General features: G+C 57.1%; 118 protein-coding genes and 1 tRNA gene (2 of these 119 cut by a window edge). 51 read left to right on the top strand and 68 right to left on the bottom strand.

All coding sequences use genetic code 11. The features are described 5' to 3' along the window. From ACR0AH_RS14245 to yddG, 10 genes are all read left to right on the top strand, one after another. Window positions 1-18, top strand: the final stretch of a protein-coding gene (locus ACR0AH_RS14245) for a TlpA disulfide reductase family protein (RefSeq protein ID WP_170395758.1). It extends 549 nt beyond the left edge of the window; the window shows 18 of its 567 coding nt (coding positions 550-567); the start codon falls outside the window, past its left edge; it ends in the stop codon at window positions 16-18. Between the two features lie 93 nt (window positions 19-111). Then, window positions 112-441 (top strand): hypothetical protein, encoded by a 330-nt coding sequence (locus tag ACR0AH_RS14240; RefSeq protein WP_170395756.1) that lies wholly within the window; start codon window positions 112-114, stop codon window positions 439-441. A gap of 59 nt (window positions 442-500) precedes the next feature. After that, entirely contained in the window at window positions 501-887 is a 387-nt protein-coding gene (locus tag ACR0AH_RS14235) for a DUF4123 domain-containing protein (RefSeq protein WP_170513104.1), read from the top strand. Further along, window positions 884-1,855, top strand: a complete 972-nt coding sequence (locus ACR0AH_RS14230) for a sterol desaturase family protein (RefSeq protein ID WP_480592445.1) — start codon at window positions 884-886, stop codon at window positions 1,853-1,855. Before ACR0AH_RS14235 ends, ACR0AH_RS14230 begins: the two co-directional genes overlap by 4 nt. Before the next feature lie 90 nt (window positions 1,856-1,945). Beyond that, window positions 1,946-2,134, top strand: a complete 189-nt coding sequence (locus ACR0AH_RS14225) for a hypothetical protein (RefSeq protein WP_170395750.1) — start codon at window positions 1,946-1,948, stop codon at window positions 2,132-2,134. Between the two features lie 110 nt (window positions 2,135-2,244). Continuing rightward, entirely contained in the window at window positions 2,245-3,078 is an 834-nt protein-coding gene (locus tag ACR0AH_RS14220; RefSeq protein WP_480592443.1) for an EAL domain-containing protein, read from the top strand. 194 nt (window positions 3,079-3,272) lie between these two features. Continuing rightward, window positions 3,273-4,448: an acetyl-CoA C-acetyltransferase gene (locus tag ACR0AH_RS14215; protein WP_170733565.1), complete on the top strand. Its 1,176-nt coding sequence runs from the start codon at window positions 3,273-3,275 to the stop codon at window positions 4,446-4,448. Between the two features lie 187 nt (window positions 4,449-4,635). Further along, window positions 4,636-5,358, top strand: a complete 723-nt coding sequence (gene phbB, locus ACR0AH_RS14210) for an acetoacetyl-CoA reductase (protein WP_170513883.1) — start codon at window positions 4,636-4,638, stop codon at window positions 5,356-5,358. A 303-nt stretch (window positions 5,359-5,661) separates the two neighbouring features. Beyond that, window positions 5,662-6,609 carry a transcriptional regulator GcvA gene (locus ACR0AH_RS14205; protein ID WP_170513880.1) on the top strand — a complete coding sequence of 316 codons (948 nt, stop codon included), beginning with the start codon at window positions 5,662-5,664 and terminating at the stop codon, window positions 6,607-6,609. Next, the gene (gene yddG, locus ACR0AH_RS14200; protein WP_170423689.1) at window positions 6,606-7,472 is read left to right on the top strand and encodes an aromatic amino acid exporter YddG; all 867 of its coding nucleotides are present in this window, start codon (window positions 6,606-6,608) and stop codon (window positions 7,470-7,472) included. The genes ACR0AH_RS14205 and yddG overlap by 4 nt, the downstream gene beginning before the upstream one ends. Window positions 7,473-7,476: 4 nt before the next feature. Here yddG and ACR0AH_RS14195 read toward each other — a convergent pair whose 3' ends face one another. The 3 genes from ACR0AH_RS14195 to ACR0AH_RS14185 all read right to left on the bottom strand — a co-directional run bounded on the left by ACR0AH_RS14195 (window position 7,477) and on the right by ACR0AH_RS14185 (window position 8,745). Beyond that, complete coding sequence (locus tag ACR0AH_RS14195; RefSeq protein ID WP_170395738.1) at window positions 7,477-7,641, bottom strand: YdcH family protein; 165 nt, start codon at window positions 7,639-7,641, stop codon at window positions 7,477-7,479. A 124-nt stretch (window positions 7,642-7,765) separates the two neighbouring features. Continuing rightward, a complete protein-coding gene (locus ACR0AH_RS14190; RefSeq protein WP_170395736.1) occupies window positions 7,766-8,533 on the bottom strand; it encodes a methyltransferase in 768 nt (255 codons plus the stop codon). Continuing rightward, complete coding sequence (locus ACR0AH_RS14185; RefSeq protein WP_008755664.1) at window positions 8,530-8,745, bottom strand: putative signal transducing protein; 216 nt, start codon at window positions 8,743-8,745, stop codon at window positions 8,530-8,532. Before ACR0AH_RS14185 ends, ACR0AH_RS14190 begins: the two co-directional genes overlap by 4 nt. Window positions 8,746-8,801: 56 nt before the next feature. On the opposite strand from ACR0AH_RS14185, the gene ACR0AH_RS14180 reads away from it, so the two are divergent. Then, entirely contained in the window at window positions 8,802-9,800 is a 999-nt protein-coding gene (locus ACR0AH_RS14180; protein ID WP_170513123.1) for a polyprenyl synthetase family protein, read from the top strand. Here the strand turns inward: ACR0AH_RS14180 and ACR0AH_RS14175 are convergent. The 4 genes from ACR0AH_RS14175 to soxR all read right to left on the bottom strand — a co-directional run bounded on the left by ACR0AH_RS14175 (window position 9,793) and on the right by soxR (window position 14,656). Beyond that, window positions 9,793-10,611 carry a 4-(cytidine 5'-diphospho)-2-C-methyl-D-erythritol kinase gene (locus ACR0AH_RS14175; RefSeq protein ID WP_480592440.1) on the bottom strand — a complete coding sequence of 273 codons (819 nt, stop codon included), beginning with the start codon at window positions 10,609-10,611 and terminating at the stop codon, window positions 9,793-9,795. The genes ACR0AH_RS14180 and ACR0AH_RS14175 overlap by 8 nt on opposite strands. Further along, window positions 10,601-12,313, bottom strand: coding sequence for a tetratricopeptide repeat protein (locus ACR0AH_RS14170; protein WP_170395730.1), 1,713 nt, complete (start codon window positions 12,311-12,313; stop codon window positions 10,601-10,603). The genes ACR0AH_RS14175 and ACR0AH_RS14170 overlap by 11 nt, the downstream gene beginning before the upstream one ends. A gap of 104 nt (window positions 12,314-12,417) precedes the next feature. Beyond that, on the bottom strand, window positions 12,418-14,064 hold the full coding sequence (locus ACR0AH_RS14165; protein ID WP_480592438.1) for an electron transfer flavoprotein-ubiquinone oxidoreductase: 1,647 nt from the start codon (window positions 14,062-14,064) through the stop codon (window positions 12,418-12,420). A 136-nt stretch (window positions 14,065-14,200) separates the two neighbouring features. Further along, a complete protein-coding gene (soxR, locus tag ACR0AH_RS14160) occupies window positions 14,201-14,656 on the bottom strand; it encodes a redox-sensitive transcriptional activator SoxR (RefSeq protein ID WP_170395726.1) in 456 nt (151 codons plus the stop codon). An 89-nt stretch (window positions 14,657-14,745) separates the two neighbouring features. On the opposite strand from soxR, the gene ACR0AH_RS14155 reads away from it, so the two are divergent. The 3 genes from ACR0AH_RS14155 (at window position 14,746) to ACR0AH_RS14145 (ending at window position 16,837) form a co-directional block, all read left to right on the top strand. Continuing rightward, window positions 14,746-15,126, top strand: coding sequence for a VOC family protein (locus tag ACR0AH_RS14155; protein ID WP_480571461.1), 381 nt, complete (start codon window positions 14,746-14,748; stop codon window positions 15,124-15,126). 233 nt (window positions 15,127-15,359) lie between these two features. Next, a complete protein-coding gene (gene greA / locus ACR0AH_RS14150; protein WP_170395722.1) occupies window positions 15,360-15,830 on the top strand; it encodes a transcription elongation factor GreA in 471 nt (156 codons plus the stop codon). A gap of 14 nt (window positions 15,831-15,844) precedes the next feature. Beyond that, a complete protein-coding gene (locus tag ACR0AH_RS14145; protein ID WP_480592436.1) occupies window positions 15,845-16,837 on the top strand; it encodes a hypothetical protein in 993 nt (330 codons plus the stop codon). Here ACR0AH_RS14145 and ACR0AH_RS14140 read toward each other — a convergent pair. From ACR0AH_RS14140 to ACR0AH_RS14125, 4 genes are read right to left on the bottom strand one after another with little or no spacing between them, the layout of a single operon-like run. Then, window positions 16,834-18,099: a molybdenum cofactor synthesis domain-containing protein gene (locus ACR0AH_RS14140; protein WP_170733560.1), complete on the bottom strand. Its 1,266-nt coding sequence runs from the start codon at window positions 18,097-18,099 to the stop codon at window positions 16,834-16,836. The two genes, ACR0AH_RS14145 and ACR0AH_RS14140, sit on opposite strands and share 4 nt — an antisense overlap. Then, window positions 18,096-18,587 (bottom strand): molybdopterin-guanine dinucleotide biosynthesis protein B, encoded by a 492-nt coding sequence (mobB, locus tag ACR0AH_RS14135; protein WP_480592434.1) that lies wholly within the window; start codon window positions 18,585-18,587, stop codon window positions 18,096-18,098. The genes ACR0AH_RS14140 and mobB overlap by 4 nt, the downstream gene beginning before the upstream one ends. Next, window positions 18,584-19,240: a molybdenum cofactor guanylyltransferase MobA gene (mobA, locus tag ACR0AH_RS14130; protein ID WP_170733558.1), complete on the bottom strand. Its 657-nt coding sequence runs from the start codon at window positions 19,238-19,240 to the stop codon at window positions 18,584-18,586. The genes mobB and mobA overlap by 4 nt, the downstream gene beginning before the upstream one ends. After that, complete coding sequence (locus tag ACR0AH_RS14125; RefSeq protein ID WP_170423927.1) at window positions 19,233-20,123, bottom strand: formate dehydrogenase accessory sulfurtransferase FdhD; 891 nt, start codon at window positions 20,121-20,123, stop codon at window positions 19,233-19,235. Before ACR0AH_RS14125 ends, mobA begins: the two co-directional genes overlap by 8 nt. Window positions 20,124-20,172: 49 nt before the next feature. Between ACR0AH_RS14125 and ACR0AH_RS14120 the strand changes: the two genes are divergently transcribed. Both ACR0AH_RS14120 and ACR0AH_RS14115 read left to right on the top strand, forming a co-directional pair. Continuing rightward, complete coding sequence (locus ACR0AH_RS14120; protein ID WP_170408370.1) at window positions 20,173-20,883, top strand: AzlC family ABC transporter permease; 711 nt, start codon at window positions 20,173-20,175, stop codon at window positions 20,881-20,883. After that, entirely contained in the window at window positions 20,880-21,212 is a 333-nt protein-coding gene (locus ACR0AH_RS14115) for an AzlD domain-containing protein (protein WP_170395711.1), read from the top strand. The genes ACR0AH_RS14120 and ACR0AH_RS14115 overlap by 4 nt, the downstream gene beginning before the upstream one ends. Here ACR0AH_RS14115 and ACR0AH_RS14110 read toward each other — a convergent pair. The 7 genes from ACR0AH_RS14110 to ACR0AH_RS14080 form a co-directional block, all read right to left on the bottom strand. Then, complete coding sequence (locus ACR0AH_RS14110) at window positions 21,201-21,833, bottom strand: hypothetical protein (protein WP_170395709.1); 633 nt, start codon at window positions 21,831-21,833, stop codon at window positions 21,201-21,203. The genes ACR0AH_RS14115 and ACR0AH_RS14110 overlap by 12 nt on opposite strands. Before the next feature lie 21 nt (window positions 21,834-21,854). Then, window positions 21,855-21,989 carry an aa3-type cytochrome c oxidase subunit IV gene (locus ACR0AH_RS14105; protein WP_170395707.1) on the bottom strand — a complete coding sequence of 45 codons (135 nt, stop codon included), beginning with the start codon at window positions 21,987-21,989 and terminating at the stop codon, window positions 21,855-21,857. Window positions 21,990-22,057: 68 nt separating this feature from the next. After that, complete coding sequence (locus ACR0AH_RS14100) at window positions 22,058-22,612, bottom strand: hypothetical protein (RefSeq protein WP_170818584.1); 555 nt, start codon at window positions 22,610-22,612, stop codon at window positions 22,058-22,060. Continuing rightward, window positions 22,599-24,437 carry a glycerophosphodiester phosphodiesterase family protein gene (locus ACR0AH_RS14095; protein WP_480592432.1) on the bottom strand — a complete coding sequence of 613 codons (1,839 nt, stop codon included), beginning with the start codon at window positions 24,435-24,437 and terminating at the stop codon, window positions 22,599-22,601. The genes ACR0AH_RS14100 and ACR0AH_RS14095 overlap by 14 nt, the downstream gene beginning before the upstream one ends. Window positions 24,438-24,501: 64 nt before the next feature. After that, window positions 24,502-24,951, bottom strand: a complete 450-nt coding sequence (locus ACR0AH_RS14090) for a DUF6173 family protein (protein ID WP_170395701.1) — start codon at window positions 24,949-24,951, stop codon at window positions 24,502-24,504. A 4-nt stretch (window positions 24,952-24,955) separates the two neighbouring features. Beyond that, window positions 24,956-26,002, bottom strand: a complete 1,047-nt coding sequence (locus ACR0AH_RS14085) for an MBL fold metallo-hydrolase (protein WP_170395699.1) — start codon at window positions 26,000-26,002, stop codon at window positions 24,956-24,958. After that, window positions 26,002-27,705 (bottom strand): acyl-CoA dehydrogenase family protein, encoded by a 1,704-nt coding sequence (locus tag ACR0AH_RS14080; RefSeq protein ID WP_170513834.1) that lies wholly within the window; start codon window positions 27,703-27,705, stop codon window positions 26,002-26,004. Before ACR0AH_RS14080 ends, ACR0AH_RS14085 begins: the two co-directional genes overlap by 1 nt. A 132-nt stretch (window positions 27,706-27,837) precedes the next feature. Between ACR0AH_RS14080 and ACR0AH_RS14075 the strand changes: the two genes are divergently transcribed. Continuing rightward, complete coding sequence (locus ACR0AH_RS14075; protein ID WP_480592430.1) at window positions 27,838-28,785, top strand: L-threonylcarbamoyladenylate synthase; 948 nt, start codon at window positions 27,838-27,840, stop codon at window positions 28,783-28,785. On the opposite strand, the gene ACR0AH_RS14070 is transcribed toward ACR0AH_RS14075, so the two are convergent. Next, window positions 28,782-29,336 carry a YqgE/AlgH family protein gene (locus tag ACR0AH_RS14070; RefSeq protein WP_170395693.1) on the bottom strand — a complete coding sequence of 185 codons (555 nt, stop codon included), beginning with the start codon at window positions 29,334-29,336 and terminating at the stop codon, window positions 28,782-28,784. The two genes, ACR0AH_RS14075 and ACR0AH_RS14070, sit on opposite strands and share 4 nt — an antisense overlap. 148 nt (window positions 29,337-29,484) lie before the next feature. Here ACR0AH_RS14070 and ACR0AH_RS14065 point away from each other — a divergent pair, with 148 nt between their 5' ends. Together ACR0AH_RS14065 and ACR0AH_RS14060 are read left to right on the top strand one after the other, a co-directional pair. Further along, complete coding sequence (locus tag ACR0AH_RS14065) at window positions 29,485-30,297, top strand: protein-disulfide reductase DsbD domain-containing protein (RefSeq protein ID WP_480592428.1); 813 nt, start codon at window positions 29,485-29,487, stop codon at window positions 30,295-30,297. 4 nt (window positions 30,298-30,301) lie between these two features. After that, on the top strand, window positions 30,302-30,751 hold the full coding sequence (locus tag ACR0AH_RS14060) for an NUDIX hydrolase (RefSeq protein ID WP_170612826.1): 450 nt from the start codon (window positions 30,302-30,304) through the stop codon (window positions 30,749-30,751). On the opposite strand, the gene ACR0AH_RS14055 is transcribed toward ACR0AH_RS14060, so the two are convergent. From ACR0AH_RS14055 to ACR0AH_RS14030, 6 genes are all read right to left on the bottom strand, one after another. Next, complete coding sequence (locus ACR0AH_RS14055) at window positions 30,718-34,119, bottom strand: efflux RND transporter permease subunit (protein WP_480592426.1); 3,402 nt, start codon at window positions 34,117-34,119, stop codon at window positions 30,718-30,720. The two genes, ACR0AH_RS14060 and ACR0AH_RS14055, sit on opposite strands and share 34 nt — an antisense overlap. Before the next feature lie 5 nt (window positions 34,120-34,124). Then, window positions 34,125-35,582 carry an efflux RND transporter periplasmic adaptor subunit gene (locus ACR0AH_RS14050; protein ID WP_480592424.1) on the bottom strand — a complete coding sequence of 486 codons (1,458 nt, stop codon included), beginning with the start codon at window positions 35,580-35,582 and terminating at the stop codon, window positions 34,125-34,127. 105 nt (window positions 35,583-35,687) lie between these two features. Beyond that, entirely contained in the window at window positions 35,688-36,230 is a 543-nt protein-coding gene (gene moaB / locus ACR0AH_RS14045) for a molybdenum cofactor biosynthesis protein B (RefSeq protein ID WP_170408382.1), read from the bottom strand. Window positions 36,231-36,236: 6 nt separating this feature from the next. Further along, window positions 36,237-36,857, bottom strand: coding sequence for a LysE family translocator (locus ACR0AH_RS14040; RefSeq protein WP_480592422.1), 621 nt, complete (start codon window positions 36,855-36,857; stop codon window positions 36,237-36,239). Continuing rightward, window positions 36,854-37,453 carry a metallophosphoesterase family protein gene (locus tag ACR0AH_RS14035; RefSeq protein ID WP_480592420.1) on the bottom strand — a complete coding sequence of 200 codons (600 nt, stop codon included), beginning with the start codon at window positions 37,451-37,453 and terminating at the stop codon, window positions 36,854-36,856. The genes ACR0AH_RS14040 and ACR0AH_RS14035 overlap by 4 nt, the downstream gene beginning before the upstream one ends. Further along, on the bottom strand, window positions 37,450-38,214 hold the full coding sequence (locus ACR0AH_RS14030; protein WP_170514155.1) for a uracil-DNA glycosylase: 765 nt from the start codon (window positions 38,212-38,214) through the stop codon (window positions 37,450-37,452). Before ACR0AH_RS14030 ends, ACR0AH_RS14035 begins: the two co-directional genes overlap by 4 nt. A gap of 758 nt (window positions 38,215-38,972) precedes the next feature. On the opposite strand from ACR0AH_RS14030, the gene ACR0AH_RS14025 reads away from it, so the two are divergent. The 8 genes from ACR0AH_RS14025 to ACR0AH_RS13990 all read left to right on the top strand — a co-directional run bounded on the left by ACR0AH_RS14025 (window position 38,973) and on the right by ACR0AH_RS13990 (window position 44,389). Beyond that, entirely contained in the window at window positions 38,973-39,908 is a 936-nt protein-coding gene (locus tag ACR0AH_RS14025; protein ID WP_170566212.1) for an aspartate carbamoyltransferase catalytic subunit, read from the top strand. Further along, window positions 39,905-40,423, top strand: a complete 519-nt coding sequence (locus ACR0AH_RS14020; RefSeq protein ID WP_480592418.1) for a hypothetical protein — start codon at window positions 39,905-39,907, stop codon at window positions 40,421-40,423. Before ACR0AH_RS14025 ends, ACR0AH_RS14020 begins: the two co-directional genes overlap by 4 nt. Further along, window positions 40,408-40,794: a hypothetical protein gene (locus ACR0AH_RS14015; protein ID WP_480592416.1), complete on the top strand. Its 387-nt coding sequence runs from the start codon at window positions 40,408-40,410 to the stop codon at window positions 40,792-40,794. Before ACR0AH_RS14020 ends, ACR0AH_RS14015 begins: the two co-directional genes overlap by 16 nt. Further along, on the top strand, window positions 40,791-42,071 hold the full coding sequence (pyrC, locus tag ACR0AH_RS14010) for a dihydroorotase (RefSeq protein WP_170733547.1): 1,281 nt from the start codon (window positions 40,791-40,793) through the stop codon (window positions 42,069-42,071). The genes ACR0AH_RS14015 and pyrC overlap by 4 nt, the downstream gene beginning before the upstream one ends. After that, on the top strand, window positions 42,071-42,676 hold the full coding sequence (gene plsY / locus ACR0AH_RS14005; RefSeq protein WP_170647151.1) for a glycerol-3-phosphate 1-O-acyltransferase PlsY: 606 nt from the start codon (window positions 42,071-42,073) through the stop codon (window positions 42,674-42,676). The genes pyrC and plsY overlap by 1 nt, the downstream gene beginning before the upstream one ends. Further along, the gene (locus ACR0AH_RS14000; protein ID WP_480592413.1) at window positions 42,673-42,948 is read left to right on the top strand and encodes a hypothetical protein; all 276 of its coding nucleotides are present in this window, start codon (window positions 42,673-42,675) and stop codon (window positions 42,946-42,948) included. The genes plsY and ACR0AH_RS14000 overlap by 4 nt, the downstream gene beginning before the upstream one ends. A gap of 172 nt (window positions 42,949-43,120) precedes the next feature. Further along, window positions 43,121-43,594, top strand: a complete 474-nt coding sequence (locus ACR0AH_RS13995; RefSeq protein WP_480592411.1) for a YHS domain-containing (seleno)protein — start codon at window positions 43,121-43,123, stop codon at window positions 43,592-43,594. Window positions 43,595-43,855: 261 nt separating this feature from the next. Further along, window positions 43,856-44,389, top strand: coding sequence for a porin family protein (locus tag ACR0AH_RS13990; RefSeq protein ID WP_170733546.1), 534 nt, complete (start codon window positions 43,856-43,858; stop codon window positions 44,387-44,389). A 41-nt stretch (window positions 44,390-44,430) separates the two neighbouring features. On the opposite strand, the gene ACR0AH_RS13985 is transcribed toward ACR0AH_RS13990, so the two are convergent. Next, on the bottom strand, window positions 44,431-45,414 hold the full coding sequence (locus ACR0AH_RS13985; protein WP_170423639.1) for a quinone oxidoreductase family protein: 984 nt from the start codon (window positions 45,412-45,414) through the stop codon (window positions 44,431-44,433). Window positions 45,415-45,628: 214 nt separating this feature from the next. Between ACR0AH_RS13985 and ACR0AH_RS13980 the strand changes: the two genes are divergently transcribed. Continuing rightward, complete coding sequence (locus ACR0AH_RS13980; RefSeq protein ID WP_170395655.1) at window positions 45,629-46,486, top strand: DUF2189 domain-containing protein; 858 nt, start codon at window positions 45,629-45,631, stop codon at window positions 46,484-46,486. A 15-nt stretch (window positions 46,487-46,501) separates the two neighbouring features. Here ACR0AH_RS13980 and ACR0AH_RS13975 read toward each other — a convergent pair whose 3' ends face one another. Then, complete coding sequence (locus ACR0AH_RS13975; RefSeq protein WP_170733545.1) at window positions 46,502-47,488, bottom strand: NAD(P)H-quinone oxidoreductase; 987 nt, start codon at window positions 47,486-47,488, stop codon at window positions 46,502-46,504. A gap of 72 nt (window positions 47,489-47,560) precedes the next feature. Next, window positions 47,561-48,253, bottom strand: a complete 693-nt coding sequence (locus ACR0AH_RS13970) for a COQ9 family protein (protein WP_480592409.1) — start codon at window positions 48,251-48,253, stop codon at window positions 47,561-47,563. Window positions 48,254-48,364: 111 nt separating this feature from the next. Between ACR0AH_RS13970 and rpsU the strand changes: the two genes are divergently transcribed. Continuing rightward, the gene (rpsU, locus tag ACR0AH_RS13965) at window positions 48,365-48,571 is read left to right on the top strand and encodes a 30S ribosomal protein S21 (RefSeq protein WP_005614280.1); all 207 of its coding nucleotides are present in this window, start codon (window positions 48,365-48,367) and stop codon (window positions 48,569-48,571) included. A gap of 296 nt (window positions 48,572-48,867) precedes the next feature. Continuing rightward, entirely contained in the window at window positions 48,868-50,103 is a 1,236-nt protein-coding gene (locus ACR0AH_RS13960) for a CAP domain-containing protein (protein WP_170733543.1), read from the top strand. A 51-nt stretch (window positions 50,104-50,154) separates the two neighbouring features. Here ACR0AH_RS13960 and ppk2 read toward each other — a convergent pair whose 3' ends face one another. Continuing rightward, window positions 50,155-51,093 carry a polyphosphate kinase 2 gene (gene ppk2, locus ACR0AH_RS13955; RefSeq protein ID WP_170395648.1) on the bottom strand — a complete coding sequence of 313 codons (939 nt, stop codon included), beginning with the start codon at window positions 51,091-51,093 and terminating at the stop codon, window positions 50,155-50,157. Between the two features lie 150 nt (window positions 51,094-51,243). Further along, the gene (locus ACR0AH_RS13950) at window positions 51,244-51,702 is read right to left on the bottom strand and encodes an Lrp/AsnC family transcriptional regulator (protein ID WP_170395646.1); all 459 of its coding nucleotides are present in this window, start codon (window positions 51,700-51,702) and stop codon (window positions 51,244-51,246) included. 135 nt (window positions 51,703-51,837) lie between these two features. Here ACR0AH_RS13950 and ald point away from each other — a divergent pair, with 135 nt between their 5' ends. Then, on the top strand, window positions 51,838-52,953 hold the full coding sequence (ald, locus tag ACR0AH_RS13945) for an alanine dehydrogenase (protein WP_480592407.1): 1,116 nt from the start codon (window positions 51,838-51,840) through the stop codon (window positions 52,951-52,953). A gap of 187 nt (window positions 52,954-53,140) precedes the next feature. Here ald and ACR0AH_RS13940 read toward each other — a convergent pair whose 3' ends face one another. Continuing rightward, complete coding sequence (locus ACR0AH_RS13940; protein ID WP_170423629.1) at window positions 53,141-53,947, bottom strand: mechanosensitive ion channel family protein; 807 nt, start codon at window positions 53,945-53,947, stop codon at window positions 53,141-53,143. A gap of 223 nt (window positions 53,948-54,170) precedes the next feature. Here ACR0AH_RS13940 and ACR0AH_RS13935 point away from each other — a divergent pair, with 223 nt between their 5' ends. Then, complete coding sequence (locus tag ACR0AH_RS13935) at window positions 54,171-54,869, top strand: glutathione S-transferase family protein (protein ID WP_223117509.1); 699 nt, start codon at window positions 54,171-54,173, stop codon at window positions 54,867-54,869. A 51-nt stretch (window positions 54,870-54,920) separates the two neighbouring features. On the opposite strand, the gene ACR0AH_RS13930 is transcribed toward ACR0AH_RS13935, so the two are convergent. From ACR0AH_RS13930 to ACR0AH_RS13890, 9 genes are all read right to left on the bottom strand, one after another. After that, a complete protein-coding gene (locus tag ACR0AH_RS13930) occupies window positions 54,921-55,367 on the bottom strand; it encodes a YtoQ family protein (protein ID WP_170423625.1) in 447 nt (148 codons plus the stop codon). Window positions 55,368-55,447: 80 nt separating this feature from the next. Then, complete coding sequence (gene pheT / locus ACR0AH_RS13925; RefSeq protein WP_480592404.1) at window positions 55,448-57,844, bottom strand: phenylalanine--tRNA ligase subunit beta; 2,397 nt, start codon at window positions 57,842-57,844, stop codon at window positions 55,448-55,450. A gap of 78 nt (window positions 57,845-57,922) precedes the next feature. Next, a complete protein-coding gene (locus ACR0AH_RS13920; protein ID WP_170513226.1) occupies window positions 57,923-58,726 on the bottom strand; it encodes a CE1 family esterase in 804 nt (267 codons plus the stop codon). Between the two features lie 295 nt (window positions 58,727-59,021). After that, window positions 59,022-59,594, bottom strand: coding sequence for a hypothetical protein (locus tag ACR0AH_RS13915; RefSeq protein WP_480592402.1), 573 nt, complete (start codon window positions 59,592-59,594; stop codon window positions 59,022-59,024). Next, window positions 59,591-60,664 (bottom strand): phenylalanine--tRNA ligase subunit alpha, encoded by a 1,074-nt coding sequence (gene pheS / locus ACR0AH_RS13910; protein WP_010443591.1) that lies wholly within the window; start codon window positions 60,662-60,664, stop codon window positions 59,591-59,593. The genes ACR0AH_RS13915 and pheS overlap by 4 nt, the downstream gene beginning before the upstream one ends. A 70-nt stretch (window positions 60,665-60,734) precedes the next feature. Further along, window positions 60,735-62,105 carry a glutamate--cysteine ligase gene (locus tag ACR0AH_RS13905; RefSeq protein ID WP_170408403.1) on the bottom strand — a complete coding sequence of 457 codons (1,371 nt, stop codon included), beginning with the start codon at window positions 62,103-62,105 and terminating at the stop codon, window positions 60,735-60,737. Window positions 62,106-62,172: 67 nt separating this feature from the next. Continuing rightward, window positions 62,173-62,700 (bottom strand): hypothetical protein, encoded by a 528-nt coding sequence (locus tag ACR0AH_RS13900; protein ID WP_170408404.1) that lies wholly within the window; start codon window positions 62,698-62,700, stop codon window positions 62,173-62,175. Continuing rightward, the gene (locus tag ACR0AH_RS13895; protein WP_170733538.1) at window positions 62,697-63,545 is read right to left on the bottom strand and encodes a GNAT family N-acetyltransferase; all 849 of its coding nucleotides are present in this window, start codon (window positions 63,543-63,545) and stop codon (window positions 62,697-62,699) included. Before ACR0AH_RS13895 ends, ACR0AH_RS13900 begins: the two co-directional genes overlap by 4 nt. Further along, the gene (locus ACR0AH_RS13890; protein WP_480592400.1) at window positions 63,542-64,267 is read right to left on the bottom strand and encodes a 16S rRNA (uracil(1498)-N(3))-methyltransferase; all 726 of its coding nucleotides are present in this window, start codon (window positions 64,265-64,267) and stop codon (window positions 63,542-63,544) included. The genes ACR0AH_RS13895 and ACR0AH_RS13890 overlap by 4 nt, the downstream gene beginning before the upstream one ends. A 12-nt stretch (window positions 64,268-64,279) precedes the next feature. On the opposite strand from ACR0AH_RS13890, the gene ubiA reads away from it, so the two are divergent. From ubiA to ACR0AH_RS13875, 3 genes are all read left to right on the top strand, one after another. Further along, window positions 64,280-65,242 (top strand): 4-hydroxybenzoate octaprenyltransferase, encoded by a 963-nt coding sequence (gene ubiA / locus ACR0AH_RS13885; protein ID WP_480592398.1) that lies wholly within the window; start codon window positions 64,280-64,282, stop codon window positions 65,240-65,242. 67 nt (window positions 65,243-65,309) lie between these two features. Further along, window positions 65,310-67,232 (top strand): OmpA family protein, encoded by a 1,923-nt coding sequence (locus tag ACR0AH_RS13880; protein WP_480592396.1) that lies wholly within the window; start codon window positions 65,310-65,312, stop codon window positions 67,230-67,232. A gap of 1 nt (window position 67,233) precedes the next feature. Beyond that, entirely contained in the window at window positions 67,234-67,554 is a 321-nt protein-coding gene (locus ACR0AH_RS13875; RefSeq protein ID WP_170395619.1) for a hypothetical protein, read from the top strand. 5 nt (window positions 67,555-67,559) lie between these two features. On the opposite strand, the gene ACR0AH_RS13870 is transcribed toward ACR0AH_RS13875, so the two are convergent. From ACR0AH_RS13870 to pgsA, 3 genes are read right to left on the bottom strand one after another with little or no spacing between them, the layout of a single operon-like run. Next, window positions 67,560-68,003 (bottom strand): molybdenum cofactor biosynthesis protein MoaE, encoded by a 444-nt coding sequence (locus ACR0AH_RS13870; protein ID WP_480592394.1) that lies wholly within the window; start codon window positions 68,001-68,003, stop codon window positions 67,560-67,562. 1 nt (window position 68,004) lies between these two features. After that, the gene (gene moaD, locus ACR0AH_RS13865; protein WP_170395615.1) at window positions 68,005-68,250 is read right to left on the bottom strand and encodes a molybdopterin converting factor subunit 1; all 246 of its coding nucleotides are present in this window, start codon (window positions 68,248-68,250) and stop codon (window positions 68,005-68,007) included. 3 nt (window positions 68,251-68,253) lie between these two features. Then, entirely contained in the window at window positions 68,254-68,922 is a 669-nt protein-coding gene (gene pgsA / locus ACR0AH_RS13860; RefSeq protein WP_480592392.1) for a CDP-diacylglycerol--glycerol-3-phosphate 3-phosphatidyltransferase, read from the bottom strand. A 192-nt stretch (window positions 68,923-69,114) separates the two neighbouring features. On the opposite strand from pgsA, the gene ACR0AH_RS13855 reads away from it, so the two are divergent. After that, complete coding sequence (locus ACR0AH_RS13855; RefSeq protein WP_480592390.1) at window positions 69,115-69,999, top strand: DMT family transporter; 885 nt, start codon at window positions 69,115-69,117, stop codon at window positions 69,997-69,999. Here the strand turns inward: ACR0AH_RS13855 and uvrC are convergent. The 7 genes from uvrC to ACR0AH_RS13820 all read right to left on the bottom strand — a co-directional run bounded on the left by uvrC (window position 69,996) and on the right by ACR0AH_RS13820 (window position 77,289). Next, window positions 69,996-71,870, bottom strand: a complete 1,875-nt coding sequence (uvrC, locus tag ACR0AH_RS13850) for an excinuclease ABC subunit UvrC (RefSeq protein WP_480592388.1) — start codon at window positions 71,868-71,870, stop codon at window positions 69,996-69,998. The two genes, ACR0AH_RS13855 and uvrC, sit on opposite strands and share 4 nt — an antisense overlap. Before the next feature lie 290 nt (window positions 71,871-72,160). After that, window positions 72,161-72,940, bottom strand: coding sequence for an SDR family oxidoreductase (locus ACR0AH_RS13845; protein ID WP_480592386.1), 780 nt, complete (start codon window positions 72,938-72,940; stop codon window positions 72,161-72,163). A 21-nt stretch (window positions 72,941-72,961) separates the two neighbouring features. Continuing rightward, the gene (locus ACR0AH_RS13840) at window positions 72,962-73,924 is read right to left on the bottom strand and encodes a calcium/sodium antiporter (protein WP_170395605.1); all 963 of its coding nucleotides are present in this window, start codon (window positions 73,922-73,924) and stop codon (window positions 72,962-72,964) included. Window positions 73,925-74,092: 168 nt separating this feature from the next. After that, window positions 74,093-74,890, bottom strand: coding sequence for a S49 family peptidase (locus ACR0AH_RS13835; RefSeq protein ID WP_170395603.1), 798 nt, complete (start codon window positions 74,888-74,890; stop codon window positions 74,093-74,095). 104 nt (window positions 74,891-74,994) lie between these two features. Further along, on the bottom strand, window positions 74,995-75,756 hold the full coding sequence (locus ACR0AH_RS13830) for an ABC transporter permease (protein WP_170395601.1): 762 nt from the start codon (window positions 75,754-75,756) through the stop codon (window positions 74,995-74,997). After that, window positions 75,753-76,682 (bottom strand): ABC transporter ATP-binding protein, encoded by a 930-nt coding sequence (locus ACR0AH_RS13825; RefSeq protein ID WP_170395599.1) that lies wholly within the window; start codon window positions 76,680-76,682, stop codon window positions 75,753-75,755. Before ACR0AH_RS13825 ends, ACR0AH_RS13830 begins: the two co-directional genes overlap by 4 nt. Before the next feature lie 91 nt (window positions 76,683-76,773). Then, the gene (locus tag ACR0AH_RS13820; protein ID WP_170423597.1) at window positions 76,774-77,289 is read right to left on the bottom strand and encodes an SRPBCC family protein; all 516 of its coding nucleotides are present in this window, start codon (window positions 77,287-77,289) and stop codon (window positions 76,774-76,776) included. A 155-nt stretch (window positions 77,290-77,444) separates the two neighbouring features. On the opposite strand from ACR0AH_RS13820, the gene ACR0AH_RS13815 reads away from it, so the two are divergent. Next, window positions 77,445-78,539 carry a CaiB/BaiF CoA transferase family protein gene (locus tag ACR0AH_RS13815; RefSeq protein WP_480592384.1) on the top strand — a complete coding sequence of 365 codons (1,095 nt, stop codon included), beginning with the start codon at window positions 77,445-77,447 and terminating at the stop codon, window positions 78,537-78,539. 58 nt (window positions 78,540-78,597) lie between these two features. On the opposite strand, the gene hemE is transcribed toward ACR0AH_RS13815, so the two are convergent. Next, entirely contained in the window at window positions 78,598-79,632 is a 1,035-nt protein-coding gene (hemE, locus tag ACR0AH_RS13810; protein ID WP_480592498.1) for a uroporphyrinogen decarboxylase, read from the bottom strand. A 107-nt stretch (window positions 79,633-79,739) separates the two neighbouring features. On the opposite strand from hemE, the gene hemC reads away from it, so the two are divergent. Continuing rightward, entirely contained in the window at window positions 79,740-80,696 is a 957-nt protein-coding gene (gene hemC / locus ACR0AH_RS13805; RefSeq protein ID WP_480592382.1) for a hydroxymethylbilane synthase, read from the top strand. A 220-nt stretch (window positions 80,697-80,916) separates the two neighbouring features. Here the strand turns inward: hemC and ACR0AH_RS13800 are convergent, their stop codons facing one another. The 3 genes from ACR0AH_RS13800 to ACR0AH_RS13790 all read right to left on the bottom strand — a co-directional run bounded on the left by ACR0AH_RS13800 (window position 80,917) and on the right by ACR0AH_RS13790 (window position 85,607). After that, window positions 80,917-83,037, bottom strand: coding sequence for a CHASE2 domain-containing protein (locus ACR0AH_RS13800; RefSeq protein ID WP_480592380.1), 2,121 nt, complete (start codon window positions 83,035-83,037; stop codon window positions 80,917-80,919). Between the two features lie 162 nt (window positions 83,038-83,199). Further along, on the bottom strand, window positions 83,200-84,126 hold the full coding sequence (locus ACR0AH_RS13795) for a FecR family protein (RefSeq protein ID WP_480454232.1): 927 nt from the start codon (window positions 84,124-84,126) through the stop codon (window positions 83,200-83,202). Between the two features lie 398 nt (window positions 84,127-84,524). Then, window positions 84,525-85,607, bottom strand: coding sequence for a tyrosine-type recombinase/integrase (locus ACR0AH_RS13790; RefSeq protein WP_480431046.1), 1,083 nt, complete (start codon window positions 85,605-85,607; stop codon window positions 84,525-84,527). Between the two features lie 820 nt (window positions 85,608-86,427). Here ACR0AH_RS13790 and ACR0AH_RS13785 point away from each other — a divergent pair. From ACR0AH_RS13785 to ACR0AH_RS13775, 3 genes are all read left to right on the top strand, one after another. Next, window positions 86,428-86,616: a hypothetical protein gene (locus tag ACR0AH_RS13785; RefSeq protein ID WP_480592377.1), complete on the top strand. Its 189-nt coding sequence runs from the start codon at window positions 86,428-86,430 to the stop codon at window positions 86,614-86,616. Between the two features lie 494 nt (window positions 86,617-87,110). Next, a complete protein-coding gene (locus ACR0AH_RS13780; RefSeq protein ID WP_480592375.1) occupies window positions 87,111-88,502 on the top strand; it encodes a hypothetical protein in 1,392 nt (463 codons plus the stop codon). Between the two features lie 234 nt (window positions 88,503-88,736). Then, window positions 88,737-89,291 (top strand): recombinase family protein, encoded by a 555-nt coding sequence (locus ACR0AH_RS13775; protein ID WP_170483677.1) that lies wholly within the window; start codon window positions 88,737-88,739, stop codon window positions 89,289-89,291. 453 nt (window positions 89,292-89,744) lie between these two features. On the opposite strand, the gene ACR0AH_RS13770 is transcribed toward ACR0AH_RS13775, so the two are convergent. Further along, the gene (locus tag ACR0AH_RS13770) at window positions 89,745-90,785 is read right to left on the bottom strand and encodes a LysR family transcriptional regulator (RefSeq protein ID WP_480592373.1); all 1,041 of its coding nucleotides are present in this window, start codon (window positions 90,783-90,785) and stop codon (window positions 89,745-89,747) included. On the opposite strand from ACR0AH_RS13770, the gene ACR0AH_RS13765 reads away from it, so the two are divergent. The 3 genes from ACR0AH_RS13765 to ACR0AH_RS13755 are packed head-to-tail and all read left to right on the top strand — an operon-like array spanning window position 90,711 to window position 92,791. Further along, entirely contained in the window at window positions 90,711-91,598 is an 888-nt protein-coding gene (locus tag ACR0AH_RS13765; protein WP_480592371.1) for an SDR family NAD(P)-dependent oxidoreductase, read from the top strand. The genes ACR0AH_RS13770 and ACR0AH_RS13765 overlap by 75 nt on opposite strands. Then, complete coding sequence (locus ACR0AH_RS13760; protein WP_170425660.1) at window positions 91,595-91,972, top strand: DoxX family protein; 378 nt, start codon at window positions 91,595-91,597, stop codon at window positions 91,970-91,972. The genes ACR0AH_RS13765 and ACR0AH_RS13760 overlap by 4 nt, the downstream gene beginning before the upstream one ends. 30 nt (window positions 91,973-92,002) lie before the next feature. Then, window positions 92,003-92,791: a nuclear transport factor 2 family protein gene (locus ACR0AH_RS13755; protein WP_480592369.1), complete on the top strand. Its 789-nt coding sequence runs from the start codon at window positions 92,003-92,005 to the stop codon at window positions 92,789-92,791. 178 nt (window positions 92,792-92,969) lie between these two features. On the opposite strand, the gene ACR0AH_RS13750 is transcribed toward ACR0AH_RS13755, so the two are convergent. From ACR0AH_RS13750 to ACR0AH_RS13725, 6 genes are all read right to left on the bottom strand, one after another. Then, window positions 92,970-94,274 carry a mechanosensitive ion channel family protein gene (locus ACR0AH_RS13750; RefSeq protein WP_480592367.1) on the bottom strand — a complete coding sequence of 435 codons (1,305 nt, stop codon included), beginning with the start codon at window positions 94,272-94,274 and terminating at the stop codon, window positions 92,970-92,972. A gap of 131 nt (window positions 94,275-94,405) precedes the next feature. Next, window positions 94,406-95,296 (bottom strand): DUF3299 domain-containing protein, encoded by an 891-nt coding sequence (locus ACR0AH_RS13745; protein ID WP_480592365.1) that lies wholly within the window; start codon window positions 95,294-95,296, stop codon window positions 94,406-94,408. Next, window positions 95,218-96,063 (bottom strand): efflux RND transporter periplasmic adaptor subunit, encoded by an 846-nt coding sequence (locus tag ACR0AH_RS13740; protein ID WP_480592363.1) that lies wholly within the window; start codon window positions 96,061-96,063, stop codon window positions 95,218-95,220. Before ACR0AH_RS13740 ends, ACR0AH_RS13745 begins: the two co-directional genes overlap by 79 nt. Before the next feature lie 24 nt (window positions 96,064-96,087). Further along, window positions 96,088-96,486 carry a hypothetical protein gene (locus ACR0AH_RS13735; RefSeq protein ID WP_170425652.1) on the bottom strand — a complete coding sequence of 133 codons (399 nt, stop codon included), beginning with the start codon at window positions 96,484-96,486 and terminating at the stop codon, window positions 96,088-96,090. A 64-nt stretch (window positions 96,487-96,550) separates the two neighbouring features. Continuing rightward, window positions 96,551-97,942 carry a metal-dependent hydrolase family protein gene (locus ACR0AH_RS13730; protein WP_480592361.1) on the bottom strand — a complete coding sequence of 464 codons (1,392 nt, stop codon included), beginning with the start codon at window positions 97,940-97,942 and terminating at the stop codon, window positions 96,551-96,553. Between the two features lie 69 nt (window positions 97,943-98,011). Next, a complete protein-coding gene (locus tag ACR0AH_RS13725; RefSeq protein ID WP_480592359.1) occupies window positions 98,012-99,373 on the bottom strand; it encodes a metal-dependent hydrolase family protein in 1,362 nt (453 codons plus the stop codon). Between the two features lie 182 nt (window positions 99,374-99,555). Here ACR0AH_RS13725 and ACR0AH_RS13720 point away from each other — a divergent pair, with 182 nt between their 5' ends. Continuing rightward, complete coding sequence (locus ACR0AH_RS13720) at window positions 99,556-100,581, top strand: helix-turn-helix domain-containing protein (protein WP_480592357.1); 1,026 nt, start codon at window positions 99,556-99,558, stop codon at window positions 100,579-100,581. 365 nt (window positions 100,582-100,946) lie between these two features. On the opposite strand, the gene ACR0AH_RS13715 is transcribed toward ACR0AH_RS13720, so the two are convergent. Next, on the bottom strand, window positions 100,947-102,386 hold the full coding sequence (locus ACR0AH_RS13715) for an IS1182 family transposase (protein WP_480592496.1): 1,440 nt from the start codon (window positions 102,384-102,386) through the stop codon (window positions 100,947-100,949). 227 nt (window positions 102,387-102,613) lie between these two features. On the opposite strand from ACR0AH_RS13715, the gene ACR0AH_RS13710 reads away from it, so the two are divergent. The 3 genes from ACR0AH_RS13710 (at window position 102,614) to ACR0AH_RS13700 (ending at window position 105,055) form a co-directional block, all read left to right on the top strand. Next, window positions 102,614-103,003, top strand: a complete 390-nt coding sequence (locus tag ACR0AH_RS13710) for a hypothetical protein (protein ID WP_170558232.1) — start codon at window positions 102,614-102,616, stop codon at window positions 103,001-103,003. Between the two features lie 230 nt (window positions 103,004-103,233). Beyond that, on the top strand, window positions 103,234-104,640 hold the full coding sequence (locus ACR0AH_RS13705; RefSeq protein WP_480431037.1) for an AAA family ATPase: 1,407 nt from the start codon (window positions 103,234-103,236) through the stop codon (window positions 104,638-104,640). 325 nt (window positions 104,641-104,965) lie between these two features. Then, window positions 104,966-105,055 (top strand) — tRNA-Ser (locus ACR0AH_RS13700). 331 nt (window positions 105,056-105,386) lie between these two features. On the opposite strand, the gene rplT is transcribed toward ACR0AH_RS13700, so the two are convergent. The 5 genes from rplT to pyk all read right to left on the bottom strand — a co-directional run bounded on the left by rplT (window position 105,387) and on the right by pyk (window position 109,841). Then, complete coding sequence (rplT, locus tag ACR0AH_RS13695; protein WP_008756009.1) at window positions 105,387-105,752, bottom strand: 50S ribosomal protein L20; 366 nt, start codon at window positions 105,750-105,752, stop codon at window positions 105,387-105,389. 14 nt (window positions 105,753-105,766) lie between these two features. Continuing rightward, complete coding sequence (gene rpmI, locus ACR0AH_RS13690) at window positions 105,767-105,967, bottom strand: 50S ribosomal protein L35 (protein WP_010443552.1); 201 nt, start codon at window positions 105,965-105,967, stop codon at window positions 105,767-105,769. Between the two features lie 182 nt (window positions 105,968-106,149). Next, on the bottom strand, window positions 106,150-107,700 hold the full coding sequence (locus ACR0AH_RS13685) for an alanine/glycine:cation symporter family protein (RefSeq protein WP_170465878.1): 1,551 nt from the start codon (window positions 107,698-107,700) through the stop codon (window positions 106,150-106,152). Window positions 107,701-107,714: 14 nt separating this feature from the next. Further along, window positions 107,715-108,152 (bottom strand): universal stress protein, encoded by a 438-nt coding sequence (locus ACR0AH_RS13680; RefSeq protein WP_170395586.1) that lies wholly within the window; start codon window positions 108,150-108,152, stop codon window positions 107,715-107,717. A gap of 243 nt (window positions 108,153-108,395) precedes the next feature. Next, window positions 108,396-109,841 (bottom strand): pyruvate kinase, encoded by a 1,446-nt coding sequence (pyk, locus tag ACR0AH_RS13675; RefSeq protein ID WP_170395584.1) that lies wholly within the window; start codon window positions 109,839-109,841, stop codon window positions 108,396-108,398. A gap of 118 nt (window positions 109,842-109,959) precedes the next feature. Between pyk and ACR0AH_RS13670 the strand changes: the two genes are divergently transcribed. From ACR0AH_RS13670 to ACR0AH_RS13660, 3 genes are all read left to right on the top strand, one after another. Further along, window positions 109,960-110,697: an N-formylglutamate amidohydrolase gene (locus ACR0AH_RS13670; protein WP_480592355.1), complete on the top strand. Its 738-nt coding sequence runs from the start codon at window positions 109,960-109,962 to the stop codon at window positions 110,695-110,697. An 87-nt stretch (window positions 110,698-110,784) separates the two neighbouring features. Next, window positions 110,785-111,024 (top strand): DUF6868 family protein, encoded by a 240-nt coding sequence (locus tag ACR0AH_RS13665; RefSeq protein WP_170733528.1) that lies wholly within the window; start codon window positions 110,785-110,787, stop codon window positions 111,022-111,024. A gap of 114 nt (window positions 111,025-111,138) precedes the next feature. After that, a complete protein-coding gene (locus ACR0AH_RS13660) occupies window positions 111,139-111,453 on the top strand; it encodes a DUF1244 domain-containing protein (protein ID WP_170395578.1) in 315 nt (104 codons plus the stop codon). 45 nt (window positions 111,454-111,498) lie between these two features. Here ACR0AH_RS13660 and ACR0AH_RS13655 read toward each other — a convergent pair whose 3' ends face one another. Further along, window positions 111,499-111,683 carry the end of a D-amino-acid transaminase gene (locus ACR0AH_RS13655; protein ID WP_170395576.1) on the bottom strand. The gene runs 676 nt beyond the window's last position, so only the last 185 of its 861 coding nucleotides appear in the window; the start codon falls outside the window, past its right edge; it ends in the stop codon at window positions 111,499-111,501.

Genomic DNA, 111,683 nt, shown 5'->3' with positions numbered 1-111,683 from the left:
GTCGAAGGCAATAGCTGAGGTCCCGCGCGCTCTTGCAGAAAATCTGTGTTAGAATGAGACCGGCCCCAACGGGCCGGTTTTCGTTTGCGACCGGAAGAAAGGGAGACTCCGATGAAACCGGTAGTTCTGTTGATTGGGCGGTTGCCGAATGTAATCGGCAACGTGGCACAACAACTGGATCACCTGCCGATTCAGTGGCTCGGCGCGCATGATCAGGATGAGGTGCGGCGGCAGCTGGACGCGGAACCGCGCATCGCCTGTGCGATCATGGGCGCGGGCCTTGATGACAAGATACGCGGAGAAATGGTTGGCATCATCGCCGCGCGCAGGCCCGATATCTGCATCCATCTCAAAGATCGGGCCTCTGGCCCTGACGGGTTAATGCCGTTTGTCGCGCGCATCGTCCAGCATGAGATTCTGGAAAGCCTGGAAAGCGGCTGACGCCACGCCACCTTTGACAGACAAATCGCCCGCTTGCAGGTTATCTGCAGGAGGATGGAATGCCGCTGGAAATACTATTGATCCTCGTCGTCGGCGGCATTGCCGGGGTCGCCTTGCTGCTGCATCTGACGGGCAAGTCACGCTTACAAGTGCTGACGCCCAAGACAGCACAGGAACAGTGGCTGCGTCACTTTCCAGATGATTCCATCATTGACGTAACCGTTGCCCATAATGGTCACGCCGCCCTTATCCGAACCGAAACCGGAGCCGGCCTGCTGTGGTCCTTTGGTGCCGATACCGTGGCCCGCCATTTACGGGATTTCGATTGGCTGGATCATCCTGAAGGCTTTGAAGTCCTGTTCCACGATTTCAGCACTCCTCGGGTCATCGTCCACCTTGATGAGACCGAACGCCAGCACTGGCAAAATCTGATGGATCCCGCATGACCGATCACGTGAGCTTTCCCGACGCGGTGCAATGGGCCGTGCCCTTCTTCATCGCGGCCATTCTGGCCGAATTCATTTGGATCGCGATCAAAGGCCGGGGCGGTAGGTACGAAACCCGCGATGCCTTGACCTCGCTGATCATGGGGGCAGGCAATATCGCCTCGGGCTTTTTGCTGGGCTTCATCGCATATGCGTTTTTCATGTGGCTGTGGCAGATCACACCGCTCAACCTAGGGACCTCGATCCCGGTCATCATCTTGTGCTTTGTACTGGACGATCTGCGGTATTACTGGGTGCACCGCTTTGGGCACCGCATTCGCTGGGTCTGGGCCAGTCATGTGAACCACCACAGCTCACAGCATTACAACCTGACAACGGCGCTACGGCAGACCTGGACCTATACATTCACCTTCATGATGGTGGTACGTGCGCCGCTTATCCTGCTGGGCTTTCACCCGGCGATGGTGCTGTTCGTCGGAGGTCTGAACCTGATCTACCAATTCTGGATCCATACCGAAGCGATCGGCAAAATGCCGCGCTGGTTCGAAGCCGTCATGAATACGCCCAGTCACCACCGCGCCCATCATGGGCGAAATGCGCGATATCTTGATTGCAACTATGCGGGTGTCTTTATCATCTGGGACAAGATGTTCGGCACATTTGTCCCCGAGCGAGAAGATGACAAGGTCGACTATGGGCTTGTCCACAATATCGGCACGTTCAATCCGCTGCGCGTGGCGTTTCATGAATGGGTTGGAATCTGGCGGGACGCCACCCAACCGGGCCTGTCCTTGCGCCAACGTCTGGCTTATTGTTTTGCCCCTCCGGGCTATAGCCACGATGGAAGCCGCGACAATTCCCAACAGATCAAGGCCAAGCACCTTGTCCGCCATCCGCAAGATCATGGCACACCGGGATTCGAGCAGTTCGGCACCAAATCACCTGCTTCCACAGCCAAGCGGGCCTAGGTCTCAAAAAGACCTTTTCTTTGCTTGAAATTTGGCACAAGCGCTCCATATCCCCTGAGATGTTTTAAGAGTGCATTTCCGGAGGCCCGCATGTCAAAGCTGATGAGAATTTCTACGATCACAGGTTTGCTGGGCCTCGTCATCACAATGACAGCCGCACTCAACGGAGCAATGCCCGCGCTATTGGGGCTGGGATTTGTCATGGCCGCGCTGGGACTTTTAGGAGCGCTTATCGGTGCAGCTGCTTCGCTGCGTCATGCATGGCAATCAACACACTGATCTTTCGCCCCACCACCTGCGATAAAATTTTGAGCGTTAACCCCGGTTTTACCTGTCTTCCCTGAAACTGGCCCCGGCCAAAATCATCGGGATCAGGGGAACGGTACGTCATGGGAAACAGGAAACGCGCAGACCTGCCCGAGGGATCGGACGACCCTTTGAGCGCCGCCGTCACTTCACGGGATCGATCGGTGGTACAGATGGCGACCGAAGCCGTAAAGCATAGACAATGCAGGCTGGCGTTCCAGCCTGTCGTTCAAGCACATCCTCCTCAGGGAATCGCGTTCTACGAAGGGTTCATCCGTGTATTGGATGAAACCGGCCGCGTCATCCCCGCGCGCGAGTTCATGCCACAGGTTGAGAACACGCCAATTGGCCGGGACCTTGATTGCGTCGCGCTTGAAATGGGGCTGCGCACTCTGATCCGCAACCCTGGCATCCGCCTGTCGATCAACATGTCCGCGCGGTCCATCGGTTATTCCAACTGGTCGCGTGTGCTGGATAGGTTTCTGAAAAAAGACGCAAGCTTGGGCGAAAGGTTGATTCTGGAAATCTCAGAATCTTCGGCGATGCAGGTGCCCGAACTGGTGGTGGATTTCATGGATCGCCAACAAGCCCGCGGTATCGCCTTTGCGCTGGATGATTTTGGGGCCAGTAACTTTGGCTTTCGCCACTTTCGTGAATTTCTGTTCGATGCCGCCAAGATCGATGGGCAGTTCATCAGGGGCATCAGCAGCAATCCCGACAATCAATCGCTGGTGCGCGCACTGATTGCAGTTGCGCGGGAATTCGAAATTCTTGTCACCGCCGAATCGGTCGAAAGTGACGAAGATGCTCATTTCCTGATCGCAAACGGTGTCGATTGTCTGCAGGGCTTTCTGTATGGAGCGCCTTCAGTCACTCCGCCCTGGAGCTCGGAAAAAGCTACAAAAACGGGCAGTTGATAGCAGCTGGTCGCGCGGAACACCGCCAAGGCTCACTCTGAGACAAGCTGTCCGTTGCTGCAGATGCAGCATTGCGCTATTGCAGAAGATGCTTGAGCGGGGGATCACGAGGCGCTCTTGCACCCGGAGAAGACTTCTCCTCACACCGCGCCGTCAGATTTCCCACAGGACCATGACGGTAAAGGATTGACTTTATGACCAACGTAGTAATCGCATCCGCCGCACGTACGGGCGTCGGTAGCTTTAGCGGTTCGTTTGCGAACACCCCCGCACATGATCTGGGCGCTGCCGTCCTTGAAGCAGTTGTCGAACGTGCCGGGATCGACAAGGGCGAAGTAAGCGAAACCATCATGGGCCAGGTCCTGACTGCCGCCCAAGGTCAGAACCCAGCGCGCCAGGCGCACATAAATGCCGGCCTGCCGCAGGAAAGCGCGGCTTGGGGCATCAACCAGGTCTGCGGTTCGGGTCTGCGTGCTGTTGCTCTGGGTGCACAGCATATCCAATTGGGCGATGCCGACATCGTTGCGGCTGGTGGACAAGAAAACATGACCCTGTCGCCCCATGCCGCCGCCCTGCGCGCCGGTCATAAGATGGGTGACATGAAATACATCGACACGATGATCCGCGATGGTCTGTGGGATGCCTTCAACGGCTATCACATGGGTCAAACGGCTGAGAACGTCGCCGAGAAATGGCAGATCAGCCGCGATATGCAGGATGAATTTGCGGTCGCCTCGCAAAACAAAGCCGAAGCCGCCCAAAACGCTGGCAAGTTCGCTGACGAAATCGTGCCCTTCACCATCAAGACCCGCAAGGGCGACATCGTGATGGACAAGGACGAATACATCCGCCACGGCGCGACAATCGAAGCCATGGGCAAACTGCGCCCCGCCTTCGCCAAGGACGGTTCTGTCACGGCCGCAAACGCTTCGGGCCTGAATGACGGTGCCGCTGCCACCCTGCTGATGTCGGCTGAGAATGCCGAAAAGCGTGGGATTGAGCCCTTGGCCCGAATTGCATCCTACGCGACCGCCGGACTTGACCCGTCGATCATGGGCGTTGGCCCGATCTACGCTTCGCGCAAGGCGCTGGAGAAAGCTGGATGGTCGGTCGGTGATCTGGATCTGGTCGAAGCCAACGAAGCCTTCGCAGCGCAAGCCTGCGCTGTAAACAAAGACATGGGTTGGGATCCGTCGATCGTAAACGTCAACGGTGGTGCAATTGCCATCGGACACCCAATCGGCGCGTCCGGCTGCCGGGTTCTGAACACCCTGCTGTTCGAAATGAAGCGCCGGGATGCCAAGAAAGGTCTCGCGACCCTCTGCATCGGCGGCGGCATGGGTGTCGCCCTGTGTGTGGAGCGTGACTAAGTGCGCTGAAAACTAAATACAAAAGGGCGTCCACTGGGCGCCCTTTTTTGTTACAATCGGATCATACCCCATAGATGCGACAATATCGCCGGACAGAAAGACAAGATCGATCACGAAACGATATTGCGCATCCTTAACGCTCAGAGTAACAGAATTACCAAGACGACTAAATTTGGAGGAGTCCTAAATGGCACGTACAGCACTCGTAACCGGCGGTTCCCGCGGCATCGGCGCAGCAATTTCCAAGGCGCTGAAGGCCGAAGGATACAATGTTGCCGCCACTTATGCAGGCAATGACGAAGCCGCCGCAAAGTTCACCGACGAAACCGGTATCAAAACTTATAAATGGAATGTTGCGGATTACGACGAATCCAAAGCGGGCATCGAAAAAGTCGAGACCGAGGTTGGCCCGATCGACATCGTGGTCGCCAACGCCGGTATCACCCGCGACGCACCGTTCCACAAGATGACACCTGAACAGTGGCATCAGGTCATCGACACCAATCTGACTGGTGTTTTCAACACCGTGCACCCGGTATGGCCGGGTATGCGCGAGCGTAAATTTGGTCGTATCATCGTGATCAGCTCGATCAACGGTCAGAAAGGCCAGTTTGCGCAGGTCAACTATGCCGCAACCAAAGCGGGCGATCTGGGCATCGTGAAATCTCTGGCGCAGGAAGGTGCGCGGGCCGGTATCACGGCCAACGCGATCTGCCCCGGTTATATCGCGACCGAAATGGTTATGGCGGTGCCGGAAAAAGTACGCGAATCGATCATCGGCCAAATCCCGGCTGGTCGTCTGGGTGAACCGGAAGAAATCGCGCGTTGCGTCGCCTTCCTGGCATCGGACGATTCGCAGTTCATCAACGGCTCGACCATTTCCGCAAACGGTGCACAGTTCTTCGTCTAAACCGACGACCTGAGAATGAAAACGGGCCGGTCCATCAAGGACCGGCCCTTCTTTTATCCCGTAAGATCACGCGCGCTACGATCAGCGGGAACCGAATAGCCAGGACCAGAATCCTACAACCGCCTTGCCGCGCTCTTCATGCGCGCGGTGAATGGCGTTCTGAATGGCTGGGTTTGTTGTCATCTCGATCATGCTGAACCCTTCTCAATCAAGTTGGTTTTGTCTTGCCATTAACATGGCCTTTGATTTTAAATTGCACAAACGAGAGTTTTCGATCCTTCAGTTCAGAAAAACTTAACCGTCATGACCGACCGCCTGCCTCCGCTGACTGCTTTGCGCGCCTTCGATGCCGCCGCACGACATATGTCGTTTGCCAAGGCGGCGGAGGAGCTGAATGTGACACCTGCGGCCCTGTCCTTTCAAATTAAGTCGTTAGAAGAGCATCTGGGCCACCCCGTGTTTCGCCGGCTCAATCGCGCCGTCGAGCTGACCGAAGCTGGGCGCACATTGGCACCCGGAACAGCAGATGGCTTTGCCGCCCTGCAAGCCGCGTGGCAAGCGACGCGGAGGCTGCAGGATGAAACAAGCCTCACGGTTACAGCAGGCCCTGCCCTGACAGCAAAATGGCTGGCTCCGCGCCTTTATGAGTTCGCCCGTGCAAATCCGGGGATTGACCTGAAATTCTCGGCCACTCTGCGCAACATGGACCTTGAACGCGATGACGTGGACGTGGCGATCCGCTTTGGCTATGGGCCGGATGAGGGGCTCTATTCGGTTCCCGTCCGCAAGGAGTGGCTGACACCGGTTATGACCCCGGAGCTGGCCGAACAATTCCCCACGCCTGCGTCGTTGCGCGACGCCCCCCTGATCCACGACGATTCGATCAGTTTCCTCAAGCCGCGTTGCGACTGGCCCGCGTGGTTCCGTGCGGTTGGATTGGATTTCACTCCGACCCATGGGGCGCATTTTTCGAACGCCGATCACGCCATCGACGCTGCCGTGGCCGGGGTGGGCGTGGTTCTGGGGCGGCGCGCCATGATCCTGAAAGACCTGACCGAAGGGCGACTGGTCGCGCCGTTCAAAGTGGCACTGGAGACCGCCGGGCGATTTCGTTTCCTCTGCCTGCAAGGGGCAGAGAAGCGACCGCAGATCGCAGCGTTCCGCGACTGGTTCATTTCCGAGATTGAAAAGACCGCGCATATATCGGATGAGTTTGAAATCATCCCTGTTGAGAAGGTAGCTGGTGAATGAGCAGAATGGGCGCGACCGCGATTGGTTTTGTCGCCGTTTTGCTGTGGTCTCTGCTGGCGCTGTTCACTGTGGGTTCGGCCCCGACGCCGCCTTTGTTGTTGAACGCGATCTGTTTTACCATCGGCGGTACGCTGGGTCTAATTTGGACATTCGCCAGCGGCGGGCTGGTTCAACTGCGCCGGGTCGCGTGGACGACATACCTGCTTGGATCAATTGGCCTTTTTGGCTACCACGCGCTGTACTTTTCAGCCCTTCGCATGGCCCCTGCAGCCGAGGCTGGGCTTATCGCTTATCTCTGGCCTTTGCTGATCGTTCTTCTGTCAGGTCTGCTGCCCGGAGAACATCTGAAACCTGGTCACCTTATCGGAGCCTGCCTTGGCTTTGCTGGAGCCGCCGTCATCATCACGGGTGGTGGCAGCGCAGGGTTTCAGGTCCAGCATCTGCCCGGCTACGGGCTGGCCTTGCTGTGCGCGCTTACATGGTCCAGCTACTCGGTTCTATCGCGACGGCTGGGTGATGTGCCGACAAGTTCGGTCGCGGTGTTCTGCATTTTGACGGCGATCGCCTCATGGGCCTTGCATTTCACGGTGGAAGAAACGATCTGGCCGCAAGGCACATTTGGCTGGGCCTCGACCTTTGCACTTGGCCTGGGACCGGTTGGGCTGGCGTTCTATGTCTGGGATATCGGCGTCAAGCGCGGGGACATTCAAATACTGGGCACCGCCTCATACGCGGCACCTTTGCTATCGACGCTTGTGTTGGTTCTGGCCGGGATCGCCGCCCCGTCCTGGGGCCTGGCGATCGCGGCCTTGTTTGTCACCGGTGGCGCTGCCATCGCGGCCCGCGCCAGCCTGAAGGCCTAGAACCTTAGGTCGACAGGCGCTCGATCTCTTCTTTTAGCTTCAGCTTTTGCTTCTTCAGCTGTGCGATATGGAGATCGTCAATACCAGGTGAGCGTTGCGCTTCTTCCACTTCAAGACCGAGAATTTCGTGTTTTTTCTTCAACTCCGTCAGATGTGCGCTCACGCTCATGGCGGTCCTCCTTCTCTGGTTTGTAAGTGTCACGTAAGAAGTTGATCACATCATTTCCAGCCTGTCACGCTGCAGACGCACGAAATCTATAATAAATCCGACAAATTCGGCTGGTCATTGCCGATCAGGCAAAGTGCCCGGTCAAATCCGCCGCATCGCGCAACACCGCCGAAACCACAGGAGTATAGCTTTCACCGTCTTCTACGTGCTGTTCACCGAGGTGCAGAATCAGCGGAGCGTGCAGCCGAAATGCGGCGCGTCCGCCCTTTCTGGCGCGCAAAACCACTAGCTCAGCCCCGCGATCCACACGGGGGGCCAGAGGTAGCACCTGAATCGAGCCCAAGCGGCCCGCGCACCCCGCAAGCATATCGGGCAGCCGGTCTGCCCTCTGGATCATGTGAAGATAACCGCGCGGCGCCAGACGTCGGGCGGCGACATTGATCCAGTCCTCAAGCGGCGTGTCTTCACCCAGTGCGATCTGCCGACCCGCGTCGGTGGCAGGGCTATGCGCGCCTGCCCGGTAGTAGGGCGGATTGGCGATCACATGATCGAACTGTTCTTGTCGCAGATCATTCGGTAGTGCGTTCAAATCCGCCTCAACCACGGTGATCGCTGCGTTTTGTTCCGAATTGCGGCGGGCCAGATCTGCATAGCCAGCCTGCAGTTCAACCCCAGTTGCCTTCAGGTGCGGCACTCGCGCCATTAGGCACTGAATAGCAGCCCCTGCCCCGCAGCCCAATTCCAGCACCGACTGGCCAGCTTGTGCCGGGACCGATGCCGCCAGTAAGACCGGATCGACCCCTGCACGATATCCTGAGCGCGGCTGCCACAGACGCACACGCCCGCCCAGAAAATCATTGCAGGTCAGATCACTGTCGGAAAAGCTGCTCATCGCCCCAGCGGGATCTCGTTATCGCGCATGACCCGTTCGGCGCGGGTCAGATCATCTGCCCGCACCATCAGGCGACGGGGAAAGATTCCGATGCCGCCTTCTAGGATGCTCATATTTACGTCCATCTGAAAGCAGTCTATATCCTCGCCCTCAAGGAGAGCCGTTGCAAAGGCTAGGATTGTCGGATCGGTGCTGCGCAATAGTTCTTTCATGGGGATGGATGTAAGGGCAAGGTGACAGGGATGTCGAGCCTTGTATCAGGAGAGTGATGAACGTCAGCACGATCTCGAAACCGCATGAGCGTCTGGCAGAGATGCTTGCGGGCGAAATGGCAGCAGTAAATACGCTGATTCGGACGCGTATGGCGTCGGAACATGCCCCGCGCATTCCCGAAGTGACCGCGCACCTGGTCGAGGCGGGCGGTAAGCGTCTGCGCCCGATGCTGACCCTGGCGGCGGCGCAGCTGTTCGGCTATTCAGGCGACCATCACGTCAAGCTGGCTGCAACGGTCGAGTTCATTCATACCGCAACCCTGCTGCATGACGATGTCGTCGATGAAAGCGGGCAGCGGCGCGGGCGACCGACGGCAAACCTGCTATGGGACAATAAATCCAGTGTTCTGGTTGGCGATTACCTGTTTTCCCGCAGCTTTCAGTTGATGGTCGAAACCGGTTCGTTGCGGGTTCTGGATATCCTTGCAAATGCGTCGGCCACAATCGCCGAAGGCGAGGTGCTGCAGATGACAGCGGCCACCGATCTGGGCACGGATGAAAGTGTCTACCTGCAGGTTGTGCGCGGCAAGACAGCGGCGCTGTTTTCTGCCGCAACCGAAGTGGGTGGTGTGATCGCAGGCGCGACCGAGGCGCAAGTCAAGGCGCTGTATGACTATGGCGATGCGCTTGGAATCGCGTTCCAGATCGCAGATGATCTTTTGGATTATCAGGGCGATAGTGCGGCCACAGGCAAAAACGTCGGCGACGACTTCCGTGAACGCAAATTGACCCTACCGGTGATCAAAGCCGTGGCTCAGGCAACTGCCGAGGAACACGCGTTTTGGGAACGGACGATCGGACGCGGGCGGCAGGAAGAGGGTGATCTGGATCACGCTTTGTCGCTGATGGCCAAATACAGCACGCTGGATGCAACCCGCGCGGATGCGTTTGGTTGGGCGGCCAAGGCCAAGGCTGCGCTGGCGCCTCTTCCGGATCACGAAATCCGCACCCTGTTAGGCGATCTGGCCGATTACGTCGTATCGCGCCTTAACTGAGCGTCGTTGCGCGGCACCACCAGCCGGGTTGGGCCGCGCCGATCTCATAGGCAGCAAAATGGGCTGCTTTGAGCGTTGGATAAAGTGCGAAACAGGTTGAGCCTGAACCCGACATACGAACCATCAACGCGTCTCGGGTGCCTTCCAACGCCGCTATGACCTCCGCAATGCCCGGCGCTACAGATATTGCAGGTGCCTCTAAATCATTCCGCTGAACCTGCAACCACGTAGCGCAGTCTTCCGGTGTTTTGAATGCAGGGATCTCAGCAGGCATCGGTGCGTTGTCTCTGCTGTGCAAAGCGGAAAACACCGGGCTGGTGGAAACTTCAATACCCGGATTTACCAAAAGCGCCGGGAGGGGCGGCAACGCCATCGGCTCAATCTGTTCACCAATCCCGCGCATACGCGCTGCAGCAGCATGTATGCATACCGGGACATCCGCGCCAAGCGACAGCGGCACGCTATCGGGCCACTCTCCCCCCTTCGTCGCAGTGCGCAATACCGCCGCAGCATCCGAGGAGCCGCCCCCGACACCGCCACCGTGCGGCAGTTGTTTGTTCAGATGAATGCGACCGGTCCAGCCTGCGGCCTCGGCGGCCTGCCAGACCAGATTGCGATCATCGGTCGGTACGCCATCCGAAAACTCACCCGTGACCGATAGAGACAGCTCGGGGCCGGAACTGAGGCTCAACTGATCCCCAACATCGGCAAAGGCAACCAACGAATCAAGCAGATGATAGCCATCCGCGCGTTGGCCGGTCACATGCAGGGTCAGGTTGATCTTGGCGGGGGCAAATGCCTCAGCCTTCATTGGCGACCTTCAGGGGTTCGGCGCCTTCCTCGGCCAGAACCGCATCCAATCCGACTTCGATCTTGCGGCGGATGCGTTCAGGATCGGCTTCGCCGTCGGTATCTTCAGGATCAATGAAAGACAGTGCTCGTTTCCACTGGAACTCGGCTTCACGCCCACGACCTACGGCCCAGTAAACATCGCCCAGATGGTCATTTACCACCGGATCGACCGGCATCAGCTCAACGGCGCGCTCCATGTGGTCAACTGCTTCGTCGTACCGGCCCAGGCGGAACAACACCCAGCCCAAGCTGTCAACGATATAGCCGCTGTCAGGGCGCGCTGCGACGGCGCGTTCGATCATATTCAACGCTTCGTCCAATTTCTCGCGCCGCTCGACCAGCGAATACCCGAGATAGTTCAGCACCTGTGGTTGGTCCGGGTTCAACTCAAGCGCGCGGCGGAAATCGGCCTCGGCCTCGTCCCAGTTCTTCAGGCGTTCATGCGATATCCCGCGGGCATAATGCAGGAACCAGTTTCCGCCTGCACCCTCTTCCGTCAGGCCAATCGCCTTGTCGTAAGAGGTGACCGCTGCCGCGTAGTCCTCTTGCTGGCGCCGCAGGTCGGCCAAAGCTACATGCACACCGGGCAAATCAGGGCTTTGAGCGGCAAGGTTTTGCAGGACCTCGGCGGCAGCTTCTTTTCTGTCAGAGCGACTTAGGACCTCGGCGCGCCCCAGCTCGGCGGCATGATAATCGCTGCTGTCCGGAGGCACCTGCCGATAGACATCAACCGCCAGATCATATTGTTCCAGCCCATCCAACAACTCAGCGCTTAGCAAAAGCGCATCAATATGGTCAGGCCGCAGAAAGGCCGCGACGCGGGCATATAGCAGAACATAATCCTGCGCGGCCTCGGCACTCAGCGCAGCGCCAACGGTGAAGAAAACCTCGGCCATGCCATCCTGTGCAGAACGGACATGGGTAAAGGGCAGCGTTTCGCCATCAGACAGCCGGGTGACGTAACCTTCGATGGTCGGATCACTGCCGGCGGCAAAGACGTTATCCAGAAATTCCAGCGCATCGTCGTTGCGATCCAGCTGCGACAGCACTTCGGCACGCGCCAGCGCAGCCCGGCGTGAAAAACGGGCGACCAGGCCATCATCTGCGGCAAGGATCGCCTCGGCCCCCTCAAAGTCTCCGACTGACGCCAACGCCATGGCCTTGTGATAAAGTGCAAATTCTTTCAGACCTTCCTGCGTGGTAACAACGTCAAATTGTTCCATCGCTTTGGTCATGGCGCCTTGCCCCATATGAGCCCAAGCAATCATCAGGCCATCAACCAGCGGTCCAACCCCTTGCGTTTCAGGATCGCGGGCCAGAAATTCATCCAGCTTGCCATCTGCCACCAGATTGGCGGCGATCACCATCCGAGCGGCCTGGCTGGGCAGTTCATTTTCCTCGATAACTTCGGCGACGGTCAGGGCCCGCTCAATCTCGCCCAAGGCGAGCCGGGCGACGACCACGTTTTCCAGCAGTTTCGGATTTTGGGGATCAGCGCGAAGCGCCTGCGCATAGTAACGCTCGGCAGCGGGATAGTCGCTCTCATAAATCGCCTGACGCCCGGCCAGATACGACCCCGATCCGGTATCCGATACCGCAGGAAACGCGATTGAAGAACTGAGGATCACGGCCAGAGCCGCGCGTCGAACCAGGGAAACCACTGATAATCTGCCTTGCTGTCGTTGACTGACCGACAAGCTAGGGCTTTGCTGGGCGAGAGGCAATGGCAGAGCCTTCACGACCCTGCCAACGCCCGTGTTCTTGCCTACATATTGGGGTAGTTCGGCCCGTCGCCGCCCTGCGGTGTAGTCCAGGTGATGTTCTGGCTGGGATCCTTGATGTCACAGGTCTTGCAGTGAACACAGTTCTGGAAGTTGATCACGAATCGCGGCCCGTCTTCATCCTCGACCATCTCATAGACGCCTGCGGGGCAGTAACGCTGTGCCGGCTCGTCGAATTTGGGCAGGTTGACCTTAACCGGGATGTCCGGGTCGGTCAGTTTCAGATGGCAAGGCTGGCTTTCCTCGTGGTTGGTGGCCGCAAACGATACGTTCGTCAGGCGGTCAAAGGACAGTGTGCCATCGGGTTTCGGGTAGTCGATGGGTTGATGCTTGCTGGCATCTTCGGTCGATTCCGCGTCGTTCTTGCCGTGGCCCAGAGTGCCCAGCAGCGAGAAGCCCAGCGTATTGGTCCACATGTCCATACCGCCCAGTACCAGGCTGGCGGTCAGGCCGTATTTCGACCACAGCGGTTTGACGTTGCGCACCTTCTTCAGATCCGAGCCGATTGCACCATCGCGAACGTCGGTCTCATAAGCGGTCAGCTCATCACCCGAACGCTCGGCCTTGATGGCATCATAGGCGGCCTCGGCCGCGGCCTTGCCTGACAGCATCGCGTTGTGGTTGCCCTTGATGCGCGGCACGTTGACCATGCCCGCCGAGCAACCCAACAGCGCAACACCCGGTGCGACCAGTTTCGGCATCGACTGGTAGCCACCCTCGGTGATCGCACGGGCGCCGTAAGCCACACGCTTACCGCCTTTCAGCAGCTCGGCCACCATCGGGTGGTGCTTGAAGCGCTGGAATTCCATGTAGGGGTACAGGTGCGGGTTCTTGTAGTTAAGGTGGACCACAAAACCGACATAGACCTGATTGTTTTCAAGGTGATATATGAAAGACCCACCACCCGCATTGCTGCCCAGCGGCCAGCCCATGGTGTGCGTGACCGAGCCTTCTTTGTGCTTGGCTGGATCAATCTCCCAGATCTCTTTCATGCCAACGCCGTATTTCTGCGGCTCTTTACCGGCAGACAGGTCGTATTTGGCGATGACTTCCTTGGACAGTGAGCCGCGCACGCCTTCCGACAGGAAGACATATTTGCCATGCAGTTCCATGCCCGGCTCGGTGTTGGGGCCGTAGGATCCGTCTGGCTCCAGACCAAATACACCGGCTACAACGCCTTTGACTTCACCGTTCTCACCGTAGACCAGCTCGGAACAGGCCATGCCGGGGAAGATTTCGACGCCTAGTTCTTCGGCCTGCTCTGCCATCCAGCGGCAGACATTGCCCATCGAAACGATGTAGTTGCCGTGGTTGTTCATCAGCGGCGGCATCGGGAAATTGGGGATGCGGATCTTGCCAGCCTCGCCCAGCATGTAGAAATTGTCTTCATGCACAGGCACGTTCAGCGGGGCACCCTTTTCCTTCCAATCGGGGATCAGAGCATCCAGACCACAAGGGTCCAGCACCGCACCCGACAGGATATGCGCACCCACTTCCGAACCCTTCTCTAGAACCACGACGTTCAGGTCGGCATCCAGCTGTTTCAGACGGATGGCCGCAGACAGGCCCGCAGGGCCAGCACCCACGATCACCACGTCATATTCCATCGCTTCGCGTTCAATCTCGGCCATCGCGGGCTCCTTAGCTAACTTTCCGAATTGGCGCTTTCTTCATGCGGTCGGCGCAATATTGTTTCACGGCTGATTACATGGTCATAAAGACTTTGGTCAATCGAAACACGGCGTAACAACGCCGCTATTCGACACTTCAGGCTTCGGGTGCGTCCCCCATAAGGTATCTGGGACCGCTACCATGGGATTTGGCCCTGTCATCGGGGTTGTAAAGCTTGCATTTCGGCAGGCTGAGGCAGCCGCAACCAATACATCCATCCAGATTGTCGCGCAGTCGCATCAGCGTATCGATTCGCTGATCCAGATGCGTGCGCAGCCGTTCGCTGATACTCTTCCAGTCCTGAGGCGTCGGTGTGCGGTTTCCTGGCAAGCCCGACAATACCTCGCGGATCTCGGGCAAAGTTAGACCGAATTGCTGCGCGATCATCACAAAGCTTAGCCGTCGGATATCGGCGCGCTGATAACGCCGCTGCCCACCCGCGTTACGCCATGGAGATATCAAACCTTGCGCCTCGTAGTATCGGATCGCCGACACTGCCAACCCAGTGCGCCGGGCCAATGCTCCAATCGCCAGACCTTCCGAAACAACCATTACATCCTCCCAAAGAAATCTCTTGACCTAAAGTTAGGTTTAGAAATTACAGTGAGTCGGGACAAGCCTCAAATTGGAAGGAGAATCCCATGATGGCGACGCTGGAACATACTAATTTCACGGTCCGCGACCCAAAGGCATCTGCGGCGTGGATGCAGAAAGTCTTTGACTGGAAAACACGCTGGGAAGGCCCTGCAATTGCCGGTGGCTATACGGTGCATGTGGGCAGCCCTCATACCTATCTGGCACTCTACGCCCCCGGCGATCCCAAGCCATCAGGCGAATGCAGCTATGATTACGTGGGCGGCTTGAACCATGTAGGTGTGCTGGTCGAGGATATCGACGCCACCGAGGAAAAGGTCCGCAAAGCGGGATTTGAACCGCACAACCACGCAGACTATGAGCCAGGCAAGCGGTTCTATTTCGAAGATGACAATGGCATCGAATTCGAAGTGGTTCAGTATGATTGAGATGCTGTGGCTTGGGCACGAAGCCAGCCGTTGGCGAAGTGGAGAATTGTTGGGACAGCGCCACAGGCGCACCCGCCCCCCGGAACGGCGGCGCTAAGTTGCGAGTTTACTAACAACGCACACCTCCCTCTTGCAATTCACGCCTCATTTGGGTCAGGTAAATGCCAACCCATCCTTCGCCCCGACGCTATTGTGCGGCGGGGCGTAACAATTTCTGCGTGGACGACAAGACAATGGAAAAGATCCCCATGACGCCTTCGGGCAATGCCGCGCTCGAGGCAGAGCTGAAGAATCTGAAATCCGTCGAGCGCCCGGCGATCATCGAGGCGATTGCCTCAGCCCGCGAACTGGGCGACCTGAAAGAAAACGCCGAATACCACTCGGCGCGCGAAAAGCAGGGCTTTATCGAAGGCCGCATCAAAGAGCTTGAAGGCATCCTGTCGCTGGCAGATGTCATTGATCCGGCCAAACTGTCAGGGGCCATCAAGTTCGGCGCGAAGGTCACGTTGGTGGATGAAGATACCGACGAAGAAAAGACCTGGCAGATCGTGGGTGAGTATGAGGCCAATATCGAAGCGGGCCTTCTGAACATCAAATCCCCCATCGCCCGCGCCCTGATTGGCAAAGAAGAAGGCGACAGTGTCGAGGTCCGCACCCCCGGAGGCGTGCGCTCTTATGAAGTTCTGAGTATCGAATACGCCTGACCGGAGCGTTTGTCATGTCAGGGTCTGAACCTGAGCAAGAACCCGAGAAACCCACCTCGCTGGGTATCTACGACCGTCCGGCGCACCGTTCGGTCACCGAGATCGAGATTGCAGCAGTTGTTCTCAGCCTGATCTGGCTGGTGGTGTCGGTCGTGTTTCTGGTACTGCCCAGCGGGCAACAAGGAGGGTTCATCGTCACCTTCCTGGCGGTGTTCATGCCGGTCGCAATGATCTGGGTCGCAGCCCTTGCGATGCGCGCCAGCCGAGTGATGCGCGAAGAAAGCGCCCGCCTGCAGACAGCCATCGATGCGATCCGCAACAGCTATGTCGTTCAGCAACAACGCGCGGCCAGCACGTATGAGCCGACGGTCGGCAAGAAACTGGATGAAATCGCCGAAAGCGCAAAAAAGACCGAGAGCGCGCTGGCGACATTCTCGACCAATCGCGGTGAACCCGGGCGCACCCAAAGGCCCGCGCCGGACATGGCCAATCAGACTTCGTTGGAACTTGGCACCTCAGCGGAAGAAATTGCGCCCCCGTTGCCCACCGACATCTTTATCCGCGCCCTAAACTTCCCCGAGACGCAAAGCGATGCCGAGGGATTTAACGCGCTGCGGCTTGCATTGAAAGATCGCAAGACCTCGAAACTTGTGCAGGCCTCACAAGATGTTCTGACCCTTCTCAGCCAGGAAGGCATCTATATGGATGACCTGCGCCCCGATTTGGCCCGACCCGAAGTCTGGCGGCAATTTGCCCAAGGCGCGCGCGGGCGGTCGGTGGCTGCCTTGGGTGGCATTCGGGACCGTTCGTCACTGGCGCTGACTGCGGCGCGGATGAAACAGGATCCGATCTTTCGCGATGCCGCACACCATTTCCTGCGCCGCTTTGACCATATGATCGTCGAGTTCGAACCTAATGCCAGCGATGCCGAGCTTACAGCCCTGAGCGAAACCCGCACAGCGCGTGCCTTCATGCTGGTGGGGCGTGTCGCAGGGACGTTCGATTAAAGCCCAAAACTCCCGTAGGGTATGAACCTCACCAGATCGCCGGGCTTGATATCGCGGGCACCGTCCTCGATTTCGACCAAGCCTTCGGCCCAGCTCAGCCCGCTGATCCGGCCAGATCCTTCCGAATGGAATACCTCGGCCTGTCCTTCACGGATGCGCGCCCGCAGGTATTCTCGACGACCCGGTTTCTTGTGCTTTTCGAACGCGGCGGGCACGTCGAAGCCTTGCGGCTCTTGCCATCCTGCACCCGCCAACAGGTTCAGTGCCGGGCAGGCAAAGATCAACGTGCAAACCAGTGCTGCCACCGGATTGCCCGGCAAGCCAAACACCGGCGTCTGATCCCACATGCCCAGCGCCAAAGGCCGCCCGGGTTTTAGTGCGATGCGCCATTCCTGCATCGCCCCGGCCTCTCGCAACAAAGCCGAGACGTGATCTTCATCGCCGGCGGAGGCGCCGCCACTGGTAAGGATTACATCCACTTGCTGAGCCGCGCGATCCAAATGCTGTTTCAGCGCCGCGCGATCATCCTCGGCGCGCCCAAGATCAACCGATTTGAATCCAATCCGCTCGGCCAGTGACAGCAGCATCGGACGATTGGCATCATAAATCTGCCCCAGTCCGGCGCTGTCACCCGGCTCGACCAACTCATCCCCGGTCGATAGCACTCCGACCCGCAAAACCTTGCGGACGGAAACCTCAGCCAGACCAACCGCCGACAAAAGCGCCAGATCCGTTGGTGTTAAACGCCGCCCAATTGGCAAGGTCAGCGCGCCTTCAACCACGTCTTCGCCTGCCTTTCGCGTGTTCGCGCCCTGTTTCAACGGACCTCGGAATGCAATGTGCCCCTGATCAAAGGTCACATCCTCTTCCAATATGACCGTATTAACACCCTTTGGCAGTGCAGCTCCGGTAAGAATGCGTATCGCATGGCCCTCTGGGACCTCACCGTCAAAGGGTACACCCGCAGCCGCCCGGCCCTCTACCAAAGGCATGACACAGGGTCCGTCCGGCACCGGACCGGCAAATCCGTACCCATCGACAGCGGTGTTGGGCTGAGGCGGGTTTGATCGTTTGGCCGACACGTCCACCGCCAGAACTCGGCCCGCCGCCCGCATCACGGGCACGTTTTCAACCCCAGCTACCACCGACAATCTGTCTCGCAAAAGCGCCAGAGCCTCATCAACGGGCGTCCAGTTCACCCCTGCAGGCAAGGCGAAACAATCATTGCGCAAGGGCGGAGGTGAGATATCCGGCGTGCTCATAATCTGACCTCTTCCAGGATGAAATCTGCAATGGCCGCCGTATCATCCAGATCAAACACCGGGCAATCCAATTCCAAAGGCGTATCACTTGCAACCGCGCGAACCGTGTCATCATCCGTGGCGATCAGCGGATTTCCGGGTTCAGCGCGAAACGCTTCGATCTTGGGATGACGCTCGCGCTTGAAGCCTTCGATCAACACCAGATCGACCGGAGACAAACGCGACAGCAAGGTGTCCAGCTTCGGCTCGGGCGCACCGCGCAACTCCTGCATCAGTGCGATCCGCTGGCCGGATGCCAACAGCACTTCGGACGCACCCGCCGCGCGATGCCGCTGGCTGTCGGTACCCGGCTGGTCGACGTCGACGGAATGATGCGCATGTTTAACGGTGGAAACGGTATACCCACGTCCGGTGATTTCAGCCACCAGCCGTTCCACTAGGCCGGTTTTGCCCGCGTTTTTCCAACCGGTGACGCCGTAGACCCTCATACCTGCTCCAACAAGGTTTCAGCGCGGGCCAGATCATCGGGAGTGTTGACGTTGAAGAACGGATCAAACGGCTGGGCCGAAAACAGCGCCTCTCGCCCATCATGCTGGTCAGTCCACAGGACAACCTTGCGCAATCCAGCGTTCAACGCCTCCCTCAGATCATCGCGCAATACTACCGGCCAGAGCCCAAAGGTCGGATGCCGATTGATCCGCTTGCCGCCGCCGGATTTTAAAGCCTCGTCACTCGTGCGCGGGGTGGTTGCCAGAACAAGGGGGTATTTCTGCCCTTTGGATGCGTTCACCAGTTGCGCCACAAGATCATGCGGAAAGAACGGAGTATCCGCCGCAACCGTCACGATAGAGTGCGCGCCCTGTTCAGCGGCCCAATCAAGCCCGGCCAAAACACCGGCCAGCGGCCCTGCAAAGCCCTCGATCGAGTCCGAAACAACCGGTAAGTTCAAGCGAGCAAACCGTTCGGCATCGCCGTTGGCGTTCAAAGCCAGCCCGCCGACCTGAGGGCGCAGCCTGTCTATCACCCGATCCAGCAGGCTCTGCCCGCCGATCTGCAACAGCCCTTTATCGCCGCCTCCCATTCGCGTTGCGAGGCCGCCTGCCAGAATAACCCCCAGCGGTTTTTGCGACTGTTCAGCCATCGGCACTTTTCCTGCGATGTTTTTTGTCCTCAATCGCCACGCTCGACGGATCGACATCGCGCACCAATCGGTCTTCGCCCGACAAACACACGAACCGCTGCCCGCGCATCCGGCCGATCAGAGTCAAACCGACCTCGCGCGCGATCTCGACGCCCCAGGCGGTGAATCCCGATCGCGAAGCGAGAACAGGGATGCCCATCATTGCCGTTTTGATCACCATTTCCGAAGTCAAACGACCGGTCGTATAGAGGATCTTGTCAGACGCAGTCGCACCCTCGGAGAGCATCCAGCCTGCGATCTTGTCGACCGCGTTATGGCGGCCCACGTCTTCCATATAAACCAACGGGTGGCTTTCATGACAAAGCACCGTGCCATGGATGGCACCCGCCTCGAGGTACAGAGACGGGGTGCGGTTGATCTTCGACGCCAACTCATACAGCCACGAGGTGCGCACCGAGACCTGTGGCAGGCGCACGTCCTCTAGCCCCTCCATCATGTCTCCGAACACAGTGCCTACTGCGCAACCGCTGGTGCGAGTCTTCTTCTTCAGCTTGTCCTCGTATGAGGTCTCACGCGCGGTACGCACGACCACGGTTTCCAGATCGTCGTCATAGTCGACCCGAGTAATTTCATCATCTGCAAGCAGCATCCCCTGATTACGCAGAAACCCGAGCGCAAGGTATTCGGGATAGTCGCCGATGGTCATTGCCGTCACGATTTCCTGTGAGTTGAGGAAAATGGTCAGCGGGCGTTCCTCGACCACCGAGATCTGACTGATCTCACCATTCTGGTCCACACCCTCGACACCGCGCGTCAGGCGGGCAGCCCCCGGATCGGGCGCAATGAGGTAGTCTGACAGGTCGATCTCCGTGGCCAATTGCAACCCCTTCCCAAGACGGCTACTGCTGCTCGCGTCACCATAGGATTTAGCCATGGCCTCTGCCACATCCAAGTCATACTTCTGGAAAGGTTTTCGCGACGGGACGCCGTTTATCTTCGTCGCCATGCCCTTTGGCCTTCTGTTTGGTGTTTTTGCCACAGAAGCAGGGCTGGATATCATCCAGACGATGGCCTTTTCCGCCACGGTGTTTGCCGGCGCTGCTCAGTTCACCGCATTGCAATTGCTGCAGGACAATACACCAACGGTTATCGTTCTGATCTCGGCCCTGGCTGTGAACCTGCGGGTGGCCATGTATTCGGCTTCACTGACCCCTTATCTGGGGGCGGCTCCGCTGTGGCAACGGGCCCTTGGAGCCTATCTTATTGTTGATCAGTCTTACGCCTGTTCGATTGTCCGATTCGAGAAAGAACCGGATATGTCCGTGCCTCAGCGCATGGCGTACTTTGTCGGCTCGGTCACGCCGATCACGCCGCTTTGGATACTCGCCACTTATCTGGGTGCTGTTCTGGGGGCGCAGATTCCGGAAAGCTGGGCTCTGGATTTTGCGCTGCCGATCACGTTCTTGTCCATGATCGGACCGATGATGCGCACCATGGCGCATGTTGTAGCCGCGCTGGTGGCGATTGTTGTCGCCCTGCTGTGCGTGGCAGTGCCGTTCAATCTTGGACTGTTGATCGCAGGGATAGCCGGGATGATGGCAGGTGCACGGGCTGAATTGATGTTAGAGCGGAAAAAGTCATGACGCAGATCGACCCGACAACCATGTGGATCATCATCGTAGGTCTGGCGATAGGCAGCTACCTTCTGCGCTTTACCTTTATCGGGCTGGTTGGCGACCGCCCGATGCCGCCCTGGCTTCTGCGGCACCTGAGGTACACAGCAGTGGCGATTCTGCCTGCCCTGATCGCACCTTTGGTAGTCTGGCCCACGGCCACCGAAGGACAACCGGATATGCCGCGCATGGCGGCTGCGGCAGTTGCGTTGACGGTGGGAATTGTGACGAAGAACGTCATAGCGGCCATCTTTTCAGGGGCCGCCACGCTTTACGGTCTGCTGTACCTAGTTGGTTGAGACCGCTTCAAGCTGATTGAGGCGCGCATTGTTTTCCGCCAGCCCCTGCTGAAGATCAGCCGAGTCATTCTCACGATAGTCCGTGGTCACAACGCCTGGAATCTGACCAAACTGATCGGATAGCTTCACCGGGTAGAATGTTGTTTTGATTTGCTCGAACCCCGGGACCTGTTGCAGCAATTGCGAGGTCGAATTTGCACAAAAAGCCTGCGAAACCGGGCCCATCTGCTTGGCCAATTGCAGCGCGATCTCGGCCTGCTGTGGCGTCACTTCGATCGTCTGAATACGGGCATAATGCGTCTCGCGCGCATGACTGCTGCGATAAGCGCGTTCGACATTTGGCGTGATGCCATAAAGGACATCATTCTTGATCGGCACCACATCCGCCCGGAACGATCCGGCAGGGTCAAATATGACCCGCTCGCTGCCGCTGATCATCAGCGACGTGTGTGCCCCCGACCCGGTGCGCGTGCTGATCATCGTATAGAGCGTCAGTGTCGATGGCCCCGGATCACGATAGGACCGGGCCACGATTTCCGAGGGATCAGCCTGCGGGCGCTGCGATCCCGCGCAACCCGCAACTGTCACTGCCAGCAGGCAGGCAATCAGAATCCTGAACAAGAGATGCGCCTCGTGTACCGTTTAGGCCGCAAAGACCGCCAGGAACAGGCAAAGGAGTACAATTGCCACCACGCACCACGTGGTGAATTTGATGAAACCGTCAAAGGTTTTTGTTTGAACGGTGATGTCCATCTCGCCGTGCTTGTGATCAGCCATGTTTATTAGAATCCCAATTCGCGTGTTTGAAATGTTGGATAATGCAAAATTCAGGGCCTGTCACGACGTCATTCGCGCGCAGTTGGGCCAAAGATGGTGCAGCCCGGATAACCGAACCCCCAGCGCCACGGCAGCCCGCTACAGGGACCGCCCCCAAAACGTACCGCCATGTACATCGCTTCAGACGTGATCGAATGGACCGAGCGGATTTGATCCGGCGTCATATCATAGCGTTCGGCATATTCATCAGCATGGCTTTCGCCGTGGGTTTTGACACAGGCGCGCAAGGTGTCATCGGCAGCGAGGCGGGCGTCATAACTGGCCCCAGCCTGCGACGCGCCACCTGCGTTGTGATAGGCGCGATCGTGAGTAACGCAGCAGTACTCCCATGGCGGGTGTTCTTCATAAAGCAGACTGAACTTCGGAAAGGTCTCGGCAACCATACGCCAGCTGGAAGATAATCCGCCCGAACAGCCGTCCGTTTCGAAGGGGGTCAGTTCAGCGCCTTCTATCGTGTCGGCCAACGCCCGGTGAGCGGGCATTTCCACGCTACGCATCAGGTCCTGCGCAGCTGCAGGCAGCGCGCAACAGACCAGAAGGGCGGCCAGTCTATGGTTCCGCATCACGCATCTCGGCAGTATCAATGGACAATCCGAATGTCGTCGCCAACCATAGCATCAGACGCTCGCCCGGTCCCATCTCGGCACGAACACGCAGTACTTCGCGAGCCATGGCAGGACGATCGGTGATCAGCCCGTCGACCCCCATCGATGCCATGGCCGACATCTGTAGCGGGTCATTCACCGTCCATACATAGATGTCCTTGCCCGCCTCATGGACCGAGCGGATCAGACCCGGAGATACCGTCGCCGCGTTTACGGCCACAAAATCGCCCTCAAGCCCCGACAGATTGCCGATGGCGGTTGCGGCCAGAACGCCTGCCCGCCAATCGGGGCGCAGCGCTTTCATCTTCTGTACTGCCGGGTATTTCAGCGACATGGTGGCGATGTCGTCCTGCATCCCCATCTCTTCGACAATTGTGGCGACTCGGTTTTCCAGGTCGACGTCATGGCCATAGTATTTCAGCTCGATGATGACCTTGGATTTGCCCTTCGCAGCTTCCAGAACATCGCGCAGCGTGGGCGTCCGTTCCGAGGCATATTCGGGGCCGAACCAACTGCCGATATCGATCTCGGCCACATCCTCCATGGTCGCGTCCCAGACCTTGAGCGGCACACCAGCCAGTTTCATGAAATCGCTGTCATGCGCGATGATGACCACACCATCCGCGGTCTCCTGAACGTCGATCTCAACCCAATCGGCGCCATCTTCGATAGCCTTCAACACTGCCGCCATGGTATTTTCCGGCCTTATCGCCGCCGCACCTCTATGACCAATGACATCCGCATGATCGGGGGCCTGAATGCGGACCAGCAACTCCTGCCCGGACCAGAGCCCGATCAGCAGGGCGATTGCCGCGGCACCGACCACAGCGTAAAGCGGCGCGCGCAGGTTGCCTGGTTCGGGATGAGGGACCTCTCGGCCTTGTGTGTCGAAGAACCCATCCAGCAGAACCGCCAATGCTCCCAGAGCGACGGCTGCAAGCACAAGCCCAGCCAGCGACCAGAGGCCCGCTACGATCATACTGAAGATCAGCGCAAAGCGCAGGTTCGTGCTTTCCTGCAACGGTACCAGATCGAACAACAGTCCGGCCACAAAGGCAATCAGTGCGGCGATCACGAGACGCATCGCAAGCCAAAGGCCAAGCTCGATCTTGAGGCGACCGCGTTTGCCTTCCATTCGATCCGTGCTGGCGGAGAAGGCCTCGGCGGGTTTGCAGCCCTCAAATAATACAAGATGCAGCGACAGCGCCCAGGCCGAGAGCCTGCGGATCAGAACCCAAGCCAGACACAGCACCACAAATCCGATCAGCACTACCGCCACCCAGAATGAAGGCGGGTGGAAGGTGAGGTAATAGTTGATGTCGTATTCAGTCAGCATCCACCAGGCGATCAGGCCAGCCACGGCGACAAAAGGCAGCGCAAGTACCAGCACACGCAAAATGAACCGTGCGGCAAAGCTGAAAAGCGCAGGTAAACGCGTCAGGATCAACCGGATGGAAGCACTGCCCGCGCGCCAAGGGTCACGCTCACCCATCCGCAATGATCCGGCCATGACCGAGAAGACAAAGACCTCGGCCAGTAAGAACAGGCTGAGAACTACAACCGCCGCGATGAAGCCCGCTGGTGACAGCAGGAACATCGCAATGTCCTGATCCGTCAGCGCCGATTGATCAGACAATGAGACAGCAAGATTGACGGCGATGGCAACGCCCGGAGCGATCAGTGCAACCAGCAGCAACCGGACGGCGACATAAACAGGCACAAACACGCGCCGCCGCGCCCATGCGCCCCGGTAGGCAGTTGTAACGGCTGAGAAATTGGTCACGCGGTTGCCTCCTGAATGGTCTATCCATTCAAGGCTGCGTAAGTGTGAATTGCAAGAGTGGGCGTCAGCTTTCTTCCAGATCAGCCGCCAGCCGGAAACCAATGCGGTTGGCTGGTTTATCCTCGATCGATTTCGGCAAGGCACGCAGCATCACATTCAACTGGCTGACATGCTGGACGAGCTGCGTTTTGGCGCCGCCTCCGTCCGAGCCATAGAAGGTAATCACATCCGGATCGAAATAGCCCATGCCCTCGATCCGCATTACACCGGCATCACCACCGGTGAATCCCATGGCAACCTCGTGATCGCCATCCAGAGTCTTCTCGAAATTCTGAATATACATGATCAGCCGCTCATAGGCCCATTGAGCAGGGCTTTTGCTTTCGACCGGCTTTTGCAATGGCTTGGGCAAATCCTTGTTCCCCGATGCCGCTTCAGGGTTGGCGTGCACCTCATAGCACCGCGGCAACGCCGCAGATTCCGCTGCCTCGGCTGAGGTTTCGATCTTGTCCATTGCTCTACCCTTTGCGCTGATATTCCCAAGCTCCGTCCGCGCGCCGCGTCCGGGTGACCGCTCCAATGTGGTAGAGATGGTTCATATGTGCAACCGCCTCGACCAGCGCGAGGCCGTATTCCCCGCCCCTGATCTGGCGCTTGAACAGCGGGGCAAAGCACTCGGCGGCGGTTTTGGGTTGATCGAGATCGTTCAGCAGACGCTCAAGCGCGCCGTGGTGGTTATCGATCAACTGCCGCATGCGGATCGGCAACCCGGTGAACGGCAGTTTGTGCCCGCCCAAAACCAAATGATCGGGCCGGGCCAGCGGTTGCAGGCGTTCGCACGCCTCCAACCAGTCGGCCACCGGATCGGCCATCGGCTCGGTGGCATAGACGCCCAAGTTGGAACTGATCGAACTGAGGATCTGATCACCGGTCAGCACCAGATTGTCCTCGCGGCTCCAGAAGGTGCAATGCTCGGGCGCATGGCCGTTGCCCATGTGAACATCCCAGTCGCGGCCACCCATGCGGATCACGTCGCCCTGTTTGACACGGGTAAATCCCAGCGGCATAGGGTACACGGCGTCGGCAAAGTTGAACGGACGCTCGGCCATCCGACCGGCCAGCACGTCCGGATCCATCCCCGCGCTGCGGTAATAATCCAACGTTTCCTTCGGCCAATTCTCTTGCACATCCAGCGTCAGCATACGTGCGAACAACCATGCGGTACGACTGGTGACCAGTTCTGCACCATGCTCGGACTGGAACCAGCCCGCATTGCCGACATGGTCAGGATGGTGATGAGTCACGACAACGCGACGGACGGGTTTGCCAGCCAATGGCCCTTCCATCAGGGCCTGCCAGATTCCCCGTGTTTTCTTTGAAGAAAGCCCTGTGTCGACGATGGTCCAGCCGTCGCCATCATCAAGTGCATAGACATTCACATGATCCAGCGCCATCGGCAAAGGCAGCCTGATCCACAGAACTCCTTCTGCAACTTCGACCCATTCGCCAGGAGCGGGTGGTTCCTCCCACGGATATCGCATCACTTGCGGAGCCTCGCCATCCATCAAACCGCCAGTTCCTCTGGGCTGAGGGCATAGAGGTCATCCGCCCCGTTCTGCGCCTGCGCAAGCAAGCCTGTATGTTCAGGCAGCAGCACATTGATATAATAGCGTGCCAACTTGGCGCGCGGTCCATCGGGATCGGCCAGAGCCGCTGACAAATGGTAATGCCCGCCCAGAACCCGCGCGAACGCTTTTAGATACGAAGCCGCGCCAGCAAACCGGTTGTTCATATCCGATTGAGCAACGAGCCACTCCGTCGCTTCCCGCAGCGACTCGGAAGCTTCCCAAACAGGACCAGCAAGTTCAGGCATCGTGGCGCGCGCCTTCTCGGCTTGATCCTCGATCTCATCCAGAAGGTTCGAGGCCGCCTCACCCCCATCCATCATCTTGCGCGCTACGAGGTCCATGGCCTGAATACCATTTGTGCCCTCGTAGATCGCGGTCACACGGACGTCGCGATAATATTGTGCAGCACCAGTTTCTTCGATGAAGCCCATGCCGCCATGCACTTGAACGCCGGTCTCGGAAACGCGCATGCCGGTCTCGGTGCCAAAAGCCTTGCAGATCGGCGTCAGCAGCGCCGCACGTGCCGCCCAATCGGCCTCACCCGTGGCCTGCGCCATGTCGATTGCAGCTGCATTGGCCAGCATGATCGCCCGCGCCGCAAACACATCTGCGCGCATCGACATCAGCATCCGCCGCACATCCGCATGGTCGATGATCGCGCCCGAAGGCGTCTTGCCCTGTTTACGCTCCAACGCATAGGCCAGCGCATGCTGGTAGGCCCCTTCGGCGACACCCACACCTTCGCCACCAACGCCCAAACGCGCGTTGTTCATCATGGTGAACATCGCGGCCATGCCGCCATGTTCCTTGCCGACCAGCCAACCCTTGGCCCCGTCATACTGCATCACGCAGGTGGGCGAGCCGTGCAGACCCATCTTGTGTTCCAGCGAGACCACCTTGAGGTCATTGGCCACGCCGGGGTTGCCGTTCTCGTCGGGGATGTATTTCGGCACCAGAAACAGCGAAATCCCCTTGGTCCCCGGCACGCCGTCGGGCAGACGGGCCAGTACCAGATGGCAGACATTCTCGGCAAAGTCGTTGTCGCCCCAAGAGATATAGATCTTCTGCCCGGTCACCGAATAGGTGCCGTCGCCATTGTCTTCGGCCTTCGAGGTCAGCGCGCCCACATCCGATCCGGCCTGCGGTTCGGTTAGGTTCATGGTGCCTGACCATTCACCCGCCATCATCTTGGGCAGATAGAGCGCCTTCAACGCATCGCTTGCGTGATGCTCCAGCGCCTCGATCTGGCCTTGGGTCATCAGCGGGGCCAGTTGCAGCGACAGGCAGGCCGCGCTCATCATCTCATTCACGGCAGTGGTCATGGTCATGGGCAGACCCATACCGCCATATTCGGGATCGCCGCTCATCCCGATCCAGCCGCCTTCGGCAATTGCTTTCCAACCTTCGGCATAGCCTGGAGACGTTCGCAGCACGCCGTTTTCCAATCGGGCCGGTTCCAGATCGCCGGGGCGCTGCAGCGGGGCCATGACCTCTTCGCACAGCTTTCCGGCTTCGGTCAGAATGGCGCTGACCACATCCTCGCTGGCTTCCGAGAACTTTTCGGTCGCGGCGATCTGGTCAAAGCCGATCACGTTGCGGAACAGGAATTCATAGTCTGAGATCGGGGCGCGATAGGGCATGGCTTCCCTCTGGTTCTGGCAAGTTGTCAGCGTGGGGTTGGAATCCCGGCCCCACGCCGGTATTCATCTGGGCTGGCACGATTACCTACCGTTACCTGAACTGCAAGCAACCAAAACGCGGCGTCACGATCCATGACCCTTCTCGGTACTCAAGACTTACCAGCAAACGCCGACGGGCTCGCCAAGGCCGCTGACCTGTTGCGACAGGGGCTGCTGGTCGCTTTCCCGACCGAGACCGTCTATGGACTGGGTGGCGATGCACGGAACGGCGAGGCTGTGGCCGCGATCTATGAAGCCAAGGGGCGACCCAGTTTTAACCCACTGATCGCCCATGTCGCCTCAACCGAGACCGCCAAACGGTTTGTCCAATGGACCGATCAGGCTGATTTGTTGGCTGATGCCTTCTGGCCCGGACCGTTAACTCTGGTCCTTCCTCTGCGCCTCGATCACGGGATTTCGTCGCTGGTCACAGCTGGCTTGGATACTCTGGCCGTTCGTGTGCCTGCGCATCCCACAGCGCAGGCTTTACTGGCCGCTTTTGACGGTCCTGTGGCAGCCCCATCGGCCAACCCCTCTGGTCAGATCAGCCCAACGACGGCGGCCCATGTCCGAGCGGGGCTGGAGGGACGCATAGCCGCAGTTCTGGACGATGGGCCGTGCGGTGTCGGGCTTGAGTCCACTATTGTGGGTCTGGCCGGCACCCCTGCCTTGTTGCGTCCAGGTGGTCTCGCATTGGAACAAATCGAAGAGGTTCTAAAGGCAGAACTTCATCACCACCAACCCGGCGATCTGCTTACTGCGCCGGGGCAGTTGCAATCCCATTACGCGCCGGACGCGCCGGTGCGGCTGAACGCCCGGTCACGGCAGGGGGACGAGGTGTTGCTGGGTTTTGGCCCCGTTGATTGTGATCTGAACCTCTCCAGCACCAGCAACTTGCCCGAGGCCGCTGCCAACCTGTTTGCCGCCCTTCACAAACTTAACGATACCGGTCGGCCAATCGCCGTATCACCAATTCCCCATCACGGATTAGGTGCGGCCATCAACGACCGTCTACGCCGCGCAGCAGCCCCTCGCGATTAGGCGCGGCCTGCACTGGCTGATAGGGTCAGCGGATCAACACCAAGCGTAGCCAAAGCCGCCTCCCATTTCTCGTCATCAGGGACATCAAAGACCAGTTTCGACGACGCATCAGTCGTTAACCAACCATTCATCGCGATCTCATCTTCCAACTGACCCGGCCCCCAGCCGGAATAACCTAAAGTCAGCATCGAATTCAGCGGCCCCTTGCCCGAGGCCAGATCCTCGAGCACATCCAGCGTTGCGGTCATGCTGAAATCTTCGGAAATCTGCATTGAATGCAGATTCGCCTCGTAATCTGCGCTATGCAGGACAAAGCCACGCGACATCTCGACCGGGCCGCCAAACTGCACCAGCCGTTCGCCAATTACGGGTATCCGACACGGGATGTTGAGCTGTTCCAGCAAGGTCTTGATCCGCAAGTCCGAAGGCTTGTTCACGATCAATCCCATCGCGCCGTCATCACCATGGCTGCAGATATAGACGACCGAATGCTCGAATCGCGGGTCGCCCATTCCGGGCATCGCAATCAACAGTTTTCCCGTAAGGTCCATCAGCAGATATCTCTTGCGCCATAGGATATCCCTAGAATGACCCTGTGAACCGGGGAATGGCAAGGGATCAGCCGGGATTTCCGTGCATTTCACAGAAGTGACCGGAACGTGACTTGGCAATCACGACCGGAATGCGCATGTTCTGCATATGAAAGCGCTTTGCAAATCTGCTGCAGCCGTGTTGGCCGTTAGCCTTTGTTTTGGTGCCCCCGCCATTGCGCAGGGGGTTGATAATCTGGTTCAGCTTGAGGTGTTGGACGGCGGCAAAACCGCCGAAGGTACCTATCAGGGGGCCTTGCGTCTAAAGCTCAAGGACGGGTGGAAGACCTATTGGCGCGCACCCGGCGATGCGGGCATTCCGCCGCAGTTTGATTGGAAAGGCTCTCGCAATATTGCAGACATAGCCTTCACATGGCCCGCGCCGCATGTGTTTGATCAGAACGGGCTGCGCTCGGTCGGGTATGAGGATCAACTTGTACTGCCCGTTGAAATTACGCCTAAGAACCCTGCCAAACCCGTGCGTTTGCGCGGCGAGATGGACTTGGGCGTGTGTAAGGATGTCTGCGTGCCGGGTCGGTTGCAATTCGATCACACAATGGATGCCGACGCTGCACGCAATCCGGCCATCGCCGCAGCCCTCGCCCAGCGCCCGTTTTCCGAACGCGAAGCAGGCGTGGCGGATGCGACGTGCCAATTGACTCCCACTGCAGACGGAATGCGGATCGAGGCGCGTATCACCATGCCTTCAGCGGGCGGGTCCGAATTCGCCGTCATTGAACCAGGAAACCCGGCACTCTGGGCATCGCAGCCCGATACACGCCGTCAGGGCAACACCCTGATCGCAAGCTCGGAGATTATCGGTGCCTCCGGCGGGCCATTTGCGCTGGATCGGTCCGAAGTGCGCATCACGGTTCTGGGGGCAAACCACGCTGTCGATATCCAAGGATGCAGCGCAGGCTGACCGGATGAGCCAGACCCCAAAGATCGGTGCCTTGGCTGTCGTGCTGCACGATGGCCAGGTACTTTTGGTGCAACGCAGCAAGCAACCCGATCAGGGGTTGTGGGGCTTTCCAGGCGGCCATGTGGAATGGGGTGAAACGGTTCTGGACGCCGCCACCCGCGAGCTGCGGGAAGAGACCGGTGTTATTGCTGAGCCTTTGGTCTATCTCGACAATCTCGACCTTTTGCTGCGCGATGATAGCGGGCAGACCCGGGCGCACTACCTGCTGGTCGGAGTTGCGTGTCGCTATGTAACCGGCACGCCTGTCGCTGCAGACGACGCGCAGGACGCTCAGTGGTTTCCGGTGGACCAGATCACCAGCGGCGACCTGCCAATGAGCGACCGCGTTCCCGATCTTTTGCGGCGTGCTTTAGAGATGGATCAAGCCTCGACCCGATCCGACAAGCGTGCATAAAGCACGCTGGACAGCACAACACCTACCAGCAGGATCACGGTCGCACCCGCTACGAAAACGCCAAAGCCCATTTGCAACACACTTGGACCTTCGGCGGCTGGGTAGAGACCCGAGAGCAGCGCCAACGGCGCACCTGTCACTACGGGCCAGATCATCGAGGCCCCCAGCCAGATCGCCAACGCTGCGCCCGTTGCGCGCACGGCATTGCGCACCACCCTGTCCGGCGCTCGCAAGGCCCGTCTCATCGATGTCATCGGGCGTGAGATGTCGTTTAGGATGGCCAGCAATGCAGGCACTAGCAGCAGGATCAGGGCCATGCCAAAGCCCAGCCCATAGACCAGTGTGATCACGGTCGGTTTCAAAAACTGCGCCTGCTGCGAGCTTTCGTACATCAAGGGCGTCAGCCCGAGTACCGTGGTCAGCGTGGTCAGCATCACAGGCCGCAATCGATCTGCCGTGCCTTCGACGATTGACGGCACCAACCCGCGCTCTTTCCGGTATCCGTCGATTGTGGTCACCAGAACAATCGAGTCGTTGATTATGATCCCGGTCATGCCCAACAGGCCGACGACGGTGAACATGCTTAACGGCACGCCCCACAGGTAATGCCCCCAGATCGCGCCCACGAGGCCAAAGGGAATGATCGCCATGACCACCAAGGGCCTTGTCCAACTGGCAAAGACCCAAGCCAATACCAGATAAATTCCGGTCAGACACAGGATCAGGCCTGTGCGGGCCTCGGACAGAAATTCATCCTCCTGCTCACTCAGGCCAGCCATGCGCCATTCGACCTGCCGTTCGGCGGCGATGTTTGGCAATATCTCTTCGCGCATGGCGCGGGCGATTTCGGCAGCCTGCGCCGGGTCGTCCTCGGAAATATCACCATTCACCGAGATGACCCGCAGACCATTTTCGCGCCGGACGGTAGAGAAACCCGATTTACGCTCGACCGAGACGATATCGGCGAGCGGGACATAAACGCCATCCGGAGTCCGCATCAATGTGCGTTCGAGGAAATCAGCAGTCAGTTCGCCCTCGGGCAGTTCGATCCGAATCTCGGTGCTACGCGGACCATCCGGGAAGGTCGCGGCCTCAATCCCGTTCAGCCGGTTTCGCAACACGCGGCCAAGTGTTTCGATGCGGAAACCCAGCGCCTGGCCCTGCGCGGTGAGGTCCAGAATGAACTCTTCCTTGTCATAGGCGAGGTTATCCTCGAGCGCTGAAACTTCAGGGTATTTCGCGAGTTCCGCCTGGAGGTCCTCGGATGCAGATTTCAACGTGTTCACATCCGCACCGTAGAACTGCACGTCAATCGCATCGCCACCGGGCCCTGAACGCCAACCACGGAAGCTAAGCAGCTCAACCTTCGGGTGGCGCGGCACGAAATCCTGCAGCTCGCCCACAAATTCAAAGCTGGAATAGGGGCGCAAGTCGGCATCGATCAGCTCGATCGAGATGCCGCCCAGCAAATCGTCATCCTTGCCGTCCGCCGCGCGCAGCCCCCATCCGGCCGAACCGCCAACCTCGGCTAGAACGTATTCGATTGGATTGCGGCCATGGCGTTCTTCGTAAACCTGACCCAGTTCTTCCGTGGCTTTCTGGACCATGCGCATCATTTCCAGCGTCTCAGCACGCGTCGCGCCTTCGACCATGATGAAATTGCCCGTGACCGAGCCGCGTTCCGGTGCGTTGAAGAACCGCCAATTCACATCACCCCGAATGAACAGAGCGATCTGGCTGGCCAGTATCACCACCATCAGTGCAACAACCACATACCGTGCCCAGACCACCCAAGCGACCAACGGGCGGAACAGGTGGTCGCGCACCCAGCGGAAGCCCTTGTTCACAACCCGGTTGGGCCAGTCATACCAATGCTCCTTAGCCGAATGCGCGATGGCATGGGCCATATGGTTCGGCAGGATCAGGAAGCATTCGATCAGCGAGGCAATCAGGACAGCGATAACGGTGAACGGGATGTCTCGGATCAGCTCTCCGAAGCGGCCACCGATGGCGGTGAGACCAAAGAAGGCGATGACCGTGGTCACTGTTGCAGCAAACACCGGCATCGCCATACGGCGAGCGGCGCGTTCTGCAGCTACGATTGGCGCTTCGCCCAAACGGCGGGCACGAAAATCGGCGTGCTCTCCCACGACGATGGCGTCATCAACCACGATGCCCAAGGTAATGATCAGACCGAACAGAGACACCATGTTCAGCGACAACCCGCCCAGATACATCAGCGCAATCGCCGCAGACATTGCCACCGGAATACCGGCAGCCACCCAGAAAGCGATGCGGGCGTTCAGAAACAGGAAGAGTAGACAAACCACCAGCCCAAGCCCAACCAGCCCATTGTCGACCAGAATATCTAGTCGGTCGGTGATCGCTTGTGCGCGGGTGCGAATCAGCTCAATCGTGATACCTTCGGGCAGGCTGGCCTGCATCTCGGCCACGACATCCTCGACATCGCGCTGAATTCCGATGGCATCGCCCAAATTGGACCGGTCGACGCGGATCGACATCGCCGGATTGTCACCAACGAAATAGCTGCGGTTGCGCGTGACCCCTTCGACCCGAATTTCAGCCACATCGCCCACAACCAGCTTTGAGCCATCGGCAAAGTTGCGCAGGGCGATACCTTCGATCTCTTCCGGGGTGCGTTTCTCAACGCCTGTCCGAATACGCGCATTGGCACCTGTGACATCGCCCGCAGGGTTCGCGGTGACTTCTGCCGCGATGGCCTCGGCAATGTCCGAAAGCGAGATATCATTGGCGATCAATTGCGCGGTGGGCACCTCGACCACCACACGTGGCGCGGCCAGTCCCCGGATCGTGGTACGCGTGACACCAACCGCAAACAGGCGGCTTATCAATTCATCGGTGAATTTGGCCAGTTGTTCAGCTTCGATGGGCCCAGTGATGACCACATCCGTGACACGATCCCGCCAAGCGCCGCGCCTGATGGTTGGTTCCTCGGCGTCTTCGGGCAGGTTGGTGACGCTATCGACGGCGGTCCGGACCTCCTCAACCGCGCGAGACATGTCCCAGTTCGGCTCAAACTCCAGCCGGACCTGCGCCGTTCCCTCGCGTGAGGTCGATTCCGTGCTGGCAACGCCCTCAACCGCCAAAAGCGCAGGTTCCAGCAATTGGATGATGCCATTGTCGACATCCTCGGGGCCTGCGCCGTCCCATTGGACATTCACATCGACGCGTTCGAGAATCACATCAGGAAAGAACTGTGCCCGCATGTTGGGGATCGCGGCGGCCCCCAGCACCAGCATGATCAGCAGCAACAGATTGGCCGCAGTCCGGTGCCGGGTGAAATAGCTGAGGATACCGCCCGCCGCGTTGGGAATGTCGCGGATCATAGCGCTTAGCCCCCGGCCCGGTTGCCATCAAGACGGCGTACGAGGGCGGCGGGCACTTTGGCCTCGCTCAACTGGCCCAATACTTGGGCTTTGTCTTCCTGAGACATCGCATCACTGGCCTCGACCTGAGCCACAAGCTGAGCGCGCTTTTCGTCCGAAAGCTCGACCATGCCCGGATCAGTTTCAGCGTTCGCCTCAATCCGTAGGGGCCGCACACGTACACCCGAACCCAGCAGAGGCGTCCGGCCAATCACAACCTCGCGGCCTTCCAAGCCTTCACCACGCAAAAGCACCTCATCGCCCTGACGACGGATCAATTGCACAGCCAACGGTTCCAGCCGGTCATCGGGGCCGAGAACAAGCACGTTGCCCGTGGCGTCCAGAACCGAGGATGGCAGACGGACCACATTATCGAGCGGCTGTTCTTCAATCGAAACGGTGACAAAATCCCCCGGCTTGAATCCCGGCGCGTCGTCGAGACGCGCATAGATCAGACGCCCGGTTTGCCCTTCACCCGCCGCGCCGCTATCGCGACTGATCCGGCCGGTGGCAGTGAGATCGGTCCCCGTGACCTCAAGCGATACAGTCACCGGGGCTGAGATCAGATCACCCTGCGCGTCCAGCAACCGCACGAATTGCGCGGTGGAAACCCGAAATGCGACCTCAAGCGCATTGGGGTCGACGAGTTCGGCCAGCTTTTCGTTGGCCGCGACCAAGCGGCCTTCAACCAAAGTGACCTCGGTCAGCGTCCCATCAAACCCGGCATGGATCGTCATATCCTCCAGGTCACGCTCGGCCCCTTCCAACGCGATACGAGCCCGCGCAAACAAGGTTGTTGCCTGATCCACACGAGATTCGGCCTGCGCCAAAGCGATCCTGCGCGCGAGAACTGCCTGATGAGCCGATGTTGCGGCCAGTTCCGCTTCTTCGACGCTTGCAGCAGCCCCGACACCTCGCGTCTGCAGGTCCTGCTGGCGCTGCAGCGCCCGGTCGCGAAGTTCGGCCTGTGCCTCGGCTGATTTCAACTCATCCTGCGCCAACAGCAGCGAGCGTTCGGCGTCCCGCTCTTCAAACTGGGCATCCAGAAGATCGGATTTGGCACGGTCCAGAGCCGATTGCATATCGGCTGGGTCCAGTTCGACCAGCAATTCTCCCGCCGTTACGGTACCGCCATCTTCAAAGTCTTCGGCCAGTGATACAACGCGCCCACCCAAGGCCGCGCGCAGCTCTAACCGGCGGCGGCTTTGAATCTGGCCAAACGCTTCCAGATAAGGAGTGACGGTTTCCGGCTCGGCGGTTCGTACGGTAACGGCGAATATGCGTTCCCGCGCCTCAGGTGCCTGATTGTCCCGCGTCAGCACATCCTGAACCGCGCCCGAGATCATCTGTGCGGCAACGATCAACAGGCCCAGCGTCAGAAACGCCAGGAAGACCCCAACAAGGCTTTGCCGCAGAAATCGCATCGGTCACTCACCTTTGGTCGCACATGCTGCCTTCCGCAAAGGTAGCCGGGTCGCAAAAAATGCCAAGCCACAAAGCGGTTATGATCCATTAAACGCAGAACCAGTCTACTTCCGTCGCAGGTGTTCGTCCAATCTGGGCATTATTTCAACGAAATTACAGGGCCGGTGGCGATAATCGAACTGCTTCTCCAAAATCGCATCCCAAGCGTCTTTGCAGGCACCCGGGCTGCCCGGCAACGCAAACAGATAGGTTCCGCCTGCAACTCCGCCTGTGGCGCGGGACTGCACGGCAGAAGTACCTATCTTTTCCATAGACACGATGGTGAAAACGGTGCCAAACGCTTCGATCTCTTTTTCATAAACGTCCCGGTGCGCCTCGACTGTAACATCGCGACCCGTCAGACCTGTGCCGCCGGTCGAGATCACGACGTCGATTTCAGGATCCGCGATCCAACTGCGCAATTGCTCGGCAATCTGGGCGCGTTCGTCCTGAATGATCTTGCGGTCCGCCACTGAATGTCCAGCCGTTTCGATCCGGTCGACAAGCGTCTGGCCCGAGCGGTCGTCGTCCAGCGAGCGTGTATCCGACACGGTCAGAACCGCAATGCGGACGGGGATGAACTCAATGCTTTCGTCAATGCGCGACATATGTCGTCAAGCCCTTTCCATGATGGCAAGCCGGATGGCAAGAGCCGCGAACATCCCGCCCGTGACCAATCCAATGATACGTGAAGCGCGTGGGTTTGAGATCAAAATGCGTCCTGCTCCGCCGGCAAAGATACCGACCATCCCATTCACTAGAATGCTGCCCAAAGTAATGATTGCACCAAAGGTTAGGAATTGCAGCAGAACCGGGCCGTTTGCTGGGTCCACGAACTGAGGGATAAAGGCCAAAACAAACAGAATGACCTTGGGATTGGTCAGGTTCACCAGCAACCCCTCGCGAAACGCGAAATGAGCAGGCTTGACTGCTGCATCGTCCGACACTGCCCCTTTCCGGATTGCGCCCCATGCAAGAACCAACAGATAAGCAACGCCCATCCACCGGATAACGTCAAACAGCCAAGGCACGGCTGATACCAACGCCCCAAGTCCAAGCCCCGCCAGCAAAACTTGCACCATCAGACCCGTCGAAACACCGAGGCTGGCCATCATCGCTGGGCGTGACCCGGACCGTAACCCTTGCCCGAAACAGAACATCATGTCAGCGCCGGGTGTGAAATTCAGCACCAGTGCGGCTGGGACGAAGGCCATCAATGTCACTGTCTCGATCACGTTGTTACCTCGAACCAATGTGGTTTTGGGCCCAGATTGGCGATCTGAGACCGCCCGAGCATGCCGCGGTATCCCCAACTGTCGTGGATATGACCGCAAAAGACAAAATCGGGCTGGATGCGTTCAACCGCGTCCCGAACTGCGGTCGAGCCGACCGACACATCTTGCGATGTCACATCCCCATATCCTTTTGGCGGAGAGTGCGCGATCAGAACATCCGCAGCCTCGCACCGGGCCAGCAGTTCCGATGCTTCAGCTTCAGTAAGATCGCAGGACCAGTCTCCGAAAGGCGTCACCGGCACACCGTAACCCAGCCCGAACAGGCGCAGACCATCCAATGTCATGCCCGTCCCGTGCAGAACATGCGCGCCTTCGGGCGCAGCGGCTGTCAGTTCCTCGGCGCTCTCAGCGTTGCCCGGCACCAGGATCAGCGGCGCTGCAATGCCCGACAGCATCTGCATCGCTTCTTTCAGGCCCCGCCGCGCATTGCAAAAATCCCCCGCTCCGATGACAAGATCAGCCTCGGCGCTGGCGACCACCAGATCAGCGGCCCGGTTGCGCGCCATATGAAGATCGGAAAACGCCAGAACTCTCATCCCGCGCCTCTCAGCCGTGCTTGCAGGTCCAGCAGATCGGCCCAGGCCTGTCGCTTCATCTGCGGTTGACGCAGCAGGTAGGCCGGGTGGAACATCGGGATGACCGGCAGGTTCAGCGCCTGATCCCATTTCCCGCGCAGCCGCGTGATACCGCGTTTGCCCAGCAAGGCCTGACAGCTAATATTGCCCATCACCACCAGCACCTCGGGCTTGGCCAACGCCACATGCCGCTCCAGAAACGGCTTCATCATGCCAATCTCTTCCGGCTTGGGATCGCGATTCTGCGGGGGCCGCCACGGCAACACGTTGGTAATGTAGACATTCTCGCGCCGATCCAGATCAATCGCGGCCAGCATCCGGTCCAGCAATTGCCCAGCGCGCCCGACAAAGGGCTTACCTTCGCGATCCTCATCACGGCCGGGCGCTTCGCCGATGATCATTACCCGTGCACCGGGGGTGCCATCGGCAAACACCAACTGCCGCGCGCCGCGTTTGAGGTCGCAAAGATCAAACGCCTCCATCGCCGCACGCAAATCGACGAGCGATCCAGCGGTTTTCGCCGCCTGTTTTGCAACAGCTGCGGCATCAACCGGTTCTGGTTTTTTCGCAGGTTCAACCGCAGCTGGTTTCTTAGCCTTGGCCGCTTTGTCCGGCAACGCATAGCGATCCACCGGCGCGTCGCCGATCGCCTCGGTTGCGCCCAGCTCGATCTGCCATTCCAGCAGCGCCCGCGCGGTATGATGGTCCAAACCCGATTCCATAACCCTCAATCTAACCAGCTTTTGACCGAGGGAAAGCGAATAGACCTTGCCATGGCACAGGGTCGCACCGACCATGGCAGGGTCATGCTGTCATTTCTGCGATTCCTTCTGATTGCTCTATTGCTGGCAACCTCTGGCGGTTCGGCGAGTGCGCAGCTGTTTGATCGGAATACTCAATGCCGCGCCGGACAGTTGCAATGCGGGCGCGGTTGCTGCCCCGCAGGCCAACGCTGCAGCTTTGATGGTCGCTGTATCTCGCCGGGACACACCTATTGTGGAGGTGGGCACACCTGCGGCCCGTTCGAGCGCTGCGTGGCAGGAGGAACCCGTTGCGCCCCGGCGGGGGCGAACAAGTGCACCTCGCGCCTGGATTGCCCAGGTGGCAGCTTCTGCAACGGGCGCGGGGAATGCGAGCGCAGCCGACCGGATTTAGTCCCCGCTCCATCCACAACCTGCGCAGATGGTAGGAGTTGCGGAGCCGGTTCATCCTGCTTGCCGGGCGGCGGATGTTCGCGCCCCGGCTGGTTTCTGTGTGAAGAAACCGGTTCGCAATGCCGACCCGGCTTTAAATGCTCGGCTTATCAGGGCTGTGTCCCGATCAAGGCCATTGATTGTGGCTATGGCAAGTGGTGCAAACCAGGGGAACAATGCCTGCCCGAAGGCGGATGTGAGAAACTAACCGAAGGGTCGGAACCTTAGGTTGCCTTGGCCTGCATGGCTTCTTATAAGCGGTCCGATTGTCAGACAGGAGCCCGCCCATGCGTTTCGCCCATCGTCACCTTCTTGGCATCGAGCATCTGTCGCAATCCGATATCACCGCTATCCTTGATCTGGCCGAAACCTATGTCGATCTGAACCGGCAATCGGCTAAGCATTCCGATGTGCTGTCGGGCCTGACTCAAATCAACATGTTCTTTGAAAACTCGACCCGTACGCAGGCGAGTTTCGAAATTGCGGGCAAGCGATTGGGCGCGGATGTGATGAACATGGCGATGCAGGCCAGTTCGATCAAAAAGGGCGAGACGCTGATTGATACAGCAATGACGCTGAACGCAATGCATCCCGATCTGCTGGTGGTGCGGCATCCTCATTCCGGCGCGGTGGACCTGCTGGCGCAGAAGGTAAACTGCGCCGTGCTGAACGCAGGTGACGGGCGGCATGAGCACCCGACGCAAGCCCTGCTGGACGCGCTGACGATCCGCCGGGCCAAAGGGCGTCTGCACCGGCTGAACATCGCGATTTGCGGAGACGTGGCGCATTCGCGTGTGGCGCGTTCGAACCTGATCCTGCTGGGCAAGATGGAAAACCGCATCCGACTGATCGGCCCGCCGACGCTGGTGCCGTCGCAATTCGCGGAATTCGGGGCCGAGATTTATGATGATATAAATGAGGGTCTGAAAGACGTCGACGTTGTGATGATGCTGCGTCTTCAGAAGGAACGGATGGACGGCGGCTTTATCCCCTCGGAACGCGAATACTATCACCGCTACGGTCTGAACGCCGAAAAACTGGCGCTGGCCAAGCCGGACGCCATCGTGATGCACCCCGGCCCGATGAACCGCGGGGTCGAGATCGACGGCACTCTGGCCGATGACATCAACCGATCCGTCATTCAGGAACAGGTCGAGATGGGCGTTGCCGTCCGCATGGCCGCCATGGACCTGCTGGCGCGCAACGTGCGAGAAGCCGCATGAACGATCTGATCATCGCCCCCCATGAGCGCGGTGTGATCCGCCTGTTCTCGCTGGACATGCGCCCGGAAGAGGCGAAATTCCTGCGCGAACCGGGTGCTGTTGATCAGGTGTTGGGTGTCGAGGGGCTGGACCCCGAACAGATCGACATTTTTCCGGTATCCGACCTCGAAGATCTCGGGCTTTATGGCTATCTCAGCGAAGGCTGCGGTGTCTCGGAAGACCAGTTGGACAGCACGAAATTGGAGGCCATCGAAGGCTGGGTCATGGTCCTGCGCAGTGCGGCGCTGGGTGGTCGATCTGCAACCCTTTCCCTCGATCCCCGCCTGCATCTGATTGGCCTGTTCACCGAAGAGGCTACCAACTGGTCCGGCGGCACGATTGAGACCGAAAGCGCAAAACCGTTCTCGGCCGCGCAAAGCCCGCCAGTGGATAATAAACCAAGCCGCATCGGTTCAGCCGTCATTGCCTTGCTGATTCTGATCGCCGTCGGAGGTGCCTTGTGGCTGATCCTGTAACATTCACGCCAGACAAGGGCGCTTATATCCGCACCAACGCATGGCTCGCCGCGTTTGCAATGGCGGCTGCGATGGTCTTGCTTTGGTTGATAGGCAACCCTTACGTCTGGACCGGCGCGCCCGCAGGGTTGGCCGCCATCACCATCCGCGCTTGGTATTTGGCTTCGGAAGAACTGGTCGCCAAGTGGGAAATGACGGGCACCACTCTCACCGGTCCTGGTCCGCGTAAGGTGGCGCTGAACAAAATTCAGGCGGTCAATACCATTGGCAGCTTTGTCCAGATCGTCACAAAAGGCGGCGACAAGCACCTGATCAAATATCAGGCGGACCCCGCCGCCACCAAAGCTGCAATCGAAAGGGCCATGGCATGAGCAATCTGATTTTTACTAACGCTCGCCTGATCGACCCCGAAGCTGGCACGGATAGCATCGGCTGGCTGCAGATTGCCGATGGTCGGATCGCAGCGCTTGGTGAAGGCACGGCCCCAGACGCTGACACGCAGTTGGTCGATTGCGGTGGGCAGTGCCTCGCCCCCGGCATTGTCGACATTGGCGTCAAGGTCTGTGAGCCCGGTGAGCGGCACAAAGAAAGCTATAAATCCGCAGGTCTGGCCGCGGCTGCAGGTGGTGTGACAACCATCGTCACCCGTCCCGATACTCTGCCTGCCGTCGACACACCCGAGACGCTGGAGTTCGCCACCCGCCGCGCGCAAGCGGACGCTCCGGTCAACGTTTTGCCAATGGCCGCCCTGACCAAAGAACGCGAAGGGCGTGAGATGACCGAGATCGGGTTCCTGCAAGATGCGGGAGCTGTGGCCTTCACCGATTGCGATCATGTCATCACCAATACCAAGGTGTTCTCACGCGCGCTGACCTACGCCAAATCCTGTGGCGCGCTTGTGATTGCCCACCCGCAGGAGCCGGGCCTGAGCAGCGGTGCCGCGGCCACCAGCGGCAAATTCGCCGCACTGCGAGGCTTGCCTGCCGTATCGCCTATGGCCGAGCGTATGGGGCTGGACCGCGACATCGCCCTGCTTGAAATGACCGGGGCCGCCTATCACGCCGATCAGATCACCACCGCCCGCGCCCTGCCTGCACTGGAGCGCGCCAAGCGCAACGGGCTGGACATCACAGCAGGCACGTCAATCCACCATCTGACGTTGAACGAATTGGACGTGTCCGATTATCGCACCTTCTTCAAGATAAAGCCCCCGCTGCGATCCGAAGATGACCGGCAAGCCGTGATCGAAGCAGTGCGAACCGGTCTGATAGACACGATCAGTTCCATGCACACGCCGCAGGATGAGGAAAGCAAGCGTCTGCCGTTTGAAGAGGCGGCCTCGGGCGCGGTGGCGCTGGAAACGCTGCTGCCTGCGGCACTGCGCCTATACCATTCTGAACAGCTGGACTTGCCGACCCTGTTCCGCGCCATGGCCCTGAACCCGGCCAAACGGCTGAGCTTGGAGAGTGGTCGCCTGTCCCAAGGCGCGCCTGCCGATCTGGTGCAGTTCGACCCGGATGTTCCCTTTGTTCTGGACCGATTTACGCTGAAATCGAAATCGCAGAACACACCGTTTGACGGTCAGCGGATGCAGGGTAAGGTCACCGCAACCTTTGTCGCTGGACAAGAAGTGTACCGGAGAGCCTGATGCCCCTGATCGACAGCACAATGACTCAGCTCATCCTGTGGGCCGCGTTGGGATACCTGCTAGGCTCCATACCCTTTGGCATGATCGTCGCGCGCGTGATGGGTCTGGGAAATCTGCGGCAAATCGGGTCGGGCAATATCGGCGCAACCAACGTCCTGCGAACCGGCAATAAGGCAGCGGCAGCGCTGACATTGCTGTTTGATGCAGCCAAGGGTGCCGTTGCTGTTCTGCTGGCACGCGCTTTGGCTGGTGAAGATGCCGCGCAGATCGCCGCATTGGCCGCGTTCCTCGGGCATTGCTTTCCGGTCTGGCTGGGCTTCAAAGGCGGCAAAGGCGTTGCGACTTTTCTGGGCCTTTGGCTGGCACTTGACTGGCGCGTGGGTGTCGCCTGCTGTTCGACATGGCTGGTCGCGGCGCTGATCTGGCGTATTTCATCCGTTGGTGCGCTGGCCGCCGCCGCCCTATCCACCACCTGGATCATGGTGCTGACAGATGGCAGTACCTTCGTTCTTGGAATTGCTCTGACCTTGCTGCTCTACTGGCGGCACAGCGCCAACCTAGCGCGGATCAAGGCGGGGACAGAACCGAAAATCGGGAAATCGTGACAGCGCCCAGCGCGTTTCTGAAAGCGTTCCATGATCTGCCGGTCGGCACGTTCACCGGTTCCGTTGGGCCGCATCGATATTTGGTATCGCATCAGATCATGGCCTGCGGGAAATCTCACAAACTGGTGGCTCATCAATTGGGCGGGCCGGATTACATCATCCTGAACCTTTATCTCACACAGAAAAGCGGCGCATTGCTTCGCCCCTGCGAAATGCCTGCGGAAAAGGTGGTCGATTTTGTCCTGGCGCTGGTGCCTGACGTGCAGGAATGAACAACCGGTCTTTGTGATTGCACAATCACAATTGATTGCTTTGAACGTGATCGGGCCATTCCCCAACTGGGATTTTGTGACGGCCAATTACAGGCGTCGCGACAATCAAATCCGGTTCGCCCGGGCAAAATTACAGTGCTCTTCAGCGAGCCTATTCACGAAAGGTGAAGTCATGAACACGTTCAAATCCATCATCAGCGGAGTCGCGCTGTCTGTTGCGATCGCAAGCTCAGCAATGGCGGCTGGCGTCGAAATCAACGCAAGCTCGACCGGATTGGCAATGCAGGGCTATGACCCGGTCGCCTATTTCACCGTTGGCGAAGCAACCAAGGGTGATTACAAAATCACCACGCTGCACAACGAGGCCTTGTACCGTTTTGCATCAGAAGAGAACAAAGCCGCTTTTGAGGCGAACCCAGAGGCCTATCTGCCTGCCTACGGCGGCTACTGCGCATTTGGCACCGCAATGGGCTTCAAGTTCGATGGTGACCCGAACTACTGGAAAATCGTCGACAACAAGCTGTATCTGAACCTGTCACAAGACATTCAGGAGCGTTGGGAAGGCGACATTCCGGGCTTTGTTGAGAAAGCCAGCGCGAACTGGGAAGACATCGCCGACAAAGACCCGGCTGAACTACAGCAATAATTCGCTGACAAGACCTTTGTGCATCGGCGGCAGATCGTATCTGCCGCCGATCTTCGTTTGAAGGCATCATGTTTCACCCTATCTAGCATATGAGAAAAGAGCCCAACCTGAGTGGGCCCACGCCGGGGCACCGGCCAGAATAAATTTGTTCGGGACAGTCAAAACATCACTGATCCGGCCTAAGGGCCGGAACGTAGATTCAATCATAACGCTGCCATTAGATTTGATTGGCAGCAGGTTTCGAGCGAAAGGAATGAGACGATGACAGGAAGATTGGCACTGATCACCTCGGTCGCCGTATTGGCTGCGGGATCCGCCATGGCGCAATCCTCAGGCAACTGGACTGGATTCTACGGCGGTGCACAGTTTGGTTATGCGGACATCGACACAAACGTAGCAGGCGTCGACGGCGATGGTGCGATCGGCGGTATCATCCTTGGATATGATTACGATCTGGGCGATTGGGTCGTCGGAGGTGGCTTCGACTATGACTGGAGCGACGTAGACCTTTCCGGCGCCGCCACGGTCGAGAATGTCTGGCGGCTCAAAGCGCGCGCGGGCTACAAGTTGAACCCGCAGGGCCTGCTTTATGGCACCGCCGGTTATGCCGATGCGGATACCGATAATCTGGGCAGTGACGATGGCTGGTTCATCGGCGCAGGCTATGAGCAGATCGTAGCCCCCAATATCAGCGTTGGAGGCGAGATTCTGTATCATGAGTTCGACGACTTCAACTCATCGGGCGTCGATGTTGACGCAACTACAGTTCAACTGCGCGTCGCATATCGGTTTTGATGAGAAAGTAGGGCCCGGCTATTTGCGCCGGGCCCGTGCCGCTAGGGCACCAAGACTGTGCTGCCGGTGGTTTGTCGTGCTTCCAAAGCACGATGCGCATCAGCAACTTGATCCAACGGAAACTCCTGATCGACATGGATCTTGACCTCGCGCCCGTCCACTTTGCCAAACAAGCGTCGCGCCATCGCCTGACAGGTGGCGTGATCCGAGATATGCGTGAACAAGGTTGGCCGCGTCACCTTCAGAGATCCCCGCTGCGCAAGCATTCCCAGATCGACAGGCGGCACTGGCCCCGAAGCGTTTCCGAATGAAATCATCATGCCCAAGGGTTTCAGGCAATCCAGCGATCCCTCAAACGTGTCCGCACCGATGGAGTCCATCACCACATCAACCCCTTTGCCTCCGGTGATCTCGGCCACACGCTCGACAAAATTCTCGGTCCGGTAGTTGATGCAATGTGACGCGCCATTGAATTGCGCCAGGCTGCATTTCTCATCCGTTCCCGCTGTCCCGATCAGTTTGATGCCTTCGGATTTCGCCCATTGGCAGGCGATCAGTCCCACACCTCCGGCTGCCGCGTGGAACAACACGGTATCTCCGCGCCGCAGCGGCGTTGTGCGGTGAAACAGGTATTCAACCGTCATGCCCTTTAGCATCATGGCCGCTGCGGTGCGGAACGAGATACTCTCGGGCAGCGGACAAACCTGCGCTGCAGGCATCACGCGCGCTTCGGAATAAGCTCCTGATGGGCCTGCGGCATAGGCCGCGCGTTGGCCGGGGGCAAGATGCGTAACGCCTTCGCCTACCGCCTCAACGACTCCGGCCGCTTCCATTCCCAACGCATGAGGCAACTCCAGCGGATAAAGGCCGGTACGCTGGTACACATCGATGAAATTCAATCCGCAGGCATGATGGCGAATGCGCACCTCACCCGGGCCGGGATCGCCAAGCGGGCGATCCTCAATCCGAAGAACCTCGGGGCCGCCGGATTCGTGTATGACGACTGTGCGTGCTGTCTGCTGCATGAATGCCTCCCTTGCCTGTGGAAACAAAGCTAACACGCCTGTGCGGCAGAGCAATCCTTCCGGCTCTGCAAGGGTGATCGGGCAAAATTTCGCAATATGTGCTATAATGCAACGAGACGTTGTAATTGGGCAGACGTTGCCGGCTGATCCGGTCACGCGAATTGCCACGCCGGATGCATCCCGCGGCGCACCCACGCCAGAAAAGGGGATGAACATGGACAAGACAATCGGTAACCCTATCACCTGGGTCGCCCGAAATCTGCGGGCAACCAGCGATCATGTCACTGAATCCGTGACCGAGATCGGCAGCGCGGATGTTCAGGCTCTGCCGACGGTGCATACGCTGACCCTGCAGGATCTGCGCGAATGCCTGAAAGCTGGATATAACGATTTTCTCGAAACCCGGGCCGATGCGATCTTTGTCGTTCTGATCTATCCAATCGCAGGTCTGCTGATGTTCGGTATTGGGCTCAACAAAGACATGGTGCCCCTGCTGGCCCCGCTTGTCATGGGCTTTGCGCTGATCGGGCCGGTCGCCGCCGTCGGGCTTTATGAGATCAGTCGCAAGAGGGAACAGGGCGGAGACGTTCATTGGCTGGACGCGTTCGGCGTATTCCGTTCGCCTTCCTTCGGAGCCATACTGGCACTGGGCTTCTATCTGGTCATGCTATTGATGATCTGGCTGATGGTCGCGCAAGGCATCTACGCGCAAACCCTAGGGCCAGAACCTCCGGCCTCGGCCATGGCATTCGTGACAGAAGTGTTCACCACCGGAGCAGGCTGGAGCATGATCATCATCGGCACCGTCACCGGTTTCCTGTTTGCACTGGTCGCATTGGCGCTAAGCGTGGTCAGCTTTCCGCTGTTGCTGGATCGCAAAGTGGGCGTTCCCGTGGCCGTCGTAACCTCGGTACGGGTCTTGCGTCAGAACCCGGGTGTGATCTTGACCTGGGGGGCCATTGTGGCCGCGATGTTGGTACTGGGCGCGATCCCGATGTTGCTGGGGCTGATCGTCGTCATGCCCGTTCTAGGCCACGCCACATGGCACCTGTATCGCCGGGCGGTCGCCTGACTACATGGCAGCAGCTTAACCAGAGACCTTCAGAACGATCTTGCCAATATGGCCCGATGCTTCCATCCGCGTATGTGCAGCGGCGGCATCAGAAAGATCGAATTCTGAATCCATCACCGGTGCGACCTTCCCGGCCTCAAGCAATGGCCACACGGCTTCACGCAAGTCTTGCGCGATTCGCGCCTTGGCCAAATCGCTTTGTGGGCGCAAGGTGCTGCCCGTCAGGGTGAGGCGTTTCACCATCATCAGCGCAAAGTTCAGTTCGACCACCGGACCTTGCAGGAAAGCGATCTGAACCAGCCGCCCGTCTTCCGCCAAAGCCTTGATGTTGCGCGGGATATAATCACCACCGACCATGTCCAGAATCAGGTTCGCCCCGCCCTCGGCGCGCATCGCAGCCACGAAATCTTCGTCGCGATAGTTGATCGCCTTTTCGGCACCTAGCTTGATACAAGCCTCACATTTCTCAGCCGACCCGGCGGTTGCAAAGACGCGGGCGCCAAACGCATTGGCCAGCTGAATAGCCGTCGTGCCGATCCCGCTGGAACCGCCATGGACCAGAAACCGCTCCCCCGGCTTCAAGCCGCCACGGGTGAAGACATTGGACCAAACAGTAAAGAAGGTTTCGGGCAGGCAGGCAGCTTCTTTCAAACCCATACCCGCAGGCACAGGCAGGCAATGAGCGGCGGGCGTTGCGACATATTCAGCATAACCGCCGCCGGGCAACAGGGCGCAAACCCGATCGCCAACGACCAGACCTTCGACACCCGAGCCGATGGCGACGACCTCTCCTGACGCTTCCAGCCCCGGCAAATCGCTTGCACCGGGAGGTGGATCATACGCCCCTGCCCGCTGCAGCGCATCAGGGCGGTTCACCCCGGCGTACGCGACTTTCAGAACCACTTGACCCTCTGCCGGTTCCGGCATCGGGCGTTCCGTCAGTTGCAGAACGTCCGGGCCACCAGCTTCAGTGATCTCGACAGCGCGCATTGTCTGGGTCATGGGCATATCTCCTTTGCCCAATGCCTAGCAGGCGAAAACGCAGAGGCCCAGCGGCAAGTGGAAACGCTGCGACTATTTTCCCGATGACAGCGAACCGGGCAGGTTGTCGGGCAACTTCGTCGGAGCCTTCACCTGACCCGCAAGCCAGTTGGGGACGGCCAAAAACGGTTTCAGCAGCGGGTTGCCATTCACCTGCGACTTGAACTTTTCAAACTGCATTACGCCCTCGATCCGCCGATCCAGGAATTCCCATGTCGCCTGATAATCCGGGCTGTCATCACCCAGCCAATACAACAGTGTCGAAGAATAGACGCCCGACAGAGTGGCACGTTTGGTGTACCAGTTCACGTCGTCCGAAGTATCGCCAAGTGCTGTCCAGATCTGGTCACAGGTGCCCCAGACCGCCTTGGCCCCATCCGCGGCATGGATCGGCAACGCGAACAAAGTCATACCTCGGCGCACTGCTTCTTTGTCTTCGACCGCCTGCAGGCGGAAACGGACGGCAGCGGCGATCTTTTCACGGAATTTCAGACCGCTCAGGTCTTCGGATTTCAACCGCTCCAACATCGCGGCATCCCCGCGCGTATGAAAGGCCAGTGCCAGATCGACGGCACCACGCGGACAGATCGCTCGGGCAAGCGCGGGCTCCAGATCGCAATCGCTGATGGCCGCACGAAAGCTGGTTTCCGACCAGCCGTCGAACGGCACATGGTTCAGAATCGCATCGAGAAGCTGCTCTTTGGTGTCTTCATAGGTTGCTGTCATGTCGGGTCTCCGAGGCTGCGGGTCCAGTACTAGACAAGTTAGGCGTGCTTTGCTATACGGCCACTTCCTGCAAATCCTTGCAACTCTATCTAGAAAGGTGGTGACAACCACATGCAGGTTAGTGTTCGCGACAATAACGTCGATCAGGCGCTTCGTGCCCTGAAGAAAAAGCTGCAGCGCGAAGGCGTGTTCCGTGAAATGAAGCTGAAGCAACATTTCGAGAAACCGTCCGAGAAAAAAGCGCGCGAGAAAGCTGAAGCGATCCGCCGTGCCCGTAAACTGGCACGCAAGAAAGCACAGCGCGAAGGTTTGCTCTAAGAGCTTCCTGCGACTCGTCCAGCTTTGGATGACACTATTTGACGACCCCCGAGGCCCTGCCCGGGGGTTTGTCGTTTTTAGGGCGGATGATCCCGCCAATTCCCGGCTTTACCCTCGCGGCAACCTGCCGATTTTGATGCAATCGCCGCAGTCGGCATTTTACAGCGCAGCGAATCGCCGTTCGGTTGCATTCTGCCGCCGAAAAACGCCCATCGCCGTACCCGCCCTATTCAGCGTTCTTTGATCGTCTGTAAGTGAGGCCGTCCACTCAGACATAACCAAAAACGGAGGCACTGATGTCGACAGCAAGTACGGTCGAGCGCGAAATGCTCGCGCTGATCAACCAAGAGCGCACATCCCGCGGTCTTGATCCCCTGGAACTTGAACGCAACCTGAACGAATCTTCCGAGGACCACAGCAGCTGGATGCTGGACACCGACCGGTTCAGCCACACCGGTCAGGGTGGTTCATCCGCGACCCAACGGATGCAAGCCGCAGGGTTCGACCTGTCCGGGAGCTGGCGCACCGGAGAAAACATCGCCTGGCAATCCGAGCGTGGCGCACCCGGTATCAGCGATGATGTCGCCCAGTTGCACCAGAACCTGATGAATAGCCCCGGTCACCGCGCCAACATTCTGAACCCCGATTTCAAATATATCGGCATCGGGATCGAAGAAGGCGACATGCAGGGGTACGACGCTGTCATGGTGACGCAGAACTTTGCGGCGACTCAGGGCGATGTCGATCTTGATAACGGCGGCACCACCCCGCCGGTGACGCCTCCGGTTGAAGAAGTTGTTGAGCCAGAGGAGGAAGAGGTTACCACCCCGACCGAACCAGAAGTGCCGGAAACCGATGTGACCGAGACTGAGGAACCAGTTGACGAAACACCGGTAGCGGAAGTTCCCGATGCCGAAGAACCGGCAGAGGAGACCCCGGAGGAAGACGTCACCGAAACCGAAGAACCATCGGACGAAACACCCGACACCGATGTGACGGAAACCGAGCAACCGGCAGACGAAACGCCAGAAACTGAGGTTACCGAGACCGAGGACCCGGTTGAGGAGACTCCGGAAACAGACGTGACCGAAACTGAAGAGCCGGAAACGCCTGATACCGATGTGACTGAAGTTGAAGACCCGGAACCCGATGTGCCGGATACTGAAGTCGTCGAGGTCGAGGAACCCGAAACTCCGGAGACCGACGTCACCGAGGTCGAAGAACCCGAGCCAGAAACACCTGAAGTTGTCGTTGACAATGGTGCACCGGGCGCGGACTGCTTTGACGTTCAGGCCTTCCTTGCCGGGATCGAAGCGTTTGTTAATGCGCTGCAAGCCCAATTTGACCAGTTCGAATGGTCTCCGGTGCAGCAGGCTGACACGACCCCGGAGATGGATGATTTCGATCTGGTGTTCGACACCGACTTCGCTGACGACATGATCGAAACCGTTGAAGCCACAGTCGAAGACATGAATGACGACATGTGCGGCGTGTTTGTTTTCGAAACGAACTGCGGATTTGATTGGGGTTAATCAAACCGTTCAGGTGCGGGGATCCTTTTCCCGCACCACTTTCCTGCCAAATCAATATATCTTAGGCACGTGTAGCTCATCCGGCAAAATGCGCCGTTCGTATTCGGGGTTATAGCGCCGATCCGGCAGATTGACCTTTTCCTGCGGCACATCCTCATAGGGGATCTTGGTCAGCAGGTGCTCGATACAATTGAGCCGTTCGCGTTTCTTGTCGTTGCCTTCAACAATATACCAAGGCGCCTCGGATATGTTGGTGCGAAAGAACATATCCTCTTTGGCCTTGGTGTATGCCTCCCACCGGATGCGGGATTCCAGATCCATCGGTGACAGTTTCCACTGCTTCATCGGATCGTGAATACGCATCAGGAATCGCAATTGCTGTTCTTCGTCTGTAATCGAGAACCAGTATTTCAGCAGGATAATCCCCGACCGCACCAGCATCCGTTCGAATTCAGGAACGTCCTGAAAGAACTGTTCGACCTGATCCTCGTTGGCAAATCCCATCACGCGTTCAACACCAGCGCGGTTGTACCAGGACCGATCGAAGAACACGATCTCACCGGCCGCAGGCAAATGGGGCACGTAGCGCTGAAAATACCACTGGCTTTGTTCGCGTCGGCTGGGTGCAGGCAAGGCGACCACACGCGCTACACGAGGGTTCAAACGCTGCGTGATCCGCTTGATCACGCCCCCTTTCCCGGCGCTGTCGCGCCCTTCAAACAGAATACAGACCTTGGCCCCTGTATGGACCACCCAATCCTGAACTTTGATAAGTTCAGCCTGCAGCCGCAAAAGGTTGCGAAAATAGACCTTGCGATCCAGCATGTCAGGATGCTGGTCCTTGTAAATCTTGCGCACTTCCATCGAAAGCATGGGTTCGCTGAATTCGATCTCGAAATCTTCGTCCAGCGTGTCTTCCAGTTCAGCTTCCAGCCAATCTTTCGGCGTGCTGTTGTTTTCGTAAGCCAAGGTCTGCTCCTTATCGTTCATCGGGTTCGGACCGTACACGGCCAGTGTAACCACGGAGTGTCAGCGCAAAGTGCCGAGGTCGTACATAAGGTCGGAAACATGGATTTTGGCCCGACCGCACGACAGATACAAGCGGCAGAATTGACGCAAGGCTAACCCCAATAGTTGGTTTCAGACAGGCAAGGCCGTGGTTTTGAACACCGTGCGCAAAGCAAATGAGCTTTGCATCTGCGCCACCCCAGGCAAGCGCGACAGGTATTGCCGATGAATGCGAGCAAAATCCTCGGTATTTTCTGCGACGACCTTTAGAATGTAGTCCGCCGTGCCCGCCATCAAATGGCATTCCAGCACATCCGGAATCCGTGCTACGGCTTTTTCAAACGCCTCCAGCACTTCTTCCGCCTGACCCTGCAACGTGATCTCGACAAACACAGTGGTTGGAACGTTCAACTTCCGTGCATCCAACAGGGCGACGTAGTCCTTGATATAACCCTCAGCCTCAAGTCGCTGCACGCGCCGGTGGCAGGCCGAAGGGGATAGATTCGCCTGTTCGGACAATTCCGAATTTGACATCCGCCCTTTGCGCTGCAGGGCTGCCAGAATCTTCCGATCTGTTGCGTCAATCGTCATTTGCGCACATCCATTGCGTCAAGTTGCCTATACCTCGAATATTTTCCCGCAGATTGTGTGTTTAGCAAGTGGGGTTTCACAAAAATTGCGCCAATTTATGCCCATAATTTAGGCAGTTTATGAATGGAGTCTCACATGAAAATCGGCTGCCCCAAGGAAATCAAACCTCAGGAATTCCGCGTCGGGATGACCCCGAACGCTGCTGGCGAAGCTGTGGCCCGCGGTCACGAAGTCATTATCGAAACCGGTGCCGGGATGGGCTCGGGCTTTGATAACGATGCTTATGTAGCGGCAGGTGCCCGCATCGTCGACACTGCAGAAGAAGTGTTCGCCACGGCTGATATGATCGTCAAGGTCAAGGAGCCTCAGGCGGTCGAGCGCAAAATGCTGCGCGAAGGTCAGTTGCTGTTCACCTATCTGCACCTGGCACCCGATCCAGACCAGACCCACGATCTGCTGGAATCCGGCTGCACCGCGATTGCCTATGAGACCGTGACTGACTCCAATGGCGGCCTGCCGCTGCTGGCGCCGATGTCCGAGGTTGCCGGTCGCTTGGCTCCACAAGTTGGATCCTGGACTCTGCAAAAGGCCAACGGTGGCCGCGGCGTTCTGATGGGTGGTGTTCCGGGTGTAGGCCCAGCCAAAGTGATCGTCATCGGCGGAGGCGTCGTAGGCACCCACGCAGCGAAGATTGCCGCAGGCATGGGTGCGGATGTGACCGTACTGGACCGTTCGTTGCCGCGTCTCCGCTATCTGGACGATGTGTTCGGCGGAACCTTCAAGAACCAGTATTCAACCGCTGGTGCGACAGCCGAGCTGATCCAGGATGCCGACCTGGTCATCGGTGCGGTTCTGATCCCGGGCGCAGCTGCTCCCAAACTGATCTCGCGCGAACAGCTGTCGACCATGAAGCCCGGCGCGGCTCTGGTAGACGTTGCGATCGATCAGGGCGGCTGTTTTGAAACCTCGAAAGCCACCACCCACGCCGATCCGGTTTACGAAGTTGACGGCATCATGCACTACTGCGTCGCCAACATGCCCGGTGCGGTTGCCCGGACTTCGACCATCGCACTGGGCAACGCAACCATGCCGTTCATGCTTTCGCTGGCAAGCAAGGGCTGGAAGAAGGCCTGTAAGGACGACGCACACCTGCTGGCAGGTTTGAACGTCCACGCCGGCAAGCTGACTTACGAAGCGGTGGGCACCGCCCTTAACATCAACTCTGTCGATCCAACAACTCTGTTGAACTAAGAGCGCTCCCGCCTCTGAAAGCGTCCTTTTCCAAAGGACGCTTTACAGACTTGGGCCCAGTGCCGCGCCAATAGCGCGGCGCTGTTTTTTCTGGACCAAGGTTCGCGCAAAAAAGCACCGCGCCTTAGCGCGGTGCCCGGCCCAACCAGAGGATGGCATTTCAATGCCCGATCGACGGGCGGGAGGCTTACGCCTCTTTGTGAATCTCCACAGAATGCGGATACGGGATGGATACGCCTTTGGCGTCAAACGCTTCTTTGATCGCTTTGGTAAGTTCAAACTTCACATCCCAATAGTCAGCCGCGGCGCACCACAGGCGCGCGGTCAGATCAACCGAACTATCCCCAAGATTTGTCACCCGCACCCAGGGCTCAGGATCAGCCATGATACGATCGTCAGCTTTGGCCACATCCAGGATGATGTTCATAGCCTCATCCGCGCTATCGCCGTAGTCGATGCCAAACACCAGATCGACCCGGCGGGTGTCATGGGCGGAATAGTTGGTGATCACCGAACCCCAAGCCTGACCGTTTGGCACGATGATCTGCACGTTGTCCGGCGTCACCAGCTCGGTCGTGAACAGGTTCAGGTCTTTCACAGTACCCGCTGTGCCACCAATATCGACATATTGGCCCAGCTTATAGGGCCGGAACACCACCAGCATCACGCCCGCGGCCAGATCGCTGAGTGTTCCCTGCAGCGCCAAACCGATGGCCAGGGATGCGGCACCCAGTATGGCCACGATGCTGGTCGCCTCGATTCCGAAAATGCCCAGAACGGCGACAAAGACAATCGCCAGCAGCACCCATTTCACGAGGCTCGCAACGAAATTCCCCAAAGTCGGGTCGATATGTGGCGTGGCGTTGATCCGCCGCCGCACCAGACCGCTAATGGCTCCGGCAACGATCCAACCCAATACCAGAACGATCAACGCTTTGATCGCGCTCATGATCAGCGGACCAAATGCGCCCACCTGTGTTACGACATCTTCCACACGCTTCTCCTTTGCGCCAACAGCAAACCCGCGCCTTTTGGCGCGGGATCGCTGAAAAGTCTGGGCTAATTTTGCGCGCAGGTCTAGGTGCGGGATTTCCGAGTTTTCCCCCCTGCTGTTCCCCAGCAAACATCGACTGACCGATCACGCACAGAATTGGACCTTACAAAAGCGCCACAAATTACCAGATTGACCGAGACAGGCGCGATAAAAGGAGCCCATCATGCTGGACACAATCCAATTCCCGATCATGAATAAATGGTCCCCACAGTTCCCCGAGCGGATTCAGCTTTATTCCTTCCCCACACCCAACGGGGTAAAGGCGTCGATCATGCTGGAAGAAACCGGCCTGCCTTATGAGGCACATCGTGTCACACTGGCCGATGCAGATGTCAAAAGCCCGGAGTTTCTTTCGCTGAACCCGAACAACAAGATCCCGGCGATCATTGATCCCAACGGGCCCGACGATGCTCCGTTGGCTTTGTTCGAAAGCGGTGCAATCCTTCTGTACCTCGCTGAAAAGAGCGGTAAGCTGCTGGGTCAGAACAAAGGCGACAAGCACCGGGTCACCCAATGGGTTATGTTCCAGATGGGCGGTATCGGACCAATGTTTGGCCAGCTTGGGTATTTCCACAAATTCGCAGGGGCTGAAATCGAAGACCCCCGCCCGCGCGAACGCTACGTGTCCGAGGCCAAACGCCTGCTGAACGTTCTCGACCGGCAACTGGACGGCGAAGACTGGATCGCCGGAGAATTCTCGATCGCCGATATCGCAATCGCGCCGTGGCTGCGCGGTTTAGATTATTACGGCGTCAAGGATGTCATAGGCTGGGAAAGCTATGGCAACGTTACGCGCTATCTGGATAGGTTCCTGGATCGACCCGCAGTGCAAAGAGGACTGAACATCCCCTCACGGGATTGATACACAAGGCCTGTGCGGCGGGATCCAAATCCGCCGCCACGGGCCATCGGGTTACCCAGGCAGCGCGCCTGTTAGAACGTAGCGCAAGATCTCAACAACTTGCGCGGGTTCTTCAGCGACGGCGAGTGCTGCTGCATCTACTTCTTTCAGCGCGTGCTGATGATCAGCCCCGTGCAGAACAATGATCGACTTGCCCAGTGCTGCCGCATAGCCCGCGTCAAATGCCGCGTTCCACTGCTTGTATTTGTCCCCAAAGCGTACAACCACAACATCCGCGTCTGATATGCCCTTGCGGGTCCGGATCGCGTTGACCATGGCACCCTTGTGATCGTGCCAGTACTTGTTCGGCTCGGCCCCCAAGATCGTGACACCGCAATCGTCCGAAGCACCGTGATCGGTGACCGGGCTACTGAACTCAACATCCAACCCATCGGCGCCCGCAATGATCTGCTCGCGCCAATCCGTGTGAATCTCACCGGACAAATAGACCTTCAGCATTTTTCTCTCCTCCCGTGAAAAAGGGGCGCAATGGCCCCTTTATCATTTCAAAAATACTCCCGCCGGAGGCGAAAACCAACTCATCCCCGCAAGACGCCGCCAGTGGCTTTCATCACTTTTTCGACAATCTTGGTGCTGACCGCCTCGATATCCTTTTCCTTCAGGGTCGCGTCCGACGGCTGGAGCCTTACGGTAATGGCCAGAGACTTCTTGCCCTCGCCGACGCTACCGCCAATGAATTCGTCAAAGACGCGCACGTCCTCGATCAGAGCCTTATCAGCACCCGCAGCCGCATTGACCAACGTCAGAGCTTCGATATCCGCATTTACAACAAAGGCGAAATCGCGCTCGACCGCCTGCAGGTCGCGCAATTCCAAGGCAGAACGGGTCGCACCGGATTTACGTGGCATCGGCACCTGATCCGGCCAGATGGTGAACGCCATTGCCGGACCCTTGATATCCAACGCCTGCAACACGCGCGGATGCAATTCACCAAAAACGCCCAGAACCTTTTTGGGGCCCAGACAAATCTTGCCGTGCCGACCCGGGTGCCACCAGGCATCGCCGCCACGAAGGATCTGAACCTTGGCAGGCGCACCAATGGCGGCAAGCACCGCCTCTGCGTCGGCTTTGGCATCAAACAGGTCAACGGGACGGGAAGCACCATGTACGTCCTTGGGACCGCTACGCCCAACCAACAGGCCGGTAATCTGTGTCTGTTGATCCCCCGGCTCACCATCGTGGAACACCGGCCCGACCTCGAACAAGGCCAGATCGGCATAACCCCGCGCCTGATTGCGCGCCGCCGCTTGCAGCAGACCAGGCAGCAGATCAGGGCGCATATGGCTCATCTCGGACGAGATCGGGTTTTCCAACATGGTTGCTGCGTCACCGCCCCCGAACAAGGCTGCCGAGGCCTGATCGATGAAGGTATAAGACACACATTCATTGTACCCCAGCGCTGCACAGGTCCGGCGCGCCATCGACTGGCGGCGCTGCGTGGGTGTCATGACCGGTTTGGGGATACCTGCTGTCGTACGCGGCAGCGGGATACCCTGCAACTTGGTCAGAGAAGCGATCCGCGCAACCTCTTCCACCAGATCGGCCTCCCCCATGATATCGGGTCGCCAGCTGGGCACATGCGCCATCTCGCCATCCAGACGAAAGCCCAAACGGGTCAATGTCTGCCGCTGCTCGCTTTCCGGAATCTCCATCCCGACTAGGGACTGCACGCGCGCCGCGTCCAGTTTGTAGGCCCGCGCGTGGTTCGGCGCTTTGCCCGCCTCGACCACATTCGAGGCTTCACCGCCGCAGATATCCAAGATCATCTGCGTCGCATGCTCCAACCCTTCGCGCGTGTATTCCGGGTCGACGCCGCGCTCGAATCGATACCGCGCGTCCGAGTTTATCTTCAGCGCCCGACCTGTGAGGGCAATCTGCACATGATCCCAGAACGCACTTTCAAGGAAAACGTTCACGGTCTCCTCGGTACAACCGGTTTCCTCGCCGCCCATGATGCCCGCGATAGATTCCGGGCCTTCGTCGTCCGAAATTACCATCATGCCGGGCTGTAGTGTGTATTCTTTCTCATCCAGTGCAACCAGCTTCTCGCCACCTTTGGCACGGTGAACGCGTAGGTTACCCTGCACCTTGTCGGCATCGAATACGTGCAGCGGGCGGTTGTGATCGAAGGTCATATAGTTGGTGATATCCACCAAGGCCGAGATCGGACGCAGACCAATCGCCTTCAACTGGTCCTGCAGCCATTGCGGGCTGGGGCCGTTTTTGACGCCCCTGATAAGCCGACCGGTGAAATGCGGCGCGCCATCCAGCGTATCTTCATCAATCGACACTTTGATCGGGCTTTCAAAGTCCCCCGGCACGGGGACATAGTCACGCACCTTCAGCGTGCCCAATCCACGTGCAGCCAGATCTCGCGCAATACCCGCAACACCCAGCGCATCCGGGCGGTTCGGCGTGATCGCGATCTCGATCATCGGATCAACTTTTGACGGATCGTTCTCAGCCAACCAATCGACAAACCGATCACCGACCTCACCCGAGGGCAGCTCGATAATCCCGTCGTGTTCATCCGACAGCTCAAGCTCGCGCTCGGATGCCATCATGCCAAAGCTCTCGACGCCACGGATCTTGCCGACGCTGATGGTGATATCCAGGCCGGGAATATACATACCCGGTTTACAAACCACCACGGTGATGCCTTCGCGCGCATTGGGCGCGCCGCAAATGATCTGCAGATCGCCCTCGTCGGTTTCAACCGTGCAAACGCGCAGCTTATCGGCGTCCGGGTGCTTCTCGGCATGTTTCACATGGCCCAGCGTAAAGCCCGCCAGACGGTCCGCCGGGTTGACGATCTCTTCGACCTCAAGCCCGAGATCGGTCAGCGCTTCGGCGATCTCATCAACCGACGCATCCGTATCGAGGTGGTCTTTCAGCCAAGACAGAGTGAATTTCATTGCAGCGGGCCTTTTTCGGCAAACATTCAGTCGGCACAGGCAATGGCAAAGATTGCGCCGAGGTGCAAGCGCTGCGGCTCACGGATAGGTGGGGGTGCGACCCAAAAGCTCGTCCAGCTGCCAGCCGATCCAGCCGTGGGGAATAAAGTGCCCGCCGGGATGGGTGTCCAGTGTCACCTGCCCTTGCGCGCAATCGGTCCACTCTACCCGGCTGAGCGTCAGGAACGGCTTCACGCTCCAATCCCCGCGCGGGGTCGCGCCGTTGCAGTTGAACTTGGCCTTCCACAGCGCCACCGGATAGGTCGTATCGCCGTCCGGGCCAAAGGGAAAATCCATCACCGTATCGTCCAGCCCATGCACATGGCGCACCTCGCGCGGGGCTTCCGGGCAGTCCTCGGTCTGGCGGATCGAGCCCGCAACCGCCAACAGCGCGGCGATGTCATTGCCCGACTGGCAGACATAGCGCCATGCCATTGCGCCGCCATAAGAATAGCCCGAGACATAGATACGCTCAGGATCAATGGGATAGCGTTTGGCGACGTCCTCAAGCACGCGATCTGCGAACGGCACGTCTGCGGTATCAGCAGTCCAGAAGTTCCAACTTTTGCCCAGCCCATTCGGAGCCACCAACAGCACATCGCGCAGCTTGGTCGCTCCGGCGATGCGTTCATGGTTCACCACTACATCGCCCTGCCGCGCCCAACCGTGGAAGTGCAACAGCACAGGCAGAGGCGTTACGCCATCCCAACCATCGGGTTCCAGCACATGATACGAGCGGTCGCCAACCTCACAGGCGGTATCGCCGTGGCAGTCAGATTTCCACGGCCCCATCGCAAAGGCCGGAGTCGCGGTCAGCAGAAGAAAAAGCAGTCGATAGATCATAAGCCGGAGCCTAGCGACGTCTGCCGCGCTGTCACATAACTTATTGGTGTAGGGTGGGGTTTCACCCCACCAACCGCCCTACGGCGGGGTGAAACCCCACCCTACAACGGATCAAATCACAAAGCCGCGCTATCGCCAGACCCCGGGGTGGCCATCAAAGGTTTGTGTTGAGTACTTTATGCCAGCCAAATCCGCGAAACGTTCAAACGGAGCGCTAACGGAGACAAATCGCCAGCCCGTGCGGGCGGTCTGGCGATCGCGCGGCGGCCAGTTGGCCTTAAATTCAGACGCTAAATTAGCTCAGAGCTTTGTTAGCGAACGCTTCGTCAGCCAGGAAATTGTCTACTTTAGTACCGGAAAGCAAGTCTGACCGCATGGTTGTAACCAGCTTCTGATATGCGTCGTGAAATTCCTGATCTCTTTCGCCAAGTTTCTTCAGGTCGCTATGATTGGCGAGATAGTTCTCCAAAACACTTTTATCGGCATCTACATCAATATCTGGCTCTTTAGCATTTGCTCTTTCCATGCCTCTAACCAAGGCTGCTCCAAACATTTTCTTGGACGCCTGAACAACGTCTTTTGGAGCCACCACTACTATCAAACTGTGTAGATTGGTGATCCTGTTTGCTTGTTCAAAAAAATCTGTAGCCGAAACTGATGCTCTGCTCACATTGCGGTCCATAAGCACGGAGAGATACTCCGCATAAATGACTGATCTCTTCTCCCTTAGGTGTTGCTCTCGATCAGACCTCCGCTGAGCAAAAAACAAGCAAATAGCACTAAAAAGCGCTACAAACGGTGGAGGTGTGATCTGCGCTATCTCCAGCCAAGACCAACCACCAGACACAGCGCCAATTGAAATTGTCACCGCGACAAACCACCATGCAGGTTCGGCATATCCAGCGCTGCAAAGCCGTAGTGCCGCAGCCAGCGCAGGTCGCTATCAAAGAACGCCCGCAGATCAGGAATGCCATATTTCAGCATCGCCAGACGGTCGATCCCAATCCCGAACGCAAAGCCCTGATAAACCTCGGGGTCGATGCCACCGGCGGCGATCACCTTGGGATGGACCATGCCGGAACCCAGAATCTCCATCCAGTCGTCGCCCTCGCCGATCTTCAGCTGACCATTGTCCCAGGAACAGCGGATATCGACCTCGGCCGATGGCTCGGTGAATGGGAAGTGCGAGGCACGGAAGCGCAGCTCGACATCGTCGACCTCAAAGAACGCTTTCACGAACTCTTCCAGAACCCATTTCAGGTTCGCCATCGAGATATCCTTGTCGATGGCCAGCCCCTCGACCTGATGGAACATCGGCGTGTGAGTCTGGTCATAGTCGGCGCGGTAGACACCGCCCGGGCAGATCACGCGGATCGGCGCGCCCTGCAGTTCCATCGAGCGGATCTGCACTGGGGAAGTATGGGTGCGCAGCACGTGCGGCGGGCGATTGTCGCCCTCGGCGCGGTGCATGTAGAACGTGTCCATCTCGGCCCGCGCGGGGTGGTGGCCGGGGATGTTCAGGGCGTCAAAGTTATGCCAGTCGGTTTCGATCCGCGGCCCTTCGGCCACCGAGAAACCCAGTTCGGCAAAGATCGCGGTTAGTTCCTCAGTCGCCTGGCTGACCGGGTGGATCGAACCCTGACGGCGGGCGCGGGTCGGCAGGGTGACGTCCAACCATTCAGTGCGCAGACGCTCATCCAGCGCCGCATCAGCAAGCGCTGCTTTCTTGGCCGACAGGGCCGAGTTGATCTCATCCTTCAAGGCATTAAGCGCGGGGCCTGCGACCTGACGCTCTTCGGGGGTCATCTTGCCCAACTCGCGCATCTTCAGCGCGACCTCGCCTTTTTTGCCCACGGCAGCGACGCGGATCGCCTCAAGCGCGTTTTCATCGCCAGCTTCGGCGATTTGGCCCAGATATTTTGCCTTAAGATCGTCCATGACGCCCTCTGAATTTGGTCGCCAACCTGCTATCGGCCCCGCCCCGCGAATGCAAGCGGGACGGTGGGGATCAATAGCTGTATTCGGGATAAATCCGGGTCAGGTCGCCATTCCAGTCGCCATTGTAGTGATCCAGCAACTCATCAGCGGGAACCTTGCCCGTATCGATGCTGTCCTTTAGCGCGTTCAGGAAATGCGTCTCGTCCTGCACCAGACCACCTGCGCCGGGGCGGGCGCGCGACGCCAGACCAGCCTCGGCAATCGAGACCACTTCGCGCGCCAGATCATGCATGTTGATGTTGCCAACCTGTGCTTGCAGACCATCCTTGGCAGCCTCAACCCGCAGCGCTTCGCGCGTCTCGGCATCCCAGCCTTTGACCAGATCCCAAGCGGCATCCAGCGCAGTTTGGTCATAGGTCAGACCAACCCAGAATGCAGGCAGAGCGCATAGGCGACGCCATGGGCCACCATCGGCACCGCGCATCTCCATGAACTTCTTGATCCGCGCTTCGGGGAATGCCGTGGTCAGGTGATCGGCCCAATCGGACAGAGTCGGCGTCTCGCCGGGCAGTGCAGGCAGTTTGCCCTGCAGGAAGTCGCGGAACGACATGCCCAGCGCGTTGATATACTGGCCGTCGCGATAGACGAAATACATCGGTACATCGAGCGCATATTGTACATAGCGTTCGAACCCGAAGCCTTCTTCGAATACAAAGGGCAGCATGCCCGTCCGTGCATCGTCCAGATGCCGCCAGATATAACTGCGCCAGCTTTTCTGGCCGTTCACCTTGCCCTCGAAAAACGGAGAGTTCGCAAACAGCGCCGTCGCGACCGGCTGAAGGGCCAGCGCGACGCGCAGCTTCTGCACCATGTCGGCCTCGGACCCGAAGTCGATATTGACCTGAACCGTGCAGGTGCGCCGCATCATGGCACGGCCCATGGTGCCGACTTTCTCCATATAATCGTTCATCAGCCGGTAACGGCCTTTGGGCATCAACGGCATCTCTTCATGGGTCCAGATCGGGGCTGCGCCCAGACCAATAAAGCCTACACCGATCTCATCGGCGATATCCTTCACTTCACGCAGGTGAGTGTTCACCTCATCACACGTTTCATGAATTGTCTCGAGCGGAGCGCCGGACAGTTCCAACGCACCGCCTGGTTCCAGGCTGACGTTCGCGCCGTCCTTCTCAAGCCCGATTAAATGTCCAGCTTCACGCACTTCAGCCCAGCCATGGCGGTCTCGCAGACCTTCCAGCACGGCCACAATCGACCGTTTGCCTTCAAACGGCAGTGGTTTCAGAGTGTCTTTGCAATAGCCGAACTTTTCGTGCTCGGTTCCGATGCGCCAATCTTCCTTGGGCTTGCAGCCCGATTCCAGATATTCGGCCAGTTGCTCATGGCGTTCGATCGGTCCGCCGCCGGACTGGGGGATGGACATGTGACCCGTGCTCCGATCCTGATGTGTCTATCTTGGCGGTCAGTCCTGAGCGCAAACCGCGCCAGTGTCAATGCAGCCTAAGGTGCGCAGGCCGTGACGGCGTGCGTTCCCAGATCACCACCGGATGTGCCGCACGACCGTTGAGTTCCGACAGCATTTGCTCGGTTTTAAGCCCCGGAAGTGCTGAGAACACATCAAACAGCGCTTCGGCCCCTTCGGCGTTCACCGGAATGTGAAGGGTCGGTTGCCCCGGCTGATCCAAAACCCAATGCGCAGGTTGCGAGGTCGGATCCAACGCCAACCGCTCGATTTCGCGGGCTGCAACGATGCCGCCGTCGAGCGGGCCCAGATAGGTGATCTGGCCTTCATCAATAGTCACCACACCCGGTCCTCCCGCACCATTGCGAAAGCGCGCGCGTTGCACTCCGATCACCGCCAGTGCCATCGAGACGACGATCAGCAGCCACCCCAACCACGCCAGCAATCCGCCGGGGCCGCTGATCCAGCTGAGGCCGAGGATCAGAACAAACCCTGCAACCAGCACTTCGCGCCAGCGCCACAGGGCCAGTTTGGCTTCGGGTCGAAAGAAACTCATGCCACGTCCTCCGGGTTTTTGAACAGGATCAGCGAGTATTGACCTGCAGGCTGGAACCCAATGGATATATAGGCACGCGCGGCCGCATCGGAAGCCGCAAAGAGGACAGCTCTGGAAACTCCCGCGTCGCGCGCCTCAACCAGATGCAGGGCAACAGCCAAACGCGCATAGCCCCGCCCTCGTAAATTGGGTGGTGTGTAGACACCGCCGATCTGCACCACTTCAGGCAAGCGAGCGTTGAAGCCGGTCATGCTGACCGGTAGGCCGTTATGTAGCAAAACTCGATGCGAATCCCGCTCGATATAGGTCTTGATGTCCTTCCCAGCCTGCGTCTGTGCGCGCAAAGGATCAAAATCCATGGCTTCGATGAGGTAGCTTTCTCGCCAGTCTTCAAGGACCGAACGGTCTACATCAGTAAGCGGCATGAGATCTGCCCCACTGAAATCCGGTATTTGAAGTCGATCCAGCGCCAGGGAAAACCCCGGCTCATCGCTGTTCAGGGTCGCGGGTCGCCCTTCCCAACCTGCCAACCGGATTATCCGACGAGCCTGCGTTGCCTCAGCCGCGATGCCGAACAGGGCCCGGCCTCGAATAAGGTCAATCGCTGCGGCAAGTTCGGTATCCGAACAGTCGGGACATTGCAGCAGGATCATGCCTTCATTTGTTATGGCAAAGACCGCACGCAACGGGCTGCCAAGCGTCCATGCATTCAACGACCGGGGATGCGTACCGCACAGGCCAAAATCCCGTAGATTGGCCAAAGGGAACATCGATGTTTGGATATGTTGGGACAAAAACGAGTCGATCCTGGACAGGTCCGTTTCCTGCGCCAATTGCCACGTCACGTCCAATCTCCCAACGATTGCTGCCACATTGTCATCGCCGCAACGGCTGCTGTATCGGCGCGCAGGATGCGTGGGCCGAGGCTGACCACATGGGTAAATGGCAGCTCTGCCAACCGTTTGCGTTCGGGCTCGGAAAACCCGCCCTCGGGGCCGATCAGGATCGCCCACGGCTTACCTTTCTCATTCTCTGCCAAGCGCAGAGCCGAGCCGGCTTCTGCCTCGTCACAGAACATCAATTGGCGATCATCGGGCCACGCGCCCAGGATACGATCCAATCGCTGGAGGTCAGCGACCTCAGGCACAAAAGTGCCGCCACATTGTTCGGCCGCCTCAATTGCGTGGGCCTGCAAGCGATCCTGCCGAATGCGCTCGGAGTTGGTGAATTCGGTCTGCACCGGTATGATCCGCGCGGCCCCCATTTCAGCTGCTTTTTCAACGATGAAATCGGTCCGCGCCTTCTTGATCGGTGCAAAGAGAAGCCACAGATCGGGCGGTAATTGCAGAGGTTTCGATTGCTCCACGCACGACAGAATTCCGCCTCGTTTACTTGCTTCTGCTACCTCTGCCTGCCACTCGCCATCGCTGCCATTGAACAGGGCGACCCGGCCCCCAACCGACAGGCGCATGACACCGAACAGATAATGCGCCTGCTCACGCGTCAAAGGAACCGATTGCCCCGGACCCAAAGGGTGCTCTACATACAGTCTGATCTTCGCATTCATGAGACCCTACATATGCAAGGCAATGCCCCAACACCAGACGGTCAGGTCGCCGATGCCGTAACCGGCAATTGGGTCGACACCCACGCCCCCGCCTTTGCCCGCCCTTACCTGCGGCTCAGCCGTGCAGACCGACCCATCGGCACATGGCTGCTGCTGATTCCCTGCTGGTGGGGTCTGGCCTTGGCCATCCTGAGCGACGGCGCACCACGATGGGAGGATCTTTGGATCGCAGTTGGTTGTGCCATTGGTGCGTTTTTGATGCGTGGCGCGGGCTGTACGTGGAATGACATCACCGATCGAGAGTTTGACGGGAAGGTCGAGCGTACAAGGTCGCGCCCGATTCCCTCAGGACAGGTGAGTGTCCGTCAGGCTGCGTTCTGGATGGTGCTGCAATGTCTGTTGGCCCTGGCCATCCTTCTGACCTTCAACCGGGCCGCGATTGCGATGGGAGTTTTGTCTTTGCTGCCTGTTACCATCTATCCCTATGCAAAACGCTTCACCTGGTGGCCGCAGATTTTTCTGGGGCTGGCCTTCAACTGGGGCGCATTGCTGGCCTGGGCTGCACATACCGGCACCGTGGGCTGGCCTGCGATCATGCTTTATCTGTCAGGAATCGCCTGGACTTTGTTCTACGACACGATCTACGCCCATCAGGATGCCGAGGATGACGAGCTGATCGGCATCAAGTCCACCGCGCGCCTGTTTGGCACCGATACCGCCCGTTGGCTCAAGTATTTTCTGATTGGAACCGTCAGTCTAATGGCCTTTGCAATTATCGACGCGGCTTTGCCCGGGACATCGGTTCTTGCTTTGGCGGTCGCCCTTGGCGGGCCTTGGGCGATGGGGTGGCATCTGGCCTGGCAATTGCGGGGGCTGGACACGGAGGACAACGCCAAATTGCTGCAGCTTTTCCGGGCCAACCGTGACACCGGCTTGATTCCGCTGATCTTCCTCAGCGTCGCCCTTTTCCTCTGATTGCACCTCTGTGCTGCGCTCTGTATGAGTCCCGGAACCAACCGCCCGAGGAGTCTCGATTTCGCCCATGCGTCTGCCTTACGCCCTAGCTGTTGCGTTGATTTTCGCGGTGTCCGCCGTGCTATCGCTGGTGGTCGCTGGATTTGCGGTCAGCAAGATCGAAGACGCCTCGGAACTGGCCGTGCGAAAGGCCTTGAACTTGCAGGGGCATGATTGGGCCGAAGTCGAATCCGACGGCCTGCGTGTCGTTCTGACCGGCACGGCCCCGACTGAGGCGACCCGATTCAACGCCCTGATCGCTGCGGGCACCGAGGTCGACACCTCGCGCGTCATTGACGAGATGGAGGTTGCTCCCACCGCCGATCTGACACCGCCCCGCTTTTCTACCGAGATCTTGCGCAATGACAGTGGAATTTCGATTATCGGGCTAGTACCTGCGGCTCTGGATCGCGACGATCTGGTAGACAGGCTGCAACGCCTTGATCGGGACGCGTCAGTCTCGGACCTGATGGAAAGTGCCGACTATCCCAAGCCAGACGGATGGGATCAGGCAATCGACTATGCGATCGAAGCGCTCTCGGATTTGCCACGGGCCAAGATATCTGCCAGCCCAGGGTTGGTGCGTATCACGGCCATTGCCGATAGCCAGCAAGAGAAAGACCAGCTGGAACAAGACCTGAGCCGCGCCGCGCCACCAGGTCTGCGAATCGGCCTTTCAATTTCGGCACCTCGCCCGGTAATCACACCATTCACGCTGCGCTATCTGATAGATGAGGATGGCGGGCAGTTTGATGCGTGCTCGGCCCAGGATGAAGTTGCGCGCGACATCATCGTCGCCGCAGCACAAGAGGCCGGACTGACCGGCCCCTATTCCTGCACCATTGGGCTAGGCGTACCGTCTCCGCGTTGGGCGAATGCAGCGCAGCTCAGCATTCGTGCGCTATCTGAACTTGGTCAGGGTTCAGTTACGCTGTCGGATGCCGATATCACTTTGGTTGCTGCACAAGGGACCAACCCTTTGGAGTTCGACCGCATCGTGGGAGAGCTTGAAAACGCGCTGCCCGAGGTTTTTGCCCTGCATGCCGTTTTGCCGGAACCCGAATCCGATGACCCGACAGGGCCGATTGAATTCGTCGCAACCCGCAGCCCTGAAGGTTTGGTGCAACTGCGTGGTCGACTGAGTGACGAGACGCTGCACAAAATGACCGACAGCTTTGCGCGCGCCGCCTTTGGATCGTTGCAGGTGCACACGGCCACCCGGATCGCGCCGGACCTACCCGCGGATTGGCCCGTGCGCGTTCTGGCCGGGCTGGAGGCGTTGTCGCAGCTGCACAACGGCGCACTGACCGTGACGCCGGACAATGTCGCACTGTCGGGCATCAGCCATGATCCCGACGCCAAGGCCCGGATCGCCGGCATGCTATCGGACAAGCTGGGCGAGGCGCAGGATTACACCCTGTCAATCACCTATCAGGAGCCGCCCGCACCCGCCGACGCGCCGCCCGACCCTGAGGTCTGCGAAGAGCAGCTGGCCGAGGTTCAGGCCGCCAGAAAAATTGCGTTCGAACCGGGATCAGCCACCGTCGCAGCAGACTCGCGCGATGCCCTGAACCAGATCGCGGACATCCTGCGTGAATGTGGCCCCATCCGGTTGGAGATTCAGGGCCATACCGACAGTCAGGGCCGTGAAGAGATGAACCAGCAGCTCAGCCAGTCGCGCGCGCAGTCGATCCTGAACGAATTGCGCGGACGGCGCGTGCCGACCTCAAGCTTTTCTGCGGTCGGGTATGGCGAGACGCAGCCTATCGCCGATAACGAAACCGAAGAAGGCCGCGAAGAGAACCGCCGCATCGAGTTTCGCCTGATCCGTCCTGAACCCGTGGCCAACACCCTGACCGGGCTTGAGGCGATGGAAGCCGAGGCCGAATCTGAGGCCGAAATCGAGACACCTGAAACCGACGCACCGGATGCAGGCTCAGAGGACCAGTAAGTTGAACAGAACAGAATTCATCATCGCCACAGCCATCATCCTGTTCGCAGCTTTCTGCATGGGTTGGTTCGCCAACTGGCTGGCCCATCGGCTGTCCCGTGTTCGCCAAAGCGACGTGGCCGATCTTGACCGCATGAGTCAGGAACTGCACGAGGCCGAAGAAACACGCGATCAGGCAATCACATATCTTCAGCAGCGCGAGGCAGAGCTGACCAACCAGCTGACTCAAACCGAAGCCGAGTTGAATGCCGCAATGGAAGGGCTGCGCGCGGCGCGGCAGGAAGCCGAAGAGATGCGCGGGCGGATCAACAACGCAGACTAGGCACCCTACCAGCGGGTCAGCGCGTCTTCATCCTCGTCCTTGGCAGCCACCCATTCTGCTCCGGACGTGGTGATTTCCTTCTTCCAGAATGGCGCGCGAGACTTAAGGTAATCCATCAGATATTCCGCCGCCTCAAACGCATCGTTGCGGTGCGGTGCGGCGGTGGCGACCATCATGATACGGTCACCAGGCGCAAGCCTTCCATGGCGGTGGATCACCAGAACGTTGCCCAGTGACCATCGCTCCTGCGCCTCTTCCGCGATCTTGGTTAGGGCGCGTTCGGTCATGCCGGGATAGTGCTCGATCTCCATCACATCCAGATCGCCCGAAGCCAGATCGCGCACAACGCCTGTGAAGGTCACGATGGCCCCGTTGGTATCGTCCCCGGCGGCAAAAGCGTTGGCTTCGCCCCCCAGATCGAACGGGGCCTCCTGCACGACGATCCGCATTCTAGCCACCCGTCATGGGCGGAAAGAACGCAACCTCGCGTACACCGGTCAGTGGGGCGTCAAAATCCGAAAGCTCTTGGTCCAGAGCCACGCGCAAGGCCGACAGATCGGCAAAGGCAGCAGCATAGCGATCCTCACGCGCGCTCAGTTCCGCGACCAAATCGCTGACTGTTGCGGCCTCGGTTTCAATCTTCTCTTTCGGCAGGCCGATGCGTTCGCGCACCCAAGCGAAATACAGCACGTTCATCGGTTAGCTCTCCTTCAGGTGGGGCATGGCTTTACGTAGGTAGTCATAGCCTGTGATCAATGTCAGCGTCGCGGCAATCCAGAGCAGCCATAGCCCGATACGACCTGACCAGAACATGGCCTCAAGATGCCAGCGGATGGTGTTCAGGTCCTCGACCTGCCCTGCCAGAACCTGATCAATGGTTGTCGCATCCATGCCAATCGTGGCCATCACAAAATGGTGCTCGAATATCCCCTGCGAGAACAGGATCGCGATCGCTACCATCTGTGCCGTCGTTTTCCACTTGGCCAGCTTGGTGACCTTCAGGGTTCCGGCCACATCGCCCAGATACTCTCGCAAGCCTGAGACAAAGACTTCGCGAAACAGGATCACTGTCGCGGGCAGGACCAGCCATGGTGTCCAGTGTTCAGTCGAATAGCCCACCAATATCATCAGCGCGATTACCACCATTGCCTTGTCGGCAATGGGATCCAGCATGGCGCCAATCTTCGTTTCCTGTTTCCAGGCGCGCGCCAGATACCCGTCGAACCAATCGGTGATCGCCGCTGACAGAAACAGGATCAAAGCAAACCAATCCGCATAGGGACGGGTGAAATACAGAAACATCACGGCGAGACCGGGGGCCGCCACAAGGCGCAGTACAGTCAGAATATTCGGCAGGTTCCATTTCATGGCTTGGACCCTACATCGCCGGTTCAAGACAGAAAAGACAGGGTCTTAAAAAAAACCTACCCAACACAAGCGTTTGCTGTCTTAAAAGTCAAAGCGTCGCAGCGGTGGTCACATTACAGGTTTCATCTTGGCACTTGATTGCTTTGGCGTCAGATTGTCGGCTGGCCAACCAGACAACACCCCAGAGCTGACATGACACCGCATATTCAAACCGATCCCCGGTCAAATCTGATCGGCAGTGCCTGGATGGTCGCCGCAATGGCGCTGTTCGCGCTGGAGGATGCGCTGCTTAAGGCGGCTTCGGCGTCGATCCCGATCTGGCAGGTGCTTGTACTGTTCGGTGCGGGCGGTGCTGTAATCTACGCTGCGGTTGCCACAGTACGTAGCACGCGTCTGTTCCAGTCCGACGTGTTGTCGCGCCCAATGAAGGTGCGTGTGGTCTTCGAGATTCTTGGACGGCTTTTCTATGTATTGGCGATCGCTTTGACACCACTGTCCTCGGCTACGGTGATCCTTCAGGCCACACCACTGGTTGTCGTCGCAGGGGCCGCGTTGTTCTTTGGTGAATCCGTCGGCTGGCGGCGATGGAGCGCCATTTTGATCGGTCTTGTCGGCGTTGTGATCATCATCCAACCGACCGGAGACAGCTTCTCGGCCCTGTCAATCCTTGCCGTGCTGGGGATGCTCGGCTTTGCAGGGCGCGATCTGGCCAGCCGCGCCGCGCCCGCAACACTGGGCACTGAGGTTCTGGGGTTCTATGGCTTCCTCTGCATCATTGTCGCGGGTTTGGCTTATCGATTCTGGGAAGGAACATCGCTGCAAACCCTGACGCCTAATGTCAGCCTGCACATGGGCGGGGCGATTGTGATGGGGGTCATGGCCTATGCCGCGCTGATGAAGGCGATGCGCACCGGCGAGGTCTCATCTGTGACGCCGTTTCGCTATTCGCGGCTGTTGTTCGGTATCGGCTTGGGCGTGGTGATGTTTGGCGAGCGATTGGATCAGACCATGTGGATTGGCTGCGCCCTCATCGTGGCGTCAGGCCTCTATATCCTTTGGCGGGGGCGAAAGGCCTAGCCCTTGTCATGGAAGAAGTCATAGACCTTCTGCGCCAGCCCGGCTGAAATCCCCTCGACGGCTTTAAGATCCGCCAAATTGGCTCGGCTCACCGCTTTGGCGCTGCCGAAATGAGTCAGCAGGGCGCGTTTGCGCGCGGCCCCGACGCCGGGGATTTCGTCCAGTGGCGTTGCACCAACCGCCTTAGCGCGTTTCGCGCGATGGGTGCCGATGGCAAAGCGATGCGCCTCATCCCGCAAGCGCTGGATAAAGTACAATACGGGATCGTTGCGTTTCAGCGCAAAAGGGCGCTGCCCGATGCGATGGAATTCTTCCTTGCCGTGATCGCGATCGACACCCTTGGCGACGCCGACCATCGGGATATCCTCGACCCCGTGCTGGGCCATGATCTCATTCACGGCGCTCACCTGCCCTGCACCACCGTCGATCAGCAGCAGATCGGGCCAATGCCCTTTGTCCCGATCCGGATCATCCTTTTGCAGGCGTGTGAAACGGCGGGTCAGGACCTCTTTCATCATGCCGAAGTCATCGCCGGGGGTTAGATCATCGCCGCGGATGTTGAATTTGCGATAGGCATTTTTCATGAACCCTTCTGGGCCCGCGACGATCATGCCCCCAACTGCATTGGTGCCCTGAATGTGAGAGTTGTCGTAAACTTCGATCCGGTTTGGCGGCGCGTCCAGATCAAAGGCCTCGGCCACACCGCGTAGCAATTTGGCCTGCGTGGCACTTTCCGACATCCGCCGGGCCAGCGATTCACGTGCGTTGCGCAAGGCACCAGCGATCAGTTCCTGCTTTTCACCGCGTTGGGGCACCAGGATTTCCACCTTGCGTCCAGCTTTTTCCGACAATGCCTCCTGCATCAGATCGGCATTCTCGATCGCATCAGACAGGATCAACTGCCGGGGTGGTTCCTTATTGTCGTAGAATTGGCCCAGAAACGCTTCCATCGCCTCAGCCTGTGACACATCCGGGCCGACGCGCGGATAGAAATCGCGGTTACCCCAGTTCTGGTTGGCGCGGATGAAGAACACCTGAACGCAGGCTTGCCCGCTGTCCATGTAGAGACCAATGACGTCAGCCTCGGCCACGCCGCGCGGGTTGATGCCTTGAGACGTCTGCACCTGCGTTAGCGCCCGGATACGGTCGCGCAAACCGGCGGCGCGTTCGAACTCCATCGCCTCGGAGGCAGCCATCATCTGCTGGGCGAGATCTTCCTGCACTTTGGTAGATCGGCCTGACAGGAACCTTTCGGCATCCTTAACGCTTTCACGATAGTCGGCTTCCGAGATCAGTTCGACGCACGGTCCAGAACATCGCTTGATCTGATAGAGCAAACACGGCCGGGTCCGGCTATCGAACATGGAATCCGAACAGTTCCGCAGCAGGAACGCCTTTTGCAGCTGGTTCAGCGTCCTGTTCACCGCGCCTGCACTGGCGAAGGGGCCGAAATAAGCCCCCTTTTCTTTCTTCGCCCCTCGGTGCTTTTTGATCTGCGGAAAGGCATGATCCTTGGCGACCAGAATATTCGGGAAGCTTTTGTCATCCCGCAACAATACGTTGTATTTGGGCTTGAGCTGCTTGATCAGGTTCTGTTCCAGCAGCAGCGCCTCGGTCTCGGTCCGAGTGGTCAGAAACATCATCGAGGCAGTTGCGGCGATCATTTTCTCGATCCGACCCGAGTGCCCCGGGCGGGTGTAGTTCGATACCCTCGCCTTCAGGTTTCGCGCTTTACCTACGTAAAGAACTCGGCTGTCCCCATCCAACATCCGATACACACCCGGCGAGCTGTCCAGCGTTTTCACATAACGCTGAATGCAGGCATAGCCGTTGGCTTGGGTCGACGATTCGGAATCAGTGCTAGCGGTCATGAGTCTGAGATATGATTCTCTGACCGTGGCTGCAATCTTGTGCGCTTCAGATCAAGAGAAAACAAATCCACGGCTTCTGTGGATAACTGTGCAGATAACTTTTGGGGCATCACGATTTTCCCTTGAATCCTTGCCTTTTCGTTGATCTGCACAAAAAATAGGCAGGAAATTATGACGTTGTTTTTAAAGGATAATTTTCTTGATCTGCGACAAGTATATGAAAATTAAGACATTTTTGTAACGCTCGAGTAACAGAGATGAGAGCGGTGCAAAACTTGCAGCAGATTTACTTATTCTACACCAAGAACATCGGGTGTTTGCCAACCCAAATGTTGCCCACCATCGACGCAAAGAAGCTGCCCCGTAACGGCATGTGCATCCAGAAAGTATCCCAGCGCAGCAGTAATATCCGACGGGTTCGCGCCGCGCTCCAGAATCGTGTTCTGCCGCTGAGCGCTAAAATGAGCATCACTTTGGCGATGACCCTGCAGCGTTGGACCGGGGCCGATCGCGTTCACACGGATTGCGGGTGTCAGAGCCTGCGCTGCAGTCCGGGTCAAGGCCCACAACCCCATCTTGGCAATCGTGTATGACATGAACTCAGGCGTCAGTTTACGCACCCGCATATCCACCATGTTCACGATCAGCCCAATCGCCAGAGGCTCTCCCTGATCATCAAGCTCCGGCTGTAACCCCTGCTCGGCCATGGCTTGGGTCAGTACGAATGGTGCGCGCAGATTGCTGTCGAGATGCCGATCCCAGCTTTGGCGGGTAGCTGAGTGGATATTGTCATACTCAAATATCGATGCATTGTTGACCAGACAGGTGATCGGACCACCCAGCGCCTCAGCTGCACGCGGCAGCAATGAGCTGACTTGCCCCTCATCAAGCAGATCGGCCTGCAGCGCAACTGACCTTCGGCCCAGCGCCTGAACCTCATCAACCGTTTCACGCGCGGCCTGGTCCGAACTGGAATAGTGCACAGCGACATCCATGCCGCGCTGCGCCAAATACAGCGCCATGGCACGACCAAGGCGTTTACCGGCACCAGTCACCAATGCTCGGGTCATGGGCTCATTCTCCTCGTCAGGTCAGGCTAACAGGCTTGCAACATAGATCACATAGAGCGCTGTCAAGATCAGGCCCCAGACGCGTGTGATATCTTTCTTGAAGAACACAAAAGGAACCAACAAGAGCGACGCACCGAGCATCACCCACAGATCGAAACGCAGGAATTCAGGATCGACGGGAATACGCCCAAACAAGGTCGTAATGCCGACAATGGCCAGCAGATTGAACATGTTCGATCCGATGACGTTACCCAGTGCCACATCCGCTTGTCGCCTCAGGGCAGCCATGACGGTTGTCGACAGTTCCGGCAGGGACGTACCCACCGCGATCAGCGTAAGGCCGATCACTGTTTCGCTCACACCATAGTTCCGGGCAATGACGGTCGCATTTTCGACCAGCAGATGCGCACCCATTGGCAGGCCGATCAAGCCGAGGATCAGGTAGATCGCCACCTTCCAATAGGGCATGTCAGGATCTGCTTCCTCAAGACCCTCAAGCTCGTCCTCATCGGCACAAGCTTCACCACAGGCTTTACGGTGCGCATGTGCTTCGCGAAACGCGTTGCCGAGGATCAGAGCCAACGCAGCCAGCAAAATTGCCCCGCTGAGCAGATTAAAGACCCCGCAAAAAGCCAACCCGATAAATAACACCGACGCCAGAAGCATGAAGATGTAGTTCTTGCGGCTGTCGCACTCGCTTGTGTGCAAGGTCGCCAGAAGCGCGGGCAATCCCAGAACCAGCAAGATATTCGCTGTATTCGAGCCCACCACGTTACCCAACGCAATGCCTGGCGCGTTTTCCTTGATGGCGCTGATTGCAATCAGCAGCTCAGGGGCCGAAGTTCCAAATGCAACGATTGTCAGGCTGACGATCAGGGCGGGAACCCCCAACCGCAGGCTGAGGTTCACGGCCCCTCGCACCAGCGCGTCGCCTGCCAACAACAGGATCAGCAGCCCGAGGCCGGAGAACAGCCATGCCGTCATCCACGGCCTCCTTCTTCGCAAGGACACGGGCCTTTGCCGATCCTAAACCGCCCACAACGCGGACATTTCGCAGAACTCAATCGTTTCTGTCCAGGAAAGCGTAGCTTGCCGAACATCGCCAGAACGCCCATGGCGATCAGGAACAAGGTGACTGCTTTGATGATCACTCTACAACCCGAAACGCGCGTAGGCAGCGCGCTCCTCAAACCCGGCTATGGCATCCTGCGCCAGCGTCGCGCCGAAGCGCGACCAGATCGGTTTGCGCAGGCCATAGCGGCGGAACCTGACTTTGTCGCCAAACTTCTCCTGCATCTTGGGCTTCAGATGGGCAATACCATCGATCAGGCCCAGCTGTTGCGCGCGACGGGCCAGCCAGACCTCGCCGTTGAACAGATCAGCGCTGCTGTCCAGCTTGCCGTCCCGGCGAGATTTCACATGGGTTATGAAATTCTCGTGGATATCGCCCAGCAGCACTTTGAGCCGTGCAATGTCTTCTTTCTTTTCCGGAGCAAACGGGTCGAGCATTGATTTCGACTGACCCGCAGTATGTACGCGCCGTTCAAAGCCCTGACGTGCCAGAAAAACATGCGCGCCAAATCCCGACGATATCACGCCGATCGACCCCAGAACCGAACTGTCATCGGCCCAAATCTCATCCGCTGAAACCGCCAACCAATATCCACCCGAAGCCGCCACGTCTTCGACGAAGGCGTAGACAGGGATCTTAAGCTCTTCCGCCAGCCGTTGGATACGCGCACCGATTAATGAGCTTTGAACGGGGGAGCCGCCCGGCGAATTGATCTCCAGCGCGACCGCAGCGGGCTTGCCCTTGCGAAAGGCTTTCTCCAACACCGGTGCCAGAGCGGTCGCGTTCATCGACCCTCGCCCGGCCATTCCAATGGCACCGGACAGGCGAACAACGGCCACAAGTGGCGGCTTTTTCATGAAGGGCAGGCTGAGTTTCATGGAAGCCGATGTAGAGCGCGCCGGAGCCGTAAACAAGAGACCCGAAGCGCCATAAACGCGACGTGAACCAATTTCACACACCTGATGGGCAAAAATGCAACGCCCTAGCTGCGGATGCGCCAACCGGTTTTGAAGATCCAGCCAATGATCGCGAGGCATATTCCGGTGAAGGCCAGTATGGCCAAAAGGCTCCAAAATATCGGGACATCTGCGATACCGTAGAATGACCAGCGGAATCCGGAAATCAGATAAACCACGGGGTTGAACAGAGTGATCGTCTGCCAAAGCGGAGGTAGCATCGAGATTGAGTAAAACGTCCCACCCAGAAAAATCAGGGGCGTCACAACAAGCTGGGGGACAAGCGACATCTGTTCAAAATTACCCGCCCAGATACCCACGATGAAACCCAGCAAGGAAAAGCTGAGGCAGGACAGGATCAGGAAAGCCGCCATGGCAAACGGGTGTTCAATGCGAATGTCCACAAAGAACGTCGCAGTGGCCAGAATGACAAGACCTACAAACAGTGCCTTAGTTGCGGCCGCGCCCACATAGCCAATCACAATCTCGATGAAATTGATGGGGGCTGAAAGTAACTCATAAATCGTACCCAAGAATTTGGGGAAGTAGATGCCAAAGGACGCGTTCGAGATTGATAGCATCACTACGGACAACATGATCAGACCCGGCACAATGAAGGCCCCATAGGACACGCCTTCGATCTCTTGAATGCGACTGCCGATGGCAGTGCCAAACACCACGAAATAAAGCGAGGTCGACAGGACCGGAGACAAAAAACTCTGCGCCAGTGTGCGAAAGAACCGGGCCATTTCAAACCGGTAGATGGCAGTAATAGCGGACCAGTTCATGCGGGTTCTCCGGACACGAGGTTGACGAAAATCTCTTCAAGGCTCGATTGCCGCGTCTGCACATCACGCAGCACTAGACCGGCCTGTGCAACATCATTGAGAAGAGTGGTGATGCCCGTGCGCTCGGCATTGGTGTCGTAAGTATAGATCAGCGCATCGCCAGCACCGTTGAGCGTCAGTTGATGATCGGACAGAACGTCGGGAACCGATAAAATAGGCTCGGTCAACATGACCTCAATCTGCTTTTTGCCCATCTGCGCCATCAATGTGTCTTTGTCCTGCACGAGCAAAAGCTCACCCTTGTCGATGACACCCACACGGTCGGCGATTGCCTCGGCTTCCTCGATGTAGTGAGTGGTCAGGATGATGGTGACACCAGCCTGCTTCAATTCGGCCACGATCTCCCACATGTCCTTACGTAGCTCGACATCTACGCCGGCGGTGGGTTCATCCAGAAACAGCACCCTTGGCTCATGCGCCAAGGCTTTCGCGATCAGCACACGTCGCTTCATGCCTCCGGATAGTTCCTTGATTGCGTTACGGCGTTTGTCCCATAGGGACAGCTTGCGCAGGATTTCCTCGATCCTAGCGTTGTCTCCGCTATGACCGAACAGCCCGCGCGAAAAGCGGACAGTGTTCCAGACCTTCTCGAACGGTTCCAGCGCGATTTCCTGCGGCACCAGCCCAATCATCTTGCGGGCTGCGCGATACTCGGTCTGGATGTCATGGCCACCTACGGTGACCGAGCCCGAAGTCGGCGTGGTAATACCGCACACAGTCGAGATCAGCGTTGTTTTACCCGCCCCATTGGGGCCCAACAGCGCTAGAATCTCACCTTCTTCAATGTCCAGAGACACACCTTTCAGCGCCTCAAACCCATCGGCATAAGACTTCCGCAAATCCCGGATCGACAATATGGTCGTCATGCGTACCCTCGTTCTGACCCCGCAACCTATCGTGACGGACCATCGTCGAACAGTCCAATTCCGCACAGTGCCATGCGCGTGTGCGCAGGGTTCAGTCTCGTCCCGTCAGGCGACCTAGCCAGCCTGACTTGGTCTCTTCTTCGGCAGCGTCTTCTTGCGGTGGCGGACCTTCGAAATATTCTTGAAGATTGGCGAAAAACTGATCGGCCATCTTCTTGGCAAACCCATCAATCAGGCGGCTGCCCAGCTGAGCCAGTTTGCCACCCACCTTAGCCTCGACCTCGTAGGTCAGAAGGGTGCCACCAGCCTCGCTGGGCGCGAAGGTTACATCTGCGCTTCCCTTGGCAAAGCCTGCGGCGCCCCCCTTGCCCTCACCAGCGATGGTCAGGCGTTCAGGCTCAACCATGTCGGACATGGTCACAGTGCCTTTGAAAGTCGCCTTCACAGGGCCAACCTTTTGCACCACGGTCGCATTATACCCCTCGGTTGGATCGCCGGTAATCTCCTGCGCGCCGCTGATGCAGGCTTTCAATACTTCAGGGTCCAGCAACGCAGCGTAAACGGCGGCAGGCGGCGCCTGAATTTCACGGGTATCGCTTAACTGCATCTCTCAACCTCTTTTTAATCCTACGGCAGACCACAAAGACCTAGCCCTGAAACATCGATGCAGGCAACCAGTTTGCTCACACCAAGGCACTGGATCGGGATTCTTCGCTTGCATTCGCTCCGCCCAACAGAAACCCTGCGCCGCAGGAGGAAGACATGCTGCACGGCATACGCATCATCGAAATCGAAGGGCTGGGCCCAGCCCCCTTCGCGGCCATGCTGCTGGCGGATATGGGCGCCGATATCATCACCATCCATCGCAAAGGGTCCGCCGTCACTCCGGGTATGCCTGAACGTTCGCTGCTGGATCGCGGCAAACGATCAATTGCACTGGACCTCAAAGACCCGCAGGACCTTAGCGTTGCAAAACGGCTGATCGCAACGGCTGATGCGCTGATCGAGGGTTTTCGCCCCGGCGTGATGGAAAAGCTGGGGCTGGGGCCGGAAGACTGTCATCACCTGAACCCAAAGCTGGTCTATGGCCGAATGACAGGCTGGGGGCAGCATAGCCCACTTTCTGAGACAGCGGGCCATGATCTCAACTATATTGCCCTTTCAGGGGCTTTATCCTACGCGTCGCCGCCCGGCCAACCGCCTTTGACGCCCGCAACACTAGTCGGGGATATCGGCGGTGGTGCGATGTATCTGGTTGCAGGTCTGCTCGCCGGGCTTTTGAATGCCCGAGATACAGGCAAAGGCACGGTGGTGGACGCCGCCATCTACGATGGCTCGGCACACATGATGAATTTGCTGATGAGCCTGCGCCAAACCGGCAACCTGTCCGACACCCGGGGTCAAAGCCTGCTCGACGGACCGCATTGGAGCAGAACCTACGCCTGCGCAGATGGCGGTTTCATCTCAGTTCAATGTCTGGAGCCAAAATTCTATGCTCACTTCCTGGACATCCTCGGGCTCAGCGATGACGCGGAATTCGCTCAGCAATATAACCATGCGACGTGGCCCAACCTGACGAAGCGGTTGAGCAAAATCTTTGCCGAGAAGCCGCGCGACGAATGGGCGGCGCTGTTTCAAGGCACGGACGCCTGCGTTGCCCCAGTCCTAAGTCCACAAGAAGCACGAGATCACCCCATGAATTCGGCTCGCCAAACATGGGTCGACCACGACGAAACACGTCAAGCCGCAGCCGCTCCTAGATTCTCAACCTACAACTGGCAACCGCGGCCCAGCCCCAAACGCGGAGAGCATACAAATGAGATTTTGAACGAACTTCCTCCCGCTTCATCTGGCTAAAAATACCTCGGGGGTGAATTGGCCGCAGGCCAAGAGGGGGCTGGCCCCCACGCCAGGCTTACCGCCCGCGCACCGTATCGATCATCAATTGAACGTTCTCAGGGTCCGCATCTGGCGTAATACCATGACCCAAATTGAAGATATGCGGTCCTTTTGAGAAGGCTTCGACAATCCGCCGCGTCTCATCGACAAGCGCTTGCCCGCCTGTCACCATATGCGATGAAGCCAGATTGCCCTGTACACACCCATCGACTTGCACATTCGCAGCAGCCCATTCGGGCGACACAGAATTGTCCAGCGCGACACAATCCACACCGGTGGCCTTGGCGAAACCGATGTAACCCTGATCCGCTTCGCGTGGGAAACCGATGACGGGAATGCCCGGATGGCGTGCCTTTATGGCAGCAGTAATCACGCGACAGGGTTCAACGGCGTATTTCTGAAACGCTTCGCCCTTCAATGATCCCGCCCAACTATCAAATATTTTGACAACCTCGGCCCCTGCCTCGATTTGGGCAGACAGGTATTCAATTGTCGCGGCCGTGATCCGATCCAACAGCGCCTCGAACAGCGCAGTGTTTTCTTCGCGCAGCGCATGGGCTGGCCCCTGATCCGGGGTGCCCCGTCCGGCGATCATGTAGGTAGCCACTGTCCAGGGCGCGCCTGCAAATCCGATCAGAGCTGTCTCAGAAGGAAGCTCACGCGAAAGAATACGCACGGTTTCATACACCGGAGAGAGCGTCTCATGAATTGCATCAACCGGCTTCAGCGCATCAAACTCCGACTCCCGTGTAATTGTCGAAAGGCGAGGACCTTCGCCGGTGACAAACCACAAATCCGCACCCAGCGCCTGCGGCAAAAGCAGGATATCAGCAAACAGGATCGCGGCATCAAAGCCGTAGCGGCGAATGGGCTGAAGGGTGACTTCGGCGGCAAGCTCGGGGTTATAGCAAAGAGACAGGAAATCTCCGGCCTGTGCGCGCGTTGCACGATATTCAGGCAAATACCTCCCGGCCTGTCGCATCATCCAGATCGGCGGCACATCCTGCACTTCCCCCGCCAGCGCCCGTAGCAATTTCTTTGTCTCGGCCATTAGTGCCCCCAGTGTTCCGGTTTGGTGCAACGCGTCGGCCCTCAGTGGCAATTTGTCAAGCTCTGCCCCCATTGTCAGGGCAATGTGACGCGACTAAAGCTGTGCACATGAGTCTGATATTGCCTACCCCCGCATCGCCTCTGAAAATCGGCACCCGTGGATCTCCGCTGGCGCTGGCGCAGGCCTATGAAACCCGTCAGAGACTTGGCGCCGCTTTCGACCTGCCTGAGGACGCGTTTGAGATCGTGGTAATCAAGACCACCGGTGACAACCGCGCGATGATCGACGCGGACCGGCCGCTGAAAGAGATTGGCAACAAGGGTCTGTTCACCAAGGAAATCGAAGAGGCGATGCTGAAAGGTGAGATCGACATCGCCGTACATTCGACCAAGGACATGCCCGTCGAACAGCCTGACGGGCTGGTGCTGGATACATTCCTGCCGCGCGAAGATGTGCGCGACGCGTTTATCTCGCCGACTCTGAGTTCGATTCACGATCTGCCAGAGGGCGCAGTTGTCGGGACTTCATCGTTGCGCCGCCGGGCGCAGTTGCTGAATCGGCGGCCCGATCTGAAAGTCGTCGAGTTTCGCGGCAATGTTCAGACTCGCTTGAAGAAGCTGGCCGATGGCGTGGCCGATTGTACCTTTCTGGCCATGGCCGGATTGCGCCGCTTGGATATGAAAGACGTCCCCGCGACTGCCATATCACCTGATGACATGCTACCTGCCATTGCGCAGGGCACCATCGGCATTGAACGGCGCAGCGACGATAGCCGCACCGCCGAGATGCTGGCGGCGATTCATCATGTCGAAACAAGCCAACGCCTTGCGGCTGAACGCAGCCTGCTGGCCGGGCTGGATGGCTCATGCGAAACACCGATCGCCGGTTTGGCGCAGGTTAAGGATGGCCAACTTACTTTGCGCGGAGAAGTTCTGCGCCCGGACGGTTCCGAGGCGATCAGCGAAGAGGCCACCGGAGCGCTCGAAGACGGCGCAAAACTGGGTCAGACAATGGCCGCCTCTCTGCTGAAACAGGCCGGACCAGGGTTTTTCGACTGGCGCTAAGAAAAAATTTAAACAATTTCAGGGTAATGTGAACTTCTTCACTGTCTACCCTGCCGAATTCGTTAAATATGGGGACAGAAGGTCGATCTCGAATATATCGAAAGTTTTAGCCCGTGTTGTTTTAGATGGTATTCGAGGGGGCGAGATTGATACTTCCGGCGGGGCGCAGTTGATTTTCAACAGCGCCCCGTTCTCTTTTCCAAAGCATATGGCGAAGTACTTACTCTGCACCTTCGCGCAGACCATGATGATGACTAAACACCGGCCGCGCATGAAGCACCTCTGATCGGAAGTCCGCCATGCGCCCCGGTAGCGCGCGATAGAATGATGCCAAACCTGGCTCAACCGCCATCGCATGCTTGGCACATTCCTTGCATAACCCAGCGACTACGGTCTGTGATTCCCGTGCGCGTATCGCCTCTAGTAGACCTATGTGTGCGGTCTGCAGCTTTTGAAACGATGCACTGCCTGCAACTTCTCGATCTCCGACCAGTACATAAACAGGCTCTGGCTCGCTTTTGCCTTTCAAATCCACGAAGCCCGCCTCTAGCAGCGCAAGATCAGAATTGGTGACACGGCGAATAGAGTCTGAGACCAGAATATCATAATCCACATGTCGGCAGTTTTGTTCGATCCGCGCTGCCACATTCACCACATCTCCGATTACTGTATAATTGAACCGGCGCCGCGAGCCGATATTGCCGACGCAGGCGGCTCCGGTTGCGCAGCCAGTCGCCAGAGCGATGGGAGGACGCCCGCGCATGATGGGCAAAGTGTTGAACTTATCTAACGCGCCGCGCATCTTCAGCGCGGCCAAAGCAGCGCGGCGCGGGTGATCATCCACGGGCAGCGGTGCATTCCAAAAAGCCATAACCGCATCGCCGATAAATTTGTCGATCGTTCCACGCTCGACCAGAATCTGATCCCCGATCTCTGAGAACAGCGCATTCAGCAAGGTCACCAGATCGGTGGCTGACACAGACTCGGACAATGGCGTGAAGCCCCGAATGTCAGAAAACATCACCGTGATCTCCTGAGATTCACCTCCCAATTGCAGCTGATGCCCGTTGGCCTCCATCTCATCGAGGATTTCCGGTGCGACATAGTGCGAGAAAGTCTGGCGGATCACCCGCTTCTCCCGCTCGGTCGAAACAAAGAGGTACCCGGCCAGAAGCCCGAAATTGGCCATACCTCCGGCCAAAGGGAAGGTCGCATCAAACAGAACCGACTGGTTCTGGAACGCCAACCAACTGATGGCAATCACGGCCGATGCGGCCACTCCGCCTGCAGCAAAAGAAGCGACCGCCCCATAGTTGGACATGACCACTGTGACAACGACGCCCAGGATCACGAACGCCAGCAGCTCAAGTGCAGAGGTAACATCCGATCTGCTCAGCACATCGCCAAGGATGATCTGTTCGATAATCTGGGCGTGGATCGAAACACCTGGAACAGATTCACCCAGTGCCGTTTCGCGCATATCGAACAGGCCCGCCGCAGAGGTGCCGACCAGGATGATCCGTCCTTCTATCTCTGACTGAAGCGTTGGATCACTACCGCTGCGCATGACATCATCGGCCGACAGATACAGGCCAGGATTGTCCCGCCTGTAACGCACCCAGATCTCGCCATTCTCGGTGGTCGGCAGCACAAAATCACCCAGACCAACCTCAAGCATGATGCCGATCTCGTCCTGCGATCCTTCGGCAAAATAAACGGATTCGCCCATGGCCACCCGCAGGGCTTCAACCCCAAGCGCAGGTAATACACCGTTGGGCCCGGACCAAAGCACAGGGACCCGTCGCACCACACCCAAACTTCCTTGGGGCGAAACATTAACACCCCCGATCCCGGCCGCTTCTTCCCCCAATGGCGGCGCCAGAGAGGTCCAGTGGGCAACGCTGACAAGGCCAGCTGCGGGGTTCTCTCCGATTTCAACTAACCCCGCCTTCGGTACAGTGGCCGAACCGCTATCGGTTTGCCGGGCTGCCACACCCAGAACCACTGGCCATTTCGCAACTTCGTCCCCAAATCTGACGTCATTGTCCAGATCGATCGCGGCCTGATCCACCTGCAGTAGTCCGGACAAGGTCGGGTCTTGCAACAATCGCATCGGAGAGTATCGGTCGGGCTCGGCAAACAGCATATCAAAGGCAATCGCAGCGGCACCGTATTCGCCCAATCGTTCGACCATCTGACCCAACAGGGTACGAGGCCAAGGCCATTGGCCCCATTCTGCCAGAGACCTTTCATCAATATCCACCACGCGGACCGGCAGATCCGGGTTGTAGGCCCGTGGTGAAATCCGCTGCAGGATATCGAAGTAAATCAATCTGGACATTTGAACGGGATACGGATCCGCGACCCTAATGAAGCAGCCCATCAAGATCAGCCCCAAGCCTACAAGCCTGAATACTAATCGATGCCCAATTTTGTCTCTTATCTTACCCACCACGTTCACCTTCCAGGCGCAGGGGAACATGAAAATATATGTAACCTGATGCTACCAACCAGCTATCGCTGAAGCGTTACCTGCCGTCGCCGTTGCCCTGACACCCGATCCACCGCTATCTCCACTGGATGCGTTTACGGATGTTCTCGTTTCACCCGAGGCGCTTACACCTGCGCGCGCTGATGTCCCAGAACGCCCTTCGGCGCTGGCTGAGGCCCGGTCTGGCGCTTCGGATCGCCCGCTTTCGCGGGCCGCCGACACCTCAGAACGACCTTGTTCCGTTTGCCGCCGCGCTTCGCGCCGCTCTGGCCTTTCAGATTCAATCTTTGGGGCCTGAGCCTGTCTGCCCGAACACCCTTCGGCACTCACCCGAAACGGTGGCAGCAGTTGCGTTTGCGAGCGTATGAAGGGGAAACCACCTTTTAGCGCTTTGTCATACTGCTCCTGATCTATCGGGCGCCCCACCTGACCGCCCGAACCGGTCGCAAAGAGACTGCACTGTCGGCTTGCCGACCGGCACGACCCGCGTCGGCCGCACATCTGAACGGTGCCCTCGATTACCAGCATCGCGCTTTGGCTGCCGGATGTAATCCACATGTCAAATGTCGTTCCCCGCACGGCCATGGTGGCATCGGGCGTTTTGATCGAATAAGCGCGCTTTCTGCTTTTGCCCGAAATGAAACGGAAACTGCCGCCCAGCGCCTGCACGGTGAAGTTTTTTGCCTTCCGATTGCCTCGCAGCATCGAGACATCCAGGATCATTCGCGCGTTCGGACCAACCGCGATCTTGGTTTCATCTACGAACACCAATTGAACCACGCCTGATCTGTCGGTCGAAATAGTATCGCCTGAAACAACATCCATCCCTTCACGCAAGCGTATCTTTTTACCGGCCCGGATAATATCCGCGCCCGGTTTAGCACTGAGCACTTTTCCGATTGATGCGATGGCCGACGCAGGCAGCGTCGCTAGAACCAAGAAAACACAAAACAATTTCAACCAGACCAAACCCAAGTCCCCTTCCCCCAAAAGGTACCTACCAGGGTGCCAAACACCCCACGCCCGATATCTGTCGCCTCAGAAAGCTAAATCTGAATAGTTATTAGAGCCTTAAAACTAGACAAATATGCGCCAGAACAGGTGGAGTTGGCAAGGTTTTGCATGTTTTTCAGCATTTCGGGGGTTTCGCACCCCTGCTTCCGGTAGCCCCAGCGCTCCTTCTTGTGGGTTTGATCATCGGTATTCAGAAAAATTTTCCAGACATAGAAAATCGCCTTGTATCTGGATGACAGGCAAGGATATACCGGCCAGCGGAGACGTGGCCGAGTGGTCGAAGGCGCTCCCCTGCTAAGGGAAAACTTGGTAAGAATATTCCCTTATTTTACAATACGTAAGCGGGAATCTAGTTCGATGTTGCCAGATTTTTGCCGAAAGTCCCACCCATGTTCAAGCAGGCGATCCGCTAAGTCGTCAGGTGCAATCTTTCTATAACGATTGGCCATTTCGCTCTTTGCCCAGCCCCCGAGGTCCATGAGCCCACCGAAGTCTCTTGTCTGAGCGTAGTACCAAGTTGCCCAAGTATGCCGGAGAACGTGTGGTGTCACATCTTTTCCAAGGCCGGCCGCATCTCGGGCCTTGTTAAACGACGCTTGCATTTGGCCGCCGCCATTCTTTCTCAACTTGATCGGTTTTCCATATGGCGTGCGGAACATGCGTCCCGACTCGGGCAACTCCCCCATTAAACATACAGCACGGCTAGGTAGCCGTACCAAGCGCTCACTCGATACAGTTTTACCTGCGCCGTCCTCCTCAGCAGGAATAAACTGTTGAGAGGTTGCTGGATTCCAATCATTAATGTCCGCTGCAAAGCACTCTCCTGTTCGGCACCCAGACCCCAAAAGGAAAGCAATCTTCTTGAGTGTATACAGTTCGGGCTTGTCGTGGCGCGGCAGGGTAAGTTGGGCGGCGGCTTTCAACAGCGCCTCAGCTTCTTCTGGATGGAGCCAGCGAACTCGCTTGTTATCTGTGGACGGCCTTTTCCGCTCTCCCCTGGCCCAGCGAACTACCGCGGTGATCGGTACACGCACTTGGCGTCTGCGAGTTTCGGGAACTGCGTTGGGGTACAACTCCATGGCACAGTTCACGATTTCCAACTCTCCAATTTGATCAATTGTTGTGTACTTGCCGAAATACCCGATGAGTTTTGGCAGGAAACGTGCTTCACCACCATCGTCGACGTAGCCCTTTGCCGCCTCCCAAAATGGCACCTCTTTGTTTGTAGGAATAGCTAATTGGGCCGCCCATTCCTCTTTATAAAGTTGCTGGGCCTTAGCGCGAGCTACGCCTTTGAGGCTTTTGTCACGGATGCCAAGGCGTCGGCGAATCCGCCGCCCTTCGATTGAAAACGAGACCGCCCAACCTTGCTCCGTCCACTTCGGTTCCCAGTCTTTCTTTGGCATTTTAAAGCCTCTCTCAGTTCCTCAATGTGTTCCGGGTAAAACACCTTTTTGTTGCCGCGCCGTTCGTAACATTGATGCTTTGCTAGAATGTCTGTCAGACTTCTTCGTGAAATCCCCAGAGCTCGGGCTGCGTCATCCATGCCGGCTGGTTGTACTATCCAGTTTGGGCTTGTGTTCATCTCTGCGCATCCTCCACGGCTCTGAGTGAAAACCCAATCGGAAGTGTTCTGCCTTGGTCTATGTACCGACTGCCTGTTAGCTGATTTTCGATCATTCGAGCACCGATTGAGTTTCTTCTGCTCGCTTCATCGATACTTTCGGTATGCAGTCAAGAAAAATTATTATTACAAAACATGAACTTGCGTCTACTCCAGGTTGACTTTTCAGATTGAACTGCTGGGGTCAGGAGGGCGCCTCAAAACACATTTTTGCTGCGTTTTGAATTGGCTGCGCGTTTCTTTGCCGGAGTTTAAGTTGACACCTCCGATATGACCTCGGTTGAGTGGAAAATTTCATTACCATAGGGCGAGTCACGGAAGCGTGATGTATGTTTCATCTGCGATGCAGAGACGAGTACCTGCGCCGACGTTCACAGATCAAAACAGATACATCTTCTGTCCGTACGTCAGAACAAAATGGCAAACATACAGAACAACGCAGACCTCGTGTGCGCTGTGAAAGAACTTGTGGAGAAATGAGAGCATTGCTCCCTCCCTTGGTTGTTGATTTTAAAAGTGTGTATAGTGTGTATAGTGTGTATAATGATTCGACTGGCGCGTCAACATTTGACGCATTGTGTGTATAGTGTTAACTTAAGGTCATGGAAAAACTCTCAGAAGAACCGCCCAAAAGGCTACAAATACTAATGACTGAGGATGAGCTGGCGCTTGTTCGCCAGTACACACATCAGAACGAGATCTATGGACGATCTGCCGCGATCAGAGCGCTTGTTCAGGCGGGCTTGAAAGCGGAACAAGCGGCTGGTCGCTTTGATCCAAACCGAAAATAGGTGCCAGAACAGGCTTGTGAAAAATGTGTTCCAACCTGTGGAATTTGGTTTCTTTTCGATGACGTAATGGGGGGACGATCAGAAATTTAGTTTTTCACTCGTTCCCAGAACTGCCGGCATACAGACTCATTGCCGCCGTCAGGTTTCTTAAATTTTCGCAAAACTCCCAATCCTTTAAAAAGTCTGAAACCGCGTTCGTGCCATGTCCTTTGTTGCGAGCGGCGGAAGCAAATTCACGTCTTGAACAGACGTGAAGGCAGCACTGGTCGCAGGAAATTGCGGTCAGAGGCACGGAGTCAAATAAGCTGAAAACGGCAACCGACCTTTGGCCATCGAGCTGAAGGGCAAAGGTTGTGAAGAAGAACAACGCGGGCAGATCCCGCGAACAGAGAAAGTGTGCTCAGAGCAGAGGTGATCACCGGAAGCGCAAGCGGCAATGCAGGCAAGCGAAGCGGATTTATGGCCATGAAGTGCTTCGGCCAAGAACACTAAGGATGGCAGGGAAAAAGGTGGGCTATCATGGCGGCTTTCGACTTGGTCCAGGCTCAGCAAGGTATCGGGAAATGTCCGCCATGGTGGCTGAAATGGCAGCCGAGGTCGGTCACGACCTATACCGGCCCGGCAAGAAGAAAGCAGCACAACTCCTGTTGGGCTTGCCCGACAACGAGTATCTCGCGATCTGCTATTCCGCATACAAGCACGACAAGCGGCTACCGTCCGTTGCTTTAGTTGATACGACACAAACTGCCGCCAATCTTCAGTATCATTATGAGGTCAAAGTCAAAGGCCAGGCGCAGTTTGCTGCTCTGACATTTCCTGCCTTGGAACGCCGAGTCTCAATCGATGGCTATGAATCCGGTTTGGCGTTGGCATTCAAACGAATGAACAAGCTAAAGAAGGCCCTCAAGAAATCCGGACTAGGTGAATTTGTATACGCACAGCTAGAAGCACCCTTCGAACCAAAGACAGAGACCTTTTATCTCCATTTCCACATATTTTTGACGTTCGACTTCGGTGATCAATGTCGTAAGCAGGCATTGACGTTCATCCACGAGAACACGCCTTGGCTGCAAAGTAAGGCGGGGGTCCAACTAAAGCGCATTGCCGACGGAGATGTTGCACGGTTCATTCGATATGGCACGAAGCCGAGCGTGACCGCCTATGAGATTGCCAAATCAGAGAACATGAGGGTGTTTGAAGCCTTCCTAAATGTTTCTAAAGGCAGGAGACTCACGAGGACAGAAGGGGCACTCAAGACGACACTCAAGCAGCTCAAAGACCAGGGCCGGCGAACAGTATTTCATAAATGTGAGCGGACAGGCCAGTCTAATGTGGCCTTGGTTGAGAAAGGAACAATGAAGGATCTTGAGAAACCAAGCCCCGGCGAAACAGCTACTGTCGAAAAACCCAGCTCTCCTAGAAAAAACATCTACTGTGGGGCTTGTCGGCCGGTAACTTCTCCTGAGGGACGTTTGCTTGCTTTCGGTATGGTACAGGACTTTTGTGAAGACAGCTTTGACATTGGTGCGGGAGAAGGTGTTGCCGGCAGTTTGTTTGACGCCAACAGAATCGCCCGTAGTTCATGGGAGCGAAATACGGGCAAGTGCTACGATCTGAAGGAGTTTCTGGCTCCAATCACAGATGACATCATGCGGCTCATAAAGGACGCAGATGTACAGAGTTACACGGTAATCGTATCCCCCAAAATTCTAGCGGCACTACGGGAAATTAAGGAAGAGCGAAAATCGGGTGTCCGGCGGGCAAAGCCAAGTTCTAAGAGTTACGCTCCTGAAACATCATTTTGGAGCAAGTTGAAGTTCTGGGGTTCTAAACTTGTTGCTGGGGTCAGTCGGATACGTGTCCCATACCTTGATTGGATACGGTAATCAAACGTCAACGGCGACTAAACAATTCTTTGGAAAGTGGTTTGTAGGCGATAGCGTTAGGGCTCCTGTTCGAAAGTCGGTATGACTTCTGAGTTCGCCAGGATTGTCTCACACAACCTTGGTTATGTGACAGCAAACCGCCCAGCGTAAATTCTGGTGAAAACAGTCTCGCATACATTGTCGTGACATTGAGACAGCGACATCTCAATAGGACCTAAGATTGGAGTAAGACAGTTGCTGATTGGGTATGCAAGAACATCCACCTTGGAGCAGGGCTATGGACTGGAAGCGCAGATTGAGGCTTTGACGAAGTATGGAGTCCAATCGGATTTCATCTTTTCAGAAAAGGTATCGAGCCTTTCAGATCGTCCTGAATTGCAAGCAGCGTTGCGAAGCCTTCGTGCCGGCGACAAGCTGGTGGTAACCAAGCTGTGCCGTTTTGCGCGTTCGGTGACGCACCTGGGGAGGCTTTTGCAAGTGGTGGAAGCCAATGGCGCTGACTTGGTTATCGTAGACATGGGTGTGGACAGCTCGACTGCGACAGGAAAGCTCATGCTGAATGTTCTGGGCTCAGTTGCTCAGTTCGAGCGAGAAATCATGCTGGAACGCCAGAGGGAAGGCATTGCGAGGGCCAAGGCAGATGGAAAATACAAGGGCCGTGCTCCAACGGCCCAGAGACAGAAAGAGAAGGTATTGGCGCTTAAGGAAGCTGGCGTCCCCGTCGCGCAGATCATCGATCAGCTGAACATTTCCAGAGCCAGTTACTATCGTCTGGTTAAGGTTCAATAATTCTTGGCCACTCTGAAACAAATTAAGCGGTTGCTGGGAAGAATCGAAATGAGCGTCGGAGGTTCATTTATTCGCTCGCCGACACGTGACCTAGATCGCTAAACATGGGCGGACTGCCGCCATTCGCTGCTCTCTCAACCAACGGCAACTATGCGCAGAAAGCGGACTTTGCAAATTTTCGGCGTGCAGCCCAGAGCTGTCGTTGTACAGGCTATCCGGATGCTGTTGACATAGTTCACGCAGCCGACATTGGAGCACAACCAAGCTGATCTGTGGGACGCTGTAATCTACTCTCTGGGAGCCTAAGCATCTTCGGTAAACTCAGTAGGGTCGACTTTGTTTGGCGAGAACTAATGCTGCCCTTGAAGCTCTCATTCCTACGAGTTGGCGTGCAACATCGATGGTTTCAGTGCAAGTTTGACACCAAAGAGAAGTGTTAATTTCCACAAGCCGTTAAACATCCAGCTGGCTACGGATCCAGCTGAGAAGGGGAGATCGTGCGTCTCGCTCATGCCAAATTGCACGGATTCCCAATTCCGGCAGAGGAAAAGGGCAATCGTGCGTGACTAGGTTTTTGTTGTTGGTAGCAGCTTGGGCGAGCGTCTCCGGCACAAAAGCGATTAGATTTGTTCCTTCCAGGAAGGCCGGTTGCAGATGCAGACTATCCGTCGCCAGCCCAACCTGGCGTGGGGGCAAACCCTGATCCTTTCCATAAAGGTGAACTGGGTCATCTTGTTTAACCATTAGGTTCAGCCGGACGTGTGGATATAAAAAGACCGTCTCGGCGTTCCAGCTGTTCAAAGCTGGGTGGGTTCGGTCCAATAAGCACACTAGGCGCTCGCGCAGTAGAAGCTTTTGAAGAAACTTAGGATTTGCCTGAAGTCCTGCGCCAATGATCAAATCGGCATCCCCGGAATCGAGCATCTGGTAACTGTGATCTGAATAGCTGTGAATTTCGAACACGATCCCTGGAGCTTGATTTCGAATACACCGAACTGCGTTTGCAAGGAAACTGGTGGCGATAAAATCATGGGCATGAATTCGAATAGTTGCGCTCGCGTTTTCAGGTGAGAACGTCACCGGCGCAGTCAGCACGCTGATCTCAGATAAGATCGTGTTCAACCGCGCCGCAAGGTCCAGAGTGCGCGCTGTTGGCACCATTTCGCGCCCTTGCTTGACGAACAGAGGGTCGTCAAACAGGCGTCGCAATCTTGCAAGCGTATGGCTCATGGCAGGTTGCGTTACGTTCATTCGCTGCGCAGCACGTCCAACATGCCGTTCCGAAATGAGCGCTTGCAGAGATTTCAGTAGATTAAGATCAATTCCATCAATTTCATTCATACTAATAAGAAATAATGATAATTTCCAATTATGTCTATCGATTGCCATTTTCCTCTCGACCACAAGAGGAACAGACAGATGAATATTCTGATCACTGGGGCCAGCAGCGGCTTCGGAAAAGAAATGGCCATCAGACTTGCAGACGAAGGTCATTCTGTATTCGCCGGAATGCGTGCTTCGAAGGGGCGAAACGCCGACGTGGCGACCAGCCTAGAGGCGACATCTGCGCGGATTTCATCCATTGAACTGGATGTCGGCAGTGACGCCAGCGTAGACAGCGCAATCGCCGATCTGATGTTAAAGCTGAATGGCCCACTTGATGTCGTCATTAACAACGCAGGGATCTATGTTGGAGGGCTCAACGAGACCATTTCTGCGGCTCGGTTTCAGAACATGCTGAATGTGAACGTGCTGGGACCGGTTCGTGTTCTACGCGCCATCCTTCCCAATGTGCGCGTCCAGGGCTTGGGCACGGTGATCAGCATCACCAGTGACATGTCGCGGTTTGCGTTGCCGATGAGCGGTTTTTACTCAGCCAGTAAAGCGGCGCTGGAACTGGTCGCCGAGACCTATGCCCTTGAACTCGCTCCTTTGGGACTGGAATCCCTTATCGTTCAACCCGGCGCATTTGACACTGGTATCATGCAAAAGTCGCCGCCAACGGATGAACCGGAGCGCATGGCTGGATACGGCCCAACGTTGGAACAAGCACAAGCGATGGCCGGACGCTTCATGGGGTTGGCGCAAAAAAGCTTTTCTGAGGCGTCCCCTGCAATGGTTGCCGATGCCATCGCCGGTCTGTTGAAGCTGCCCTACGGTAAAAGACCGCTGAGAACTGTCGTCGACCCGTCGGACATTGGAGCGTTGGCCAACGCAATGAATGCCGCCGTAGCCACCGCGCAGGAAACGTTTTTAGATGCTCTCGGAGCGGATTTTTCGTGCCCGGTTCAGGAGGCTGCGGAATGACTACGATTACGGTTTTCGTCGGACTGCTGTCCGTCTTCTTCCTCTTCGCAAGCTCGATCAAGATCTTCGGCTGGCAGAAGTTCATTTTCGAAACCCAACTGGCGATGTTCATCAAGTACGGGTTAAACCGCCAGATCATGGCCTTGGTTGGCGTGGTTGAATTGTTTGGCGCAATCGCGATCTGGTTTCAGGGATCCTGGGTCGGAACTTTAGGCGCGCTGGCTATTCTTGGCACATCCATCGGTGCAATTGGTTGCCATCTGATCTGGGACAGCTGGAAAGAAGGCGTTCCCGCCATGGTCACAGGCACCTTGTCCGCTATCGTGGCCTGGTCTGGCCGTGAAACGGTGTTGAGCATTGTTGGTATTAGCTGAAACCATGTCTATGACACAGGAGTGCATGTTGTGACTGACAGTATCCGCGTGGCAAATGCCAAGGGCCTTTATCTGGAAGGCATTCGTGACGGCAAAATGGTCGAAGCGCTCGATAAATATACCGGGGATCGCTACACGCAACACTCAACGGGTGTACGCGACGGTAAAGAAGGTTTCATTGAGTTCTTCACGCCTTTTCTTGAGCGGAATCCAGTGCGCGATATCCAGGTTCTGCGGACTATCGAGGATGGAAACTTCGTCTTCGTGCATGTGTATCAAAGCCTCAACGGTGGTGAAGCGCAGTGGGTGACGGCCGATATCTTTGATACTGACGAAGAAGGTAAAATCGTCGAGCATTGGGATGTGATTGCCGCGTATAAATGGCCAACCGTCTCAGGCCGCAGCATGGTGGATGGCCCAACCGAAATCGAAGATCTCGATTTCACCGAGGCCAACAAGACCGTGGTGCAAGGGTTCATCGACAAGGTCCTGATGGCAGGGCGCACCGATCTTGTGAATGACTACATATCGACCGAGCAATACGATCAGCACAACCCAGAAATAGCCGACGGATTGGAAGCTCTTTTCAAGCATCTTGGAGAGGTGACAAGTAGCGGAAAAACCGTGCAATACGTCAAAGTTCACCGACTACTCGGCCAAGGAAATTTTGTGGTTGCTTTTAGCCATGTAAAACAAGACGAGGACGACTGGGCCGTCTTTGACTTGTTCCGGCTCAAGAGTGGAAAGATCGTCGAACATTGGGATGTTCAGGAACAGATTGGCCCGAAAGAGACGTGGAACAACTCTGGCAAATTCTAATCGGCTAGAAAGCCGGCCCTACACATGCAAGTCGCCAAAGCTACGCACTTTTGCGCGTTGAGTGGGTGATCGCCTTGGGTCCTCTTCCTCGATGTTTGAACAGTGCTATTTGATTGACCCAGCGCGACACCGCAGGTGCACAAAATTTGCAGAATCCAGATTGCTAACGTCTTGAAGATTAAACCCCTTCGGTTGGTATCAGGTGAACATCGCGTTGCGGGAACGGAATGGATATGCCTTCCTGATCAAAACGTTCCTTTGCTTGCCCGGTTAGGTCCCAGTAGACCGTCCAATAGTCATCGGATTTAGACCACGGACGGCAGAATATGTTGACCGAGTTGTCCCCCAATTCTCCAACAAATACCTCGGCTTTTGGCGAGCTGAGGCAAAGATCGTGGTTTTTGACCAGTTCCTTCAAAACGGCAATGGCATGAGCGGCATTGTCAGAATATGCAATGCCAAACACGAGATCGACACGCCGCTCGTCTGAGGCGCTTACATTGGTAATCACGTCCCCCCAGATTTTGCTGTTTGGAACAACGATGATCTGATTGTCGAATGTACGGATCTTTGTGGAAACAACGGACATCTCATCCACAAACCCGGATGATCCGCCGACTTCGATATAATCGCCGGTATCGAAGGGCTTGAGGACCATGATCATCAGACCGCTTGCAAGGTTGCCCAGAGTTTCCTGCAACGCGAAACCCAAAATGAACGACAAGCCGCCGAATACCGCGAATAACGGTGTTACGTTCACGCCGAACAAGGCCAGGACAATCAGGATACCCAACACAAAAACCGCCCAAAAAACTGCGGTGGCCAGAAACCTCTTTAACATTCGAGACAGTGTCGGAACTCTATCAAGACCGCGCTGTGCCATCCTGCGCACGAAGCGGGCAACAAACATCATCATCCAGACAGCAACCAGAACGCCCAATACCCCAAGGACAATTCGCATCCCTCCGTCGAATGCGACCAGCCATGCGAAGACACTCTGCACCAGCGTCGTGAAATCAACCGACGTTATCGCACTGGTTTGAAGCGCCGAAAGGTAATCAAGATGGGGTTTGAGATCCTCAGGGGCTGCTCCTTTTTTTGACCAAGCCTCGATAACAGTCCTATATTTTTCGAGCGTCGCATTTGAGGTCGCGACAAAAGCTGACAGTTCTAATCTCAGTTTGTCTTCGTTTTCCTTATTTGCTTTCTGCAAGTTCAGATTTATCTGGGCAAATTCTTCGGCCTGATTGCGAACATGAGTCTGCCAAGCAGCTGATGCATCGGACAATTCTTCGGCGGTCAATGGCACGACCAGTATTTCGAGTTCATCAACGCTCGTGTTCTCATCAACTGCCAAGGCGAAAAACTCAGTTTCAGCAACGGATACTTCATCCGTTTCCTGGCCAAACGCATTGAATGGAAAGATAAACAGCAACGCGCAAAGGCAAACATGCATGATCCGATTTCGCGGGTTCCGGTTCATTTGAATGCTCCGTGGATGAATTTCGTGGCCACCCGAAGTGCGCCCTGTTTCACAATTTCGGGTGGACTGGATTTTTGCAGTGGTCGACCGCAGACACCCGGCACCTGACAGCAAATCCAGCGAGGATTGCGTTAATCATCGTCTCTGGAAGCCCCGCCAGTCGCCTTGATCCTTCCCATCAACACACGTTCCCTATTGGTCGCAGCCTCTTCGGAAGTCTGGATTGGTCCAAAAGTCTGCACGTCATCGACCTCTAAAGTAAACGCAGCCTTCATCAGGACAGGACCATCAACAACCAGCATTTCCTTCTGCGTCGGGTCGATCCTGATTTGACCAGTTACAACGATGGGTTCGTAGATTGTCGATGGTGCCCAGGAATCACTCAAGCGCAAACGTACCATCTGGTTTGGTGGCGGAGGCGGTACGTGGCTGCACATTCCACGTTCCGGCACGATATATGCCATTTGGGAACCATCTTCGTTGGGGGGTGCCGGGATCACAAATCCGCCCAATGAAACGGTCACGCCATCGATGTCGACATTGGCGGCCGTGCCGGCCTTCTCACGTCTTTCCATCACAACCCAGCGTTGGGAAATCAACCAGTCCGCTTCAACGCCTTCCTCAGCAAGGGTTGTTTCAGTCGCCTCGATATCCACTTTAATCTGGTTCAGTTGTTCTGGCGTCGGCCCGCCTTTCTCTAGCTGCGCGCGCAACCGGACCAATTTGCGAAGCGCGCTAAGCTGTTTGCCAGTCAATTCGACGAAAGGATCTTCGTAGTCTTGAGCGGATTCATCGATCAGGTCTGGCCACTCGATACGTGTAACTTCTGAATGAGCCGGCAATGCTAATAAGCACGCGGTGATTACTGCAAATGAAAAACGCATTGTCATATGCTCCTCAATTCTAGGCAGGACAGCACACCACGCCACCGGCGGGTCATCATTCAGTTCCTCAGACTCGAAATGACGGTGACTTTTGCCCCTGGGCGAAGCAGCAACTCTGGATTCGGGAACTCGGCCCATACATCCATCAGCTGCGTTTTGGGATTAACTTTGAATGCCCCACCAAAGTAATGACCCTCATAGGGGTACAATTGTCCGTCTGGCATCTGCAAAGACAGACTGAGCCCCTCAAATGCTTCTGCATCTGTCTCAAATACCTGACGCCGTTTGGTGAATTCCTCGTAGGGCACTTTGACGACAACGTAGACCGGGTCGATATCCGATAGTATCGCCAGCGTTTCGTCCCCCCGTCTTTCCGTACTCAGATACTGGTACTGCCTGACATGCGGTTGGCTGATAATCCCCGAAAAAGGCGCATGTAACTCGGTGAAGCTATAGGCGAGCTGTGCCCCTTCATAAGCGAGGCCCGCCCGCTCCGATGCGATTTCAGCAAGATCGCGGTTCACCTGGGCAAGTTGCAACTCTGCTTCCGGTATCAGGTCTTTCAGATAAAGTTCCGTTTTCCGCCCCAAGTCCGCATCCGCGAGCCTGAGTTGGGCTTTCGCATTCTTGAGAGCTGTTTCGTTCAGGCGCAATTCAATGAAGGGTCCTTTTTTTCCAAACTCGAACAGCAGGTCGCCCTTCTGAACATATTGTCCGGCGTGAAACGCAATTCGGGTGACCACATTGTCCACCAAAGGCGACAGTTCTGCTTCGCGACTGGGCTGTACAAAGCCTTCAAAGTGTATTGTTTGCGGGACGTCTGTTGCGCCGTTTTCCTGCGCGAGTGGGGCGCGTGCTGACGAAAAGGTAGCAAGCGCAAAAAGAACAAGAAGGGCGATATTCATTTATTGTTCCTTTGTTTCCCAACATCATTCGACCGGAGTTGAAAATTCCGGCACTCGCTTCAGGGCTTCGACCATGTCCGCGCTCGTCATCAGTTCGATGAAGGTGTAGTCTTTCAGAACCCCCTGGCTTAGACGCGAAATATACATGGCCTGCACCATGCCCGGATCGTCCGGGAAGCGGACGGTGATGTAGTTCTTGCCATCGGCCAGTCCCCAGAAATAGCTGATCATCTCACCGCCTATTGCGGCGAGGGCAGCGCCCATGTCCTTTTCCCGGTCGGTCGGATTGTCGATCATGATTTGCCAGGCATCGGGGTTTGGTTCCCCGATCCCCAGGTAGTATCGGCTATGAGACTCCTCCGCCGCTGCTCCGGAAACACCAATCCCAACTGCGCAAAGAGTTACTGCGATTGCCTTATTCATTGATCGCTCCCCTGTTCAGGATCGACGGCGCAAGACGCAGGTGTCAATTTCCTGCATACTCCGCTCATTCGAGTGTATTCTTGTAGAAGACACCGTCTTTCATGATCACACGAATGGTCTCGAACCCTCGATCACGCGCGGGTGCATCAAACCACTTCGGATTTGCTCCAAGAACCGACAGGTCCTCCAGCGGATTTCCATCGACAATCAGGATGTCTGCATAGGCCCCTTCTTCGATCACGCCCAGTTTGTTGGGATAAGGGTTTCGCCGTCCTGTCAGTTGGGCGAGTTCACCGCCAGTCGAGGTCGCTGCAACCAGGAAGGCGTGGTTACCCAGCAATTCAGCGAAGTAGTACTTTTCAAAGTCCCGGTGCGCGCGGCCAAACCCAATGGTGGACAGCACGGTGTCGACGTTATGCACGATCTTGGGCTTGTACTTCTTGATGTACTCAATGACGTTTTCTGACCCGACCAGATATTCTTCCAGTTTTGGTTTCACCGTCGGCATCGAGAAATTGGGGTGATCAAGCAGCGCTGGATCCATTCCAGCCACATTCAGGGCCCAGAAGATACCTTCATCCGCAATGCGCTGCACGGTCTCTTCACTCACCATCTGAGCGTGCTCCAGCGACTTGACGCCTGCGTCCAGAGCCATTGTGACTGTTTCGTCCGTATAGGCGTGGACTGTCACATAGGTATCAAAGAAGGACGCAGCCTCAACCGCTGTCGCAATCTCATCAACGTTGTAGGCAACGGACCAAAGCGGATCGAGCTCGGATGACACACCGCCACCGGCCATCAGTTTCAGGAAACTCGCCCCGTGCGCGAAGTTAAGCCGCGATGCTTTCCGGATTTCCTCGGCACCATCAGCAATATAGGACAGGTTGAACGTATTGGCGACGTCGTCCGAACCCATGTTGAAGGTTCGCTGCTCGGGGTTTCGCCAGTCACCATGCCCAGAAGTTGGGCCGATGGCCGCACCTGACGCATAGATACGTGGCCCGTCGACGATCCCCTTGTCGATCAGTTCGCGCAGACCTGATCCCATTCCGCCAGTATCCCGCACCGTGGTATAACCATCGTAGAGATAGTCGCGGGCATTTTCAGCCGCGGTGGCACCGATCTGATCCCACTTGGCGGCCTGAAGGCCTGAGAAGGATTGCACGAGCCCTGTAGCGTAGAGATGCACGTGACTGTCAATCAAGCCCGGCATCAGCGTGCGACCACCCCCGTCAACAAGCGTTGCGTCGGGCGCATCAATACCGTCGGTCGAGACTGTCTTTATGAGATTGCCTTCAACCAGAACATTTGCGTTTTCGATCCGCTCTTCACTAATTCCGTCAAAGATATGCACGTTGGTGAACAAAGTTTGCGGGAGCGCGTCCTGTGCCAACGCGCCGCTTGCTGCCAAGGAAAAAAATCCAGCGATTGCTGTCAGTGAGGCCAGTGTTTTCACGTGTCAGTACTCCCATTTGTCAAACTAAAGGGGCGCGGGATGCCGAGGTAAATTCACCCCGCGCGACACTCAATTGAGTGTATTCTTGTAGATCACGCCATCTTTCATGATCAGATCGATGTTGTTGGTGTAGTCGACCAGAATCTCGGCGTCCTCGACCGGGTTCCCTTCCACAAGCAGCAGATCGGCGTATGCGCCTTGTTCGATCACGCCCAGCGGGCCTGCTGTGTAGGGGTTGAGTTTTCCTGACAGTGCCAGAAGTGCCGCCGATTTTGACGTGGCCTGTTGCAGGATTTCGTAGGAAGTCCACGCCTCCAGCCTGTATTTGAACTCGTCATTCTGCTTGGTCAGCGCGACGGGATCGCCGATAATGTCCGTGGAGAACGCCACGTTCTCGATCCCGAAATCTTTGATCAACTGCATCTGATTTCGCGCACCCGCTTGCACGCTGAGGAACTTTTCGGCGGACCCAGGCCCAAGTGCAGTAACAATGGTTTGCTCGTCGATCCCCAGAAGAGAATAGAACGGAACAATCCAGGCATCCGCGTCTTTGATCGCTTGAGCCCCGACTTCGGTCATCAGTTGTCCATGTTCAATGCTGATCACACCTGCCTCAATCGAGCGCACGATGGATTCGTCTGTATAGGCGTGAACCATGACATAGGTTCCCCAATCGGCAGCGGCCCGGACAGACGCCTCAAGCTCCTCCGGCAGACCCTGAACGGTGTGTAACGGATCAACCTGAGAGGATACCCCACCGCCAGCCATCACCTTGATCTGGACAGCGCCAAGGCGCAGGGCTTCGCGTGTCGCGCGCAGCGTTTCCGGCACGCCATCGGCCAGGAATTCCAAGTGTTGGTTAAAGAAGGATGGTTGCGCCCCCATGAAGTTGGGATGGGGTTCGGTGTAGACGCGATGCTCTCCATGCCCCGAGGTTTGCGAGATCACAGGCCCAGAAGCGTAGATACGCGGGCCAACGGCCTTACCCCGATCAATCGCTTTTTGTAGGCCAATTGCCGGGCCGCCCGCATCCCGCACTGTTGTGAACCCTCGCATAAGCATTTTTTCAGCTTCAATTGTTGATACAGCACCCCAGTACATCCAGTCGAAGTTATCGCGCAGATCGGCCACGGGTTCCGTGACTGTCATATGCACATGTGCGTCGATCAGGCCCGGCATCAGGGTTCGACCACCACCGTCAATGATCTGGGCATTGGCGACGGCCAGTGGTTCCGCTGATACGTCTGCGATCAGGTTGTCCACGACCAGAACGTTTGCGTTCTCAAGTCGCTGTTCATCGACACCGTTAAACACGTGCACGTTGGTAAATAGGATCGGAAAGCTCTCTTCCTGCGCAAATCCTTGGCCCGCGATTACCAGGCTTGCAGAAAAGGCTGTCGTGGCCACCATGCGTTTGAGTTTCGGCGTCATCGAGGTCCTCCAAATGCGAATCACAGATGTATATTTCTGAATGTGATTTTAGAGTGATCGCCGAATATTGCCTGACAGTATGACGGGCTTCGCCAAATTGATTTTGCATTCTGCAAGCTTTTCGCACCTTTTTGTGTGTTTTCTGTCTATCTGTCGTTAACTTCATGATATTTGAGGGCGACATGGACGCATTTGACCAAAACAAAAAGAAGGCGTTGCCGCTGGTTCGGGCATCGGTTGCTGCACCGGTGGTCGCTGCTTTGCGTGGCGCCGGTGTTGAACCAGCCTTCGTTCTGGACCCTCTTGGCGTGAGCGAAGTTCAGGTGATGGATCGCCAGAATTTCCTTCCACATGAGACGATTTATAAAATCCATCAAGCCGCTGCTGACGCAACTTCACCGGACTTCTGCGCGCAAGTTGGTCAATCAATCGACCTTGTTCGGTTTCTGCCTCTTGGTGACATGTTGGCCGAGGCGTTGACGTTGGGCGACTTCTTTACGCGCTACACTCAAGCCGTCTCGAAAGAATCCAACGCGGTCACACAATCGCTGCTTGTTGAAGGCGAGCACGCTTATTTCAGTGCCAAGCGGAACTTCAACATTTCGGTTTCGCCCGGACAGACCGATGCATTTCTGGCGAGCATCTGGGTATCATTGCTGCACCGGGTTCTGGATTTCAGGTGGGACCCGAGCCAGATCATTTTACGGGTCAGCGAACCTGACGTGCTACCTAGGCACTTTCATGGTGTTCAAGCCATCAAGTGTAGCCCAAAGGGTTTTTCTATCCGGTTTCCTTCACCCTGGCTGAGCCATCAATTGATCCCGGAAATATTGGAAAACCCATCGGACCTTCCTGTCACTGACCCTGACCTTGCGGCACCGCAAGATTTCCTGGCCGGGCTTCAGAGCCTGATCCGAACTCACCTTGGCGAGCCGGGATTTGGTGTAGACGAACTGGCACGCCTATGCGGTTTCCACCGGGAGACATTGAACAATCGGCTTGCTCCCTACGGGCAATCAGCCTCTCAGGTCATATCTGGCGTCAAACTGGAAGAAGCAAAGAAGCTGCTGGGTCCGGCAGGGAAGTCCGTTGGTGAGACCGCACTGCGGCTTGGTTACGCGGACTCCACAGCGTTTTCGAGGGCCTTCCGAAAATGGTCCGGAATGTCGCCTTCGGATTTTAAGAAAGCGGTAAAAGAACTGGGCTGAAAAACCGGCGCCAGTGCGGTCGCATGCTGCTCGCCGTCGTTTCTTCGGGTAAAGGATGAGAACACTGGCCGAATATATCCCAAATTGCGCGCACGTTGTGAAAATCTGGTCGAGCGCTTGCGACACCATTCACTCATGCCCGCTTCATGCTAAAAGCTAGAATTGCAAAGTCTTGGGTTGAATGTCCGGTTTGGGCTGAGGCTGTGTGGAAACCACTTTGGTTTTTTGGCTTCAAAGGATTTCTACTGGTTTCGTCTGGGGTTTTCGGTTTCTGGACCAATTTTGGGGCTTATCGAGTTGAAACGGGTTGGAAGCTGAGCTCTTACGGCGTTTCCCGCGGTGCAATCTGAACGGTTCGCCCCAGTTTAGGCCGGAATGGCGATCAGAAGCCCACGTACTCCGATCAGGGCGATCATCCGTTTGATGTTATAGGCGAGGACATGGAAGGCCATTTCGGTGCGGACTTTCTTCAGTCGCCGCATCCGGAAGTGCGTCGCCCCCATCCAGCTCTTGATTGTGCCGAATGGGTGCTCGACGGTCGAGCGGCGGAGGCCCATCAAGGCCGGATCGCGGCTCAAACGGTCGCGCATCTCGTCGACCAGATGCTCGTGCTCCCATCGGGTGATACGACGCTCCTTGCCGGTCGTGCAGCGCGCCTTGGCAGGGCAGGTCTGACAGGCGTTGGTCCAGTATCGCCGCATCACCAGACCACCTTCTTCGGTCGTGTAGCGGTAAGTCAGCGTCTCTCCTGCTGGGCATCGGTAAACATCTGCATCCGCGTCATAGGCAAAGTCGGCCTTCACATACCGACCCTTCTTGCGGTTGCCGGATGTCTCGGGTCGGGGGAGAATTGTGGTGATACCATCCTCGTGGCAAGCCAGAATTTCCCGGCCGCTGAAATAACCTTTGTCCGCCACCACGCTCATTTCATCGCGTCCGAGAGCGGCCTTCGCCGCCTTGGCCATCGGCGACAGTTGTTCACGGTCATGCCCAGCATTGATCACGTCATGTGTGACAATCAGATGGGTCTCGGTATCCACGGCGGACTGGGCGTTGTAGCCCACAAAACCGCTGCCTTTGGCGCTGGTGGCCATGGAGCGGGCATCCGGATCAGTCAGGGATATCTGTTTGTCCGGGCTCGTTCTGAGCGCCTCGCCCATGTCCACCAAGCGCTCGATCTCCTGCCGGATGCGCTCGCAGCGTTGCGCCAGATTGGCAATCTTCTCGGCTCGGGCCTCGCCTTCTTCCTGACGTTCGATCCGGACCATTTCATCAAGGTAGCGCTCGATGCTCGCAACCAGATGGGCGGTGCGGCTGGCGATCTTGCCTTTGGTGAAGTTCTTGTCTCGGTTGTTGTCCGCCTTGAACTTGGAGCCGTCGATGGCGACACAATCCCCCTTCAGCACCCCGATCCGGCGACAGAGTTCGACGAACTGCGCACAGGTCCGCCGAATGGCGGGGCCGTTATCGCGGCGAAAATCGGCGATTGTCTTGTGGTCCGGGGCCAACCGCCCCGTCAGCCACATCACCTCAACATTGCGACCAGCCTCCCGCTCCAGCGCACGGCTGGAGGGCACGCGGTTCAGATAGCCGTAGATGAAGAGCTTCAACAGGACCGAGGGGTGATACCCTGGTCGCCCTGTCCGCGCCGGTGCTGTCCGCAGGAAACCGATCTCCTCAAGATCGATCTCGTCAACAAAGAGGTCAATAACGCGAACCGGATTATCCTCGTCGATCCAATCTTCAAGCCGATCCGGAAAAAGCGTCGTCTGACCTCGCTCCGCCCCCTCGATATATCCCGACATACCCGCCTCCAGCCTTTGCCGAAAAGCATACAGCATCCGGAGTTTCCACACAGCCTCGGCTGGGAGCAGTCGTTAGACGGATTTCGCACCAAAGTCAGCTAAGGGCCGTCAGTTCTTGCAACTTCGTCGCCGGAAACTAACACGTTTGGCCCATCGACCCTATTGCTCTATGCGTTCTCCCGCTCATTTTCCTGATTATTTCCAAGGACAATTAAAAGGAGAAGCAGATGACCTACCTGACGATGACAGAAGCCAAGCTAGAAAGTGGAACAACCAAGAACCCGATATTGAAGGCGATCAAGAGGGGTTCCGTTCGCGCCTACAAAAATGACCTGGGACACTGGCAAATTGATCCGAGAACGTTTGCCGACTGGCTGGCATTCAGGGCACAGCCCTTTGAGTGTCACTCATCACCAAACGCCCATCATGTGGGATGCTGTCACGAAAGTTCGGTGAGATCCAGGATGAAGGCAAAAGTGGACCATTTATCCGCTATAGAGTGCAAAAACTGGGCTTACTTCCACTCGGCGCCATGTGATGCCCGGCAGGATGTCCTGAACGTAATCTTCGGGATACGGCAGCAAAGAGATCTACTGTCAGAGCTCCTAAATACATGAATGTTACGTATTTCTTCCAGGCTGTATTGAGAATGCCGGCAAGGAAGATTAGATTTAATCTATGAACAGCATTCTTGGCCCCTCCTCCAGCGTTATACGGGCTCTCTCACATCTGCCCTCTTGAGAGAAGCTGTTGAATGCTTGGCGACTGTTCCACATTCCGACAAGTCATATACCGCTGAATTTAGCCGCTCTCTCAAGCCAATAAACTTTGCCTTGACGAGATTAGAATGCGATTTACCGACAAAAAGCCACCCGCCAAACCCTCATCCAACGACACGCAAGCAAACGAAATCTGCCCGGTCGTGAGCGAGACCCTAGACGAATGGGCAAATGCTGGAAACCTTGCAAAGAGCCAACTTTTGAATTGGCTTTCAGCCCTAGAATTCAATGATCTTGCAGAGTTAAAGAGCGCCATTCTGGCTAGTTCCGAGCTTTGGGAACTGCAAGCGGCTTGCCTCAAGTCCGCTCGCAAAGAAGCACCCTGGGCTTTCGAGGAATCCGCCAAGTATCACGACGAATGGGCAAGTTTTCGGAGCGAGCCTGGTTCGAAGTACATGGCAAACTGGATTGCAGCATTCAATGATGTCGAAGCTTTCCGGAATGCGGGGAAGGCTTGCTTGAAATTTCTCCCGATTTCGGTGCTTCAATCGGCCATCACAGACCGCTCGCCAAAGAATGACGAAGAGGCCCTCATGATCGCAGCGGAGAAACTGCATCTGAGAGGTCTTGAGAGGGCTGCAAAGAAACGGAGGAAACAGGAAGCTAGGTATGCGCTGCAACCCCTCTCAGAACTGCCCAAAACCATCGAGAGAGCAGCTAAAGAAGGTGGAGTGCTGGATGCCTTTCGTCCCAAACATTTCTACATCCTGACTAGGCAAAACTTGGAAAACCTCACAAGCTTGAAGACTCGGTTTCCCAACGCCGAAGCAGCAATTGGCTTGGTGTATGATCAGCTCTATCGGCACTGGCAGTTTGGAAATGATCGGTTGCAAATGCGGCCTATCATCCTCGCCGGCGAACCCGGCGTTGGAAAAACCAGATTGTGCCGTGAGATCGCAGAGGCCTTGAATATTGACGTGACTATCAGAAGCGTTGCGGGTCATGCTGACGCAAACATTTTTGGTGTAAGCGCCGGCTGGTCAACTGCAATGCCCAGTGTCATTACAAAGGCGGTTTGCAGTGCAGGAGCGCTCAACCCGCTCATCATGATCGACGAGTTGGACAAAGCGTTGCCAAGCCACAATGGAAGTGTTTGGGCAGAACTTCTCGGGCTCCTCGAAAATACAGAAGCTCAGACGTTCTACGAACGCTTTCTGGCCACAAACGTGAATGCGTCCCACATCTGTTGGCTGTTCACAGCAAACGACTTGAGCAAGCTTCCTCGACCATTGGTGAGCCGTTGTCTGGTCGTTCGTGTCGACGGTCCCAGCATTGAACAGGTTCCTAGTATCATTCAAAGCCTGAAAGCTGACTATGCGCAGGAACTGGGGATTGACGCGCGCATGTTTGGGATGACTCTGGATGACCATGACTGGTTGTTGAACACATGGCCCGAACATCAATCTATCCGCGTTCTTTCAGAACTTTTGAGAAATTTGATTGACAGATCTCAGACTCTAATTGCCTCGGTCTAAAAGGCAGAAAGTGTGTCGACACACATCCGTCGCAGATGGGGTAAATAAGGAACAGTCTGAGATATCCTGTGCGGGTCATCTACGAACAACCAACAGAGAAGGAGACCTGATTGACCGCTGGACATGCTGGTCAGTGGAATATGGCTGCGTAGACAGAAGCGAAGAACAAAACTTGAATATTTGTTGCCAAAATCTTGCCTCTTACGTGCGCGCAATCACGCTTTGTTCTGCTTGGTTTGCACTTTCTGCGGCATTCCCACAAAATTCAATCTCCCATCGTTTTTAGCCTTGTGGGCATGGTGAATAGGGTTGTATACGCGTCGACGGAGACGTGGCCGAGTGGTCGAAGGCGCTCCCCTGCTAAGGGAGTAGGCGGGAAACCGTCTCGAGGGTTCGAATCCCTTCGTCTCCGCCACCCATACCGGGAATCACCTGCGATGCCCGCCATGGTCTGAACGATCTCATAAAATCATCCCACTGAATTCACGACATTTCACGGGCGTTGCACACTACCATTTCTCAAGGCGGATTGGATCGGTCGCATCAACCATTGCACCCTGATGCAGGAGCTTGTTGCGTTGTCTGCAGTACAATTCAGCCCAGGATGTTGGAGGCGGTGAGATATTTATCTTCATCGCCCTAGAGAGCTCAATTTGGCAACCTGGCGCAATCGACACCCGTTACGGATTCAAAAAAAGGCCGTCCCAACTGGGACGGCCTTTCATTCACTGTCTCTCGAAAGAGGTTCAGGCAGCCAGCGCGGCCTGTGCTTTGGCGACGATCGCGCCGAACGCTTCCGGTTCGTGCACTGCCAAGTCGGCCAGAACTTTGCGGTCCACTTCGATACCGGCCAAGTTCAGGCCGTTAATGAAGCGGGAATATGTCAGTGCCTCGTCATGCGAACGGACAGCGGCGTTGATACGCTGGATCCACAGCGCGCGGAAGTTGCGCTTGCGGTTCTTGCGGTCGCGGGTTGCGTACTGGTTGGCCTTGTCTACGGCCTGACGGGCAACCTTGAAGGTGCTCTTGCGGCGGCCATAGTAACCTTTGGCAGCCTTGATGACCTTCTTGTGACGGGCGTGAGTTACGGTTCCACCTTTAACGCGGGACATCTCTTAATCTCCTCTTAGCGGTCGTAGGGCATGTAGCCCTTGACGATCTTGGCGTCGGGGGCGGACAGGGTGGTGTTGCCACGGGCGTCGCGGATGAATTTCTTGGTCCGCTTGATCATGCCGTGCCGTTTGCCGGCCTGGCCAGCAAGGACCTTACCGGTCGCAGTCACCTTAAAGCGCTTTTTGGCGCTCGACTTTGTCTTCATCTTAGGCATTTCCGTCTCCTTTCGGGGTTCGGTTTCAGACGCGACTCGGCATGCCATCTCGGCCGGTCACGCGATCAGAAGCGCCGTTTACGCAAGTTCGGTCATACTGGCAAGGGGGTTTGGGCCAGAATCTGCGCTTTTTGCAGGCTGGCTAGGCACCGGGGCGACGCGCGCCGCCCCGGAGGTTTGGATTAATGTTCGAATTTGCGGATTTCACCGCTCTTCAAACGCTCTGCATAAGATGCCAGTTCCTGACGTACCACTTTCATCAGGAAGTAGAGCGCGAAGACGTTCACAACCGCCATGGCAAAGATCGCCGCATCCGAGAAGTCGATAACGGGGCCAAGGTTAGCCGCTGCACCGATGACTACGAAGATGCAGAAGATGACCTTGAACACCAGTTCCTTGGTGTGACCCTCACCGAACAGGTAGGTCCAGGCCTTGAGGCCGTAGTAGGACCAGCTGATCATGGTCGAGAAGGCAAACAGAACTACTGCGATTGCCAAAACGTAAGGGAACCAACTGAACGCGCTGCCAAAGGCGGCTGAAGTCAGGCTGACACCCGAGTTTCCGTCAACCGTTGCGATGGCATTACCGGCTTCGTTCAGCATATAGTTTCCGGTCTCCGGATCGACGATCAGCTGCTGGGTGATGATGATCACCAACGCGGTCATGGTACAGATTACGACCGTATCAATGAACGGCTCCAGCAGCGACACGAACCCTTCGGTGATCGGTTCTTTGGTGCGAACCGCCGAGTGGGCAATCGCCGCAGAACCAACGCCCGCTTCGTTCGAGAACGCCGCACGCCGGAAGCCCTGGATCAATGCGCCGACCATACCGCCAGCGACACCAAGACCGGTGAACGCTCCCGCGAAGATTTGGCCAAAGGCCCAACCGATCTGATCCGCGTTCATCAGGATGATCACCAGAGCCGCGGCCACATACATCACGCCCATGAAAGGAACGACTTTCTCAGTCACGCGCGCGATGGATTTTAGGCCGCCCACGATCACTGCAAAGACGATGCCTGCAAAGACCAGGCCAGTGATCCAGCCCGGGTAATCTCCGACGATGCCTGCGATCTGCTGATGCGCCTGATTGGCCTGGAACATATTGCCCCCACCAAGCGCGCCAAGGATGCAGAAGATCGAGAACAGAACGGCCAGAATTTTGCCGCCCGGCAGGCCCAGTTCGTTGAACCCTTTCGACATATAATACATTGGGCCACCAGAAACGGTGCCGTCATCATATTCGTTGCGGTACTTTACACCCAGCGTACATTCGGTGAATTTCGACGCCATGCCCAACAGGCCTGCGACAATCATCCAGAAAGTTGCACCTGGCCCGCCGATACCGACGGCGACCGCAACACCAGCAATATTACCGAGGCCAACGGTACCGGACAGCGCCGTTGCCAGCGCCTGAAAGTGGCTAACTTCACCCGCATCATTGGGATCAGAATAGTCACCTTTCACAAGGCTGATCGCATGACCGAAGAAACGCAATTGTACAAAGGCAAAATAAAGCGTGAAGACGGTCGCGGCGATCACCAGCCAACCCACGATCCAAGGGAACCCGGTGCCCGGAAACGGGGCAAAAATAAAGCTGACGAAAGGCCCGGTGAAATCAGCAAAGGCCTGGTTGATTTTATCGTCCAACCCGACCGCCTCCTGTGCGGCAGTGGGGCTCGCAACCAGAGCGGCAAGTGCTGCCAGACTCAGTTTGTTCTGAATATTCATCATAATCTCTCCCCTCAGTTCACGACCGTAACCGGAACATCGGCGTGCATGACAAGGTTCTGGGTCGAACTGCCAAACAGGCGTTTTTTGAACCCATCTGCCGAGGCCCGACCCACAACGATCTGGGAGCCACCGTTTTCAACCGTGATTGCATTCAGCGTTTCCGCCACATCTCCGTGACGGACGATGCCGCGCGCCTCGAATCCTGCAGCCTTCAACGCTTCAACCGCTGGCTCGATGATCCGTGACGTAGCTAACGCAACCTCTTCTTCGCGCCGTTTGTGGCGTAGGGCGTTCTCTTCTGGTGTCTGGAATGTGAAAGGAGACCATTCGATGACGTAAACCGCCAGAAGCTCGCATGAACCGATACGCCCGGCCAAGTCTTTGGCAAAGGCGATCGCGCGTTCTCCGGTTTCTGTCCCGTCCAGTCCTATGACAATTTTCGTTGTCATGCCGTTCCTCCGTTATTGTTGCTTTGGCCGGGGCCCTCGCCCCCGGCAGGGCAGCCGGAACCTGGAACTTGCTTGAGTAGACCGCCCTAAGGGCAAGTATCCCGAAAAAACACGCAAAAACAGAGAGATTATTGCTGGATACAACCCTCAAACTTCTAAGACACTGTAAATAAATATTATTATATGCCCAAATATTAGGCATACGCTTGGTATCAAACTGAAATTAGTAGTGGTGATCCGGGCTTAGCCCGGATCAGTGTTGTAGATCAGCCGTTCATCACAAGGGGCGATACGTAAGATGTTGGTGGTGCCAGGAACATTGAAAGGGACGCCGGCGGTGACCACAATCTGATCAGTCTCAGCGGCGAAACCACCCGAACGGGCGGCGCGAGCGGCGCTGACGACCGCACCTTTGAACCGCTCTTGTTCAGGGGTTAAGACGCAATGACAACCCCAGCTCAGGCAAAGCCTGCGGGCGGTGCCGGTGGCGGGGGTCATCGCGATGATAGGCACACCGGGACGCTCACGGGCGGTGAGCAAGGCGGTGGTCCCGCTTTGAGTGAAGCAGCAGATGGCTTTGATGTCAGTCTTTTCGGCAATCTCGCGTGCCGCAGCCACGATCCCGTCCGCGATGGTCGTACCCTTGGCGGTACGCGACGCGGCAATAATCTGTGTATAAGTCGGGTCGGCTTCAACTTCGATGGCAACTTTGTTCATCGTCTGAACCGCCTCGATGGGATAAGAACCCGCAGCCGATTCCGCACTGAGCATGATTGCGTCGGTGCCTTCATAGATGGCGGTGGCCACGTCCGAAACCTCGGCCCTTGTGGGCATCGGGCTTTCGATCATGCTTTCCAGCATCTGGGTTGCGACAATCACGGGCTTCGCGGCTGTACGGCATTTACGCACCAGACGTTTCTGGATCGGGGGGACTGCCGAAACAGGCAGTTCGACGCCCAGATCACCCCGCGCAACCATGATCCCGTCTGAGGCGTCAAGGATATCGTCAAAAGCTTCGACCGCAGCAGGTTTTTCGATCTTGGACAAGATCGATGCTCGGCCATCCGCCAGTGCGCGCGCCTCGAACACATCCTTGGCACGCTGAACGAAGCTCAGCGCCAACCAGTCCACACCCAGTTGACAGACAAATTCCAGATCGTCGCGATCCTTTGCCGACAGCGCTGCCAATGGCAGCACCACGTCAGGCACGTTCACACCCTTGCGGTTCGAGATCGTGCCGCCGACTTCAACGGTACAATGTGCAAAATCCTGTCCGCAATCCTGCACGATCAGACGAATCTTTCCGTCATTGACCAGCAGGCGCGCACCTGGCTCCAATGCGGCAAAAATTTCGGGATGTGGCAGGCAGACCCGGGTGATATCCCCGGCTGCCGGATCAAGATCCAGACGGAATGCGGCGCCCTCCTCCAGTTCTTCCGCATCATTTGCAAACACGCCAACGCGCAGCTTTGGCCCCTGCAGATCGGCCAGAATCGCGATCGGGCTTTCCAGATCCTTTTCGATCTGCCGGATTATACGGTGCCTCTCGCGAATCTCATCGTGGCTGCCATGGCTCATGTTCAGCCGGAATACATCGGCCCCAGCCTCATGCAGCGCTCGGATGGTGTCATAGTCATTGGACGCCGGTCCCAGCGTCGCCACGATTTTCACATTTCTCAGGCGTCGCATTGATCAGACTCTCCTCAAACGCGTAAATGTTACCGCAAACATTGCTCAGGCTGCTTATTGCGCAATTCCCTTTCCAACGCAACTGTCCTACACCTGCGACAAACAAGATGACAGGCTCATGACATACTCTCCGTTTTTTGTTCACGGCGCGGATCGCTCGTCGCGTTGGCTGATTACCTGTGACCATGCAACCAACATGGTGCCGCCCGGAATCAGCGGCGGAGACCTGGGTCTGCCACGCGAGGATATGGAACGCCATATCGCATATGACGTCGGCGCCTACGAGGTTTCAAAACATCTGGGTGAGGTTCTGAACGCCCCTGTAATCGCAGCCAACTTCTCGCGCCTCGTGATTGACCCCAACCGGGGCGAGGACGATCCAACGCTGCTGATGAAGCTCTATGACGGTTCGATCATTCCTGGTAACCGCCACGCAGATGCGACCGAGCGTGAGCGTCGTCTAAATATGTGTTACCGGCCCTATCACGATGCGCTGGCGCAGCTTGCGGCCCTGCCGCATGCGGTCATCATCTCGATGCATTCCTTTACGCGCCAGCTCCGTGGCCGCGATCCTCGGCCGTGGCACATCGGCGTCTTGCACACACCGGATGAGCGGTTCTCGCGCCCGCTGATCAACCGGTTGAACGCCGAGGATGATCTGTGCGTTGGGGTAAATGAACCCTATACAGGTGTGCTACCCGGCGATGCGATCGACAAGCATTGCAGCAGTTTCGGCCGTCCTAATGCACTGATCGAACTGCGTAATGATCTGATTGCGGATCATGACGGGCAACGCAGCTGGGCCGAACGATTGGCCGTTATTCTGCAGGATGCACTGAACGATAGCGGACTATGACGTAAGGTCACTTCATGCCGCTTCCGATCCTCGAAATATTGTGAGCCAATATACTGACACCCATATATTAAGGGAAAGGAGACGACCATGACTCAGGAATTCCTGACTACTGTCTTCGGCTGGATGACCGCCCTTAACATCGCTGTTTTGTTGTTCAGCACACTTATGATCCTCATCATGCAGGACTGGATTGCAGGCGTGCATGGCAGAATGTTCCAAATGGAGCGGGCCGACGTAAAGAGGGTCTATTTCAGATATCTTGCGAACTACAAAATCCTGACAATCATTTTTTGCCTTGTGCCGTGGTTGGCCCTCAAACTGGCATAAAGCATCCAAACCTGACGTTCCAAGGGGCCTTAGGGCCTCTACTGTTCGTTGTAACATGGCCCACGGATTGCTAGGTCAGGTCCAGAACGCAAGACAATCATTCGGAGCCCGACAATGGACAAGCAAACCGAAATCGAACTTCAGGCCGCAGCGTTTCGCCGTTTGCAGCAGCATCTGATGCAGGATCGCACCGACGTACAGAACATCGATATGATGAATCTGACCGGGTTCTGCCGCAATTGCCTGTCGCGCTGGTATCAGGAAGCCGCCAATGCCAAGGGCATCGACATGGACAAAAACGAAGCGCGCGAGATTTTCTATGGCATGACCATGGATGAGTGGAAGGCCAACTACCAGACCGAAGCGAACGCCGAGAAACAAGCCGCCTTCAAGGTCGCGTTTGAAGAGAACGTCACGAAAAAAGGCTGACGCCCCGAAAACGAAAAATGCCCGCCGTTTTGGCGGGCCTTTGCTTTAGATTGCGGCCTTTCGGCTTTCGTCCAGATAGATCTCGCGAAGGCGTTTGGCAATCGGGCCCGGCGTGCCATCACCCAGTGCCACGCCGTCAATCTCAACCACCGGCATGACAAAAGCGCTGGCCGAAGTGGTGAAGGCCTCATCCGCCTCTTTCGCCTCATCGATGGTGAACAGGCGCTCCT

The sequence above is a fragment of the Ruegeria sp. AM5 genome (assembly GCF_056540645.1).
The sequence above is the reverse complement of the archived record's forward strand: the minus strand, read 5'-3'. Positions and strand labels throughout refer to the sequence as shown.

Bases quoted from the DNA above. Each gene is read 5' to 3' on its own strand.
- ACR0AH_RS14230 (WP_480592445.1), top strand. From the start codon at position 884: ATGACCGATCACGTGAGCTTTCCCGACGCGGTGCAATGGGCCGTGCCC.
- phbB (WP_170513883.1), top strand. From the start codon at position 4,636: ATGGCACGTACAGCACTCGTAACCGGCGGTTCCCGCGGCATCGGCGCA.
- ACR0AH_RS14050 (WP_480592424.1), bottom strand. From the start codon at position 35,582: ATGCGATTTCTGCGGCAAAGCCTTGTTGGGGTCTTCCTGGCGTTTCTG.
- mobB (WP_480592434.1), bottom strand. From the start codon at position 18,587: ATGAGGGTCTACGGCGTCACCGGTTGGAAAAACGCGGGCAAAACCGGC.
- hemC (WP_480592382.1), top strand. From the start codon at position 79,740: ATGAGTCTGATATTGCCTACCCCCGCATCGCCTCTGAAAATCGGCACC.
- ACR0AH_RS13780 (WP_480592375.1), top strand. From the start codon at position 87,111: ATGGCAGGGAAAAAGGTGGGCTATCATGGCGGCTTTCGACTTGGTCCA.
- ACR0AH_RS14195 (WP_170395738.1), bottom strand. From the start codon at position 7,641: ATGAGCGTGAGCGCACATCTGACGGAGTTGAAGAAAAAACACGAAATT.
- ACR0AH_RS14105 (WP_170395707.1), bottom strand. From the start codon at position 21,989: ATGGCTGATCACAAGCACGGCGAGATGGACATCACCGTTCAAACAAAA.
- ACR0AH_RS14115 (WP_170395711.1), top strand. From the start codon at position 20,880: ATGACGCAGATCGACCCGACAACCATGTGGATCATCATCGTAGGTCTG.
- ACR0AH_RS13825 (WP_170395599.1), bottom strand. From the start codon at position 76,682: ATGACGACCATATTGTCGATCCGGGATTTGCGGAAGTCTTATGCCGAT.
- hemE (WP_480592498.1), bottom strand. From the start codon at position 79,632: ATGGCCGAGACAAAGAAATTGCTACGGGCGCTGGCGGGGGAAGTGCAG.
- ACR0AH_RS13880 (WP_480592396.1), top strand. From the start codon at position 65,310: ATGCGTCTGCCTTACGCCCTAGCTGTTGCGTTGATTTTCGCGGTGTCC.
- ACR0AH_RS14070 (WP_170395693.1), bottom strand. From the start codon at position 29,336: ATGGACCTTACGGGAAAACTGTTGATTGCGATGCCCGGAATGGGCGAC.
- ACR0AH_RS13670 (WP_480592355.1), top strand. From the start codon at position 109,960: ATGACATACTCTCCGTTTTTTGTTCACGGCGCGGATCGCTCGTCGCGT.
- pyrC (WP_170733547.1), top strand. From the start codon at position 40,791: ATGAGCAATCTGATTTTTACTAACGCTCGCCTGATCGACCCCGAAGCT.
- ACR0AH_RS13845 (WP_480592386.1), bottom strand. From the start codon at position 72,940: ATGACCCGAGCATTGGTGACTGGTGCCGGTAAACGCCTTGGTCGTGCC.
- ppk2 (WP_170395648.1), bottom strand. From the start codon at position 51,093: ATGAACGATAAGGAGCAGACCTTGGCTTACGAAAACAACAGCACGCCG.
- ACR0AH_RS14235 (WP_170513104.1), top strand. From the start codon at position 501: ATGCCGCTGGAAATACTATTGATCCTCGTCGTCGGCGGCATTGCCGGG.
- greA (WP_170395722.1), top strand. From the start codon at position 15,360: ATGGAAAAGATCCCCATGACGCCTTCGGGCAATGCCGCGCTCGAGGCA.
- ACR0AH_RS13800 (WP_480592380.1), bottom strand. From the start codon at position 83,037: ATGTCCAGATTGATTTACTTCGATATCCTGCAGCGGATTTCACCACGG.
- rpmI (WP_010443552.1), bottom strand. From the start codon at position 105,967: ATGCCTAAGATGAAGACAAAGTCGAGCGCCAAAAAGCGCTTTAAGGTG.
- ACR0AH_RS13815 (WP_480592384.1), top strand. From the start codon at position 77,445: ATGCTGCACGGCATACGCATCATCGAAATCGAAGGGCTGGGCCCAGCC.
- ACR0AH_RS13920 (WP_170513226.1), bottom strand. From the start codon at position 58,726: ATGATCTATCGACTGCTTTTTCTTCTGCTGACCGCGACTCCGGCCTTT.
- ACR0AH_RS14030 (WP_170514155.1), bottom strand. From the start codon at position 38,214: ATGGAATCGGGTTTGGACCATCATACCGCGCGGGCGCTGCTGGAATGG.
- ACR0AH_RS14035 (WP_480592420.1), bottom strand. From the start codon at position 37,453: ATGAGAGTTCTGGCGTTTTCCGATCTTCATATGGCGCGCAACCGGGCC.
- ald (WP_480592407.1), top strand. From the start codon at position 51,838: ATGAAAATCGGCTGCCCCAAGGAAATCAAACCTCAGGAATTCCGCGTC.
- ACR0AH_RS13870 (WP_480592394.1), bottom strand. From the start codon at position 68,003: ATGCGGATCGTCGTGCAGGAGGCCCCGTTCGATCTGGGGGGCGAAGCC.
- ACR0AH_RS14220 (WP_480592443.1), top strand. From the start codon at position 2,245: ATGGGAAACAGGAAACGCGCAGACCTGCCCGAGGGATCGGACGACCCT.
- ACR0AH_RS13785 (WP_480592377.1), top strand. From the start codon at position 86,428: ATGGAAAAACTCTCAGAAGAACCGCCCAAAAGGCTACAAATACTAATG.
- ACR0AH_RS13930 (WP_170423625.1), bottom strand. From the start codon at position 55,367: ATGCTGAAGGTCTATTTGTCCGGTGAGATTCACACGGATTGGCGCGAG.
- ACR0AH_RS13740 (WP_480592363.1), bottom strand. From the start codon at position 96,063: ATGAATATCGCCCTTCTTGTTCTTTTTGCGCTTGCTACCTTTTCGTCA.
- ACR0AH_RS14085 (WP_170395699.1), bottom strand. From the start codon at position 26,002: ATGGATGGCGAGGCTCCGCAAGTGATGCGATATCCGTGGGAGGAACCA.
- ubiA (WP_480592398.1), top strand. From the start codon at position 64,280: ATGCAAGGCAATGCCCCAACACCAGACGGTCAGGTCGCCGATGCCGTA.
- ACR0AH_RS13790 (WP_480431046.1), bottom strand. From the start codon at position 85,607: ATGCCAAAGAAAGACTGGGAACCGAAGTGGACGGAGCAAGGTTGGGCG.
- pheS (WP_010443591.1), bottom strand. From the start codon at position 60,664: ATGGACGATCTTAAGGCAAAATATCTGGGCCAAATCGCCGAAGCTGGC.
- ACR0AH_RS14205 (WP_170513880.1), top strand. From the start codon at position 5,662: ATGACCGACCGCCTGCCTCCGCTGACTGCTTTGCGCGCCTTCGATGCC.
- ACR0AH_RS13935 (WP_223117509.1), top strand. From the start codon at position 54,171: ATGCTGGACACAATCCAATTCCCGATCATGAATAAATGGTCCCCACAG.
- ACR0AH_RS14020 (WP_480592418.1), top strand. From the start codon at position 39,905: ATGAACGATCTGATCATCGCCCCCCATGAGCGCGGTGTGATCCGCCTG.
- ACR0AH_RS13970 (WP_480592409.1), bottom strand. From the start codon at position 48,253: ATGACAGCAACCTATGAAGACACCAAAGAGCAGCTTCTCGATGCGATT.
- rplT (WP_008756009.1), bottom strand. From the start codon at position 105,752: ATGTCCCGCGTTAAAGGTGGAACCGTAACTCACGCCCGTCACAAGAAG.
- ACR0AH_RS13855 (WP_480592390.1), top strand. From the start codon at position 69,115: ATGACACCGCATATTCAAACCGATCCCCGGTCAAATCTGATCGGCAGT.
- plsY (WP_170647151.1), top strand. From the start codon at position 42,071: ATGCCCCTGATCGACAGCACAATGACTCAGCTCATCCTGTGGGCCGCG.
- ACR0AH_RS13900 (WP_170408404.1), bottom strand. From the start codon at position 62,700: ATGAGTTTCTTTCGACCCGAAGCCAAACTGGCCCTGTGGCGCTGGCGC.
- ACR0AH_RS14240 (WP_170395756.1), top strand. From the start codon at position 112: ATGAAACCGGTAGTTCTGTTGATTGGGCGGTTGCCGAATGTAATCGGC.
- ACR0AH_RS14140 (WP_170733560.1), bottom strand. From the start codon at position 18,099: ATGAGCACGCCGGATATCTCACCTCCGCCCTTGCGCAATGATTGTTTC.
- ACR0AH_RS13890 (WP_480592400.1), bottom strand. From the start codon at position 64,267: ATGAATGCGAAGATCAGACTGTATGTAGAGCACCCTTTGGGTCCGGGG.
- ACR0AH_RS13760 (WP_170425660.1), top strand. From the start codon at position 91,595: ATGACTACGATTACGGTTTTCGTCGGACTGCTGTCCGTCTTCTTCCTC.
- ACR0AH_RS14180 (WP_170513123.1), top strand. From the start codon at position 8,802: ATGAACGTCAGCACGATCTCGAAACCGCATGAGCGTCTGGCAGAGATG.
- ACR0AH_RS13820 (WP_170423597.1), bottom strand. From the start codon at position 77,289: ATGCAGTTAAGCGATACCCGTGAAATTCAGGCGCCGCCTGCCGCCGTT.
- ACR0AH_RS14090 (WP_170395701.1), bottom strand. From the start codon at position 24,951: ATGGACAAGATCGAAACCTCAGCCGAGGCAGCGGAATCTGCGGCGTTG.
- ACR0AH_RS13685 (WP_170465878.1), bottom strand. From the start codon at position 107,700: ATGAATATTCAGAACAAACTGAGTCTGGCAGCACTTGCCGCTCTGGTT.
- ACR0AH_RS14100 (WP_170818584.1), bottom strand. From the start codon at position 22,612: ATGCGGAACCATAGACTGGCCGCCCTTCTGGTCTGTTGCGCGCTGCCT.
- ACR0AH_RS14065 (WP_480592428.1), top strand. From the start codon at position 29,485: ATGAAAGCGCTTTGCAAATCTGCTGCAGCCGTGTTGGCCGTTAGCCTT.
- ACR0AH_RS14185 (WP_008755664.1), bottom strand. From the start codon at position 8,745: ATGAAAGAACTATTGCGCAGCACCGATCCGACAATCCTAGCCTTTGCA.
- pgsA (WP_480592392.1), bottom strand. From the start codon at position 68,922: ATGAAATGGAACCTGCCGAATATTCTGACTGTACTGCGCCTTGTGGCG.
- ACR0AH_RS14060 (WP_170612826.1), top strand. From the start codon at position 30,302: ATGAGCCAGACCCCAAAGATCGGTGCCTTGGCTGTCGTGCTGCACGAT.
- ACR0AH_RS13975 (WP_170733545.1), bottom strand. From the start codon at position 47,488: ATGACCCAGACAATGCGCGCTGTCGAGATCACTGAAGCTGGTGGCCCG.
- moaB (WP_170408382.1), bottom strand. From the start codon at position 36,230: ATGTCGCGCATTGACGAAAGCATTGAGTTCATCCCCGTCCGCATTGCG.
- ACR0AH_RS13705 (WP_480431037.1), top strand. From the start codon at position 103,234: ATGCGATTTACCGACAAAAAGCCACCCGCCAAACCCTCATCCAACGAC.
- ACR0AH_RS13840 (WP_170395605.1), bottom strand. From the start codon at position 73,924: ATGACGGCATGGCTGTTCTCCGGCCTCGGGCTGCTGATCCTGTTGTTG.
- ACR0AH_RS13980 (WP_170395655.1), top strand. From the start codon at position 45,629: ATGGACAAGACAATCGGTAACCCTATCACCTGGGTCGCCCGAAATCTG.
- ACR0AH_RS14145 (WP_480592436.1), top strand. From the start codon at position 15,845: ATGTCAGGGTCTGAACCTGAGCAAGAACCCGAGAAACCCACCTCGCTG.
- ACR0AH_RS14190 (WP_170395736.1), bottom strand. From the start codon at position 8,533: ATGAGCAGCTTTTCCGACAGTGATCTGACCTGCAATGATTTTCTGGGC.
- mobA (WP_170733558.1), bottom strand. From the start codon at position 19,240: ATGGCTGAACAGTCGCAAAAACCGCTGGGGGTTATTCTGGCAGGCGGC.
- pyk (WP_170395584.1), bottom strand. From the start codon at position 109,841: ATGCGACGCCTGAGAAATGTGAAAATCGTGGCGACGCTGGGACCGGCG.
- ACR0AH_RS13830 (WP_170395601.1), bottom strand. From the start codon at position 75,756: ATGAACTGGTCCGCTATTACTGCCATCTACCGGTTTGAAATGGCCCGG.
- ACR0AH_RS14165 (WP_480592438.1), bottom strand. From the start codon at position 14,064: ATGGCCGAGATTGAACGCGAAGCGATGGAATATGACGTGGTGATCGTG.
- ACR0AH_RS14175 (WP_480592440.1), bottom strand. From the start codon at position 10,611: ATGAAGGCTGAGGCATTTGCCCCCGCCAAGATCAACCTGACCCTGCAT.
- ACR0AH_RS13770 (WP_480592373.1), bottom strand. From the start codon at position 90,785: ATGACCTTCGTCTGCAAGTCTGATGGCCATTTCTTTTCCGAAGCCGCT.
- ACR0AH_RS13710 (WP_170558232.1), top strand. From the start codon at position 102,614: ATGACCTACCTGACGATGACAGAAGCCAAGCTAGAAAGTGGAACAACC.
- soxR (WP_170395726.1), bottom strand. From the start codon at position 14,656: ATGGTTGTTTCGGAAGGTCTGGCGATTGGAGCATTGGCCCGGCGCACT.
- ACR0AH_RS13680 (WP_170395586.1), bottom strand. From the start codon at position 108,152: ATGACAACGAAAATTGTCATAGGACTGGACGGGACAGAAACCGGAGAA.
- ACR0AH_RS13725 (WP_480592359.1), bottom strand. From the start codon at position 99,373: ATGACGCCGAAACTCAAACGCATGGTGGCCACGACAGCCTTTTCTGCA.
- ACR0AH_RS13720 (WP_480592357.1), top strand. From the start codon at position 99,556: ATGGACGCATTTGACCAAAACAAAAAGAAGGCGTTGCCGCTGGTTCGG.
- pheT (WP_480592404.1), bottom strand. From the start codon at position 57,844: ATGAAATTCACTCTGTCTTGGCTGAAAGACCACCTCGATACGGATGCG.
- ACR0AH_RS13995 (WP_480592411.1), top strand. From the start codon at position 43,121: ATGAACACGTTCAAATCCATCATCAGCGGAGTCGCGCTGTCTGTTGCG.
- ACR0AH_RS13950 (WP_170395646.1), bottom strand. From the start codon at position 51,702: ATGACGATTGACGCAACAGATCGGAAGATTCTGGCAGCCCTGCAGCGC.
- ACR0AH_RS14055 (WP_480592426.1), bottom strand. From the start codon at position 34,119: ATGATCCGCGACATTCCCAACGCGGCGGGCGGTATCCTCAGCTATTTC.
- ACR0AH_RS14075 (WP_480592430.1), top strand. From the start codon at position 27,838: ATGACCCTTCTCGGTACTCAAGACTTACCAGCAAACGCCGACGGGCTC.
- ACR0AH_RS14120 (WP_170408370.1), top strand. From the start codon at position 20,173: ATGGCCTCTGCCACATCCAAGTCATACTTCTGGAAAGGTTTTCGCGAC.
- ACR0AH_RS13660 (WP_170395578.1), top strand. From the start codon at position 111,139: ATGGACAAGCAAACCGAAATCGAACTTCAGGCCGCAGCGTTTCGCCGT.
- ACR0AH_RS13985 (WP_170423639.1), bottom strand. From the start codon at position 45,414: ATGCAGCAGACAGCACGCACAGTCGTCATACACGAATCCGGCGGCCCC.
- ACR0AH_RS13765 (WP_480592371.1), top strand. From the start codon at position 90,711: ATGAATATTCTGATCACTGGGGCCAGCAGCGGCTTCGGAAAAGAAATG.
- ACR0AH_RS13665 (WP_170733528.1), top strand. From the start codon at position 110,785: ATGACTCAGGAATTCCTGACTACTGTCTTCGGCTGGATGACCGCCCTT.
- ACR0AH_RS14155 (WP_480571461.1), top strand. From the start codon at position 14,746: ATGATGGCGACGCTGGAACATACTAATTTCACGGTCCGCGACCCAAAG.
- ACR0AH_RS13735 (WP_170425652.1), bottom strand. From the start codon at position 96,486: ATGAATAAGGCAATCGCAGTAACTCTTTGCGCAGTTGGGATTGGTGTT.
- ACR0AH_RS13990 (WP_170733546.1), top strand. From the start codon at position 43,856: ATGACAGGAAGATTGGCACTGATCACCTCGGTCGCCGTATTGGCTGCG.
- moaD (WP_170395615.1), bottom strand. From the start codon at position 68,250: ATGAACGTGCTGTATTTCGCTTGGGTGCGCGAACGCATCGGCCTGCCG.
- uvrC (WP_480592388.1), bottom strand. From the start codon at position 71,870: ATGACCGCTAGCACTGATTCCGAATCGTCGACCCAAGCCAACGGCTAT.
- yddG (WP_170423689.1), top strand. From the start codon at position 6,606: ATGAGCAGAATGGGCGCGACCGCGATTGGTTTTGTCGCCGTTTTGCTG.
- ACR0AH_RS14225 (WP_170395750.1), top strand. From the start codon at position 1,946: ATGTCAAAGCTGATGAGAATTTCTACGATCACAGGTTTGCTGGGCCTC.
- ACR0AH_RS13960 (WP_170733543.1), top strand. From the start codon at position 48,868: ATGTCGACAGCAAGTACGGTCGAGCGCGAAATGCTCGCGCTGATCAAC.
- ACR0AH_RS13745 (WP_480592365.1), bottom strand. From the start codon at position 95,296: ATGGGCCGAGTTCCCGAATCCAGAGTTGCTGCTTCGCCCAGGGGCAAA.
- ACR0AH_RS14080 (WP_170513834.1), bottom strand. From the start codon at position 27,705: ATGCCCTATCGCGCCCCGATCTCAGACTATGAATTCCTGTTCCGCAAC.
- ACR0AH_RS13715 (WP_480592496.1), bottom strand. From the start codon at position 102,386: ATGTCGGGATATATCGAGGGGGCGGAGCGAGGTCAGACGACGCTTTTT.
- ACR0AH_RS13905 (WP_170408403.1), bottom strand. From the start codon at position 62,105: ATGTCCATCCCCCAGTCCGGCGGCGGACCGATCGAACGCCATGAGCAA.
- ACR0AH_RS13750 (WP_480592367.1), bottom strand. From the start codon at position 94,274: ATGAACCGGAACCCGCGAAATCGGATCATGCATGTTTGCCTTTGCGCG.
- rpsU (WP_005614280.1), top strand. From the start codon at position 48,365: ATGCAGGTTAGTGTTCGCGACAATAACGTCGATCAGGCGCTTCGTGCC.
- ACR0AH_RS14025 (WP_170566212.1), top strand. From the start codon at position 38,973: ATGCGTTTCGCCCATCGTCACCTTCTTGGCATCGAGCATCTGTCGCAA.
- ACR0AH_RS14215 (WP_170733565.1), top strand. From the start codon at position 3,273: ATGACCAACGTAGTAATCGCATCCGCCGCACGTACGGGCGTCGGTAGC.
- ACR0AH_RS13835 (WP_170395603.1), bottom strand. From the start codon at position 74,890: ATGAAACTCAGCCTGCCCTTCATGAAAAAGCCGCCACTTGTGGCCGTT.